Source organism: Halopseudomonas pertucinogena (genome assembly GCF_014646575.1).
GTDB lineage: Bacteria > Pseudomonadota > Gammaproteobacteria > Pseudomonadales > Pseudomonadaceae > Halopseudomonas > Halopseudomonas pertucinogena.
Genome location: NZ_BMNN01000002.1, coordinates 425,619 through 538,703 on the forward strand (window position 1 = coordinate 425,619; position 113,085 = coordinate 538,703).

The window sequence follows — 113,085 nt, forward strand, 5'->3', positions numbered from 1 at the left end:
CTTGATCACCGGCTCGTCAGCGACCATGCCGTTGCCCTGGTCGAAGCTGACCGGGGCGAGGCGGGGGAATACGGTCTGGTCGTCGCCGAACACCAGCAGGTGACCGTCCTGGCTGTGACGGAAGTGGTAGTGGATGCCTTCTTCCTCGCACAGGCGCTGGATGAAGTGCAGGTCGCTTTCGTCGTACTGGGTGCAGTAGTCCCGTTCGGGATACTCGCTGCCCAGCTGGAACTGGAAGGCGTCGCTCTGGATGCCGTGGTCGTTGAGCACGCGGGCAATGATCTGCGGTACCGACAGGTGCTGGAAGATGCGCTGGTTGGCCGCATGCTGCAGGTAGGCCAGCCTGGGGATCAGCGTGATGCGATAACGGGTCAGGCGCTTGCCGGCTTCACCCTGGGCGACACCATGGATCAGCCCGTGCACGCCTTTGCCTGGGCCAGCGAAACCGAGAAAAGCGGGTTGGTGCAGCCACCCCTCGATATCCAGGTCCGGGTGCTCACTGACCAGCTCCACGTGAAAACAATAGGGTCGACTGATGGCTTCAGTACCCTGAAAGCTCAGCACCTGAAAGTCGTGCTCTAGGTGAGGCATGGCGAAAGTGAAGTGCGCGGTATTGGCCGGGGCGAACATCCTGTGTTCCGTGTCTGCCGAACAAAGTCGCCGTTATATCAGACCTGCGCTGACAGGGCCGCCGTTGGGAAACAGCGTTGTGAGTCAGTTGGCAAAATGTCAGCAGCGAGGGGTTTTCAGATACGGAGGCGTTTCGCTGCCGCAAGAAACCGGCGCCGGCCTGCCAGGCCGTTCATGTTTCTCCTGGGTATTTGAGCAGACATGAAAAAAGGCAGGTACGTCTCCGTACCTGCCTTTTCATTTCTTGTTCTTTTGACCGAGCGGCCAGTGCCACCCCCTTGAACCCATCCCGGGTTGTTCAAAGCAAGCGGATTGCTTTGGATGCGCAGGAAGAAGCTTCCCTTACTCCAAAAAAATCAGTTTGCTGCACTCGCACGTTTTGTTCTTGTTATGTGTGGAGCCGAATCTTGTTCTTGTTATGAGTTTTACGTCTGTTTTTATTCTTGTTGTGCTTATAACAATGCAGACGGCGTGCCACTTATTGAAACACTATTTAAATCAACAAGTTACGAAAAAAGCTGGGATAAGCCGTTCGGCCTAGTCCGCATAAGTGTTACCTTCCGACCCGCCAGGTGTTACCGCTCCCACAACCTGGGGCCGCCGTTTGGTAACAGGCGCTCACCATTTACCAGGCGTGTTTCTCCCCGTTCCATTTGAAGAACTCCCCGGTATCCGCAATGGTCATCCCTTCCACCACGGCCGCGATGCCGGCGGCGCTTTCCTGCGGGGTGATTTCGGCGTTGGGGCCGCCCATGTCGGTCTGCACATATCCCGGATGGATCACGGCGACGGTCACGCCCTTGTCCTTCAGGTCCATGGCCAGGCTGCGCATCAGTCGGTTGATGCCGGCCTTGGTCGCGCCATACACATAGAGCCCGCCGTGGGGCCAGGTGGATGCGCCGATCTGGCTGCTGAGGGTCATCACCTTGCCACCGGCCTCGGTAAGGTTGGGCAGCAGCGCCTGGGTCAGGCGGAACGGGCCAATGGTCATCACCTCGAAGGCCTGGCGCCAGTGGGTGAAGTCCTCTTCGGTGAAGGGGGCGTTGAGCAGGCTGTCGCTTCTGCCACCAATCACACCCGCCACGTTGAGCAGCACATCGACCGGCTTGCCGCCGACCACCTCGGCCGCGCCGTCAATGGAGGCGCCATCGGTCATGTCGAGGGGATGCAGGGTGAGCTGGTTGTCGGCGTTGGCGGCCAGCTGGTTCAGCTCCTCCGCCTCTTGCGGGTTACGACAGAGTGCGAAGACGCGGTTGCCTCCGACCAGATACGCCTTGACCAAGGCCAGGCCGATGCCCCGATTGGCACCGGCAATCACGATATTTGCCATCTTTTCTCCTGGGATTCCTATTGATTGTTCTGGCTATCCGGCCCGTAGTCTTCTTCCATCAGCGCGTCGCGACGGTCCGGGTCGGCCGTGGCCGGCGCGCCGGTGGCGCCCGCGGCACGCTTGTCGCGCAATTTGCCGAGCTGGGAGCCGAGGGCGCTGTGGATCTTGTCCAGCGCGCCTTCCACCGCCAGGCGGATCGAGTCGGCCTTGTGGGTGACGGAAATCGGTTGCAGCCCCTTGGGGCGGGCTTCAATCTGGCAGCGCTTGTCCTGGGCGCCGGCCTTTTCGCCGTTCTCGTCGTTGATGTGTACGGCCACGCGGGTCAGTTGTTCATCGAAGCGCTGCAGCTTGTCGGCCACGGCTCCGTTTGCCCATTCAACCAGTCTGGAACTGTTCTCTATGCGATTATCGGCGTAGACCTGTATCTGCATGACATCTTCCTCATCGTTGTGGACTCCTCTTCAGCCTACGTCATTCGCGGGAGATTTGCCGCCTCCCGGTGGTCCTATTGTTTTCAGCAGATGTACCGGCTGGCTTTCCGCTGAACGGTTGGCTGCTGACACCTGTCTGTCATCTCACTGGCCTTTAATGCGGGCCAGTGACGTTCCACTGTTCGAGGAGTGCGGCATGTATTCGGAGAAGGCAGTAGTACGGGTGCACAACGACCTGAAGGTGCAGACCCGTTTCTACCCCCACCCCACCAGCAACAACACTATCATCCTGGTGAACGGCTCGCTGTCCACCTGCGCGGCCTTCAGCCAGACCCTGCGCTTTCTCAATGCGACGCGCAATGTGATGCTGTTCGACCAGCCCTATTCCGGCGCATCACGCGTGCACAACCGCTCGCTGCCGATGCTGGACATGGAGGATGAGGCGCTGATCCTGCTGGAGCTGATCGAGTACTTCCAGGCGGATGAGGTGATGTCCTTCTCCTGGGGCGGCGTGTCCACGCTGCTGGCGCTGGCCCAGCGGCCCGAACGTATCCAGCGGGCGGTGATCAGCTCCTTTTCGCCGGTGCTGAACCGGCCGATGCTGGATTACCTGCAGCGCGCCCAGGACTACATGGCTGCCTGCGACCGGCACCGGATCGCCACGCTGGTCAACGGAACGCTTGGCAGACATCTGCCGCCGTCGCTCAAGCGCAGCAACTTCCGTCACGTTTCCACTCTGGATGTGCACGAGTATGCACAGATGCTGCAGCACATCCGTCAGATTCTGGGACTGGGCAGCGAGCGCTACATGCGCTGCGTGGGGAATATTGAAGTGCCTCTGCTGTTTCTCAATGGCGAACGAGACGAGTACACCACCGCGCAGGATGCACTGTACTTTGCAGACCTGGCGCGCCGCTCGGAATATGTGTGCATTCGCGGCGCCGGTCATTATCTGGAGCTTGAGCATCCCCAGGCCCGGGACGCTGTGCACCAGGTTGTGGAGCGCTTCCTGCTCGCCGGGGAGGATGCTCCCCGGCTACGCAGGGCCAGCTGAAAGCGTTACTGGGTCGTGCCGGTACCGCTGCCCGTGGCGGGATCGGTGACGTCGCCTGTGGCGCCGCCACTTTCGGTGCCCCGTCCGGTAGCGCCGTCTGTTCGCGGTGTCGCGTCGGTGTTGGGCGCAGGAGGCATGTTGCGTGGCTCGTCCGGGGTCTCGTACTCCTGCCCCGCTGCGGGCACAGGCTCGTTGTGGACGTTGCTCGCGGTATCATCTTCGTTACCGCAGCCAGCCAGCATCAGGACGGCAAAGGGTACAGCAAGGTAGGTCAGTCGCATGGGTATTCTCCGGTTGAGGGACGTCGTGGGTTTTGACCTGTGGTTTTTCATCAAGTGCGGATTAATTTGCGGCGCAGCATCAGCCAGACCACGGCGAGCACCAGAACGAAGCCGGCCGCTAGACCCAGCCGCGTCAGCCGCAGCAGGTTCGGTTGGCCCTGCGCCTGGGCCGTGCCTCCGCGCAGCGCCGCGACCTGTTCTATGGTTACGCGGGCGTCGGGATTGCCGTACATCTCCAGCACATGATTGCTCAGGGTGGCGATCTGCAGGTCGGTCAATTCATGGGCGAACCCGGGCATGTGCATGTCGTGCCCCTCCCCGACCCAGTGAATGCCGTTGAGAATCACCAGCGCCAGGTTGTTGGTGTATTCGCGGCCGGTGGCAGTATTGTTGAACAGCGCTGGCATTACCCCGTCTGCCGTGCCCTGACCGGATGCTCGATGACAGGCGGCGCAGTAGGCGTCGTAGAGTTGCGGGCCGGTCCAGTCCCGCGGATCGCCCGGGAGTCGCTCGCCGCGAATGGCCGCAAGATTATTGCCTGCTTCGCCCCATTCATGCACCGCGCGCTCGGGCTGCACGCCCGCCGATGCCGGCACCGTCTGCAGGTAAACCGCGATGGCTTCGAGATCTTCCTCGGTGGCATAGCGCAGGCTGTGGTCCACCACTTCGGCCATGGGGCCGGCCGCCTGGCTGCGCGGGGTGTTGCCGGTTTTCATGTATTCGACCAGCTCCTCGATGCTCCATTCGCCGATGCCGGTCCTGGGGTTCGACGTTATGTCCGGCGCCTCCCACGGCCCGACCGCACCGCCGGCGAGAAAGCGTGACTGCTGCTCGGCCATCAGCAGATTGCGCGGGGTGTGGCAGGTGCCGCAGTGGGCAAGGCCCTGGGTCAGATAGGCGCCCCGGTTCCACTGCTCGGTCTGCGAGGGGTCGGGGGTGAAGGGTTCATCGTCGAGGAACATGAAGTTCCACACTGCCAGCGACAGGCGGACGCTGAATGGAAAGGGCAGCTCGGTTGCCGGCGGCTGGTAATCGCTGGGCGGCACCTCGTTCATGAACCACTCGTACATCGCGGCGATATCTTCATCCGACACCTTGGCGTAGGCGGTATAGGGCATCGCCGGGTACAGCCGCTTGCCATCCGCCCGCACGCCCCGGCGCACCGCCGCATCGAACTGCTCCAGGGTGTAATTGCCGATGCCCGCCTCGGACGGGGTGATATTGGTCGCGACGATATCCCCCAGCGGGGTGGCCAGTTTCAGGCCGCCGGCGAAGGGCTCGCCCCCGGGCGCCGTATGGCAGGCAACGCAGTCACCGAGAATGGCGGCATATTCCCCGGGGCCGGGGCGCTCGTCGTCCTGCTTCTGCCCCTGGGCCGCTGCCACGGTTCCGAGCAGCAGGAAGGCACCGCTCAGCGTGACGAACACCCGCCGCACGGATCGGGCGCTCATGACTTGCCCTGCTCTGCCGCCCAGCCCCGCTCGGCGGGCAGCATGGCGTCCACCGAGCGCAACGCTACAGCGACTGCGGTCAGGGTGGAGTTGGCGGTCCCCGCGGTGGGCAATACACCGGTGCCTACCAGGAACAGATTCTCGTGGTCATGGGTGCGACCCCAACCATCACAGACGGATATGTTCGGGTCTTCGCCCATGCTGGTGGTGCCGCAGATGTGCTGATTGTTGGCGAAGGCATTCTCGTCGCTGAAGCGCAGGTTGCTGCCGCCCATCAGCTCGGCGATGCGGCGGAAATGCCACAGCGCGCTCTCGGCACCGCGCCGGGTGTAGGTATCGATATCGTAATGGGCCTGCGGTCTCGGCAGGCCGAGGGCATCCTTGCGGCTGCTGAGGGCAATGCGATTTTCCGGGCGGGGCAGAACTTCCAGTACGGTCTTGACGCTCATTTCCCGGGCGGCGCTGTGGCGCAGCCGGCGCTCGAACTCGGGGCCGTATACGCCCTCCAGCAGCAGACGCTGGGTGGTGCTGTCCACCCGGCTGATATTGGTGAAGTCGAGCCGGTAGCCGGAATAGTCCTCGCGAAAAGGTCCGTCCCGCAGGGCACTTATGGAACTGGGACTCTGCGGGCCACGGCCCAGCCAGAGATCCTCGTCGGCGTCGAAGGTCAGCGAGGTACTGGGATGGTCCATGAGATGGCGGCCGACCATGTCGGTGCGATTGGCAATGCCGTTGGGAAAGCGGTCGCTGGTGGACATCAGCAGCAGTCGCGGGGTCTCGATGCCATTGGCGGCGACAACGAAGGTGCCGCCGGTGACCCGGTAGCTGTTGCGCTCGGGGTCGTAGTAGTGGGCGGCGACAATACGATCCTGCGAATCATGCTCCAGCTTGTATACCACCGCGCTGGAAATCAGCCGGACCCCGGCCGCTTCCGCTGCCGCCGCCGCAATGCCACCGTGGTACTGCGCGTCCACCGGGCAGATCGGCTGGCAGTTGTTGCTGCCGCAGCAGGCCGGGCGCCGGTCGAAGGTACGGCTGTTGCGCGCCACCGGGTTGTTGGCAACCCGATAGGTGCCTGCCAGCCGCTCGCGGATACGGCGCATGGCCCAGGGCTCGGCCACTGGCTCCATGGGGTAAGGCTGGCTGCGCGGCGAGTCGGGATGCTCGTCGCCATCTCCGGCGACGCCCATCAGTTCTTCGGCCCATTGGTAGTAGGGGTCCAGCTCGTCGTAGTCAAACGGCCAGTCCACGCCCACGCCGTACAGGCTGTGCATGCGCATGTCGTTGGGCACGTTGCGCCAGGCCAGCGCCGCCCAGTGCCAGGTGCTGCCGCCGACCATGCGGATATACTCCGCCGGATAGGGATAGGGACCGGCCTGAACCAGATGCTCGTTGTCCTCGGGGCGGTAGACCGGGTGCGGTGCCCAGGGCGAGAAGGGATAGGGGGACATCCAGTCGCTGCGCCGGGGCGAGTTGCGGAAGTTCGCCACCAGCTGGGCCCGTTCGACCCTCGGTCCGGCTTCCAGCATGATCACCGAGGCGCCACGCTGGGCCAGCACCATAGCCACCAGTGCCCCGCAGATGCCCGAGCCTACCACCACGAAATCCGCCGACAGCTCCTCAGCCATCGACCGACCCCTTGCCCGGCTCCTGAGCCCAACTGCCGTAACCGCCGTAGCAGTAGCTGGGCGGCATCAGCACATCACTCACCAGCTGGGCGTTGAGCGCTTCTTCATAGGCCAGCACCCGGGCGCCATTGGCGGTCTCCACCACGCCGAGAAACCAGGCGGTGGCGATGCGCCGGGGCACGGCGGCCAGCTCCGGCCGGCTTTCGTCAAGAAACGCCTGCAGCTTCAGCGGATCGATGCGGTGCTGGTTGACCAGGGTGAGGATAGCCGACACCGCAGCGGGAAAGCCCTCGTCGTTTTCCAGCAGCGCATCGTAGTAACGGATGGCCAATTCATTGTCCAGCCCTTCGCGGCCGGCGATCAGTGCGGACAGAATGAGAAAGTTGCCCCGGTCGACATCCGGTGCGGACTCGGCCAGGGCCCAGGGAATGAGGGAGGCGGTGTAGGCGGTGACCAGTCCGGCCAGCACTACCCGCCTGGAAAGGCCTGCGGTGGTGGAAGGTCCCGCCGCAGCCTTATCCGGGGACAGGCGCATGTTTCAACCTCGCTGAAGGACGATGCTCTCAGCGTAGTAGAGAAGCGCGGCTGTGCCAGAGTTCCTCAGGGGTTCATCGAATCGAACACATCCTGCTCGCGGTCGGCGGCCTCGGCGCGCAGCTTGATCAGCTGCTTGATCTTGCGGTGGGGGAACACATAGAACTGGTTGGCCTCGACCGCCCGCAGGGTCATCTCGGCGATGTCGCTGGCGGGGATGCGGCCATGCTCCACGGCATACTTGAGCGCCTCGGCCCGCTTGAGCGCGATTTCACTCTTCTCCACTGTCTGGGCCTTGTCCGCCGGGCGGTTGCGGTCGGACTGGTGAATGCCGGTGGGGAAGAACGCCGGGCACAGCACGGTCACGCCTACATTCGCCCCGGCGTCACGCAGGTCCAGCGCCAGGGTCTCGGAGATGGCCACCACGGAGGTTTTGCTGACGTTGTAGATGCCGCTGCTCGGGCCATTCAGCCAACCGGCGGCGGAGGCGGTGTTGATGATGTGGCCTTCGTTCTGCTCGATCAGCATCGGCGTGAATGCCTTGATGCCCCACACCACGCCGTACAGGTTGACGCCCAGCACCCAGTCCCAGTCGTCCACGGTGTTCTGCCAGATGGGGCCGTTGACGCTGACGCCGGCGTTATTGAACACCAGGTGTGCACCGCCGAAGCGGCTGCGGCACAGCTCGGCCAGGGCCTCGACCTGCTCCAGCTTCGATACGTCCAGGCGCATGGTAGCCGACTCGGTGCCGGGGTGGGCTTCTTCCACAAGACGCAGGGTCTCCTGCATGCCGGCTTCGTCAACATCACCCAGCACCAGTTTCATGCCGCGGGCGGCGCAGCTCAGCGCCAGTTCACGACCCAGCCCGCTGCCGCCGCCGGTAATCACAGCCACCTTGTTGTCAAATTCCTGCATGCCTGCATTCTCCTGTGCCGCGCTGAGGTTCCAGCGCCTGGTTATATGGGTCCGGCAGGGAGGATGCCGCGACAGCGGATGCTGCGCCAGCGCTATGTATGCGGTTGATCGGCCTGCAACAATCAGGCTTATGTTATCGGCGCTCCTGCACCAGTACCCAGGGCCGGATGACCACGGCCCAGAGGGTTTCCGGGTTGCGCTCGTGCCAGTCAGCGGCCTGCTGGTCGCTGGCGCTGCTCAGCTGGTTGTTCTGCATCCAGTCTTTTACCCGGGTGCTGTCATCTTCGATCAGGGCCTGGGCCACCTCGACCAGATCCAGAGCGCTGTCGACCACCAGCAGTTCGCCCCGGGCAAAGTGCGGTTCGAGATCCTTCCATTCGATCTGGGCAGTGGCGCCGACAATGGCGGCGTAGGTTTCGCTGGGTTCGGTCATGGTGCTTCTCCTGGGGCAAAGGCGAGCATGGTAACCGGCACTGGTGCGGGTGCAAGCTTTCCTTCATCCGGGCTTTGCCCCAGGGACTGGCCCTCCGCCACTGGCTCCGCTACAGTGCTGATACAACTCCAATAACATCACAGGCAAACGGTATGAAAAAGACACATCGGAAGGTCCTTTCCCAGCTCCTCGCGATTACCACCCTTGCCGGGGTCAGCAGCCTCACGATGGCCGCTGACAACATCAGGATAGCGCTCGCCGGGCCGGTCACGGGCCCCGTCGCGCAGTACGGCGACATGCAGTTCACCGGCGCCAACATGGCCATCGAGATGATCAACCGTGCCGGCGGCGTCGACGGTCGTCAGCTCGAGGGCGTGGTCTTCGATGATGCCTGTGATCCGAAACAGGCGGTGGCGGTGGCCAACCGCATCGTCAACGATGGCATCAGGTTCGTGGTCGGCCACCTGTGCTCCAGCTCGACCCAGCCTGCTACCGACATTTACGAGGACGAAGGCATCCTCATGGTCACCCCGGCGGCCACCAGCCCGGACATCACTGCCCGCGGCTATGAACTGGTGTTCCGCACCATCGGCCTGGACAGCCTGCAGGGGCCGACCGCCGGCAAGTACATCGTCGAGCAGGTCAAGCCGAGCAAGGTCGCGGTCATTCATGACAAGCAGCAGTATGGCGAGGGCATTGCCACTGCGGTGCGTGATGTACTGGTCGAGGCCGGCATCGAGGTACCGATCTTCGATGGCATCACCGCCGGCGACAAGAACTTCTCCTCACTGATCGCCCGCCTGCGCCAGTCCGGCGTGGATTTCGCCTATTTCGGCGGCTATCACCCGGAGCTGGGGCTGATCCTGCGCCAGGCGCGGGAACAGGGGCTGGACATCCCCTTCATGGGCCCGGAAGGCGTGGGTAACAGCGACATCAGTGCCATCGCCGGTGAAGCCGCCGAGGGCATGCTGGTGACCCTGCCGAAGGCCTTCGACGAAGACCCGGCCAACGCCCCTCTGGTGGAGGCATTCAAAGAGCGCAAGCAGGACCCGCGCGGGCCTTTCGTGTTCCCCTCCTATGCAGCGGTCCAGGTGATTGCCGACGGCATCCGCATCGCCGGCAGCGATGACCCGACCAAGGTCGCCGAGGCCCTGCGCAGCAATACCTTCGATACACCCACCGGCCAGCTGGCCTTCGATGAAAAGGGCGACCTGAAGGACTTCAACTTCGTCGTCTACGAGTGGCATGCCGACGGCAGCAAGACAGCCCTGACCCAGTAAAACACGTCCTTGGCCCGGCACGACTGTGCCGGGCCAGCTGTCAAGGATGCTGCAATGCCTGACTCCTTCTATTACCTGTTGCAACAACTGCTCAACGGTCTGACCGTGGGCAGCACCTATGCCCTGATCGCCATCGGCTACACCATGGTCTACGGCATCATCGGCATGATCAACTTCGCCCATGGCGAGGTGTACATGATCGGCAGCTACATTGCCTTCATCGTGCTGGCGGCACTGGCGCTGCTGGGCATCGAGTCCCTGCCGCTGCTGATCATCGGCGCGCTGATCTGCAGCATGATCGTCACCAGCGCCTACGGTTACAGCATCGAGCGGGTGGCCTACCGGCCGCTGCGCGGCGGCAACCGGCTGATTCCGCTGATCTCGGCGATCGGCATGTCGATCTTTTTGCAGAACCTGGTGCGCATCGCCCAGGGCTCGCGGGACATCGCCATGCCCAACCTGGTGCGCGGCGGCATCGATATCGGGCCCTCTACCGGCTTTCACGCGACCCTGTCGTGGATGCAGATCATCATCTTCGTGGTGACGCTGATCAGCATGGTGTTGCTCACCCTGTTCATTACCCGCTCGCGCATGGGCCGCGCCTGCCGCGCCTGTGCCGAAGACCTGAAGATGACCAACCTGCTGGGCATCAACACCAACGCCATTATCGCCATCACCTTCATCATCGGCGCGGCGCTGGCCGCGGTGGCCGGGGTGCTTCTGGGCATGTATTACGGGGTCATCAACCCCTATATCGGCTTCATGGCCGGGCTCAAGGCCTTCACCGCCGCGGTGCTCGGCGGCATTGGCAGCATACCCGGCGCGGTGCTCGGCGGGCTGCTGCTGGGGGTTGCCGAAGCGCTGACTGCAGGTTATTTCAGCGCCGAATACAAGGACGTGGTCGCCTTCAGCGTGCTGATCCTTGTGCTGCTGTTTCGCCCCAGCGGCATCCTCGGGCGGCCTGAAGTGGAGAAGGTCTGATGCTGCGCAATCTGAAACCTGCCTTCATTTCTGCGGTGGTAGTGGTGATCCTCAGCGGCCTGCTGATGGGCGTGCGCCTCAGTCAGCAGGGCACATCGCTGGTGCTGGTCGGTGCCGGCACCGATGTGGCGGTCAAGATCGCCGGCGCCGCGCTGTTCATCTTCCTGTTCAACCTGTTCCGCGATCAGCTGACCGCGCTCTGGTATCGGGTACCTGCCCTGCCCCGCACGCCGGCCGCCTTCAGCGTGCTGGCGGCCCGCCCGGCGGCCCATCGGCTGCTGTGGTGCTTTCTGATCGCTGCCGCGCTGATCTGGCCGTTCTTCACCAACCGCAGCAATATCGACCTGGCCACCCTGGTGCTGATCTACGTGATGCTGGGCCTGGGGCTGAACATCGTGGTCGGGCTGGCCGGACTGCTTGATCTGGGCTACGTCGGCTTCTATGCGGTGGGGGCTTATACCTACGCCCTGCTGGCGATGTATTTCGGCATCGGCTTCTGGACCGGGCTGGCCGCCGCCGGGGCCATGGCGGCGCTGTTCGGCTTTCTGCTGGGCTTTCCGGTACTGCGCCTGCGCGGGGACTATCTGGCAATCGTGACCCTTGGCTTCGGCGAGATCATCCGCATCCTGCTGAACAACTTCACCAGCCTGACCAACGGGCCGAACGGCATCGGCAACATCCCCAAGCCGGACCTGTTTGGCCTGGAGTTCAGCCGCCGGGCCAGTGAAGGGGCGCAGACGTTCCACGAGTTTTTCGGGATCGACTTCAACTCGGTGCACCGGGTGATGTTCCTGTATTTTCTCGCCCTGGTGCTGGTACTGTTCACCCTGTTCGTCATCAACCGACTGCTGCGCATGCCGGTGGGCCGGGCCTGGGAGGCGCTGCGCGAGGACGAGGTGGCCTGCCGCTCGCTGGGTATCAACCCCACCGCGGTCAAGCTCAATGCCTTTACCATAGGCGCGACCTTCGCCGGGTTCGCCGGCTGCTTCTTTGCCGCGCGCCAGGGTTTCATCAGCCCGGAGTCCTTCACCTTCATCGAGTCGGCAATCATCCTCGCCATCGTCGTGCTGGGCGGCATGGGCTCGCAGCTGGGGGTGATTCTCGCGGCCATCATCATGACCCTGTTGCCCGAGGTGGCGCGCCAGTTCGATGAATACCGCATGCTGCTGTTCGGTCTGCTGATGGTGCTGATGATGATCTGGCGGCCCCAGGGTCTGCTGCCGATGAAACGCCCGCATCTGGAGCTGAAGACATGAGCGCGCCGCTTCTCGATGTATCCGGGCTGTGCATGCGGTTCGGCGGACTGCTGGCGGTCAACGAAGTCGCCCTGCGGGTCGAAAAAGGTCAGATTGTCTCGCTGATCGGCCCCAACGGCGCCGGTAAGACAACGGTGTTCAACTGCTTGACAGGGTTCTACAAGCCCAGCGCCGGCAGCATCCGCTTCCGGGGCGAGGAAGTCAGCGGCATGCCGGGCTTCAGGCTGGCCCGCAAGGGCATGGTGCGCACCTTCCAGCATGTGCGGCTGTTCAGGCAGATGAGCGTGGTGGAGAACCTGCTGGTCGCCCAGCACCATCACATGAATACCAGCATGCTGGCCGGGCTGTTCAAGACCCCGGGATTCCGGCGCAGCGAGAAGGAGGCGATGGAGCGCGCCGCCTGGTGGCTGGAGCGCATGGATCTGCTGGAGTTCGCCAACCGTACCGCCGGCACCCTGGCCTACGGTCAGCAGCGGCGGCTGGAAATCGCCCGCTGCATGGTCACCCGCCCCACCCTGCTGATGCTCGACGAGCCCGCCGCAGGCCTCAATCCGCGGGAGACCGCCGACCTGCAGGAGCTGATCGCCGAACTGCGCAGCGAGCATGGCATGAGCATTCTGCTCATCGAGCACGACATGAAGCTGGTGATGGGCATTTCCGATCAGGTGGTAGTGATCAACCAGGGCAGTCCGCTGGCCGATGGCACACCCGAGCAGGTGCGGCAGAATCCGGACGTGATCAAGGCCTATCTGGGGGAAACCTGATGCTGTCGTTCAACCAGGTCAACACCTTCTACGGCAAGATCCAGGCACTGCACGATGTGAACCTCGACGTGCAGAAAGGCGAGATCGTCACTCTGATCGGAGCCAACGGCGCGGGCAAGACTACCCTGCTGATGACGCTGTGTGGCGATCCGGCTCCGGCCAGCGGCAGCATCCGCTACCACGGCGAGGAACTCGCCGGGATGGATACCTGCGACATCATGCGCCGGGATGTGGCCATCGTGCCGGAGGGGCGGAGGGTATTCTCCCGGCTGACGGTTGAGGAGAATCTTGCCATGGGCGCGTTCTTCCTGCCCAGGGACGAGGTGGCCGCCCAGCTGCAGGCGACCCTGGAGTTGTTCCCGCGGTTGAAGGAGCGCTACCAGCAACGCGCCGGCACCATGTCCGGCGGTGAGCAGCAGATGCTTGCCATCGGCCGCGCCCTGATGAGCAAGCCGAAGCTGCTGTTGCTGGACGAACCCTCGCTGGGTCTGGCGCCGATCATCATCCAGCAGATATTCGAGATCATCGAAGAGCTGCGCCGCCAGGGGGTGACCATCTTTCTGGTCGAGCAGAATGCCAACCAGGCGCTGAAGCTGGCGGATCGAGGGTATGTGATGGAGCATGGGCACATTCTGATGCAGGGCAGCGGGGAGGAGTTGCTGGCAGATCCGCAGGTGCGCCGGGCTTATCTGGGGGCGTAGGGTTGTGGGGCTGCCCGGGCCTGGGGGCGGGCGTGCTTTGCACGCCAATCGCGCCGAGGTCGGCGCTCCCACAGAAACCGTGGTGAACGCGGCGGGGGCGGTGCTCCGACGAAAACCGTGGTGATTGCGGCGGGGGCGATTCCCGCCCGGTAGATACGCCACCTGGATACACCACCTATCCGTAGGAGCCGCGACCCCGCGGCGATGGCCGCCGCCAGGCGGCCCTGCGGCTGGCTGTCGTTATGTGGCTTGCCTGACCCCATCGCGCCGAGGTCGGCGCTCCCACAAAACCGTGATGATTGGGGGGCGGGGCGCCTGGTTCGGCTCAGGGGCCTGGGCTGGCGGCGCCTTTGTAGCCGCAGCCGTTGAGTCGCTGTCCGTCTCGGACCAGCACGGCGGTCAGGTGGTAGTAGTCCCCGGTGCTGCGCTCCAGACAGCCGGTGGGGTAGAGCCAGAGTTCCAGTCCCTGATCATGCACGCCGCGAAAGCCCATCGCACCGTCGGGCATCTGCTCCTGGATCACTGCCAGCTGGCGGCCGTCCTCGCCGTCGTCAGTGCTCAGTTGCATTCCCCTGGCGGTGACGTCCACCCGCCAGTTATCCGCCAGGCTGAAGCCGACCCACTGGCTGCCGGCGCCACTGACGTCCATGCAGCCACGCCCGGTGGACTGCACGCGATGGGTCTTGCGTACCAGCCAGCGTCCGTCCTTCTCCACCACATCGAGATCCGCGAAGATCGACAGCTGCCCGGGCTGCCCTACATCGTCAAACAGGCGCTTCAGCTCGGCGGTCGGTTGCAGCAGGCGGTCATGCTCCTGGCCGCAGGCGCGCATGGTCCAGTCAGGATCACCCCGGTCAATCAGCCCGGCCACCCGCTGTGAGGCCCCGCTTTCACCGCCGGGCCAGAGGGACCAGGAGGCACAGCCGGACAGTCCGAGCAGCACGCTCAGCAGAAAAAACAGTGAAAAATGCCCTTTTGGCATCCCCATGATGTGAACCTCTTTGAAGAATCGACTATAAACCGATGAATTGCTTGCGATGATGATCACATTTGCAGGCGTCAGATGATAATCTGCAACGCGGATTATCCAATGGTTCACTTTTCTGTCTGGATGGAACAATGAATACCATAAAAAGCTTGACGCTGGCTTCGCTTGTTTTTCTTGCGGCCTGCTCCTCCAAGGAAGAAGTCGTTCAGACTGCCCCACTCGCCCCGTCCTGGGCCGAGTCCCGTATTGAAAACCTGACCACGCTCGCCACCCAGCAGGGTTATCAGGTCGAGCGCGAGGGTGAGCAGATCCGTCTGCTGATTCCCGTTGACGGCAACTTCCATCCCAAGCGCACCCTGCTGCTGCCCTCGGGCCTGGTGCCCCTGAGCAAGGTAGCACAGGCACTGAAATCCGACAGTGAAAGCCGCGTCTCGGTGGTAGGTCACAGTGACAGTGATGGCAGCGATGAGCTGAACCAGAAGCTGAGCATGGAACGCGCCCAGGCGGTGGCCAGCGTGCTGCGTCTGGGCGGCATCGAGCGCCATCGCATGCATCTGCAGGCCATGTCCGATCTGCAGCCGCGCGCTGACAACAGCAGCTATACCGGTCGCAAGCTGAACCGTCGGGTAGAGATCATTCTCACCCCCTATCAGCCGACCAGCGTCGCACTGGCTGACTGATACGAAGGGCGCCGGTCTCGCCGACGCCCTTCACCCTCCTATTCGCCCCAGATGAACGGGGCTGGCATTACTTGCTGACCCGGGACACCCCATTGACTGTCAGGATGCGCACCCGCTCGCCCGGTGCAAAGGACACGTTCTTGTCCACTTCCTGAACGTAGGCACGGGTCTGGCCGCTGTCTTCACGGACGGTGATCTCGATCCCCTGGTTGCGGGTCAGGCCTTCTTCGGCCGCCGCCCCGGCCATGCCGCCTGCCACCGCGCCCAGCACGCCGGTGACAATGCTGCCACGGCCGCCGCCGACCGAGCTGCCGGCCACCCCGCCGACCACCGCACCGGCACCTGTGCCGATATTGGTGCGGGTACCTTCGATCTGCACCAGTCGCACGGATTCGACCGTGCCCATGCGCACTGTCTGCGGAGCGCGGGCCTCGGAACGGCTGTAGGTGTCACCCGTCAGGTTCGATGCACAGCCACCGACCGCCAGGGTCAGGCCCAGCAGGCAGCTTGTGAGAATACGTTTGTTCATGGTTCACCATCCTGTCTGTTCTGATTCGCTCTGCGTTCCTGTTGGACTGCCCGGGCGAATGAATGTTGCGCGGCAGGTATTTCATCGGATTTCAGCGCCGGTCGGTCGAGCCTGGCATCCGTTTGCTTTAGACTGCCCCGGCCTGGCGGCACCGCCGCCGATCAATTTCCGTTCCCATTGTACCCGCCAGAATAACTATAAGCCGCAGGTAGCTACCGACCATCGGAGGTAATCGTATGCCTTTTTTTCAGGCTGCGTGGGTTATGTACATGAATAACAGTGCGCTGGTGCTCAACAGTCTGGCGCTGTTCTACGCGCTGTGCGGCGGCTGGCTGATCATTGCCACTCAGCTGCGTACCGCACGCGCGGTACGTCTGCTCAGCAGCCCGTCCGGCGTGATGGAAGAAGCCGCCTCAGCGCAGCGCGGCAACCGGTTGTTCATGCGGGTCGGTGGTCTATGCCTGGGGCTCGCCCTGCTGCTGAGCATTGCGTCCGCGCTGGTCTGACACTTTCTGGCGGCTGATGACCGGGTTGGCGTACTGACGCAGCCACCACAGCCGCTGCTCCTGCGGGCAGGCAGCCAGGCGCTGGTCGAAGCGCTGCTGTTCTTCGGCCAGCATCGCCGGTTCGAACTGCTCGCGCCAGCCGCTGATGTCCACTTCCGCCGGTACGTCGGGCAGCTTCTCCACCGCCAGGTAGTTGCTTGGGTAGAGCCGATAGAGGCCGAGTATCTGCCGGTCGGTCTCGCTGGCCACCGCCCGGGCGTCCGCGTAGTCATCGGTCAGCGGCGTGCCGAAGGCGATGTGTACCCGCCCCTTGTAGCCGGTCAGGCCCTTGGCGATGGAGCTGTCATCCTCGCCGGGCTGCTTGCTGTAGCTGCCGGTACGCTCGCGCTGCTCCAGTTCCCGGGCCTTCATCTGGTCGCAGGGGTCCCATTCGTAGGCAATGGATACCGGCACGATATTCAGCGAACGCACCACCTCGGTGAAGCTCTCGTTCTTGCGGCTCATGCACAGCATCTTGATGATCGCGGTGTCGGTCCGGTCGCAACCGTCCTTGGCGCGGCCTTCGGCCTGGGCAATCCACACCGAATGCCCCTCGGCAATCGAGTGATGGATATAGGCGGACAGGGTCTGGTACACCGCCAGCTTCTCCCTGCGCCCCGCCACCGACCGGTGCACGATGAAGCATTTGTTCAGGCGCATCAGATCACCCACGAAGGAACGCTGCAGCAGGTTGTCTCCGATGGCGATGCGCGGCGTCGGGTGGCCGCCGTGATACAGCGCGTAGTTGACGAAGGCCGGGTCCATGGCGATGTCGCGGTGATTGGCAAGAAACAGATGCGGACGGGTCTTGCTCAGGTTCTCCAGGCCACTGTAGGTGACCTGCAGCGCGCTGCGTTCGATGACCTTGTCCAGCCAGGGCTCCAGCCGGCGCTGCAGGGCATCCACGGTTGCAACGCCCTGCAGCTCGCGCCGCACCCCGCCGGCCACCAGCCGTGCGGCGAGGCCGGGCAGCCAGCGGTTCAGGCGCGGGAACCGATATCTGGCGAGGGTCTGGAGCAGGTCCCGGTCCTGTTGCAGGCGCAGCAGAACGCCAGGCACCTCATCGTCCTGATATGGCCGGATACCATCAAACTCGCCCATGAATCCCTCTTTTGCATATTCTCGATGCGCGCATTATGCGGTGGGATGGTTGGAGTCTCAATTCCCATTGTGGTTTCGTTACATTTGCCCGCCGGCTGGCCCCGGCGCGGCGCAATGCATACACTAGCCGCCATTCACCCACCCTGTAGAAAGGAAAGCCCATGCCGGCAGGTGCTGTGCCATACGATCTGTCGACCCTGCCTGGCGGAGAGGCGCTGGCATGAGCGGTCGACTCGCCCAGTTCAGGGCTCCACTGGCCGATGTGCCCGAGGGCTGGCAGCCGGCCTGGAATCTGTCGCCGGGCCAGCGCCTGCTGATCCTGCGCAAGGTGGATGACCGCCTGGAGTGTGCCCAGGTGCTGTGGAATCTGACCCCGGGCTGGCTGACCGATCTCAGCCGTGCCCCCTTCAGCGCCAGGGCCGAGTTGCTGCATGACAAGGCGATGTTCCGCGAGCCGCTGGTGCAGCGCCGCTGCCTCATCCCGGTGGAAGGCTATTACCTCTGGCACCAGCAGGGCCGACGCAAGCAACCCTGGTATCTGCGCCGGGAGCAGGACAGCCTGGCGCTGGCCGGGATATGGGAACGATACACCCTTGACGACGGCACCTGCTGGGACAGCTGTGCGCTGATCACCGCACCGGCCGTCGGGCTGCCGGCCAGACTGTCGGACCGCATGCCGGTGGCGCTCAATCAGGCGGAGCAGGCAATCTGGCTGGCCAGCGCGACGGCACCCCGGGCGCTGCAACCGCTGCTGCTGAATGCGCAGTCGCAGGTGCAGCTGATGTACCCGGTCAGCCCGGCGGTAAGCAACCCGGCCACCCGCGGGCCGCATTGCTGCAGCCCCTCCGGCCACCCGATCAGACCTGGAACTGATTGATCAGGCGGCGCTGATGCTCGGCCAGTCGGGTCAGCCCGGCGCTGGCCTGGGATGACTCCGCCGCCCCGCCGGCCACCTCGTTGGCCACCTCGCCGATATTGGCGACGTTGCGGTTGACGTCCTCCGCTACCGCACTCTGCTGCTCCGCGGCGCTGGCAATCTGGATGTTCATGTCGTTGATCACCGACACCGCCTGGGTGATCGACATCAGCGCGGCGTCCGCTTCCTCCGCCTGCAGCACACTCTCGCCGGTGCGCTGGCGGCTCTGCTCCATGACCTCGACCGTCTGCCGCGTGCCGCTCTGCAGCTGCTCGATCATCTGCTGGATCTCCTCGGTGGAGGTCTGGGTTTTCAGTGCCAGGTTGCGCACCTCATCGGCCACCACGGCAAACCCCCTGCCATGCTCGCCGGCACGGGCCGCCTCGATCGCTGCGTTCAGCGCCAGCAGGTTGGTCTGTTCGGCAATGCCGCGGATGACGTCCAGGATAGAGGTGATGTTGTCGCTGTCACGCGCCAGGCTCTCGACGGTCTGCACTGCGCGCTCGATATCCACCGAGAGCTCCTGGATCGTCCGTGCGGTGAGCTGCACTACCTCGCGCCCATGGCTGGCGGAGCCATTGGCGTTGCCGGCGGCCTCGGCGGCCAGCCCGGCGTTGCGGGCCACGTCCTGGGCGGTGGCGGTCATTTCGGTGACCGCGGTGGCGACCATCTCGATCTCGCCCAGCTGCTTCTGCACGCCATCGTTGGTGCGCATGGCGATGTCGGCGGTATTTTCCGCCGCATCGGTGACCTGCTGCACCGAGTTCACCACCTCGCGGATCATGTGCTGCAGCTTGTCGAGAAAGGTGTTGAAACCCCTGGCGATATCGCCGAACTCGTCGGCACGGTCGACCTCCAGACGGCGGGTCAGATCGCCATCGCCTTCCGCGGCCTCCCGGAGCATGTCCACCAGCCGGCGTGCGGGGCGTGCCAGGCTGTAGCCGACCAGCCACATGACCACCAGGCCGACCACGGCAATCAGCACTCCGATGCCGGCCAGGGTTGCCGTGGCGGCGGATTGCTGCTGGCGCAGCTCGGCATCCATCGCGTGCAGTTCGGCCATGACCGCATCCAGCGGCAGGCGGATGAGCAGCGTCCAGCTGGTGCCGGTGTTACCCAGCGGGATCGGCATCCACAGCTCGATTTCATTCGCCGCCCGGTTCACCGAGTAGATCGGCTCGTCAGCGACCTTCGCCAGGCTCGCCAGGTCGTCGTCATCAAGAATCTGCGCAGCGGGGCCACCCGGCTGGCCACCCTCCCCCGTCCAGGCCACCAGCCGGCCCTGCCCGGTGATCAGCGCCTGTTCGCCCTTGCCGTCATAAAGACCCGCGGAACTCTCCTCCAGCATCGACTGCAGGAAGGCCATCGACAGGTCCGAACCGACAATGCCGAGGAATCTGCCGTCGAGCAGAATGGGGGCGGTGAAGGACGAAAGCATCACCGGGGTGCCGCCCAGATCGTCCAGTGCCGGATCGGCCACGCAGGGGCGCAGGTTATCCCGCACGCAGAAGTAGTACTCGCCGACCCTCACCCCTGTCTCGTCGAGGCTCTCGTCATGCATGTCGTCAAGCAGGTCCAGTTGCAGTGTGCCGTCGGCCGCGCGGAACCAGAACGGCATGAACTGCCCAGCCTCGTTGTGCCCCGGCAGGCCGGTCCCCTCGTAGAAGGTATCCAGATCGTCGAACGCGCCCGGCTCCCATGCGACATAGGCGGACAGCAGCTCCGGCTGGTCCTCCAGTACCTGCCTTACGTAACGGAGCATTTCCTCGCGGCTGATCATCACCTGGGGCAATCCGTCGCGCACATCGGCGATCTGACGATTCAGCAGCGCCAGCTGTTCGTTCACCGCGAACGGCCGCTCCAGCTGCTGGCGGATGTGAAAGGCTTCGGCGCTGGCGGTCGCCAGCAACTGCTCACGAACCAGCTCCTCGATGATCTGCTCGCTGCGTTCGGCGACCGTCTCCTGGTTGCGTTCGAAGGCCAGCATGGCGTAGAACGCCATCGCGGCCACGGCGACGAACAGACAGGCGCCGGCCAGCACGGCAATGGATAACTGTATTGATCTGAATTTCATGGGGGGAGCTCGTTCTAACCGTCTGGATCAACTTTATCGGCGGGGATGGTCAAATCTTCAGCCATGTTCTGCTATTGTTCACTCCAACCATTACCCATTGATTACGGAAGGAAATCCGTCATGCGCATCCGCCGTCTGTTGTGCTGCCTGCCCCTGCTGTTGCTGGCCAGTTGCGAGAGTGTTCAGACCACGCAAGGTGGAGCTGTCGGGGTGAACCGCAGCCAGTACATGTTCAGCGGCCTTTCCAGTGCCGAGGTCGACCAGATGGCGGCCGAGTCCTACCAGCAGATGCTTGATGAAGCCCGCAGCGAAAACCTGCTGAACACCGACACCGCCATGCTGCGGCGACTGCGCAGGATTGCCGACGAGCTGGTGAAGGAAGTCGACCACTTCCGTCCGGACGCGTCGCAGTGGGACTGGGAAGTCAACCTGATCAAGAGCGATGCGCTCAACGCCAGCTGCATGCCCGGCGGCAAGATCCTGTTCTTCACCGGCATCGTCGACAAGCTGAAACTGACCGATGACGAAATCGCCCAGATCATGGGCCACGAGATAGCCCATGCCCTGCGCGAACATGGCCGCGAGGCGATTTCCCGGGCCTACACCACCCAGATGGGCACCCAGGTGGTCGGCGCCCTGCTCGGCCTGGGCGACGGCGCGCGCCAGGCGGCCGACATGGCCGTTCAGTATGGCCTGACCCTGCCCAACAGCCGCTCCAATGAGACCGAGGCCGACCTCATCGGCCTGGAGCTGGCGGCCCGCGCGGGTTACAACCCGGAGGCGGCGGTCACGCTGTGGCAGAAGATGGCATCCGCTTCCCAGGGCGAGCCGCCGGCGTTTCTCAGCACCCACCCCACTTCCAGTGGCCGGATCGACAACCTGCGGGCCAATATTCCCAAGGTGCGCCCCCTCTATGAAGCGGCGCGCTAGGCATAGCCGCTGCCATACGACCAATTAACAATTGATTTATCAAACGTTTCAACTATGTTACAGCGGCCGGAGCAAACCGGCCGCCCCTGGGCAATAACGAATAACACCCCTGAGGAGTAGCATGATGAAGAAATCCCTGATTGCCGCCGGCGTAGCTGCTGGCCTGCTGGCCCTTCCCGGCCTGTCCGTCGCCCAGAGCGGCGGTTTCGTGGAGGACGCCAAGGCAAACCTGAGCCTGCGCAACCTGTATTTCGATGGCGATTACAAGAACGAAACCAACGCCCCCAGTGATCGCGAGTGGGGTCAGGGCTTCATGCTCAAGTTCAATTCCGGCTATACCCAGGGACCGATCGGTTTCGGCCTGGATGTGTTCGCCCGCTCGGGTATCCGCCTGGATTCCGGCGGCACCAACCCGGCGGAGCCCGGTGACAGCCGCCGCCCCGGCACCATGTTCCCACTCAAGAATGACGGCAGTGCCGTCAACAACTTCAGTCGCATCGACTTCGCTGCCAAGGCCAAGGTCTCCGAAACAGTCCTGAAGGCGGGCCGCGGACTGGAGCCGAACCTGCCGGTCGTGGTTCGCAACGACGGGCGCCTGTTACCGCAGACCTACAGCGGTGCGATGCTGACCTCCAGGGAGATCAGTAACCTGACCCTGCATGCCGGTCACTTCGATGAGTCCAACGGTCGCAACTCCACCAACTACGAAGGCCTGCGCATCGGCGGCAGCTCTGCCGATGCCGACGTGAACCGCTTCCAGTACGTGGGTGGTGATGCCCAGCTTGGTGATAACCTGGTCGCGCAGTATTACTTTGCCCAGCTGAAGGATTACTACAACCAGCACTTCGTCGGTGCCGTCCACACCATGGACCTGGGTGCCGGTCAGCTGGTGACCGACCTGCGCTACTTCGACAGTGACTCCCATGGCGCCAACAGCAGTGCCAGCGGTCGCGCCGATGGCTATGTTGCCCGTGGCGTGGATAACGGCGGTGAAGTCGACAACCGTGCAATGAGCGCGATGTTCACCTACAAGCTGAGCAACCACGCGGCAGGTATCGGTTATCAGAAGATGAGTGGCGACAGCGACTTCGTCTATCTGAACAACGGCGGCGGTTCCACTGCCTACCTGATCACCGACTCGCAGATCAACAAGTTCGAGCGTGCCGGCGAGAAGACCTGGGTAGGCCAGTACAGCTACAACTTCGCTGACTATGTGCCGGGGCTTAGCTTCACCGCCAAGTATCTGCGCGGGTCCGATGTTGACGCCGAGCCTGGCAACGGCGACTCCGAGTGGGAGCGCAACCTGCGCCTCGACTATGTCGTGCAGAAGGGCATGTTCAAGGATCTGGGGGTATCGGTGCGCCATGCCAGCCTCCGTTCCGATGTTGCCGGGGAGCGGGATCAGGATCAGCTGCGTGTCTACCTGACCTACAACTTCGCTCTGCTCTGAGCAATATGAACCCCGGCCCGGCGCCGGGGTTCTGCTATCTGCACGGCACCTTTTTCGGGTATATCATGGTCAGCATACAGAGCCAGCAAACCGGAGAAAGCCATGAACAACCGCCTGCATGGTTACGCCACTGCCTACAGCGAGAGCAGCTTCCACCGGAAACTTGCCCGCTACGCCCGCGTTGCCGGGAGAGAGGTGGTGGAGAAGGCACTCTGGCTGTTTTTCGCCGCCCAGAGTCCGGAGACTCCGCGCTGGGCCAGGACGGCCATCTATGGCGCGCTGGGCTATTTCATCTTCCCGCTGGATGCCATTCCCGACTTTGCCCCCCTGGTCGGTTACACCGACGATCTGGGCGTGCTGGCGGCCGCTCTGGCCACGGTAGCGATGTATGTCACCGATGACATCAAGCAACGCAGCCGCGACCAGGCGGACAAATGGTTCGGCCCCGCTGCCGAAGGTCTGAAGAAAGAATAGGCAACCTCATTCCTGTCCCGACCCGAGAGGGTCGAACCCTACCGGGAGTGTCGAGTTCCATCTCGACACAGACTCGCCCTCCGCTGCCTGATTCTGCCGCCCCGGAATCAGAACCGGAACACCGCAGCGGCTCCGCTGCTACCCGGCACCAGCCCCTGGGGCAGCATCACCACCTCAGCCCCGTTCTGCACCGCCCGGGGAATCAGCTGATCCAGCACGTCGGCGCCGGTCGCCATCTCCCCGTCAGGCTCGCCATCAAGCTGAACGGCCCCGCTCTGCATATCGACGGTACCGGGTATATCGCGGCCGGACTCCACCAGCAGCAACGACACCCTGCCGGCAAACACCGCCTCGCCGATTTCACCGATGTCATTGGAGGCAAGCTTCTGACCCTGCGCTACACCATAACGCTCCAGTGCGCTGTCCAGCGAGGCATTGTGACGCCGGGTGATGATAGTGGCGGCCTCCTCCCGCAGCCCGGCGGCATCCATCAGCCCCGGATCCTGGGCGATGCCTTCGTCGAGCAGAGTCGGGTGATGGCTGACGGCGCGGTAGGCGGCCTGGTTACGGGGCAACGCAGCAAGAATGAGCGGCAGCCCGGAACGGGCGTGATGCTCGACGATGGCCTTGTCGATGGCGCGGAAATAGCGTTCCCGGTCGATATCGATCTCATCCTGCTTGCCACCACCGCCTGCCTCGTGGCGCGCCGAGCCGCTGGTCCTGTCGGCGGCGCGACTGAAGCCGTGGGGGTTGCCTGACTGGTCCTTGGCAGTGAGCTCCTCACCCAGGGCCTGTTCGAGGTTGCGCGGCACGTCCGGATGCAGCTCTACTTCCTCCAGCACATTCTGGTCCCCCTGGAACAGCCGCACCGCGTCACGCGTCACGCACAATACCTGATAGGCGCCGCCGGACTGGCTGATACGCATCAGCGGTTTGAGACAGGGCTGCTGGTCGACACGCACCAGCTCATCCACCGGCTGGTGCAGTGAAAACACCTTGAACACATCGCTGCCGCCGATGACTGCAAGACCATCCCGGGGGCTGCGCCACAGCTCATCCTCATGCAGCAGCGCATCGAAGGGTTCAAGCAGAGCGGGGTCGGCATTGGCGCTGCCGTTCTCCACCTGATCCCGCAGCTTGCGCAGCAGGTTGCGATAGCGCACCGGATTCTGTTCCTGATCGGGGAAGGATCTGGCCATCGGCATATACAGTGACAGATAGGGCTGGCCCTGCAGTTTCAGCAGTTCCGACAGGTCCGATTGAGTGATGTGCTCGTACATGCATACCTCCGGTGGTAGTGAAACGGGCTGACTGGCTTTCTGCATCATTCGACGAACGCCCGCAGGGGGGAGTTCATTCAAATGGACAGGCGCCCCTCTCCGGGCGGGTGGGCTTTGCGACCTGCGCCGGGAGTGACTACCATGGGCGGTTTCCGTGATCAGAATGCATGAGCCATGACCTACGACCACAACTGGCAACTAGACAGCATCGTTGAGCAACTGCGCGATGCGCGCTCCGAATGGCGCAGCGCCCAGGGGCGTACCCACGAGCCCGGCGACCGGGAGCTGCCCTCCCGGACCGTGATGAAGACCATAATCGAAGCGCTGGCCGGGGCGCTGTTCCCCATGCGCCTCGGTCCGCCGGATCTGCGCAAGGCGAACGAGGACTTCTACGTCGGACATACCCTCGACTCCTGCCTCAACGCCCTGCTGCAGCAGGCCGTGCTGGAGCTGCGGCACACCCACCGCAAGCAGCCGCTTGAGTGTGCCGAGCTGCGCCAGCGTGCGGAGGATATCGTGCGCCGTTTCGCCGCCGAACTGCCCCGGCTGCGGCGGGTGCTGGATACCGATGTGATGGCCGCCTATCACGGTGATCCGGCTGCGAAATCGGTGGATGAGGTGCTGCTGTGCTATCCCGGGGTCATGGCGATCATCCACCACCGCATCGCCCACCTGCTGTATCGGGACGGCCTGACCCTGCTGGCGCGCATCATCAGCGAGCTGGCGCATTCGGATACCGGCATCGACATCCACCCCGGCGCGCAGATCGGCGAGAGCTTCTTCATCGACCATGGCACCGGCGTGGTGATCGGTGAGACCGCCATCATCGGTGAGCGGGTGCGGATCTATCAGGCGGTGACCCTGGGTGCCAAACGCTTCGAATCCGATGATCAGGGCAAGCTGATGAAGGGCCAGCCGCGTCACCCGATCGTCGAGGACGACGTGGTGATCTACGCCGGTGCGACCATTCTCGGGCGCATCACCATCGGCGCCGGGTCGACCATTGGCGGCAACGTGTGGGTCACCCGCAGCCTGCCGCCGGGCAGCAACGTGTCCCAGGCGAGCCTGAGGAATCAGTCCAGGGTATGAAGTCGGGGCGGGGGCGTGCTGCGCACGCCATCGCCGCGAGGTCGCGGCTCCTGCCCGTCCTGGCCTGGGTCCGTGACACCTTCGGTCTCGGATTGATGGCCGTTCATTCCGGTAGGAGCCGCGACCTCGCGGCGATAGAGATGTTTCCCTGGCGCAATGTCTCTCCGCCCTGCCACAGACGCCACTCCCCCGGCTGATAACTGTGCCACTGCTCATTGCTCGTCAGCGGCTCGGTGGCTATCACCGTCACCACGTCATCAGGTGTGGTGTGCTCCTGAAAGTCCACTACCATCTCCATGTCCCGCAACTGCGCCGGGCCGAAGGGCGCGCGGCGGGTGATCCAGGCCAGCTTCGTGGTGCATAGCGTAAAGAGCCACTGGCCATTGCTCAGCAGCAGGTTGCATACGCCCCGGGCGGCGTAGTCAGCGCAGGCGGCGGTAAGACAATCGAGGATCTCATCCCGATCCGGCTGCCGGGCAAAGCGTGCCCGCAGACGGTTGAGCAGGTCGCAGAAGATGGCCTCGCTGTCGGTATTGCCCACCGGCTGGAACGGGCCCTCCCCGGCCACGAAGTCGCTGATCTGGCCGTTGTGCGCGAAGGTCCAGTACTGCCCCCACAGCTCGCGTGTGAACGGATGGGTGTTGGCCAGACTGACCCGGCCCACGTTGGCCTGGCGGATATGGCAGATCACGTTCTCCGACTTGATCGGGTAGCTCTCGATCAGCTGGGCGATGGCCGAACTGTGACAGGGCGCCGGATCATGGAAGCAGCGCACCCCGCGCCCCTCGTAGAAGGCCACACCCCAGCCATCACAATGCGGACCGGTGCGCCCGCCACGCTGCATCAGCCCGGAAAAGCTGAAACAGATATCCGTGGGTACGTTGGCGCTCATGCCCATCAACTCACACATTCTGTTACTCCCCCGACATATCTGTCGCACGCCTGGCCATTAGAATTGTCCCAATCCAAGGGAATGGTACGACATAAGGGAACCGCTGATACCGGTACGCGTCATCGTGGCAGCCTCATTGTCCATCAGCGACCGGCGGTCTGTTCACTATCTCAAGGTAATCCTATGAAATTCATACGCAAACCTCTTCAGGCAGCATTGTTGGCCACGCTGGTAGCCAGCGCCAGTGCAGGCGCGCAAACCGCACCGAACCCTCTGGAGCAACAGATCCGCGAAGGCGCATCCGCTATCGAGGACCGGCTGATCGAATGGCGTCGGGATATTCACCAGCATCCCGAACTGGGTGAGCAGGAGACCCGTACCGCGGCCCTGGTCGCCGAGCATCTGGAAAAGCTCGGGCTCGAGGTGCAGACCGAAGTGGGCCGTACCGGCGTGGTCGGCATTCTCAAGGGTGGCAAACCCGGTCGTACCGTAGCCCTGCGCGCGGACATGGACGCGCTGCCGGTCAAGGAGCCGGCCGGGCTGCCCTTTGCCTCCACGGCCAAGGGCATTTACCACGGCGTCGAGGTGGACGTGATGCATGCCTGTGGCCACGACGCCCATACCGCCATGCTGATGGCCACCGCCGAGGTGCTGGCCGATATGCGTGACGAGATCGAGGGCACGGTGATGTTCATCTTCCAGCCGGCCGAGGAAGGCTCCAGCCTGGTGCAACCCGGCCCGGATGCCAGCTGGGGCGCAAAGAAGATGCTCGAGGATGGCCTGTTCGACGACATCAAGCCCGACGCCATCTTTGCCCTGCACGTGATGCCCGGACCGTCCGGCCAGCTGAGCTGGCGTACCGGCGCGACCACCGCCGCCAGTGACATGCTCAACATCAGCGTCACCGGCAGCCAGGGCCACGGCGGCATGCCCTGGAACACGGTCGACCCCATCGTCACGTCCGCCCAGGTGATCAACGGAGTGCAGACCGTGGTCAGCCGCAAGGCCAACCTGACCCGCTCGCCGGCGGTGATCACCATCGGCACCATCAATGGCGGCACCGGCCCCAATATCGTCCCCGAGACCGTCGAGATGAGCGGCACCATCCGCACCTACGACGAGGACGTTCGCCAGAAGGTACGCGAGGACCTGAAGCTCAGCGCGGAAAAGATCGCCGAAAGCGCGGGGGCGAGCGCCGAGGTGTCCATCGAGCCGATGTACAGCACCACCATCAACGACGCCGAGCTGGCCGAGCGCATGGCGCCGGTGCTGGAGCGAGCCGCTGATGGCAAGGTCGCCACCGCCGAGCTGCCCGGTGCGGCGGAGGACTTCTCCTTCTTCGCCCAGCAGGCCCCGGGGCTTTATGTATTTCTCGGCATCACCCCCGATGGCCAGGCCCCGGCCAAGGCAGCGCCGAACCACAACCCCGAGTTTTTCGTGGATGAAAGCGCGCTGGTCGTCGGCACCCGGGCGCTGGCGATGCTGACCGTCAACTTCCTCGGCGAAGAGGACTGAAGGGACGCCGCTCGACTTTCTCCTGTGATACCATCCGCGGCGCGGGCCCGGCCCGGGCCCGGTAGCGCACTTGCATGGGGTGCAAGGGGTCGAGCGGCAGCCATTGGCATTCCCGGCCGATCTGGGCGAGCATAACCGCCCATGACTTCTTCTATTGACCTTCGTACCCCCCTTCAGGCTCTGCAGCAAGCACTCGAACGTGGTTTCGTGCCCGATCCGGCCCAGCAGCGCGCCGCTCTTGCCCTGGATGACCTGCACCGACAATTGCACAGCGACGCCGGATACCCGCCACGCGGCGTCTATCTCTGGGGCCCGGTCGGCCGCGGCAAGACCTGGCTGATGGACGTCTTCCATCGCAGCCTGCAGGTGCCGAGCCGCCGCCAGCACTTCCATCACTTCATGCAGTGGGTGCACCGCCGGCTGTTCGCGCTGACCGGCACGGCCAACCCGTTGCAGACCATCGCCCGCGAACTGGCCGCCGAGGTACGGGTGCTGTGTTTTGACGAGCTGTTCATCAATGACATCGGCGATGCCAGTATTCTCGGCACGCTCTTCATCACCCTGTTCGACGAGGGTCTGGTGCTGGTAGCCACCTCCAACCAGCCGCCGGACCAGTTGTACGAGCACGGTCACAACCGCGAACGGCTGTTGCCGGCGCTGGCCGCCATTGCAGCGAACATGCAGGTGCTGAACGTGGACGGCGGGCAGGATCACCGGCTGCATCCGGCGGATGTCGTGCAGCGGTACTGGGTGGCTGATGACCAGGCGCTGGGCGCAGTGTTCCGGCAACTGTGCGGGAATCTGGACAACTGCACAGCGCCGATCGAAGTGAACCATCAGCAACTGCAGCCAAAACGCCACTGCACCGCGGCGGCCTGGTTCGACTTCGCTGATTTGTGTGAACGGCCACTGGGAGCGCTGGATTTCATCGCCCTGTGTGACCGGTATCCAGCGATACTGCTGGGCCGCGTACCGCGCCTGGGCGGAGCGGCCAGGGAGATGCGCATCGCCCGGGGAACCGAGGATGCCGCCGAGCAGGTCAGAGCCGGCGACCGCGTGCTGCCGGCGCTGTCGCGCCAGGATGACAGCGTGCGCCGGCTGATAGCCCTGGTGGATGAATGCTACGACCGTGGCGTACCGCTGTATATCGAAGCGCAGGTGCCGCTGGATGAGCTGTACACCGAAGGGGCCCTGACCTTCCCCTTCCAGCGCACCCTGAGCCGGCTGCGGGAGATGCAATCGGTGCGCTTTCAACCACGCTGAGGGCCGGCCGCCCCCGGAGCGTCGAGCCACCCGGGAACGTCGAGTTCCACCTCGACGAGCGTGCTGCGCTGCTACCCTCCTGGTTCGAGATGGAACTCGAACCTCCCGGCCCGAGACGCAGCCCGCGCACGGTCCCCAGGGACTGACTCGGGGCTACCCCCCGGGAACGTCGAGTTCCATCTCGACGAGCGTGCTGCGCTGCCACCCTCCTTGTTCGAGATGGAACTCGAACCTCCCGGCCCGAGACGCAGCCCGCGAACGTTCCCGAGGGACTGACCCAGGACCACCACCCGGGAACGTCGAGTTCCATCTCGACGAGCGTGCTGCGCTGCCACCCTCCTTGTTCGAGATGGAACTCGAACCTCCCGGCCCGAGACGCGGCCCGCGCACGTTCCCGAAGGGCTGAACCGGGCCCAACCACCCGGGAACGTCGAGTTCCATCTCGACGGGTCTGGGCTCCGGCGTCAGTCGAAATCCTCGGCCGAGTGCCGCTCGGGTACCTGTTCGTCCAGTTCACCCCAGGTGCGGTTGACCTTGCGGCCGCGCTGCACTGCAGGGCGTTTGCCGATTTCTTCGGCCCAGCGCAGTACATGGGTGTAGCTGTGGGCTTCGAGGAACTCTGCCGCTTCGTATACCTGGTTGGTGGCGACGCCGCCGTACCAGGGCCAGATGGCCATGTCGGCGATGCTGTACTGCTCGCCGGCAACGTAGGGCCTCTCTGCCAGTTGGCGGTCGAGCACGTCCAACTGACGCTTCACCTCCATGGTGTAGCGGTTGATCGGGTATTCGAACTTCTCGGGAGCATAGGCATAGAAGTGACCGAAGCCACCTCCCAGCAGCGGCGCGCTGCCCATCTGCCAGAACAGCCAGTTCAGACATTCGGTGCGGCCTGCCAGATCCTGCGGCAGGAAGTGGCCATATTTCTCCGCCAGGTACACCAGAATGGAGCCGGACTCGAACACCCGCAGCGGTGGGTTGACGCTGGTATCCAGCAGCGCCGGAATCTTGGAGTTGGGGTTGATCTCGACGAAGCCGCTGGCGAACTGGTCGCCCTCCTGGATGCGGATCAACCAGGCATCGTACTCGGCCTCGGCGATGCCCAGCTCCAGCAGCTCCTCAAGCATGATGGTGACCTTGACACCATTGGGCGTGGCCAGCGAATACAGCTGCAGCGGATGCTTGCCCCGGGGCAGTTCCCGCTCGTGGGTGGGGCCGGCGATCGGCCGGTTGATGTTGGCGAACTTGCCGCCGTTATCCTTATCCCAGGTCCAGACCCTTGGTGGCACATAGGCTGAATTGCTCATCTGATCCTCCCAGTATTCGTCCGGTCGGGTGTCGACCGACAACATGCTGGGGACCATGGTACCCCCTGGCCGGTCACCCGGGCCACCGACCAGGGCGCAATCAACCCGCCTGCAATTCACTGTCATCACGAAACACGCGACTGTGCATCGGACGTATCCAGGCGTCGCCACCCTGCTGCAACTCCAGCCAGGAGTATCACCCCACCGCAACCATCTGCGTCCAGGCCAGCCAGGCGGCGTACAGGCCCAGCCCGAGGAACAGCAGCGCGGTAATTACCCGGATCAGTGCGAGAGGCAGTCTGGCCGCCGCCAGGTTGCCGAGGAACACCACGGGCACGTTGGCCAGCATCATGCCCAGTGTGGTGCCGAGCACGACCCAGAGGTAGGCATCGAACTGCGCCGCCAGCACCACGGTGGCGATCTGCGTCTTGTCGCCCATTTCAGCAATGAAGAAAGCCACCAGGGCGGCCATGAAGGCGCCATAACGACTGATTGGAGGGGTATTGTCATCATCGAGCTTGTCGGGCACCAGGGTCCAGGCTGCCACCGCGAGGAAGCTTGCCGCTACCAGACCGTACAGCCAGGTGTCACTGAGGATCTCGCTGATCAGTTGCCCCACAGCGCCGGCCAGAGCATGGTTGACGATGGTGGCGACCAGAATGCCCCAGATGATCGGCCAGGGCCGACGGAAACGTGCAGCCAGCAGCAGCGCCAGCAACTGGGTCTTGTCGCCGATCTCTGCCAGCGTGACCACCCCGGTTGAAACGAGAAAAGCTTCCACGGATTTTCCACAACGAGGACGGGTCAGACTTTTCCAATGACACGAATACACCCCCGCCTCGGCTGGTGTTCCGTGTCAAAGGTCTCGTCAGACCCCAGCCACCCGGAGGTGACGGCGGGTCGCAAACGCCATGGCCTGCGGGCCAAGTATGTTGACGTTTGCCTTGGAAGGCGGGCTTCCGGAGAGACTACTCCCCTAAGACGCCGGCAACTCTAACAAGGGCCGACCGGCAAATCAACCGGGCGCTACCGCAGAGTACACCTTGAACCGGCTGTTCTCGCGCAGGACGCGGCAGGCGCCGATATGGCTTTCAATCAGCGGCGGATACCTGAGAAAACCATTGGCGACGATGCGCAGTTCGCCCCCGGGCAGCAGGTTGCGGGTAACCCCGTTGAAGAAGCGCTCGGCGATGCTGGTATCGTGGCGCACGCCAGTGTGGAACGGTGGATTGCTGACCACAGCTGCATAACGGCCGTGAACATCGCTGAGCCCGCTGGTGGGATAGACCTGAGCCTCGATGCCATTGCGCTGCAGGGTCTGTCGGGCACAGTGCAGTGCCAGGGCGTCGATATCCACCAGTTCAAAGCGGCAATCGGGATTGCGCCGCGCCAGCACCACGCTGAGCACACCTGCCCCGCAGCCGAAGTCCAGCACCTTGCCTGCGGGCAGCGGGGCGTTCTCTTCCAGCAGCAGGGCACTGCCCTCATCCAGCCGGCCATGGCTGAAGACACCGGGCAGGCTCAGCAGCCGCACCTGCTGGTCGGGAAAGTCCAGCTCGACCTCCTGCTGCCAGCCAGCCAGATCGAAGGGCGGCGCATCGCCGGAAACGCGGGTGCGCCACAGCTGGCAATGCCGGGCCGAGTCGAGCTTCTCCGCTCCGTCACCCAGGTCGACAAGCAGCTTTTCCGCCCGGGTGATACCGCCCTTCTTCTCGCCCACCAGATACAGCGGGCAGCCCGCTGCCAGCTGCGGCGCCATCTGCGCCAGCGCGTATTCGGCCCGCTCGATGGCCTTGGGCATCACCAGGATCGCACCTTCAAGATCCTCCACCGCCGGGCAGATGTGGGAGAAGCTCAGCTGGTGTTCCGGCAACTTGCCGCGCAGGGAGAGAAAGACCGCGTAGTCCCAGGTCCAGACATGCCAGTCCGCCGGCAGCTCACGGGTCAGCTCGTCCGCTGGGGGGTTGACCAGCAACAGGCGCTGCCCGGCGAACAGCTCGGTGCTGCGTTGAAGAATCTGACTGGTATTGTCCATCGACCACTCCGGCAAAAAGCGAGGGGGCATTGTACGCGGGGGCGGCCTGCGCTTAAAGGCGCCGCAGCTGTTCAGCCCTTCCGCGGCTTGGCCCGTGTGGTCGGTTCGGCCTGCAGGGGGTCGTCCGGCCAGTAGTGCTTCGGATAACGCCCCTTCATGTCCTTCTTCACCTCGTCGTAACTACCACTCCAGAAGCCTCCCAGGTCCTGGGTCACCTGCACCGGCCGGCGTGCCGGGGACAGCAGGTGCAGCTTGAGCGCAACTCGGCCCTGGGCGATACGCGGCGTGGTGCGGCTGCCGAACAGTTCCTGCAGCCGCACGGCGAGCACCGGCGGGGTTTCGCTGTAATCGATGCGAATACGCGAGCCGGTGGGCACTTGCCAGTGGGTGGGTGCCTGCTCGTCGAGCTCCCGCGGCAGGGGCCAGGGCAGGAGGCTGGCAAGGATCGCCGGCAGGTCCAGGTTGCCGAAGTGGGCCAGACGGTTGACCTTGTCCAGCCAGGGGGCGAGCCAGTCTTCCAGGGTATCGAGAAGCCGCTGGTCGGAGAGGTCCGGCCAGACGGACTCGCTGCCCTGCTGAAGGTCGAGCTCGCGCAGCAGCTGAATGCGTGCCTGCCACTGGCGCAGCTCCGGTGTCCATGGCAGCAGTTGGATGCCCTGCTTGCGCACCACGGCGCAGAGTGCGCGGTTGCGCTGCTCTGGCTCGATGGCCTTGAGCGGCTCACGGCTCAATATCAGTGCGCCGACGCGCCGTTGCTGCTCGGCCACCAGGGTCTCGCTGCGCGGGTCCCATTCCAGGGTCTGCTCCGTGCGCACCAGCGCCGGCAGATACGCGCCAATCCATTGGGGATCCAGCGCGGCAGCGAGAAAGATGCGCGCATTGCGCTGGCTGGCGTGACCACCGAGACTGGCAATGGCCAGCCACTCGCGCTGCTGCAGGCTGTCGACCTGGGCGAAGGCCGCGGAGCGGCCGTTGGCCAGACGGTAGTCGCTGCCCTGTTCGCCGCGGCGGCGGGCAATCCGGTCGGGATAGGCCAGCGCCAGCAGCAACCCGGCCCAGTGTTCGCTGTCCGGCTGGTCGAGTTGTTGCTCCACGGCGACCTGGCTGATCAGCCGTTGCCACTGCTCGGCCAGCTTGCGCGCCCGCTGCAGCGCGCCACGGTCCAATGCCGGCTCGTTGCGCGGCGCGTCGAAGGCCGCCAGCCGGCGGCCGATATCGGCGTCGTCCACGCCCCGCAGCAGATCCCTTTCGCCGAGGATCGCCGCCAGCCTGCAGGCCAGTCTGCCCAGCCCCAGGAACTGCCCACGCAGCAGCATGTGTGCCAGCCGCGGGTGCATCGGCAGGCCACATAACGCGGCACCATGGGCGGTCAGCTTCCAGCCGCCCTCGGTGCGCTCAAGGGCATTGAGCTGCACCAGCAGATCACGGCCCTGCTGCAATGCTGCGCCCGGCGGCACGTCCAGCCAGGCCAGCTCGGTGGGATCGTCAATGCCCCATTGGGCCAGCTGCAGCGCCAGCGGCGCCAGGTCGGCCTGGAGGATTTCCGCAGGCGTCTGCGCCGCCAGCTGTGCGTGCTGGTCGGCTGACCACAGGCGATAGCAGGTGCCGGGCTCGGTTCGCCCTGCCCGGCCGGCGCGCTGCTCTGCAGCGGCCCGGGAGATGCGGCGGGTGTGCAGCCGGGTCATGCCGGATACCGGATCGAACGCGGGTTGACGGCACAATCCCGAGTCGATAACCACCCTTACCCCCTCGATGGTCAGGCTGGTTTCGGCAATCGGCGTGGCCAGCACAATCTTGCGGCGTCCGGGCGCCGCCGGACTGATGGCCTGACGCTGGGCGGCGAAGTCCAGGTCGCCATACAGCGGGGCGATATCGATATGCGGCTGGCCAGCCAGCGCGTCCTCCAGCCGGGACTGCAGCCGGCGTATTTCTGCGGCGCCGGGGAGAAACACCAGCAGGCTGCCGCTGTCACTGGCCAGTGCCTGCAGGATCGTCTGCTCCAGCAGCGGCTCGATGGACTGGCCGGGGGAGATGGCGGCACCATGCTGGATGGTTACCGGATACTGGCGTCCCTCGCTGACCACCAGTGGTGCGTTGTCCAGCAGCTTGCTCACCGCTGCGGCGTCCAGGGTAGCGGACATCACCAGCAGCCTGAGCGGATTGCCCTCGTCACGCAGGTATTGCTGGGTCTGCAGGCACAGCGCCAGACCCAGGTCCGCATCCAGGCTGCGTTCATGGAATTCGTCGAAGATCACCAGCCCCACGCCGGGCAGCTCGGGATCGGCCTGCAGCAGCCGCTGCAGGATGCCCTCGGTCACCACTTCGATGCGGGTGGCGGCGCTGACCCGGCTTTCCAGACGGATGCGGTAGCCCACGGTCTGCCCCACCGGCTCGCCCAGCAGTTGCGCAAGCCGTTCGGCCGCAGCCCGGGCGGCCAGCCGACGCGGTTCGAGCAGGATGATCTTCTGACCGGCGAGCCAGTGGGCGTCGAGCAGGGCCAGCGGCACCAGGGTCGTCTTGCCGGCGCCGGGTGGCGCCTGCAGCACCACGCTGGGGTGGCTGGCCAGCTGCTGGTGGAGTTCGCCGAGCACGGCCTGTACGGGGAGCTGGTTCATCAATGGGCACGTCTTGTGAAAGGGCGCATTATAACCCTGCTGTCTTCAAGCCATCACCGCCGAAGCGTATAGTGTCGGCTGGATAGGTTATCTGTCACCACGAGGATCATCATGCGTCTGAAGGCTCTGGCCAGCATTGTGCTGAGCACCACTCTGATTACTCAACTGTCGGCCTGCGGTACGGTGTTCTATCCCGAGCGCCGCGGCCAGATCAGCGGCGAGATCGACCCGGGCGTGGCGATTCTCAACGGCATCGGCCTGCTGTTCTATGTCATTCCGGGGCTGATCGCCTTCGCCGTGGACTTCACCACAGGGGCGATCTACTTTCCGGACGACCGCTACACCCTGGCGCCGGAGCGCCTGGGTGAGGCCGTTGGCGCCGACGGCGAGGTGGATCCCCTGCTGCTCAAGGCCATTCTCCAGCAGGACCTGGGTATCGACCTGCCGATGGAGCAGGCGCTGCACGTCAACCAGCCCCAGGCCCGCCAGCTGGCCATGCTCGGCGTGCCGGCCCGCGGCTGATGAACCCGCCCCGGCAACCGACCCAGGTGCAGAATGATCGGCTGTTGAAACTGGCGACCTACGCCTCGGTGCTGGTTGCCCTGCTGCTGATCGCACTCAAGGCGCTGGTCTGGTACATGTCCGGCTCGGTGAGTCTGCTAGCTTCACTGATCGACTCGCTGATGGACGCCGGAGCATCGCTCATCAACCTGATCGCGGTTGCCTATGCGCTGACCCCGCCGGACAAGGGACACCGCTACGGCCACGGCAAGGCAGAAGCGCTGGCCGGGCTGGCGCAATCGGTGTTCATTGCCGGTTCCGCGCTGCTGGTGCTCTATCAGGGCATCGACCGGCTGCGCAATCCGCAGCCGCTGGACGCGGCCTGGTACGGCGTGGCGGTGATGCTGCTGTCGATCATCGCTACCCTGTTGCTGTTGCGCTTCCAGGCCAGAGTGATACGGCGCACCGGCTCGACCGCGATCCGCGCCGATGCGCTGCATTACCGCTCCGACCTCCTGATGAACGGCAGCATCATCGTCGCCCTGCTGCTGGCGCACTACGGCATACCCGGCGCCGATGCCCTGTTCGGTATCGCCATCGCGCTGGTCATCGGCTTCAGTGCCGTGCGGATCGGCCAGGACGCGGTGCAGATCCTTATGGATCATGAGCTGCCCGACGAGGTGCGCAAGGAGGCTCTGGCCCTGGCCCGGGCGGTGCCCGGGGTGATCGACGTGCATGACCTGCGCACCCGCCAGTCGGGACAGCAGTGGTTCATGCAGCTGCACCTGGAGCTGCCCGGCGACCTGCCCCTGAGTGAGGCGCACGCGCTTGGGGAGCAGGTACGTCTGGCGATACAGAAGCGATATTCCCGGGCGGAAGTCCTGGTGCACAAGGACCCGGTCTGAGATACCGGGCGCCAGAAACGCCAACGGCCGACATGGTCGGCCGCTGCGTCTGTCCTGCTCCGCATCCTCGTGGGATGGTGCCTGTCCCTCTGCCTTGTGGGCTGGGGTGGCCGGGTGATGGGTCAGTTCCGGTGGAAACTGCCATCCCTGCATCGCTCTTCTGGAGCGACCGGTTGGACTCGCCGGCCAGGGCTTGAAAACTTGCTGATATAATAACGAGCGCCCGGCGCCATTTCTTGCCTTTTATTGCAGAACCTCGCCACCATCGAGCAATAATTCACCAACATCCGCAGCGTGCACGCAATTCAATGAGGTGACCTGATGAATCCCCCCGATCTCGATCGTTATGACCTGAAGATACTGGCTGCGCTGCAGGAGGATGCCAGCATCAGCAATCAGGAGCTGGCCGACCGTATCGGTCTCTCGCCATCGCCCTGCTCGCGGCGGGTCAGGCAACTGGAAGAAGCTGGCTATATCACCCGTCATGTCGCGCTGCTGGATCAGCAGAAGCTGGGCCTGACGCTGACGGCCTTTGTCATGATCGGCATGGATCGCCACACGCCGGACCGCTTCGCCAACTTCGAATCGGCAATCCGCAAGTGTCCGGAGGTGCAGAGCTGCGCCCTGGTGACCGGTATGGATGCCGATTATCAGCTGCGGGTGGTGGTCCAGGATATGGATCATTACCAGCAGTTCCTGCTGGGCACCCTGACCCGGATCGAGGGGGTGTCCAGCGTCCGTTCGAGCTTCGTGCTCAATCAGGTAGTTTCGAGTACGGAATTGCCTCTGGGGCATCTGGTCAGATAGTTAACCCTTTTCCGAATGGAGTCTTACGTGTCCTACGAAGAATTTGAAGCTCTCGCCCTGCCCATTTCCATTTTCGCCCTGGTGGCGTTCATGGGATTCATCGTCTGGGATCTGGCGAAAAAATCCAAGGCGGGCCGCTGGGGTACCGCCGTCCTGTTCTTTGCCCTGGGCCTGGGCGTGCTGGGGTTCGTGATCAAGGCGGTGATTCTTGGTAGTGTTGAGGGTTGACGGCCCACAACAATAATTTCCGGAGGGCAGCCATGAGCCTGCACCAGTACGCGGAAACCCATGAAGTCACCAATCAGGTCCCTCCGCTGGATGGCCTGAACCTCTACCACTGCGATCTGCCGCTCCAGCAATGGGTGCATCGCTATCGCGGCGACTGGGCCAGCGAGCAGCTGGGTGCCTATGGCCAGCTGGCCGGCGGCGAGCTGATGCAGGCAGGCTTTCTGGCCAACCGTTACCCGCCGGAGTTTCACAGTCACGACCGTTACGGGCACCGGCTGGATACGGTGGAATTTCACCCGGCTTACCACCAGTTGATGAGCGCCGGAATTGCCCACGGCATCACCAGTGCGCCCTGGACCGCTCCCGGCCCCGGCGCACACGTGGCGCGCGCTGCGACCATGTACCTGCACAACCAGGCCGAGGCCGGGACCAGCTGCCCGATGACCATGACCTTTGCCTGCGTGCCGGCGCTGCGCCTGCAGCCGGACATTGCCGGGAAGTGGCTGCCGAAGATCCTGTCCCGGGAATACGACCCGCGCAATCTGCCGATGGAACAGAAGCGCGGCCTGACCATCGGTATGGCGATGACCGAGAAACAGGGCGGCACGGATGTGCGCGCCAATACCACTCGCGCTGTGCCGGTGGGCAACGCCGGCCCCGGCCAGGCCTATGAGCTGGTCGGCCACAAGTGGTTCTGCTCGGCGCCGATGTGCGATGCGTTTCTGACCCTGGCACAGACGGACCGTGGCCTGAACTGTTTTCTGCTGCCCCGTCACCGTCCGGACGGTACTCGCAACCAGTTCTATATCCAGCGGCTGAAGGACAAGCTGGGCAATCAGGCCAACGCGTCCAGTGAAGTGGAATTTCGAGGCGCGCTGGCGTGGATGATCGGTGAGGAAGGGCGCGGCGTACCGACCATCATCGAGATGGTGGCCATGACCCGCTTCGATTGCATGATCGGCTCCAGCTCGCTGATGCGTCAGGCGCTGACCCAGGCGCTGCACCATTGCGCCCATCGGCTGGTCAGCGGTCGGGTATTGGTGGAGCAGCCGCTGATGCAGAACGTGCTGGCCGATCTGGCGCTGGAAAGCGAGGCGGCGCTGGCGCTGACGATGCGCATGGCATCGGCGCTGGATAATACCGCTGATGCCCATGAGGCGCGTTTTATCCGGCTGGTTACGGCCATCGGCAAGTACTGGATCTGCAAGCGGGCGCCGGCGATGATCAACGAGGCCCAGGAGTGTCTGGGCGGTGCGGGCTATGTGGAGGACAGCATTCTGCCACGTTTGTATCGGGAGGCGCCGGTCAACTCTATCTGGGAGGGCTCGGGCAATGTGCAGTGCCTGGATGTGCTCAGGGCGTTGTCCAGGGAGCCGGGGCTGGACGAGATGCTGTTTACCGAGTTGCAGGATGGCGCTGGGGATGACCGTCTGAAGCGGCATGTCGAGCTGCTGAAGGAGCATTTTGCCGACAAGGCGGATATTCAGTACCGGGCGCGGCAGCTGACCGAGGATATCGCGGTGGCGTTGCAGGCGCGGCTGCTGCTGGATGCGGGTAACACCGCGGTGTCGGATGCTTTCATGGCCAGTCGGCTGGCCGGGTGCGGGCGGGCGTTTGGTACCTTGCCCGGTGGTCTGGATGTGCGGGGGTTGATCGAGCGCAGTATGCCGGTGGGGGCCTGGTAGGTTTTTGGTCTTTGGTGCTGGGCTGGGTGCTGGGCTGGGCTGAGCGCTGGGCTGGGCGCTGGGCTGGGCGCTGCTGCGGGATAGGGGGTGGGCAGGGATGGGTCTGGCCCATTGCCGAACTCGCACCCCGCCATCCATGGCGCTCGTCTACGGCCGTCCCTGGCCGCAGACGGTTCGGCAATGGGCCATACCCACCCCTGCCTATTAACTTTTTTACTGCGGATGGATCCATTTCTGCTCGCCTGTGAGCGCGGCAGGCTGATAACTCGTCAAACTCCTCGTGGTTGTTACGAGCGTTGGGCATCCATCCGCAACGTGGCGATCCATGGCCACAAATAGCTACGCTCCATCCGCTCGCTTATAATCCGCATCCATGAAACAGCCTCCCCGCAAGCCCCGCCCGCCGTCTCGTATCGGCAAACCCCGGCGCCAGCCCGCACCGCCCCCGGCGCAGCCTCGGCTGATCGCGCTGAACAAGCCGTTCGATGTGCTGACCCAGTTCACCGATGATCTGGGCCGGGCGACGTTGAAGGACTTCGTGGACATACCGGGGGTGTACCCGGCTGGGCGACTGGATCGGGACAGTGAAGGGTTGTTGCTGCTGACCAATGACGGGCGTCTGCAGGCACGCATCACCGACCCGAAGCACAAGCTGAGCAAGACTTACTGGGTGCAAGTGGATGGCGAGCCGACCAGAGAGCAGTTGGATCAGCTGCGTGCCGGCCCGCTGCTCAATGACGGGCCAACCCGTCCGGCGCAGGTGGAGCATATTGCCGAGCCGCAGCTCTGGCCGCGCATTCCTCCGGTGCGCTTTCGCAGGAACATTCCCACCAGCTGGCTGGCCATTACCATCAGTGAAGGCCGCAACCGTCAGGTAAGGCGGATGACGGCCGCGGTGGGCCTGCCGACCCTGAGACTGGTCCGGGTGCGGATCGGTGATTGGGAGTTGGGAGATCTGCAGCCGGGCCAGTGGCGGGAGCTGAGCATCACCCGGTAACAGAGCACCGCGCCGTGCCCCGGCCCCGAGACTGGACCTGGACCTAGACCTGGGAACGTCGAGTTCCATCTCGACGCAGCGGACTCGCCAGCAACCCAACGGCCGAGATGGAACTCGGCCCTCCTTCCAAAAACACCCTGGACCTGCGCGGGTCCGGGAACACTCAAGGGCTCGGTTGTGGTTACTCGCGCTGCCGTCTGCGACGCGACAGCACCCAGACGAAGAACACCGGTACGAACAGCACGCCCAGCAGGGTGGCGCTGAGCATGCCGCCGATGACGCCGGTGCCGATGGCCCGCTGACTCGCGGCCCCTGCACCACTGGCAATGGCCAGGGGCAGCACCCCGAGCATGAACGCCAGCGAGGTCATGATGATGGGACGGAAGCGCAGGCGGGCTGCTTCCACTGCCGCATCACGCAGGCTGCGCCCTTCGGCGTGCAGGTCCTTGGCGAACTCGACGATGAGGATGGCGTTCTTCGCTGCCAGGCCGATGATGGTAATCAGTCCGACCTTGAAGTACACGTCGTTGGGCATGCCCAGCAGGGTAACGGCCAGTACAGCCCCCAGCGCGCCGATGGGCACGATGAGGATCACCGACAGCGGAATTGCCCAGCTTTCATACAGGGCCACCAGCAGCAGGAATACCACGATCAGGGCCAGTGCCAGCAGCATGGGTGCCTGGGAGCCGGCGACCTTTTCCTGGTAGGACAGGCCGGTCCACTCGTAACCCACGCCCCGAGGCAATTCGCTGACGATCCGTTCGATCTCTTCCATGGCGGCGCCGCTGCTGTAGCCCGGTGCGGAATCGCCGGAGATCTTGAACGCGGGATATCCGTTGTACCGCACGAACTGCACCGGCCCGTGCTCCCATTCGGTCTCGACAAAGGCGGACAGCGGCACCTGTTCACCCTGGCGGTTGGGCACATACAGCTTGCCGACATCCTCCGGGGTCATGCGCTGCTCGGCATCGCCCTGCACTATCACCTTCTGCATGCGGCCGAAGTTGGTGAACTCGTTGATGAATGCCGAGCCGAAGGCGCTGGACAGGGTGGCACTGATGGCTTCGAAGCCGACACCCAGCGCCTGGGCCTTGTCCCGATCCACATGCAGTCGCAGCTGGGGTGCGTCTTCGAGACCTTCCATCATGGCGTAGGCAATCACCGGCGAGCTGTTGGCCTTCTGCAACAGCTCATCGCGCGCGGCGATCATCGCCTCGCGACCCAGGCCGCCCCGGTCCTGCAGGCGCAGGGCGAAGCCACCCGAGGTACCCAGTCCTTCGATGGATGGCGGCTGCACGGCGAAAATGGTGCCGTCAGCCACCGAGGCCAGACTCTGGTTGGCTCGCTGGCTTTCCGCGGCGACCGATTCTTCGGCGTCGCGCTCGGACCAGTCCTTGAAGGTCGGGAAGGCCAGCGCCGCATTCTGTCCCATGCCGGAAAAGCTGAAGCCCATGATCGAGACGATGCCTGCGACGCTCGGCCGGGACAGGAAGTGCTCTTCCATTGCCTCCACGGTCTTTTCTGCCCGGGGGATGGTGGCGCCGGGCGGCAGTTGCACGTCAACGATCAGGTAGCCCTGATCCTCGGCGGGCAGGAAGGCTTCCGGCAGACGGAGGAAGGTGAAGGCCAGTGCGGCGACAATCACCAGATACACCAGCATGAACCGGCCGGAGCGGCTCACCAGCCCGCCGGTGGTGCGCTTGTAGCCGCCGGTGAGTCCGGCGAAGCGACGGTTGAACCAGCCGAAGAAGCCGCGCTTCTCGTCCTTGTGCCCCTTGGGCACCGGCTTGAGCAATGTGACGCACAGCGCCGGGGTCATGCTCAGGGCGAGGAACCCGGAGAACAGGATGGAAACCGCCAGCGACAGGGAGAACTGTTCATAGATCACGCCCACCGAGCCGCCCATGAACGCGAGCGGGAAGAACACCGCCGACAGTACCAGGGTAATGCCGACAATGGCCCCGGTGATCTGCTTCATCGCCTTGCGGGTCGCTTCCAGCGGCGACAGCCCTTCCTCGGCCATGATCCGCTCGACGTTTTCCACCACCACGATGGCGTCGTCCACCAGAATCCCGATCGCCAGTACCATGCCGAACATGGTCATCATGTTTATCGAGAAACCCAGCACCGACATCACCGCAAAGGTACCGAGCAGGCACACCGGCACCACCAGCGTCGGGATCAGGGTGTAACGCAGATTCTGCAGGAACAGGAACATGACCAGGAAAACCAGCACGATGGCTTCGACCAGGGTCATGACCACCTTCTGGATGGCGGCGTCAACGAAGATGGAGGTGTCGTAGGGGATGCTGACTTCCATGTCCGGCGGAAACAGCTGCGACAGCTCATCCAGCCGCTGCTTGACGGCCTCGGCGGTGGCGATGGCGTTGGCATCGGAAGTCAGCTGCACCGCTGCGGCGGCAGCCGGGCGGCCGTTGAGCCGGGAGCTGAAACGGTATTCCTCGCGCCCCATTTCCACCCGGGCGACATCGCCCAGACGCACGGTGGAGCCGTCGGGATTGGCGCGCAGTACGATGTTCTCGAATTCTTCGACCGTTTCCAGCGTGCCCTGCACGATCAGCGTGGCAGTCAACTCCTGCTCGCTGGTGCTCGGCTGCTCGCCGAAGCTGCCCGCCGGGACCTGGACGTTCTGCGCGGCGATGGCACGGTTCACGTCCTCGATCGACAGACCGTAGCCCACCAGTTGCGAGGGATCGACCCAGACCCGCATGGCCCGTTCCGAGGAGAACATCTGCACCCGGCCGACCCCGGGAATGCGGCGGATCTCGTTGTTGATGTTACGCGCGGCGTAATCGGCCAGCCCGACCGGGTCTTTGTCGCCCTCCTTGTAACTGAGGGCGTAGATCAGCAGGAAGTTGGTGCTGGCCTGCTCCACCTGCAGGCCCTGCGCCAGCACCGCCTGGGGCAGACGCGCCTCGGCCCGCTTCAGGCGGTTCTGGACGTCCACCTGAGCCAGGTCCGGATCGGTTCCCGGCTCGAAGGTGACGCTGATCTCGGCCATGCCGTTGGAGCTGCTGGTGGACTCGTAGTAGAGCAGCCCCTTGGCCCCGTTGAGTTCTTCCTCGATGAGGCTGGTGACATTCTCGTTGAGAATGGTCGCCGAGGCACCGGGATAGGTGGCGTAGATCATGATCTGCGGCGGTGCGACGTTGGGGTACTGGGCTACGGGCAGGTTCGGCAGCGCCAGCAGACCGGCCAGGCAGATGAAGATCGCCACCACGAAGGCAAAGTTGGGGCGATTGATGAAGAACTGTGGCATGTTGGTCCCTTGGTACGATTCAGTGGGCGTCAGTTGGCAGTGACCGGCTCGACCTGGTCACCGGGCTGGAACTTGTGCACCGCATCCACGATCACCTGCTCGCCCTGCTCCAGCCCGGCAGTCACCTGCCAGTCCCGCCCGCGCATGGCACCCAGCTCTACCTCACGCTGTTGCACCCTGTTCTCCCGGTCCACCACCAGGACCCGGGCAATGCTGTCGGTTCCACGCACTATCGCGCGCTGGGGTACGAAGATGGCCGATGCTTCCATTCCCACTTCGGTCTGCACCCGCACGTACATGCCCGGCAACAACACGGCATCCGGGTTCGGCAGCTCGGCGCGCAACACCACCTGGCCGGTACTCGGGTCGACGGAAACATCCGAGAACAGCAGGCGCCCCTCCTGCGAATAGCCCTGCTTGCCCAGGGTGATACGCACCTTCGCCGCGCCGTCATCGTCCTGCCTGATCCGGCCTTCGGCGACAGCAGCACGCAACCGCAGCAACTCGTCCACCGACTGGGTGAAGTCGGCATATATGGGGTCGAGCTGCTGAATGCGGGCCATCGGCGTAGCCTCCCCCTGACCGACAAGGGCACCCTCGGTCACCAGCGCCCGGCCGATGCGCCCGTCGATCGGCGCGGTTACCGTGGCGCAGCCCAGGTTCAGTTCGGCCGTCTTCAGCGCTGCCTCGGCGCTGAGCTTTTCTGCTTCGGCGCTCTTCCGGGCGGCGATTGCGTTGTCATACTGCTGTTGGCTGATCGCACGGCTCTCCACCAGCCCCTCGTAACGCCGCGCCACGCTGGATGCCTGGAACAGGTTGGCTTCCGCCTGGGCCAGCGCACCGCGGGCCTCGGCCACAGCTGCCTCCAGCGGCTGCGGATCGATGCGGAACAGCACATCACCGGCCTTGACATCGGCGCCCTCGGTAAACAGCCGCTCCAGCACGATGCCGGGCACCCGTGCGCGGACTTCCGCTGTACGCGCCGGCTCGATCCGGCCGGGCAACTCGGTGGTGAGCATATGGTCTGACGGTTCGATTACCTGCACCTGAGCCTTCGGCACCGCCTGGGCAGGTTGATCGGCCGTTTCCCCTTGGCAGCCGGCTAACAAAAAGGCGGCAAGAACGCTGAGAAGGGCGTTACTGGAACGACAGAATGCCAACATGGGTATGTCCTTGGATGAATACAGGAAAACAGGCACAAAATGAGGGCCGCCATGCTACTGACATCGTCCATATGAATCAATATTGATTCATATGAGACCATTTAACATCTGGGGTACACTCAACCGCAATCTCAAAGACCACAGGAGCGGAACAGCATTCCCATGACCCGCCAAGCGACCCTCAGCAGAACCGAAAAAGCGCTCGTCCGCTCTCTGGCCCTGACCCTGTCGGAAAATCCGGGCGCCACCCTGCAGGAAATGGCCAGCGCGGCTGGCGTCAGTCGCGCCACCCTGTATCGTTTCGCTGCCACCCGGGAGCAGGTCGTGGAGATCACCCGCAGTCATGCGATTCACGTGATCGCCGAGATTCAGCGGGATGCCTCGCTGGAGGCCCGACCGCCACTGGAGGCATTGCGTCTGCTGATCAGCAGACATATCGAGGAGCGGGAGTTCTGTGTGTTCCTGATTTCGCAGATCGGGCCCTACATCGACAGTCGAGACGTACCGGCAGAATGCGTGACGCTCGAGCAGCGCATGGATGCGTTCTTTGCCCGCGGGCAGAAGGAGGGCGTACTGCGCGGAGATGTGCCGGACCGATGGCTGACGGACCTGTTCTTCGGCGTGCTGTTTTCGTTATGCGAGTCGGAATACCGCGGACGCATCGCCCGTTGCGAGATGCAGCGGTTGTTCGAGGAAGCCTTTCTGAACGGTGCACTGGCTGCCGCGCCGGGCGCCAGCGCACCTGCCGGTCAGTAGCGCCAGCCCAGCCGGCGAAAGACAAAGCCCATCAGCCAGGCGGGGCCGATCAGCAGAAATTGCAGGTCTTTGAAAAAGGACGGCTTCTTGCCTTCCACCTGGTGGCCGATGAACTGCCCGATCCAGGCCAGTACGAAGATGGCGACACTCGGCCAGAACACCCATGGCATCAAGCTCAACACCCACAGCATGAGCAGACTCTGCAATGCCATGACCAGCGCCAGCTGCCATGACAGCAGGACATAGAACGCCAGCGCCAGACCGACCACCGTGGCGGCCACCACAGGATGCAGCGCCCAGAGGATGCCCAGCACACTGAAGGTGATCAGCGGCACACAGATCCAGTGCACCAGCTTGTTTATCGGATTGCGATGGCTTTCGCCATACTCGTCGAACCATTGGTCTACGCTTTTCATCAGCAGCTTCCCTCGCCGGTTGTTGTTATAGTGTCCGGTTTCCGATAACGGCACTCCTGTGCGGGCTCTGTGTCCTGCGCCCAGGCTGCTGCCATACCGATACCCGACCTCTGATGGTAAGCTTATCCCATGATTACGCCTACTCCTTTTCGCCCCGTTGTTCTCTGTCTTTCCGGCCATGACCCCAGCGGCGGAGCCGGCCTGCAGGCGGATATCGAGGCCCTGATTGCCCAGGGCTGCCATGCCGCTCCGACGGTCACCGCACTGACCGTGCAGAACACCGTGGACGTGAGCGATTTCCGGGTGCTGGATCGCGAATGGGTGCTGGCTCAGGCCAATGCCGTGCTCAATGACATGCCTGTATCTGCGGTGAAGCTGGGCATGCTCGGCAGCCTGGAGATGGTCGATACCGTGGTCGAGATCATGCAGGCTCACCCTGACCTGCCACTGGTCTGCGACCCGGTGCTGCGCGCCGGCGGCGGTGGCTCACTGGGCAAGGACGAGGTCGGCTACGCCATGCGCGAAAAGATCATGCCGCTGGCGCGCATCGCCACCCCGAACCTGCCTGAAGCACGCATCCTTGCCGAACTGCCCGAGGGCACGGCCGACGAATGCGCAGCGAAACTGCTGCCGCGCTGCCAGAACCTGCTGATTACCGGCGGCCACGGCACCGAGCAGGAAGTGCATAACCGCCTGTACTGCCAGGACGGCAGCCAGCACACCTTTACCTGCGCCCGGCTGCCCGGCGAGTACCACGGCTCCGGCTGCACCCTGGCCAGCACCCTCGCCGGCCGGCTGGCGCTGGGCGAGGAGCTGGTCAGCGCGGTGGAAACGGCGCTGGATTACACCTGGCGCACCCTGCGCGACGCGGACCATCCCGGCAAGGGACAATATATTCCCCGCCGCCTGCCGCTGGATTTCTGCCAATGACCCTGCGCGGGCTCTACGCCATTACCGACAGCGCCCTGCTCGCTGACGGCAGATTGGTGCCTTATGTCGAGGCTGCCCTCACCGGTGGCGCACGTCTGCTGCAATACCGGGACAAGAGTGGCGATGCCGGGCGGCGGCTGGAGGAAGCCGCCCAGCTCAAGGAGCTGTGCCAGCGCCATGGCGCGCAGCTGCTGATCAATGATGATCTGGCGCTGGCCAGCGAACTGCAGGTCGGTGTACACCTGGGCCGTGACGACGGCTCTCTGCGCGAGGCCCGCGAGCAGCTGGGCCCCCAGGCTATCATCGGCGCAACCTGTCAGGCCGATCTGGACTATGCCGCCGAGGCTATCGAGGCCGGGGCAAGCTATATCGCCTTCGGCCGTTTCTTCCAGTCGGAAACCAAGCCCGGCGCACCGGCTGCCACCTCCGAGTTGCTGACCCGGGCGCGCCAGCGCTTCAGCCTGCCCATCGTGGCCATCGGTGGTATTACCGTGGACCGCGCACCCCCGCTGCTGAAAGCAGGCGCCGATCTGCTGGCCGTGGTCCACGGTCTGTTCGGCGCCGAATCCGCTGCAGAGGTGCAACGCCGCGCCCGGGCCTTCCACACCTTATTCATGAATTGAGAGATAACCATGTCCCGCTCCGAAGATCTTTTTGCCAGTGCCCAGAAACACATCCCCGGTGGCGTCAACTCTCCGGTACGCGCCTTCCGCAGCGTCGGCGGCAGTCCGCTGTTCATCAAGCATGCCGAAGGCGCCTACATCATCGATGAGGACGACAGGCGCTATGTGGACTACGTCGGTTCCTGGGGCCCGATGATTCTCGGTCATGGGCACCCGGAGGTACTGGACTCGGTCCGTCGCCAGCTGGAGCACGGCCTGTCCTATGGTGCACCCACCGCCATGGAAACCGAAATGGCCGAGCTGGTGTGCTCGCTGGTGCCCTCCATGGACATGGTGCGCATGGTCAGCTCCGGTACCGAGGCAACCATGAGCGCCATCCGTCTGGCCCGCGGCTATACCGGCCGTGACACCATCATCAAGTTCGAAGGCTGTTACCACGGTCATTCCGACAGCCTGCTGGTCAAGGCCGGCTCCGGCGCACTGACCTTCGGTGTACCCAGCTCCCCGGGCGTGCCGGCGGCCTTTGCCCAGCACACCCTGACCCTGCCCTACAACGACATCGCTGCGGTACGTGAAACCCTGAGCACGGTGGGCAAGGATGTCGCCTGCATCATCGTCGAGCCGGTGGCCGGCAACATGAACTGTGTTCCGCCGGTGCCGGGGTTCCTCGAAGGTCTGCGCGAGGTCTGCGACGAGTATGGCGTGGTGCTGATCTTCGATGAGGTGATGACCGGCTTTCGCGTCGCCCTGGGCGGTGCCCAGGCGCATTTCGGTGTCACCCCTGACCTGTCCACCTTCGGCAAGATCGTCGGCGGCGGCATGCCGGTGGGTGCCTTCGGTGGCAAGCGCGAGATCATGGAACAGATTTCTCCGCTGGGCCCGGTCTACCAGGCCGGCACCCTGTCCGGTAATCCGCTGGCGATGGCCGCCGGCCTGACCACGCTCAGGCTGATCAGCCGCCCCGGATTCCACGATGAGCTGAGCGAATACACCAGCCGTCTGCTGCAAGGCCTGCAGGACCGCGCCGATGCGGCCAGCGTGCCCTTCGTCACCACTCAGGTCGGTGCCATGTTCGGCCTTTACTTCAGCGGTGCCGACGCCATCCAGACCTTCGAGGATGTCATGGCCAGTGATGCGGAGCGCTTCAGCCGTTTCTTCCATCTGATGCTGGAGCAGGGGGTCTATTTCGCACCCAGCGCCTATGAGGCCGGCTTCACCTCGATCGCCCATGGCGAAGCCGAGCTGCAGCTGACCCTGGATGCCGCCGAGCGCGCCTTCGCCGCGCTCTGAGGCGAGCCACCGATGCCAGCCGCCCCGCATTGGCGGGCGGTTGGCGCCAGCGACAATCCGGCGCACAATGAACATCTGCCACCAGCCCATGGAATCGCCATGCACAGCCCTGTCCGACCACTTGCCCTGCTCTGTGCCCTGACCCTCGCAGTGGCCAGTTCAAGTGCCCTGGCCCAGAGCCAGGAGCCGCTGCTGATCAGCACCGAGGAGCGCTGCGCGTTCAATCGCGTCGATGATGAAAGCCTGCCGCTGGCGCTGGAGAACTGCCTGGAAATGGCCGAAGCCGAGGACATGCAGGCCCAGTTCGAGATGGGTGAGCTCTACTATCATGGCGAGCGCACCGAACGGGACCTGCCCCTGGCAATGAAGTGGTACGAACGCGCGTCCATCCAGGGGCACCCGGACGCGCAATACCGGCTGGGGCTGATGCATGCCACCGGCGAAGGCGTGGAGCGCAACCTGCCCCAGGCCTACATCATGCTGAAGATGGCCGCCGTGAACGGGCAGGACGCCGCCATGGACGCCAGCGACCGCCTGACCGAAGAAATGAGCGAAGAGGAAATCGCTGCGGCCACCCAGGTGCTCGGCACCCTGTTCCGCAACTACCTGCGACACATCCGCGAGGAGCAGTTGCGTCGCCTGTCGCCGGAAGGCGATAACGGCATCTCCCGTCCCTGATCCGCCAGTCCGGGAACCCGGCCCGGACATCGCGTTCCCCTCACTGACGCCACGGCAGCCAGGCCCACCTGCGGCAAATCGACCCATTTAATTGACACTGTCAACCTCACCACTTAAGGTTGTCATCGTCAACTATCTGTTAACGCAACAACCTTCCCCGGCCTATTCGCCCTCGCCAACTGACAAGCAGGAGCGACGGGCCCTACTTTCTCTGTCCACGCTCACGCACCAGGGACGTCCACGCCGGGTTGGCTCATCAAACTGAGTAAAAGTGAATGCCGATACATGAATCCAATTTCTTTGGGCTCCTGTTCAGCCCCCTGTTCCTGATGGTGGTTATCGCTCTGGCCATCACCAGTTTTGCTGTACGCATCATCGACCGGGTCATCCCCTATTCCATGCAGCATAACGAGAGTCTCATGAGCATGCTGATGTTCATGGGGATTCTGGCTTCCCTGGTAAGTATCAGCTTTTGAGAGATATCAATGAAAAGAACGGCTAATGCTGCCCTGACACTGGTCCTGCTATGCGGGATCGTCCTCGTCGCCATCTACATATGGGACCGCTACATGTACACACCCTGGACCCGGGATGGCCGGGTGCGAGCCGAGGTCGTCAATATCGCACCGGACGTGTCCGGCTGGATCAAGGAGATGAACGCACATAACGCCCAGCAGGTGAAAGCGGGCGACGTTCTCTTCACCGTGGATGACGCTCGATACCAGGTGGCACTGGAGCTTGCCGAGGCGCAGATGAACAGCGCGAAGATTGCCTGGCAGCGCAGCTCCAACGTGTACGAGCGCCGCAAGCGTCTCAGAAAGGGCGCGGTCAGTCGCGAGGAAATCGATACTGCGCGCCTGGACATGCTCGAAAGCGAGGCGGCCTATATCCAGGCCAAGGCCGCCTGGGACAATGCCAGGCTGGACCTTGAGCGCACCGTATACCGGGCGCCTGTCAGCGGCAAGATCACCAACCTGGAACTCGAGCCCGGCGACTATGTTACTCGGGGCTCCAGTCAGCTGGCTCTGGTGCGCGATTCCAGTTACTACGTCACCGGGTATTTCGAGGAGACCAAGATTCCTTCCATTCGCCCGGGTGACAAGGTGGATATCTGGCTGATGGCGGGCAAGATGAAGCTCGAAGGCGAGGTCGAGTCGATAGACAGCGGTATTTCCAACACCAACACCACGCCCGGCAATCAGCAGCTCCCTTCCGTGGAGGCGACCTTTGCCTGGGTGCGGCTGGCGCAACGCATCCCGGTCAATATCCGGATCACCCATATTCCGGATGACCTGTCGCTGAGCGTCGGCATGTCCGCCACGCTGAAGGTGCACAGCGCGCCGGACCGGCAGAGTGAGCAGCGGTCGGTGATGCATGCGCTGCGCGAGAACCTGCAGACGCTGTTTTGACCATCATGAAAGCAGAGGTTAGCCGATGACGACCCGGGTGCTGGATTCCTATCTGTTCGGCAACAAGTTGGCGGTGAAGACAGCCATCAAGCTCAGTGTCTCCGTATGGGGTGCGTTTCTCATTGCCGTGCTGCTGCAGATGGAGCGCCCGGTCTGGGCGATGATCACCGGGATGATCTCGTTCTTCTCGCCGGCCCACGCGCAGATCCTGAAGAAGTGTATCTACCAGTGTCTGAGTACCCTGCTCGCGGGAGTACTGGGCGTCATTCTGATGGCCTTTTTCGCCCAGAGCCCACTCCTGGCCGGACTCGGCGCAAGCGTGCTGGTATTCGCCGGTGCGGCCGCAGCATTCAATACCCGGGATTCGAACTTCACCTTCTGCTGCACCATCTTCGCGGTCACTGTCTGCCTGATGGTGGTGGTACCTGCCAACTTCGGCCCGACCAGCAACTTCATCATCAGCACCTTCATCGACCGTGTCGGCACCATCCTCTGCGGCGTGATCTGGGCAGCGTTCGTCAGCGCAAGCCTGTGGCCGGTATTCGATACCGACCAGCTCCGGCGCTCGGCGGGGAGACTGTTCGGCTCGGTGCTGTCACTGCCACAGAACTTCAAGTTGCCGGCGAAACAGAGAAAGCAGGACTTTGCCGCGGTCTACGCGGGCATCATCGAATATTCCGACCTGGCCGACCATTGTGATTTCGAGGGAATGTGGGGCCGCCGGGGGGCCCGCGTAGCGCGGAAGATGAACCTGCTGGCGATCAGGGTCTGCACCCATGTGTACATCCTGCTCCGAACCACCTCCACCCGTTCGCTGCGGATGATCGCCCTGCTCCGTGAGCTCGAAGGCGTGGCGAAGACATTACAGGCCAAGGGCGAGCGGCTTGATTCGGCGGATCTGGAGCCGCTGGACCGCTTCATCGAGACCCGGTGCAGCTCAGACGGCGGGGCGGACCAGTCGGCGGAGGAGCAGCTGGGTAAGGGACGAATCTCGCTGCTCGCCCGGGATCTGCGCGAGTTCGTGCATATGTACATCAGTCTGCTGCGCTCGGAAAAGGTCGACGTCAAAGGCGTGCGGGTGAGGCGCTACCCGCAGATCAAGAACAGCATCCGCACCGGCCTTCGCGCCATGACACTGTTTCTCATCACCTATACGCTGTGGTACGCGATGGGCTGGAACAATGGTTTTCTCATGGCGATCGTTCCTGTCGTATACAGCGTGGCGCTGTGCAAGGCGCCCCACCCCGCCGCCATTACCCGGCAGATAATCATCGGGACGCTCATTGCCGTGCCGGTCGGACTGGTCGCGACCAGCATCCTGGGCGAGGCCTCCAGCGCGCTGGAACTGCTGGTGGTAGTGGCGGGCATCCCTCTGTTCTTCGGTTTCATGGGCATGTCCAGCATGCACACTTTCGCCTACAGCATCGGCTTCAACGTATCCTTCCTGGTATTTCTGCTGCCGCAGAACATAGTCATGGTGGACATGGGATTTGCCATAGAACGCTGCCTCTCACTTGCCATAGGTGCGGCGATACTAGCTCTGCTGTTCACCCTGATACCCAAACGGCCCGCGCTGAAGGATCCGGACAATCCCGACCGACTGTTCGACAGCGACCTTGAGCGATATCTGCTGAAAAACCGCCATGATCGTGCTTCCCCGGTCCAGCTTGCCCGAAGCATCGGCCTGGTGATTGACAAGATGGTGCACGTGGCCATGCTCGAGGCTCCTGAGAAGAAGGAGGAGCTGCTGGAGCATGCCGGAACGGCAATCTTCCTGATGAGCCAGTCCCAGCAGGTGTCCCTGTACATGCGCAACCTGGGTCTGGGGGCCGCAGGCCGTGAAGTACTGGATAGGTGGCGTGCAGAGATCTACCAGAACTACGCTTCCAGAGAGAACAGGTGGGACATCAGACTGGCGGACACACTGCAGCCCCTTCTTGAGCAGGCGGATGATCGAGCATCCGCTTCCCTGGACCAGCAATACGGCTGGCTGGACAGCCTGGATCAAACCACACGCAGCGTGTTCCGAAGCGCTGCCTGATTACTGTCGGGAACGGGAAAAGTCCGCCATCGGGCTTCTGCTCGCCACGCGTCCGGCCTACAATCGGTTGCTACCATCAAGTATAAAAGGGCAATCTCCATGAATCCCCGCCTTCTGGCTGATCCTTTGCACCAACTGGCTCATGCCTATCAGTCACATATGCGTCGAGCGCTGCGGGCAGCGGGAGTCGAATTACCCCCCACCCACGTGCGGGCCCTGAAGGGGATCGCGCTCACACCGCAGTGCACTGCGCAATCACTGACTGTTTATATGCGCAGCGACAAGGCGCAGATCACCCGGGTGCTCAACGACCTGCTCGCCGCGGCACTGATAGTGAAACATGACAATCCGGATGATGGTCGCAGCCGGCTGCTGGAGCTCAGCAGCAGCGGTCAGGCCGTGCTGAAGCACGCCCAGGCGCTCGAATCGGCGGTGGGCAGGCAGATGACCGAGGGGCTGAGCAGCGATGAAGTGGATGTCTTCCTGCGTACTGCCCAGCGGATTACCGACAATCTGAACGGCGCGCAGCACGCCGTCTAGCCCTTCAGTTCTGCCCTGGCCCCGGCGGCATCGGAAACGACATGACGTTGCTGCCCGCCTTGGCTTCACTGATGCGTGCCTGGCCGACCCGCTCCACCTCATCGATACGCACCACCGAGTGCATCGGAATGAAGCTGCGGCTGACACCCTCGAACTGATTCTTCAGCTTCTCTTCGCTGGGATCGACCAGCATCTGGGATCGCTCACCGAACACCAGCTCCTCGATCTCCAGAAACCCCCACAGTTCGCTCTGGAAGATCTGCCGGGCGTAGATCTCGAAAACCTGGCCCTGATTGAGAAAAATCACCCGAAAAATCGGCTGCTGCCTGTCTTTGCTCATGGATCTCACACGCTGCACAACATGACTTGGGGACGCAGGCAGCTGTAGTGCCCGGTCGAAGGTCGCGGATCATAGCATATCCCCTTTCCGGGCCGACAACCGCCATCACACTGGTCCTGCCAAGCGTGTATAATCGCCGTTTTTTCCAGGAGTCAGTCCGGCGAATCCATGGCCAAGAAACTTTACATCCAGACCCACGGCTGCCAGATGAACGAGTACGACAGCTCGCGCATGGCGGACCTTCTCGGCGAACACCAGGCAATGGAGCTGACCGACAGTCCCGATGAGGCGGACGTCATCCTGCTCAATACCTGCTCGATCCGCGAGAAGGCGCAGGAGAAGGTGTTCTCCGAGCTGGGGCGCTGGCGGCCGCTGAAGGAGAAGAACCCCGAGCTGATCATCGGCGTCGGCGGCTGCGTGGCCAGCCAGGAAGGCACCGCCATCCGCGACCGCGCCTCCTATGTGGATGTGGTGTTCGGCCCGCAGACCCTGCACCGCCTGCCGGAGATGATCAACGCCGCGCGCACCACCGGCACCGCCCAGGTCGACGTGTCCTTCCCGGAGATCGAGAAGTTCGACCGCCTGCCCGAGCCGCAGGTGGATGGCCCGACTGCCTATGTATCGGTGATGGAAGGCTGCAGCAAATACTGCAGCTTCTGTGTGGTGCCCTATACCCGGGGTGAGGAAGTCAGCCGCCCCTTCGATGACGTGCTGGCCGAATGCGTGCACCTGGCCGAGAACGGTGTGCGCGAGATCACCCTGCTGGGGCAGAACGTCAACGGTTATCGCGGCGACACCCATGACGGCGGCATTGCCGACCTGGCGGACCTGATCCGTGTCATCGCCGAAATCGACGGTATCGATCGCATCCGCTATACCACCTCGCATCCGCTGGAGTTCTCCGACAGCCTGATCCGCGCCCACGCCGAGGTGCCCAAGCTGGTCAAGTATCTGCACCTGCCGGTGCAGTCCGGGTCCGACCGGGTACTGGCCGGCATGAAGCGCAACCACACGGTGCTGGAATACAAGTCGCGCATCCGCAAGCTCAAGGCAGCGGTGCCGGACATCATCCTCAGCTCCGATTTCATCGTCGGCTTCCCCGGCGAGACCGACCGTGACTTCGAACAGACCATGAAGCTGGTCGAGGAAGTCGGCTTCGACTTCTCCTACTCCTTCATCTACAGCGCGCGCCCCGGCACGCCCGCCGCCGAGCTGGCCGACGACACACCCAGCGAGGTCAAGAAGCAACGTCTGCAGATCCTGCAGGCGCGCCTCAACCAGCAGGGATTCGAGAACAGCCGCCGCATGGTCGGCAGCACCCAGCGCATCCTGGTCACCGACTATTCCAAGAAGGACCCGGGCATGCTGCAGGGTCGCACCGAGCACAATCGGGTGGTCAACTTCCGCTGCGACAATCCCGGCCTGATCGGTCAGTTTGTCGATGTGCATATCGACGAAGCCCTGCCCCACTCCCTGCGCGGCACCCTGGTGAGCGAAACCGGGTACTGACAGAAGCTTTTCGTGTCCGACCGGGTGCCTGCACCCGGCTTTGCACGGGAAGCTTTGCGCGCTATGCTGTGATTCTTCCAATTGCCATATGGCCACCTACAGATCACCTTGAACGTTCCCTTGACTATCCATCGTTTCAGTATCGAGCCCGTGGACTCCCGGCGCTTTGCCAGTCTGTGCGGCCAGTTTGATGAAAACCTGCGCCTGATCGAACAGCGCCTCGGTATCGAGGTACGCAATCGGGGCAACCATTTCGAGCTCATAGGCGACCCGGCGATCACCCGCTCGGCTGAAGCCGTGCTGCGCCAGCTCTACCGGGAAACCCGCGACAACCGGGACCTGGCGCCGGAAACCGTGCATCTCTACCTGCAGGAATCGGGGCTGGAGAATCTCAGCGAAGCCCTGCAGCAGAGCGGCGGCCAGCAGCCGGTGGTACTGCGGACCAAGCGCATGACCATCCAGCCTCGGGGGCCGAACCAGCAGAACTATGTGCGCTCGATCCAGGAACATGACATCAACTTCGGCATCGGCCCGGCGGGCACCGGCAAGACCTACCTTGCGGTGGCCTGCGCGGTGGACGCCCTGGAGCGCGAACAGATCCGCCGCATTCTGCTGGTGCGCCCGGCGGTGGAAGCCGGAGAAAAGCTCGGCTTCCTGCCCGGCGACCTGTCACAGAAGATCGATCCCTACCTGCGGCCGCTGTATGACGCGCTGTACGAGATGCTCGGCTTCGAGCAGGTGGCCAAGCTGATCGAACGCCAGGTCATCGAGGTTGCTCCACTGGCCTACATGCGCGGACGCACGCTCAACAACAGCTTCATCATCCTCGACGAGAGCCAGAACACCACCCTGGAACAGATGAAGATGTTCCTGACCCGGATCGGCTTCGGCTCCACTGCGGTGATCACCGGTGACATCACCCAGGTCGACCTGCCCCGGGGCACCCGCTCGGGCCTGACCCATGTGATGGACGTGCTCAAGGACGTGAAAGGCATCGGCTTCACCCACTTCAAATCCAAGGACGTGGTGCGCCACCCCCTGGTCCAGCGCATCGTGGAAGCCTACGACCGCTTCGACCAGCGTCAGGAGCAGGAGCGCCAGGAGCGCCGCAATGACAGTTGAGGTAGACATACAGAGGGCAACGGACGCCCCAGACCAGCCTGACGACGACAGTTTAATACGCTGGGCCGCCCTGGCCCTGCGTGACGATCCCGGCAAGGAACTGACCATACGCCTGGTCGATGCCGAAGAAAGCCGGACCCTGAACCGTGAGTACCGGAACAGGGACTACCCGACCAACGTCCTGTCCTTTCCTGCCGATCTGCCTCCCGAACTGAATATTCCGCTGCTCGGCGACCTGGTCATCTGCGTGCCGGTGGTCAACCGTGAGGCAAGTGAACAGCGCAAGAGCCCTGACGCCCACTGGGCTCATATGGTCATCCACGGCTGCCTGCACCTGCTCGGACATGACCACATCGATGATGACGAAGCCGAAGTGATGGAACAACTGGAACGCCAGCTGCTGGCAGAGCTGGGCATAGCCGACCCCTACCTTGAATCCGATGAGTAAGAGAGAACCATGAGCGAAGAACGACCAACCGGTGGACCCAGGTCCTGGCTGGAGAAACTGGTTCAGCCCTTTGCCCAGGAACCGCGCAACCGTCAGGAGCTGCTTGAAGTCCTGCGTGAGGCCCAGAGCAACGAGGTGCTCGACCTCGAGGCGCTGAGCATCATCGAGGGTGCCCTGCAGGTGGCCGACATGCAGGTGCGGGATATCATGATTCCCCGCTCGCAGATGAACACCATCAAGGCCAGTCAGACGCCCAGGGAGTTCCTGCCGGAGATCATCGAGGCGGCGCACTCGCGCTTTCCGGTAGTGGGTGAAAGCATCGACGACGTGCTCGGCATCCTGCTGGCCAAGGACCTGCTGCCGTTACTGCTCGAGGGCAATACCGACCGCTTCAATATCAAGGATGTGCTGCGCCCGGCTACCTGCGTGCCCGAGTCCAAGCGCCTGAACGTGCTGCTCAAGGAATTTCGCGCCACCCACAACCACATGGCTATCGTCATTGACGAATACGGCGGTGTATCGGGGCTGGTGACCATCGAAGACGTGCTGGAACAGATCGTCGGGGATATCGAGGACGAACACGATTTCGACGACGAGGAATACATCAAGGCACTGCCTTCCGGTGATTATCTGGTCAAGGGCCTCACGCCGATCGAGGAGTTCAACGAGGAGTTCGATACCGGCTTTTCTGACGAGGAGTTCGACACCGTCGGCGGCTTGGTGATGAACGCTTTCGGTCATCTGCCCAAGCGCAACGAGATCGTTGAGCTGGAAGGCTTCCGGGTACGCATTCTGAATGCCGACAGTCGCCGCATACACCTGCTGCGGGTCAGCCTGATCCAGAGCTGAACGGCCCCCGTCCCAACGATTGACGCCCGAGTGGCCGGGATGGAACCCGGCACAGGAATCAGAGGAACCCATGCCACTGCTGCATACACTGCTCGAATGGCTGCGCGGCCCCGGCTGGCGCGGCCACCTGCTGGCCCTGGCCGCCGGCGCCCTCACCACCCTGTCCTTCACCCCCTTCGACATCTGGCCACTGGGGCTGGTGTCGATCGCGCTGCTGTACCAGGGCCTGGCATGCCTGGGTGGCCGTCAGGCCATGTACCGGGGCTGGTTCTGGGGTCTCGGCCTGTTTCTCAGCGGGGTGTCGTGGATCTATATCAGCATCCACGTCCACGGCTATGCCTCTCCTCCCCTCGCCGGCCTGCTCACCGGCGGGCTGGTCGCCGGGCTGGCGCTGATTCCGGCACTGACTGCCTGGATCTGGGTGCGCTGGCTGCGCCCCGACGGGTCGCCGTTGCTGGGCAGCCTCGGCTTCGCTGCGCTCTGGGTTGGCCAGGAGTTCTTCCGCAGCTGGTTTCTTACCGGCTTTCCCTGGCTGTACCAGGGCTATGCCCACACCGACACCTGGCTGGCCGGCTGGGCTCCGCTGGGCGGCGTCTGGCTGCTGAGCTTCATCTGCGTGTTGAGCGGCTGCCTGCTGAGCGAATGGTCGCTGTGGCGTCGCCCCAGACCCGCCATGGCCGCCGGCGGCCTGCTGCTGGGGTGGTGGATCGGCGGCGCACTGCTCACCCAGGTGGAATGGACCCGCCCTGCCGGCGAGCCGCTGTCCGTCGCGCTGATCCAGGCTGACATCGAGCAGTCACGCAAATGGGATCCGGCGCATATCGACTACACCCTCGCCACCTACCGCGACATGACGTATGCCCAGCGTCCGGATACCGATATCATCGTCTGGCCGGAAACGGCAGTACCCGTGCTCAGCAGCGGTGCCATGCCCTTCGTTCAGGGGGTCGCTGCCAACCTGGCGCAGCAGGGCACGACCCTGATCACCGGCATTCCGATCGACCAAACGGACGCAGAAGGCCAGATGCGCATCTACAACGGCATCATGGTCGCCGGGGAGCAGCCGCATCACTACCTCAAGCACAAGCTGGTGCCCTTCGGTGAATATGTGCCGCTGGAAGGGTTGTTACGGGGAATGATCGCCTTCTTCGACCTGCCGATGTCGAGCTTCTCCCGCGGCCCGGTGGAACAGGCTCCGCTGGAAGCCAGCGACTACCGACTCGCGCCTTTCATCTGCTACGAAACCGTTTATCCCGATTTCGCTGCGCGCCTGGCTGCACGCAGCGAGCTGCTGATCACCATCAGCAACGACAGCTGGTTCGGCGAGTCCATCGGCCCGCTGCAGCACCTGCAGATGGCACGCATGCGAGCGCTGGAATCGGGCCGCTGGATGATTCGGGGAACGAACAATGGGGTGACCGCCCTGATCGATCATCAGGGCCGGATTACCGCTCGGATTCCGCAGTTCCAGCAACTGGCGCTGCACGGGGAAGTTCAGCCCCGATCGGGGCTTACGCCATGGTTGCGCTGGGGCAACTGGCCACTGGTTACGCTAATGCTGCTGAGTCTGTTGGCGTGTGCCGGCAAGCGACGAAATAGCCGCCGGTGAAGCGCTCGGGTCGAGATTCATGCTGCGCATAATCTGATCCAGCAGTTGCAGGTCCGCATTGCTCAGTCCTTCGATTTCAAGCTCGCCCGGCAGCGCGGTCTGCCCGGTGAGCCATTGGCGGGTGCAGGCCATGTCCATGGCCTGATCCAGTCGGCGCAACAGTCGTCCATAGGAGGAATCGCGACTGCTGCGCAGGGTGGTCGAATCCAGTGATTTCATACCGATCTCCCTGAATTTATTGTCATGTCCAGCTCGGCGGGACCTCTCGGAAGCGCCTGCGCAGAGGGTCTGTCTGCCGTCCTGCGGCTTCCTTGCCCTCAGCATAGACGCCGCTGCCAGGTTCTCCCGCCAGCCGCGACGAATGGCATACGACTACCTGAGCAGAGCGCTGTGGTGTATGCTGCCCCATCACTTTTTATCTGACATACGAGTCGACAGACAGCCCACCCATGCAAGAACAGTATTCACCCCGCGATATCGAAACCGCCGCCCAGCAGGAATGGGAACAGTCCGACGCCTTCCGGGTTGAAGAAACCCCGAACCGCGACACCTATTACTGCCTGTCCATGTTCCCCTACCCCAGCGGCAAGCTGCACATGGGGCATGTGCGCAACTACACCATCGGCGATGTGATTGCCCGCTACCAGCGCATGCAGGGCCGGAACGTGTTGCAGCCCATGGGGTGGGATGCCTTCGGCATGCCGGCGGAGAACGCGGCGATGAACAACCAGGTTGCCCCCGCCGCCTGGACCTACGCGAACATCGACTACATGCGCAACCAGCTCAAGAGCCTCGGGCTGGCCATCGACTGGTCACGGGAGTTCGCCACCTGCAGCCCGGAATATTATCGCTGGGAACAGTGGCTGTTCACCCGCCTGTATCGCAAGGGTGTGATCTACCGCAAGAACGGCACCGTGAACTGGGACCCGGTCGATCAGACCGTGCTGGCCAACGAGCAGGTAATTGACGGCCGCGGCTGGCGCAGCGGCGCGCTGATCGAGAAGCGCGAGATTCCGATGTACTACTTCCGCATCACCGACTACGCGGAAGAACTGCTCAGTTCGCTGGACGACCTCACCGGTTGGCCGGAGCAGGTCAAGACCATGCAGCGCAACTGGATCGGCAAATCCGTAGGGATGGAAGTCCACTTCCCCTATGACCAGTCCTCCATCGGCCATGCCGGCAGACTCAAGGTCTTCACTACCCGACCTGACACCCTGATGGGCGCCACCTATGTTGCCGTGGCCGCCGAGCACCCGCTGGCCACCCAGGCCGCTGCTGACGATCCGGTGCTGCAGGCCTTCATCGACGAGTGCAAGCGCGGCGGCGTCTCCGAAGCGGATCTGGCCACTCAGGAGAAGAAGGGCCGCGCCACCCGACTGTTCGTCGAGCATCCTCTGACCGGCGAGAAACTGCCGGTATGGGTCGCCAACTACGTACTGATGGGCTACGGCGAAGGCGCGGTGATGGCGGTTCCAGCCCACGACGAGCGCGACTTCGAATTCGCCACCCGCTACCACCTGCCGATCAAGCCGGTGATCCGCACCTCCGCCGGCGACAGCACCCCTGCTCCCTGGCAGGATGCCTATGCCGAAAAGGGTGAGCTGATCAACTCCGACGAATTCGACGGGCTGGATTTCGACAGTGCCTTCACCGCCATTGGCGAAGTGCTCAAGCAGAAGGAGCTGGGCGCACCGCGCACCCAGTACCGCCTGCGTGACTGGGGCATCAGCCGTCAGCGCTACTGGGGCTGTCCGATTCCGATTATCCACTGCCCGCAGTGTGGGGACGTACCCGTTCCGGATGACCAGCTGCCGGTGGTACTGCCCGAAGATGTGGTGCCGGACGGCGCCGGCAGCCCGCTGGCGAAGATGCCCGAGTTCTACGAATGCAGCTGTCCGCAATGCGGCCAGCCGGCGCGGCGCGAGACCGACACCATGGACACCTTCGTCGAGAGCTCCTGGTATTTTGCCCGCTACGCCAGTCCGCACTATGACAAGGGCATGGTCGACCCGGCGGCGGCCAACCACTGGCTGCCAGTGGACCAGTACATCGGTGGCATCGAGCATGCCATTCTGCACCTGCTGTACGCGCGCTTCTTCCACAAGCTGATGCGCGACGAAGGTCTGGTCGATTCCGACGAGCCGTTCAGAAACCTGCTGACCCAGGGCATGGTACTGGCCGATACCTACTATCGGGTCGACGACAAGGGCGCGCGCACCTGGTACAACCCGGCGGACGTGGACGTGGAAACGGACGCCAAGGGCAAGGTGCTCAGCGCCCGCCTGCGCAGCGACGGCCAGCCGGTGGAAGTGGGCGGCACCGAGAAGATGTCCAAGTCGAAGAACAACGGCGTCGACCCGCAGGAAATGATCGACCAGTACGGCGCCGACACCTGCCGCCTGTTCATGATGTTCGCCTCGCCGCCGGACATGAGTCTGGAATGGTCTGATGCCGGCGTCGAGGGCGCCCAGCGCTTCCTGCGCCGGGTCTGGCGCCTGGCCCAGCAGCATGTAGGTAGCGGCCTGCCGGGCGCGCTGGACACCGGTGCATTGAACGAAGGACAGAAGAGCGTACGCCGCGCCATTCATGTGGCGATCCGCCAGGCTAGCTTGGATATCGGTCAGCATCACAAGTTCAACACGGCGATTGCTGCGGTGATGACGCTGATGAACGTGCTGGAAAAGGCGCCGCGCGACAGCGAGCAGGATCGCGCCGTTCTGCAGGAAGGGCTGGAAACTGTCACCCTGTTGCTGGCTCCGATCACCCCGCACATCGCTCACGCGCTGTGGCAGGCGCTGGGTCACCGGTCGCCGGTGATCGATGCCGGCTGGCCGCAGCTGGACGAGAGCGCACTGGTGCAGGACAGCCTGCAACTGGTCATTCAGGTCAACGGCAAGCTGCGCGGCCATATCGACGTTGCCGCCGATGCCAGCCGCGAAGCGGTGGAAGCTGCCGCCCGCAGTAACGAGAACGTCCTGCGCTTTACCGAGGGGCTGACCATCCGCAAGGTCATCGTGGTACCGGGCAAGCTCGTCAATATTGTTGCCAACTGATAACAACGGAGAATAGGCATGCGCCTGCAACAATCCCGTCACTTCCTCGGCTGCGCCCTTATCGGTGCCAGCCTCCTGCTCAGCGCCTGCGGCTTTCAGCTGCGTGGCACCGGGGGCGCCAGCATCGGGCTGGACGCGCTGCATGTCAGCGCCCAGGACAGTCACAGCCCGACCCGGCAGCAGCTGGTGGAAACGCTGCGATCCAGCGGCGTGGCGGTGAATGACTCGGCCCGCTACCAGCTTCAGCTGCTGGCCGAACCGGTGCAGCGTCGTGCAGTCAGTTATGCCCGCCGCTCGACGCCGGCCGAATACGAGCTGACCCGCTCCCTGGTATTCCAGATCGCCGACCGCGACGGCCGGCCGCTGATCGGACCGGAAACCCTGACCGTCCGCCGCGCCTACGCGGCAGACCGGGACAACCTGGTCGCCAGCGGGGAAGAGGAGGCGCTGCTGCAACGGGAAATGGGCGAGGACCTGGTACGCCAGCTGATGTTCCGGTTGTCGGGCATCTCCAGCAGTGACCTGGCCAACCGCGAACAGGCCATCGAGCGCCCGGCCGACTGAGCGGCATGAAGCTCAACACCACACAACTGCAGCGCCAGCTCGCCGAGGGCCTGGCGCCTGTCTATGTGGTCAGCGGTGACGAACCGCTGCTGTGTGACGAGAGCGCAGACCTGATCCGCCGCGCCTGCCGCGAGGCCGGCAGCGAGGAACGATTGGTCTTTCATGTGGACCGCAGCTTCGACTGGAGCCAGGTACGCGAGGCCGGCAGCAGCCTGTCGCTGTTTGCCCAGAAACGGCTGATCGAGCTGCGCATACCCGGTGGCAAGCCCGGCGATGACGGCACCCGCGCCCTGCTCGCCTGGCTGGACGACCCGCCCCCGGATACCACCCTGCTGATCAGTCTCCCCCGGCTCGATGCCAGCACCCAGCGCACCAAGTGGGCCAAGACCCTGATCGAGCACCAGCACAGCCGCTTCCTGCAGATCTGGCCGGTGGAAGCCCATCAGCTTCCCGCCTGGATGCGTGACCGGCTCGCCGCGGCCGGACTGCATGCCACTCCGGATGCGCTGGCGCTGCTCAGCGCCCGGGTCGAGGGCAACCTGCTGGCAGCCGTCCAGGAAATAGAGAAGCTGAAGCTGTTCTGCGACGGCGGCCAGGTGGATGTGGAAACCATCCAGCAGGCGGTGGCCGACAGCGCCCGCTTCGATGTCTTCAAGCTCAGTGACGCCCTGCTGCAGGGCAACGCCCCCCATGCCCTGCGGATACTCCACGGACTGCGCGGCGAAGGTGTCGAGGCGCTGATGGTGCTGTGGGCGCTGACCCGCGAGCTGCGCAGCCTGCACAACATGGCCCATGAGCTGGCCCGGGGCATACCCCTCGATCGTATTCTGGCCAGCCAGCGGCCGCCTATCTGGGAAAAGCGCCGACCGCTCTTCGCCCGCGCAGTTCAGCGCCACCCGGCAGCCAGCTGGGCTCGGCTGCTGCGCCTGGCCCAGCTGGCCGACGAACAGATCAAGGGCCAGGCCGCGGGCTCGGTCTGGGACAGCCTGGCGCTGATCCTGATCCAGGCCTGCGGCACCCGCATGAGCCTGGACTGACCCAGCACTGTCGCAGCTTTCTCCTGCCGCCCGGGAACCTGTGCCCACCGGCGCTCTCCAACAGCAATAGCCGCCCCGGCGGTGCGTTTCCGATAACGCGCATGCTACAGTGGGCACGAACCTGAAATGCCGGAAGCCGATACATGTCCAGATTGCCTCTTCGCTCTGCAGCCCTGTTCCGAACGCTCGTCGCCGTGGGTACCGGTCTGTTGGTTCTTACCGCCTGCGCCGAGAACCGTCTGGAAGCGTCGGTGCAACCCGGAACGGACACACCCGCGGCAACCGAGACCACCCAGAGCTTCAGCCAGTGGCGCAACACCTTCCGCCAGCAGGCGCTCGCCCACGGTATTGATGCCAGGCTGTTCGATGCCACCTTTCAGGGCCTGGAGCCTGACCCGGCCGTGCTCAACGCCGATCAGAGCCAACCCGAATTCACCCGTCCGGTATGGGCCTATCTCGAAGGTGCCCTGTCTACCCAGCGCCAGGCTACCGGCCGGGTGATGCTCAACCGCCATGCTGCGACCCTGCAGCAGATTGAGGCGCGCTACGGCGTGGACAGGCATATCCTGGTCGCCATCTGGGGGCTGGAAAGCAATTTCGGCAGCAATATGGGCGACCGCTCGGTGATCCGCTCGCTGGCCACCCTCGCCCATCAGGGGCGCCGCTCCGGTTTTGCCCAGACCCAGCTGCTGGCGGCGCTGGAGATCCTCCAGCGTGGTGATGTGTCGGCCGCTAACATGACCGGCTCCTGGGCAGGCGCCATGGGCCAGACCCAGTTCATCCCCACCACCTATAATGACTACGCCGTGGACTTTGACGGTAACGGCAAGCGCGATATCTGGCACACCGAGGCGGATGCCCTGGCCTCGGCGGCCAATTATCTGAACGCTTCCAACTGGCAGCGTGGCGCACCCTGGGGCATGGAGGTACGGATGCCGGAGGGATTCGACTACGCAGCGGCAGACATGTCCATCCGCAAGACGCTTGAGGAGTGGGCGCAGCTCGGCGTGACCGATGCCCGGGGGCGAGCCCTGACCAGCCATCTGCACGAGCCGGCTACCCTCATCCTGCCCGCCGGCTATCGTGGGCCCGCCTTTCTGATCATGAACAACTTCCGCAGCATCCTGCGCTATAACAACTCCACCAGCTATGCACTGGCAATCAGCCTGCTGGCGGAGCGTCTGCAGGGCGGCGGGCAGATCGTTGCCAGCTGGCCGACCGATGACGAGCCGCTGTCACGCAGCGAGCGGGTCGAGCTGCAGGAACAGCTGGAAGCCCAGGGCTACGAGCCCGGTGCCGTGGACGGCATCATCGGCGCCAATACCCGGCAGGCCATCCGGCGCCTGCAGATGGCCCTTGGCTGGCCGGCGGACGGTTACCCGGACCGGCAACTGCTCAAGGCCCTGCGTCAGACCTCTCGGTAACCGATAGCAAATCTCCAATTGTCGGCAGCCGCAAGAAAGCGTATAAGGTCTTTTCCAATGGCAACCGGTTTACCGTTTTGAACTCTGTCCCTCCCCGAACATATGCGATGACAGACCGTCTTCGCACTCTCTCCCTACAATTCGATTCATCAGTGGCTGCATACGCCGTACCCGTGGAGGCAATCCGTGTTTGAGTGGATAGCCGATCCCACCGTATGGGCGGGCCTGTTTGCGCTGATCGCCCTGGAAATTGTCCTGGGCATCGACAACCTGGTGTTCATCGCCGTTCTGGCAGAAAAGCTGCCACCCAACCAGCGGGACAAGGCCCGGGTCATCGGCCTGTCACTGGCACTGGTCATGCGATTGATACTGCTGATGAGCATCGCCTGGCTGGTCACGCTGACCAACCCGCTGTTCCACATCGGCGATCACCCGGTGTCCGGACGTGACATCATCATGCTGGCCGGTGGTCTGTTCCTGCTGTTCAAGGCCACCATGGAGTTGCACGAGCGGCTTGAAGGGCGCCAGCATGTGAGCGGTGCCCGCATCGCCTATTCCAGCTTCGGCGTAGTGGTTACCCAGATCGTCATTCTCGATGCGGTGTTCTCCATCGACTCCGTGATCACCGCCATCGGCATGGCCGACGAACTCGCCGTGATGGCGATCGCGATGATCGTGGCCATGGCCATCATGCTGCTGGCCAGCAAGCGGCTGACGCGCTTCGTCAACGCCCACCCGACACTGATCATCCTGTGTCTGGGCTTCCTGCTGATGATCGGCTTCAGCCTGATCGCCGAGGGCGTTGGCCTGCACATTCCCAAGGGTTATCTGTACGCAGCGATCGGCTTTTCGATCATGGTCGAGTTCTTCAACCAGCTGGCACGTCACAACAAGCAGAAGTGGCTGAACACCGGGGGCAACCTGCGCGAGCGCACCGCCAACAACATTCTGCGCCTGCTGGGCAAGGCCGACGAGGCCGAGCAGCTTGATGCCGACAGCTCGGCCAGCGAGGATGACCCCGCGCCGGTCTTCCACGAGAACGAGCGTGACATGATCCGCGGCGTGCTGAGCCTGGCCGACACCAATATCAAGGCGCTGATGACCCCGCGCCGGGAAGTGCATGCACTGGACCTGAGCACCAGCCTGGAAGAACAGCGCCAGCAGCTGCTGGACTCGCCCTACTCGCGCCTGGCGGTGATCCGCGATGGCAAGCAGGACGAGCCGCTGGGCATCGTGCAGAAGAAGACCCTGCTGGCGGCCATCCTGCGCGGCGGCGAGCTCGATCTGGAGCAGTACATCGAGCAGCCGGTGGTGCTGTTCGAGACCCAGAGCGCGATCAAGGCGCTGGAAGCCTTCCGCCATGAGGGCAAGCAGATGGCTTTCGTGGTCGACGAGTTCGGCACCCTGGAGGGTATTGTCAGCCTGACCGACATCATGGAAGCCATCGCCGGGGACCTGCCGGAGATCGAACAGGGCATGGGGATGACGCCCAGCGTCGTGGAACTGGAGCCCGGACGCTACGATGTGGATGCCGGCGAGAATCTGGAGGACATCAACCGCCAGCTTCCCGTGCCGCTGCCACGCAACCCGCTCTATACCACCCTCGCCGGCCTGATCCTGAACCACCTGGAGCACATGCCCGAGAAGGACGAGATCCTGTCGGTGGACGAGTGGCAGATCCGCATTCTGGAAATCGAGCATATGCGCATCGCCCGGGTGGAGCTGACCCGCCTCGAGAACGGCAGTTCGCAGCACGGGGAGTAACCCCGTGCTGCGGCACCAACCGGGACCCGCTGTGGTAAACTGAGCGCCGGCCACAAGCCGATGTTCGTGTCACTCTACCCCAGTGAATGCATGCCAGGAGCCCTGAACCGATGTCTGACAACCCGCCCCCCCATGTTGCCAGTGGTGAGAAGTTCCGCACCGCCCAGGGCATAACCGCCATCAAGGACGGCCAGAAGAAACGCCGTACCCCTGCCGAACAAGCCACGGTCTTCGAGCCCAAGCCCAGGTGGCTGCGGGTCAAGGCGCCGGGAGGCGATCGCTTCGAGGCGGTCAAGCGCAACGTCAGCGAGCATCGTCTGAGCACTGTATGCCAGGAGTCCCACTGCCCGAACATGGGCGAGTGCTGGTCCAATGGTACCGCCACCATCATGCTGATGGGGTCGGTATGCACCCGTGCCTGCCGCTTCTGCGCCGTGGACACCGGCAATCCCAACGGCTGGCTGGATCACGAGGAGCCGGAGAACACCGCTCGCTCGGTGGAGCTGATGGCGCTGCGCTACATCGTGCTGACCTCGGTAGACCGTGACGACCTGCCCGACGGTGGCGCCGCCCACTATGCCGCCTGCGTCCGGGCGATCAAGCAGCGGACGCCGCAGGTGGTGGTCGAGGCGCTTACCCCCGATTTCGATGCCGACCTGTCGGCTGTGGAGCTGGTGGTGGATTCGGGCCTGGAGGTCTTTGCCCAGAATGTCGAGACGGTAGAACGGCTGACGCACGAGGTACGCGACCCGCGTGCCGGCTACGCCAAGACGCTGAAGGTGCTGGAACATGCCAAGCGCCACCGGCCGCAGGTGCTGACCAAGACCAGTCTGATGGTCGGCCTGGGTGAGACCGACGAGGAGATCATGCAGACCTTCCGCGAACTGCGGGAGATCAACGTGGATATCGTGACCCTCGGCCAGTACCTGCAACCCACGCGCAATCACCTGCCGGTCAAGCGCTGGGTCAGCCCTGAGGAGTTCAACCGGTTCCGTGATCTGGGCCTGGAGATGGGCTTCATGGAGGTGGCAGCGGGGCCGCTGGTCCGCTCCAGCTACCGTGCCGACCGGGTATTCGAGAAGAACAATCTGGGTCTGGCAGCACCGGGGGCCGTCCCCGGGCAGACCGTCGATGCCAACCTGATCCCGGCGCTCAATATCAAGTAACCGGTCACCCCATGGAGGGCGGGCGCCAGCCCGCCCGCTCAGGCGTTGCCTGCCACCCCGCCATAACCCAGTCGCCTGCGCAGGACCTTCTCCAGCCGCCGGGCCACTTCACCGATATCAACCGGCGCGGAGACCTGTTCGCCCAGCTGGGTCATCCGCAGACCGCTGTAGCCGCACGGATTGATGCGACTGAAGGGTTGCATATCCATGTCCACGTTCAGCGCCAGGCCATGGAATGAACAGCCCCGGCGTACCCGCAACCCGAGCGAGGCGATCTTCGCGCCGTCCACATATACGCCCGGGGCGTCCGGCTTCGGTGCAGCTTCCACGCCGTAGCCGGCCAGCAGTTCGACCAGACTCTCCTCCATGGCGGTCACCAGTTCGCGTACGCCCAGACCGCGCCGGCGCAGGTCGAGCATCAGATAGCCCACCAGCTGACCCGGCCCGTGATAGGTGACCTGGCCGCCACGCTCGACCTGGATCACAGGGATGTCGCCGGCCGCCAGCACATGCTCGGCCTTGCCTGCCTGCCCCTGGGTGAATACCGGGGGATGCTGCAGCAGCCAGATTTCGTCCGGCGTGGCGGCATCACGCTCGGCGGTCAGCCTGCGCATGGCGTCGAGAGTGGGCTGGTAATCCACCAGCCCGAGGTGGCGAACGATCAGCTCCGCCATCACAGTACCATGTGCACCTGGCCGGTCGCCTTGAGGTCAGCATGCAATTGCTGCAGCTGCTCTTCACTGGTGGCGGTGATGACCAGTCGCAGGGACTGGAAACGGCCGTTCTTGCTGTCCTGCACCTGCAGCCGGCTGGCGTCGAGCGCAGGGTCATGTCTGCGTACCACCTCCAGCACCTGCTCGGTGACCACCAGGCCCGCATTGCAGATCACCTTGATCGGATAGTCGCAGGGGAACTCGATCTTCGGCGCATCGGGGGTCTTGTCACTCATGGCTGCGCTCCGCTCAGTTGAACAGGCCGTAGAAGAACAGCCGGATGCTGTCCCACAGACGACCGAACAAGCCGGCCTCCTCGACATCAGCCAATGCCACCAGCTCGCCGGTGTGAACCACCTCCTCGCCCATCTTCACCTCCACCTGGCCCAGTACGTCGCCGGCGGCGATCGGCGCCTTGATGGTCGAGTCCAGGGTGACGGTGGCTTCCAGTTTCTCGGCCTGACCCTTGGGCAGGGTCAGCACCAGCCCGTCGGCGAGCCCTGCATCAACCTGAGCGTCCTTGCCAGCCCATACCCGGGCGGTGGAGATCACTTCGCCCGGCTGGTAGAAGTGGCGGGTCTCGAAGAAGCGGAAGCCCCAGGTGAGCAGCTTCTGCGTTTCGGCGGCCCGGGCCTGCTCGCTGACGGTGCCCATAACAACCGAGATCAGCCGCATGCCGTCGCGCTTGGCCGAGGCCACAAGGCAGTAACCGGCTTCATCGGTATGGCCGGTCTTGAGCCCGTCGACAGTGCTGTCGCGCCAGAGCATCAGGTTGCGGTTGGGTTGGCGGATGTCGTTCCAGACGTATTCCTTTTCCTTGTAGAGCTGATAGTGCTCGGGATCATCCTCGATGATCGCCTTGGCCAGGATCGCCATGTCGCGGGCACTGGAAACGTGATTCTCGCCCGGCAGGCCGGTGGAGTTCTCGAAGTGGGTATTAGTCATGCCCAGTCGGCGGGCATGGCTGTTCATCAGATCGGCGAAGGCCTCTTCGCTGCCGGCGATATGCTCTGCCACCGCCACACTGGCATCGTTACCGGACTGGATGATGATCCCGCGCAGCAGGTCGATCAGCGGCACCCGATTGCCCACTTCGATGAACATCTTCGAGCCGCCCATGCGCCAGGCCTTCTCGCTGACCAGAACCTCGTCCTCCTCCTTCAGCTGACCACGCAGGATTTCCATGCTGGCGATGTAGCTGGTCATCATCTTGGTCAGGCTGGCCGGCGGCAGCGGCGTGTCGGCATTGTGCTCGGTCAGCACCTTGCCGCTGTCGGCATCGATCAGCAGATAACTGGTCGCCGCGACAGTGGGCGCCGGCGGCATCAGCGGCGCCGCGGCCTGGGGCTGCGGCTGTGGCTGCGGCGTTTGCGCCGCGACCATCGGGACCAGCAGCACGGCAGTGGAAACCAACAGGGAATGGATAATCTTCTTGAACATGGTGCTCACTGTCTTGGATGTGTATGTTGAACGCAAGGTCGCATGCCCGTCAGTTGGTACTGACCAGCGTCGGGCTGCCCAGATTTGCCAGGCGCAATCTTTCCATCAGCTGCTGCGCTTCATCATGGCTGTCGACCGGCCCCAGACGGACGCGGTGCAATGTGCGCGCGTCGACCTCGACCGGACTGACGAATACCGGTGCCTGGACCAGTCCCTGTATTTCACGCCGCAACTGCTCTGCGGCCTGGTCCGAAGCGAAGGCGCCCACCTGCAGATACAGGCCGCCCTCCAATGCCGCCGTCTGCGCGGCCCGGCTCGCCGACCGGGGCTGAGCCGCGGCCACCGAGGCGGCACCACCGTTCTGCTGCTGCCAGACGACCGGGTCGATCCCTTCCACCCGGACGCGGGCAGTACCGCGCTCGGCAAAGCCGAGCTTGACCGCCCCTGCATAGGACAGGTCGATGATGCGGTCGGAATGGAACGGACCGCGGTCATTGACCCGCACGATTATACTGCGTTGGTTGTCCAGATTGGTCACCCGGACGTAGGTCGGCAGCGGCAGCGTCTTGTGCGCCGCCGTCATCCCGTACAGGTCGTAGTTTTCGCCATTGGCGGTCAGCTGGCCGTGAAACTTGGTGCCGTACCAGGAGGCCAGGCCGGTCTCCCGATAGTTGCGGCCATCCTGCATGGGCGTGTAGCTGCGGCCGAGCACGCTGTAGGGTGAGGCCTTGTAGGGGCCGTAATGCGGCGTCGGTACGGCATCGGGAATCTGCGATACGTCCCGGAAATAGCTCGGCGCGCCGTCCTGCGCCGGGCGGGTCGCGGCCACTCCGCCGCTGTCACTGCGCTTGCCGGGCGAGGATGAACAGGCTGCCAGCAGCGCCATCAGCAGGCAGACGGCAACGGCACGGTGGCGGCCGCGCAACGGCTTGATCATTGGTCCCTCGCTTCCCTTATCAGGTCGGCCAACTGATGCACGACCATAGCGTACATCACGCTTCTGTTGTACCTGGTTATAACATGCAGGTTGTTCAGACCCAGCCAGTATTCCTTATGTTCCCCGGCGTCGAACTCGAAGGCCATCACCTGCAGATCATCGTCCAGTTCCTGCTGCGGTTTCCAGCCAAGCGCCTTCAGCTCGCCCACGCTGATCTTGGCCTCCAGCCCGCGATCCAGGGTGAACCCTTCGGCGTATCTGTCGCCGCTCACACTGGCCTGGACCGCAACGGTCTCGCCATGGCGCCAATTATGCTCGGCAAAATAATTGGCGGCGCTGCCGATGGCATCGGCGGGGTTATCCCAGATATCGCGCAGACCGTCGCCATCGAAGTCCACAGCATAAGCCTGGTAGCTGCTGGGGATGAACTGGGGGTAGCCCATGGCACCGGCGTAGGAGCCGGTCAGCTTCAGCGGGTCCACCTGCTGCTCTCGGGTCAGCACCAGAAACGACTTGAGCTGGCGGCGGAAGAAGTCGGCCCGTGGCGCGTAGTCGAAGCCGAGGGTGGTCAGCGCGTCGATTACCCGCCAGCTGCCCTTGTTGGCGCCATAGGCGGTCTCCACGCCGATGATCGCCAGAATCACCTCCGGCTCGACGCCGTAGACCTCCTCGGCCCTGTCAAGAATATCCGCATGCCGGTTCCAGAAGGTCACACCGTCGGCGATGCGCTTGTCGGTGATGAAGATCTTGCGGTACTCGTGCCAGGGTCTTACGCGCTCAGCCGGCCGGGAAATGGCCTGGATGATGGCGTCCTTGTGCTCGGCCTCGGCCAGCAGGTTGCGAACGTGCTGGGGGTCGAAGCCGTATTCCAGCCGCATCTCCTCGACGAAGGGTTCCACCGCCGGATGATCCGCAGTGTAGTTGCCGGTCGCCAGCACTGCGGAGCTGGCCATAAACGCCCCCGCAGCCAGGGCCCGGGCGAGCAAGCGAGTCGAAAACCGATGAATCATGTGCATTCCTGACCTTCCATTAATCCGATCTCATCCCTGGCTCATCCATTTGCGGTGCGTATGGACAGACATCAGGATGCCGAAACCCGCCAGCAGCGTGATCAGCGAGGTGCCGCCGTAGCTGATCAGTGGCAAGGGTACGCCGACCACGGGCAGCAGACCACTGACCATGCCGATATTAACGAATACGTAGACGAAAAAGGTCAGCGTGACGCTGCCGGCGAGCAGTTTACTGAATGCGTCCTGGGCATGGTGGGTGATGAACAACCCACGGGCGATCACCAGCAGATATACCAGCATCAGCAGGGAAACGCCTACCAGGCCGAACTCCTCGGCCAGGACCGCGATGATGAAGTCGGTATGTCCCTCCGGCAGGAAATCCAGGTGTGACTGGGTACCCTGCAGCCAACCCTTGCCGAAGACGCCGCCCGAGCCGATGGCCGCCTTGGACTGGATGATGTTCCAGCCGGCGCCCAGGGGGTCGCTCTCCGGGTTGAGCAGCGTCAGTACCCTCTGCTTCTGGTAGGCATGCATGACGAAGAACCACATCGCCACTGCGCCCGGCACCAGCAGCACCAGTGCGCCAAGGATATAACGCCAGCGCAGGCCGGCCAGCAGCAGGCCGAAGAAGCCGGAGGCGGCGATCAACAGGGTGGTCCCCAGGTCAGGCTGCTTGAGGATCAGCACCACCGGGACGAAGATGATCAGCAGGCATATGCAGACATGCCTGAAGCGCGGAGGCATCTCCCGGCGGCCCAGGTACCAGGCGACACTCATGGGCATGACCAGCTTCATGATCTCCGAGGGCTGAAAGGTGATGACACCGGGGATACGCAGCCAGCGCTGAGCCCCCTTGGCCTCGGTCCCTACCACCAGCACCGCCATCAGCAGCAGTACCGAGAGGATGTAGGCTGGCGGCAGCCAGCGCTCCATGAGACGGGGCTGCAGCTGGGCAATGAACAGCATCACCGCCAGGCCGATCGCGTAGTGGGCCCCCTGCCGGTAGACCATGCCCATGTTCTTGCTGCTGGCCGAATACAGGACAAAGCCGGCGACGGTGGCGAGCACCAGGATCAGCAACAGCAACCAGGGATCGACATGCAGCCGCATCCACAGGGGGTCACGCCGCAACCCACGGGGGTTGGGGGGTGATATACCGGACAACGGTTTCATGGTGCGGCATCCTCCTCGGCTGGGGCATCCTCTTCCGGCTCCGGATCGGGCTCGGGCAACAGCCAGGCGTCAAAGAGCGTGCGGGCCACCGGTGCGGCCACCCGACCTCCGGATTCGCCATTCTCCACCATCACTGCCACGGCAATCTTCGGGTCATCCGCCGGCGCAAAGCCGACGTACAGCGCATGGTCACGGTGCCGCTCCTGCAGGGCAGCGGAGTCGTAACGGGCTCCCTGGGCGATGGCCACCACCTGCGCGGTCCCGGTCTTGCCTGCTATGCGATAGGGTGCGCCGAGCGCTGCCGCCCTGGATGTGCCGCGCTCACCATGCATCACTTCCTCCATGGTATCGATGATGAAATCCCAGTCGTCGGGGTTCTTCAGCTTCACGTCCGGCGGCGTGTCGGTCTCCTGCGGTGCTACACCGTCTGCATGGGCCAGCAGGCGCGGCCGCTTCCAGACGCCCCTGTTCGCTATCAGCGCGGTGGAGTGGGCCAGTTGCAGCGGGGTGGCCAGCATGTAGCCCTGACCGATGCCGGTGATCAGCGTTTCGCCGGGGTACCAGGGCTGGCGGCGTGAGGCCCGCTTCCATTCACGGGACGGCATCAGTCCGGCAGACTCCTCGAACATGTCCAGCGAGACCCGGCTGCCGAGGCCGAACTGGCTCATGAACTCGTGCATGCGGTCGATGCCCAGTTTATGCGCGAGGTCGTAGAAGTAGGTGTCATTGGAACGGGCCATGGCCAGCTTCATGTCCACCCAGCCATCGCCGTAGCGGTTCCAGTTGCGGTACTTGTGGCTGTTGTTCGGCAGCTGATAGAAGCCGGGGTCATATACCCGCGCCGTGCGGGTGGTGACGCCATACTCCAGCCCGGCCAGCGCGACGATCTGCTTGATGGTCGAACCGGGCGGATAGAGCCCGCGCAGCACACGGTTGAACAGCGGCTGGTCGATCGAATCCCGCAACGCGCCGTAATCCTTGTGGCTGATGCCGGTGACGAAGAGGTTGGGGTCGAATGAAGGCTGGCTGACATAGGCCAGCACACCACCGGTCTGGGGCTCGATGGCCACTATCGCACCGCGTCTGGCACCCAGCGCTTCCTCGGCGACCGCCTGCAGGCGACTGTCCAGGTGCAGGGTCAGATCCTTGCCCGACTCCGGCTCGGTTCGCTTGAGCACCCGCAGCACGCGGCCGCGGGCATTGGTCTCGACCTCCTCATAGCCGACCTTGCCATGCAGCAGATCTTCATAGAAGCGCTCGACCCCGGTCTTGCCGATATAGTGCGTACCGGCATAGGCGACCCGGTCGATGCGCTCCATCTCCCGCTCGTTGATCCGCCCGACATAGCCGACGGCATGGGCAAAGTGCTCGGCCTGGGGATAATGACGGACGAAGCTGGCCTGCACCTCGATGCCCGGCAGGCGGAACTGGTTGACGGCGATACGCGCGATCTGATCTTCGGTCAGGTTGAACATCACCGGCACCGCCTCGAAGGGTCGGCGACGCTGATCCAGGCGGCGTTTCAGCTGCTCGATATCCTCGTCGCCGAGCTCCAGCAGCTCCTTTACCAGTGCTACCGTGGCGTCGAGGTCCGGTACCCGTTCACGGGTGATGTTCAGACTGAAACTGGGGCGGTTTTCCGCCAGCACCACACCATTGCGGTCATAGATGCGCCCGCGCGATGGCGGTATCGGCTGCACGTGGACCCGGTTGTTTTCCGACAGCGTGGAATGATGCTCGTACTGCACGACCTGCAGCCAGAACATGCGGGCCAGCAGACCACCGCTGAGCAGCAGGATGAAGAGGACCGCGAGAATGATCCGGCGCTGGACGATGCCGGCCTCATTCAGATGGTCCTTGATGCGGATCGGCTTGGCCATGGATCACTTGTGGTAGGGGTGGCGGGTCAGAATGGTCCAGGCGCGGTAGAGCTGTTCGGCCAGCAGGATGCGTACCAGAGGATGGGGCAGTGTCAAGGGTGACAGTGACCAGCGCTGATCACTGCGCGCCATGACCTCGGCGGGCAGTCCCTCAGGGCCGCCCACCATCAGGTTGACCGTACGGGCCTCCAGACGCCAGTTCTCCAGCTGCTCGGCCAGGGCTTCTGTCGACCAGGGCCTGCCCTCCACTTCCAGCGTCACAATGCGGTCGCCCGGCTGGGTGGCCGCGAGCATCTGCTCGCCCTCGCGGCGCATCAACCTGGCGACGTCGGCATTCTTGCCGCGGGTGGCCAGCGGAATTTCCACCAGCTCCACCGGCAGATCGGCGGGCATGCGCTTGGCATACTCGGCGTAGCCCTGCTCAACCCAGCGCGGCATGCGGGATGCCACGCTGATCAGGCGAATGCGCAAAGCGGGTTACTCCGCAGTCGGCTGCTGCTCGCGGCGGGATTCGGCGCTCTGCCAGAGCTTCTCCAGATCGTAGAACTGGCGGGTCGCCGGCTGCATGATATGCACGACGATATCACCGAGGTCCACCAGCACCCACTCGCCGGATTCCTTGCCTTCGATACCCAGAGGCCGCAGACCGGCCTCCTTGACCTTCTCGATCACGTTGTCGGCCAGCGCCCCAACCTGACGGTTGGAGCCACCACTGGCAATGATCATGTAATCGGTCACGCCGGTCAGCTCGCGCACATCGATACGTACCACGTCCTTGGCCTTGAGCTCGGCCAGCGCGTCTTCCACGGTCTTGATCAGATCATCAATCTGCATAAGGCATTCATTTCCTCAGGTCAGGGGCCGGTACAGCCCCTGTGTTTCAATATAGCCAAGCACCGAATCGGGGAGCAGAAAGCGCGGCGAGCGCCCCTCCCCGATCAGCGAACGAATATGGGTGGCCGAGATGGCCAGCGGCGTCTGTGCCAGGCACAGGATCTCGCCATGGGTGGCATTCATTGCCGACGCATCGCCAACACTGCGCGCCGCCAGCAGGTCCTTCAGTACTTCCGGCAACTCCTGGTCATGCTCGGGGCGTTGCAGCACCACCAGGCTGGCCAGTTCCAGCAGGGAGGTCCAGCGATACCAGCCCGGCAGGCCACAGAAGGCATCCCAGCCGACGATCAGAAACAGGCTGGCTTCACAGCCCAGCTCGGCGCGCAGCGCTTCCAGCGTCTCCACCGTGTAGGATGGCCGCTCGCGCTTCAGCTCGCAGTCATCTACCAGCAACTGGTCGTCGAACTCGGTAGCCAGACAGACCATCTCCAGGCGCTGCTGGGCAGTCGCGCCGGGGCGGTCCCGGTGTGGCGGTGTGGCGTTGGGCACCAGCCGCAGCTCGTCGAGTTTCAGATATTCGCGTACCTCGACGGCACTGCGCAGGTGTCCGAAGTGAATCGGGTCAAACGTACCGCCCAGGATACCGACGCGCAGGGTCACTTGCGGATGTGCCCATCGCCGTAGACAACGTATTTCTCACTGGTCAGCCCTTCCAGGCCAACCGGTCCGCGGGCATGCAGCTTGTCGGTCGAGATGCCGATCTCGGCGCCCAGACCGTATTCGAAACCGTCGGCAAAACGGGTGGAGGCGTTGACCATCACCGAGCTGGAGTCCACCTCGGCAAGGAAGCGCCGGGCCCGGGTGAAGTCTTCGGTCACTATGGACTCGGTATGCTGCGAGCTGTAGCGGTTGATGTGCTCCATCGCCGCGTCCATGTCCGCGACCACGCGGATCGACAGGATCGGCGCGAGGTATTCGGTACCCCAGTCCTCTTCAGTAGCGGCAACGGCCTGCGGCAGGATCGCACGGGTCTGTTCACAACCGCGCAGCTCGACCCCCTTGTCCGCATACAGCGCCGCGATCCGCGGCAGGAAGACCGATGCCACGCCCTGATGCACGAGCAGGGTTTCCATCGCATTGCACACACCGTAGCGGTGGGTCTTGGCGTTCAGGGTGATCGCCTCGGCCTTGTCCAGATCGGCGCGATCGTCCACGTAGACGTGGCAGATCCCGTCCAGATGCTTGATCACCGGCACCCGCGCGTCACGGCTGATGCGCTCGATCAACCCCTTGCCGCCGCGGGGTACGATCACGTCGACATACTCAGGCATGCTGATCAGCGCACCCACGGCGGCACGGTCGGTGGTTTCAACCACCTGCACAACCTGCTGCGGCAGACCCGCAGCCTCCAGCCCCTGACGGATGCAGTCGGCAATCGCCCGGTTGGAGTGGATCGATTCGGAACCACCACGCAGAATGCAGGCATTGCCTGACTTCAGGCACAGGCTGGCAGCTTCTACCGTCACGTTCGGGCGCGATTCGTAGATGATGCCGATGACCCCCAGCGGCACCCGCATGCGGCCGACCTGAATGCCGGACGGCAGATACTTCATGTCCCGGATGGCACCGATCGGGTCTGGCAGCGCCGCGACCTGCCGCAGCCCCTCGACCATGGCCTGCAGACCGGCCGGCGTGATCGCCAGACGGTCGATCATCGCCTCGTCCAGGCCATTGTCCCGACCGGCCTGAAGGTCCAGCGCGTTAGCGGCAATCAGGCTGTCCGCTGCCGCCTCGATGGCATCGGCGGTGGCCAGCAGTGCCCTGTTCTTGACCGCCGTGGTCGCCCGGGCGATGACCCGCGATGCCGCACGGGCCTCGCGACCCAGCCCGGCCATGTAATCCAGTACCTGATCAGCACTCATGAGATTCACCAATCTGCTGCGACAACAAAGCACGCATTATACCGGCACCTCCAGAGGCTGGACAGGGCGAACCTGCTATCATCGCTCATATGTCTGCTACCAATCCTTTCAACCGTGAACCCAACCCGCTGCCGAGTGCGTTTTTCCAGCGCGACAGCCGGGAGCTGGCGACCTGCCTGCTCGGCAAGGTCATCCGTCATTTTCATCAGGGCCTGTGGCTGTCGGCCCGCATCATCGAAACCGAGGCCTACCGGCGGGATGAGAAGGGCAGCCACGCCTCGCTGGGGTTGACCCATTCGCGGCGCGCGCTGTTCATGGAAGCCGGCACCCTGTACATGTACTACGCCCGCGGTGGCGATTCGCTGAATATCAGTGCCGCCGGCGAAGGGGACGGTGTGCTCATCAAGTCCGGCTACCCGGTGGTCGACGAGATCAGCGGTCCCGAGAGCCTGGAGCTGATGCGCCGGCTCAACCCCGCCGCCAGTGGCGAGCTGCGAGAGACCCGGCGCCTGTGCAACGGTCAGACGCTGCTCTGCCGTTCGCTGCACCTCAAGGTGCCCGAGTGGAACGCCCAGCAGCTCGACCCGGCACGCCTGATCATCGATGATGACGGCTATCGCCCCGAACAGATCATCCAGACCACCCGCCTGGGCATCCCGCTGGGGCGGGACGAACACCTGCCCTACCGCTTCGTCGACCAGGCCTATGCACCCTTCTGCACGCGCAACCCGCTGGGCCGCACCCGCCGGGAGGGGCATGATTACCATCTGTTCCATGCAGTACCGGACGCATGGAAGACCTGCTGACCGGCGAGCTGCTCGGCTGGCTGGGTAGCCACACGCGCTGGCTGGGGCTGGCGATATTCCTGATTGCCCTGGTGGAATCGCTGGCCATCGCCGGCCTGCTGGTGCCCGGCGTAGTGCTGCTGTTCGCCGCGTCGGCGCTTGCCGGCGGCGGCAACCTCGGCCTGATGGCAGCGCTGACCTGGGCCTTCGCCGGCGCGGTGTGTGGCGACCTCATCAGCTTTGCCATGGGCCGCTGGTTCCATCAGGACATCCGACGCCTGCGGCTGTTCGCACGCCATCCCCAGTGGCTGGACAGGGGCGAAAGCTTCTTTCGACAGTACGGCACCTACAGCATCGTGCTGGGCCGCTTCATCGGCCCCATCCGACCGATCATCCCGATGGTGGCCGGCATGTTCGACATGCCCTTCTGGCGCTTCCTGCTGGTCAACATACTATCCGCCCTGGCCTGGGCGCCCCTGTACGTGCTGCCCGGATATGTTGCAGGCAACGCGACACGCTGGCCCGTGCCCGAGTCGTTCTGGAGTGAGGCGCTGGTGCTGCTCGGCGGTCTCGCCGGCTTCGCCTTTGCGCTGCTGCTGATACTGCGCGCGCAGAAGCGCTGGAGCAGTCTGGGTGCCGGTGCGCTGTGCCTCGCCGCCCTGCTCGGGCTGACACTTGCCCATCCCTGGCTGGATGTGGTCTACCCCACGCTGGATGGCTGGCTGGCAACCGCAGACCTGTCCCCACTGCCACCCCTTGGCCCGCTTGCCGGAGAGGCCTTTCTGCTGTTGAGCTATGTCCCGATCCTGGCGGCGCTCGCACTGCTGCGCCGGGGCTGGGCACTGCTGCTCCTGCTCTCCAACAGCCTGCTGTGTCTGGCCATCGGGATGATGCCCGGTGCCGGCTCGACCCACCTGGCCCTGGTGCTCTGCCTGCTGATGGGCATCGTCATGCTGAGCAACCGCCAGCAATCGTTCTGGCTGCGCATGAGCTGGGGACTGTACGCCACCCCACTCTGCGCTCTGCCCGTCATCACCTGGTTGACGCTGCCGCTGTCACTGCCGGTGGTCCTGGCAAGCATCCTCCAGGCCGCCGGCGCCACACTGCTGGCATGCTGGCTGATCGAGCGGGCGGTACCGCTGCCGCCCCTGCCCCGCCCCTGGTCTCTGCTGCTGCCCGGCTGGCCGGTGATCGTCGGCGCACTGCTGCTCGCCGGCCTGTGATCGGGCCGTAACACCCGTAGACATGACCCACTCAGGTGATGGGTAAGCTGTTCTGCCTGTGCTTAACTCGGCAGACACCCGTTACTTCTCCGAACGAGTGGGGCTGCCATGTCATTACAAGAACAAACACTGGCCCTGCAGGAGCAGTCGATTCACGTAATCGACTGCCGCTGGCTGCTGGCGCTCTATGCGGTCATTCCGCTGTCGTTGCTGCTGGTGATCGCTGATGCCTGGTTGTTCGAGGGGCGCGCCGTCTACCAGCACATCCCGACCCAACCGGAGCACTGGCCGTTCTGGACCGTGATCTTCGGTCTGCCTCACATCATCGCCAGCCTGATCACCATGGCCGACCGCGAATATCTGACCCATTACCGGCGCACGCTGCTGTGGCCACTGCTGGTATTCGCCGGCATCGCCACGGCCGGACATATCGGCCCGCAGCCGCTGAGCTACAGCCTGCTGTTCCTGTTTCTGGCGTTCTATACCATCTATCACGTGCTGGCCCAGCAGCTGGGCCTGACGCTGATGATGATGGCGACACCGCCAACCCGGACCTACCGACTCTGGAAGTGGCTGCTGATCATCGCCGGCTTCGCGATCTACATGAACGTATATGGCGAACGTTACCTGGGAAACATCTGGCTCGGTAATGTCAGTCTGTATGACGCCCTCACCTACACTGCCGCCCTGCTGTCCGCCGCACTGATCGTGCTCGCCATCCGCCTGACGCCGACGTCCCGGCACCGTATCGGCGTCTGGTACCTGTGGGGGAATGTCGCGCTGATCCTGTCGACGCTGCTGATCCAGGAGATCGGGTATTCATTGTTCGTGATTCTGATTCCCCGTGTCATTCATGACCTCACCGCCTACACCGTCTACATCACCCACGACCGCAACCGCAACAAGCACGAACCGGTCAACAGCGTCTATCGGTTGACCAGCTTCACGCGCCTGTCACCGGTCATTCTGCTGCCTCTGCTATCGATCGGCATCGCCTTCGTGCTGACGTCGCACAGCCGGTACGCGGTGGTCAGCATCCTGGTGCTCACGGTGAGCTTTCTGCATTACTACTTCGAGGGATTTATCTGGCGCGGCGCCAATCCACATCGGCGATATGTGGATTTCAGGCGTTGAATGACCCCACGCCGCGGTTGCGCCATTCAGCAAACCAATGAAGCGGCCGATCCATTGACCCGTCACAATCCTGTTGCAACCATGGCGACGACTTTCCCCTCGCGGGCCAACAACAAGATCACCATGGAGAGCGCCATGACCACTGTTACCGTTTCCGACCTGCCTTCCTTCATCGGCAAGGACCTGGGCCATTCCGATTGGCTGTTGATCGATCAGGAGCGGGTCAACCAGTTCGCCGAATGCACAGGCGATCACCAGTTCATTCACATCGATGAAGAAAAGGCGAAGCAGACGCCCTTCGGCGGCACCATCGCCCACGGATTCCTGTCGCTGTCGTTGATTCCGGCGCTGTCCGCCGGGCTGGCGATCCGTCCCGAAGGTCTGAAGATGGCGGTCAACTACGGTCTGGACAGCGTGCGTTTCATCCAGCCTGTGCGTGTCGGCTCGCGGGTACGCATGCAGCTGACCGTGGTGGATGTAACGGAGAAGAACCCGGGGCAGTGGCTGGTGAAATCCCGTGCCACGCTGGAAATCGAAGGTGTGGAGAAGCCGGCTTACATCGCCGAGACGCTGGCGCTGTACTTCGTCTGACGCCTTGCAGGCGCTGCGGCCCGGGCCGCAGCGCCGTTTCAGGTCAACCCGACCGTGACTCACTCGCCCCAGCGTTTGAGCAGATCCTGTTCGATCCCCAGCTGATTGAGTATCCGCGCAACCACAAAATCGACCAGATCGTCGACGGATTCCGGGCGATGGTAGAAACCGGGGCTGGCCGGCAGGATAACGGCGCCCATCCGGCTCAGGCTGAGCATGTTCTCGAGGTGGATGGTGGAGTACGGACTTTCCCGCGGCACCAGAATCAGCTTGCGCCGCTCCTTGAGAGTGACATCGGCCGCCCGTTCGATGAGGTTGTTGCTGGCGCCGGTGGCAATCGCCGACAGCGTACCGGTACTGCACGGGCAGACCACCATCGCCGAGGGCGCACCCGAGCCGGAGGCCACCGGGCTCATCCAGTCCTGTTTGCCGAATACGCGGATCTGCCCTGCCCTGGCCTGGTAGTGCTCGGTGAGAACAGCCTCCATGGCCTGGGGTTTGGGAGGCAGCTGCAGATCGGTCTCGGTGGCCATCACCAGCTGCGCGGCCTGGGAGATGAGGAAGAACACTTCGACGTCGGCTCGCACCAGGCATTCCAGCAGACGCAGTGCATACTGCGAGCCGGAGGCACCGGTGACCGCCAGGGTGACCCGACGCTCAACCATGTCTTGCCTCCAGCGCCTGTTTCAGCTTCTGATGGATGCCACCGAAGCCGCCATTGCTCATGATCACAATGCGGGTACCTGGCTCGGCGGCGCCGGCCACCTGCTCGACGATACCGTCGATGTCCGTGGCCACCCGCGCCGGTACCGGGCTGTCGGCGATGACGGTATCCAGTGACCAGTCCAGCCCCGGCGGCTGATACCAGATCACCTCGCTGGCCTTGGCAACACTCGGCGCGAGCGCCGCCATGTGGCTGCCAAGACGCATGGTGTTGGAGCGCGGTTCGATGATGGCTATCAGACGCTTGTCGCCGATGCTGGCCCGCAGCCCGGCGAGAGTGGTGGCGATGGCGGTGGGGTGGTGGGCGAAATCGTCATAGAGAGCGATGTCGTTGATATCCATGAGCTTTTCCATTCGCCGCTTGGGACTGGCAAAGCCAGCCAGAGCAGCGATACCCTGCTGCGGCGTGACACCGACATGGCGCGCAGCAGCCAGTGCCGTCAGCGCGTTGGACACGCTGTGTGCGCCGGTCTGGCTCCATTGCGCCACCCCCTGCAGCTGGCCGTCGAGCCAGACCTCGAAGCGCGAACCGTCCTCCGCCAGCAGGCGAGCCTGCCAGTTGCCGCCCTCACCAGTGGTCTGACAGGGAGTCCAGCAGCCCATATCGATGACCCGTTGCAGCGCCTGCTCCTGCTGCGGATAGATGATCAGCCCACTGCTCGGTACGGTGCGCACCAGATGGTGAAACTGGCGTTCGATGGCGGCCAGATCCGGAAAAATATCCGCGTGATCAAATTCGAGATTATTGAGGATGGCCGTACGCGGACGGTAATGGACGAATTTGGAGCGTTTGTCGAAGAAGGCACTGTCGTACTCATCTGCCTCCACAACGAAGAACGGCGTGTCGCCCAGCCGAGCGGAAATGCCGAAGTTCTGCGGCACGCCGCCGATGAGAAAGCCCGGCGCCATACCGGCGTCTTCGAGAATCCAGGCCAGCAGACTGGAGGTAGTGGTCTTGCCGTGGGTACCGGCTACCGCCATGACCCAGCGATCCTGCAGAACATGCTCAGCCAGCCACTGCGGGCCGGAAGTATAGGGGATGCCCTTGTCGAGCACATATTCCACCGCCGGGTTACCCCGGGACATGGCGTTGCCGATGATCACCAGATCCGGTGCCGGGTCCATATGGGCCGGGTCATAACCTTCCAGCAACTGGATGCCCTGGGCTTCGAGCTGGGTACTCATCGGCGGATAGACGTTGGCGTCCGACCCGCTGACCCGGTGCCCCAGGTCCCGCGCCAGCAATGCCAGCGAGCCCATGAAGGTACCGCAGATCCCGAGAATGTGGAGGTGCATCGGCAAATCCTGTCGTCAGTGCGTAATGGGGCGGATTCTATCATGTCCGGGCCGGGGCGCCCCTCTCCCCCGGCCCGGCAACCACCCGGCACCCGATCATGCAAAACACGGCACATTCAGCTATCATGCGCGCCATTCTTCGCCCCATTACTGTTATTGCCGTGGATGCAACCGTTCCGCTGTGGCGGTTGTCCTATCTGGCATCAGCACACACACCATGGAGTCAGCATGACCGTCAAGAATGCCTTTTATGCCCAGTCGGGCGGGGTAACCGCAGTGATCAACGCCTCCGCCGCTGGCGTCATCGAGACTGCCCGTCAGCATCCGGACAGAATTGGCAAGGTTTACGCTGGCCGTAACGGCATCATCGGTGCACTGACCGAAGACCTTATCGATACCAGCCGGGAATCAGCGGAGAACATTGCCGCACTGCGTCATACCCCCTCCGGCGCCTTTGGCAGCTGCCGCTACAAGCTGAAGAGCCTGGAAGCCAACCGTACCCAGTACGAGCGGCTGATCGAAGTGTTCAAGGCCCACAACATCGGTTACTTCTTCTATAACGGCGGTGGCGACTCCGCTGACACCTGCCTGAAGGTCTCCCAGCTGGCTGAAACCATGGGCTATCCGATCCAGGCCATCCATGTGCCGAAGACCGTGGACAACGACCTGCCGATCACCGACTGCTGCCCGGGCTTCGGCTCGGTCGCCAAGTATGTGGCCACCTCCATCCGCGAGGCTGGTTATGACGTCGCCTCCATGTGCGCGACCTCCACCAAGGTCTTCATTCTGGAAGTCATGGGCCGCCACGCCGGCTGGATCACCGCCGCCTGCGGCCTGGCCAGCGAAGCCGAGGGCGAAGCGCCGCACATCCTGCTATTCCCCGAGATCGAGTTTGATGAAGAGGCCTTCCTCGCCCGCGTCGATGAGTGCGTGAAGACCCACGGCTTCTGCGTCATCGGCGTCTCCGAAGGTATCCGGAACAAGGAAGGCAAGTTCCTTTCCGAGTCCGGCCTGACCGACGCCTTCGGACATGCACAATTGGGTGGCGTGGCGCCGACCATCGCCAACCTGATCCGCGACAGGCTCGGCCACAAGTACCACTGGGCCGTGGCTGACTATCTGCAGCGCGCTGCGCGCCACATCGCCTCTGCAGTGGATGTGGAACAGGCCTACGAGCTGGGCAAGGCGGCCGTCGAGATCGCCCTGCAGGGCAAGAATGCGATCATGCCGGCCATCCGCCGGCTGGAAAGCCAGCCCTACCGCTGGGACATCATCGAGGCGCCCCTGAGCGAGGTGGCCAACGTCGAGAAATTCATGCCCCGCGAATTCATCAGCGAAGATGGCTTCCATATCACCGACGCCTGCCGCGAGTATCTCTCGCCGCTGATCCAGGGTGAGGACATCCCGCCCTTCAGCAACGGCCTGCCGGCCTACGTGCGGCTGGACAATCACCCGGTCGAGCGCAAGCTGCCGCCCTTCGAGGTGTGAGATCTGCCGGTCTGCCTTCCCTCCCCGCCCCGGGCAGGGAAGGCAGACCGGCATCATGGACGAAGGTTTGACTTGGTAAACCGGGCCCAAGCACCTATAATCTCCGCCCATATTTTTCCTGACGTCCAGCGAGCGACGTTGCCCCAATCACAATGCCCCGCATCAGGTAACCCATGAGCTACGACCAGATTCCAGCAGGCAAGGACATCCCCAACGATATCTACGTTGCGATCGAGATTCCCGCCAACCACGCCCCGATCAAATACGAGATCGACAAGGATTCCAGCACCCTGTTCGTCGACCGTTTCATGGCCACGCCGATGTTCTACCCGGCCAACTACGGTTTCATTCCGAACACCCTGGCCGATGACGGCGACCCGCTGGACGTGCTGGTTGTCACTCCGCACCCGGTTGCCCCCGGCGCAGTGATCCGCTGCCGCCCGGTCGGCGTGCTGCACATGACCGACGATGGCGGTGGTGATGCCAAGCTGATTGCCGTCCCCCATGACAAGCTGAGCGTGCTGTACAAGGACGTGAAGGAATACACCGACCTGCCCGAGCTGCTGATCCAGCAGATCCAGCACTTCTTCGAGAACTACAAGGATCTGGAAGCCGGCAAGTGGGTCAAGATCGACCGCTGGGGCAACGCTGACGAAGCCCGCGCGGAAATTGTAAAGGCAGTAGACGCTTACCAAAAATAAGCTTCTTGCCGAATGAAAGCCCGGCCACAAGCCGGGCTTTTTAATGCACGCGATTCAGTGGCGGCGGCCGGCTCAGCAGTCGATGGTATCGGTCTCTTTCATTTCCCGGTAGCGCTGCTCCAGTTCGTGACGGATCTGCCTGCGCTGCTGCGCCTGGCAGAAGCGGCGTTTCTGGTCAGAGGTCTGCGGCTCCAGCGGCGGCACCGGCGTGGGTCGGCCGGTGTCATCCACCGCCACCATGGTGAAGAAGCAGCTGTTGGTATGGCGCACGGTCTTGGCGCGGATATCCTCGGTGATTACCTTGATGCCGATCTCCATGGAGCTGGTGCCGGTGTAGTTGACCGAAGCGAGAAAGGTCACCAGCTCGCCCACCTGGATCGGCTGGCGGAAGTTGACCTGATCCACCGACATGGTCACCACGTAATGCCCGGCATAACGGCTGGCGCAGGCATAGGCCACCTCGTCCAGGTACTTGAGCAGCGCGCCGCCATGCACGTTGCCGGAGAAGTTCGCCTTGTCCGGAGTCATCAGGACGGTCATGGTCAGTTCTGTGCTGTGCGCCAGCATGGGTCTCGCTCCGCTGTTGAAAGCCGGCCACTCTAATGTTTTCCTTCCCGTTGCGCTACAGACCGGGCGGCAAGCAGCCGGGCATTGCCCCGGAAAAAGTCGAAGAGCTACCACTGGTGCGGCAGATCGGCGAAGATAGCGCTCCATTCTGCTCCCACCGAGGCATCGCACCCGCCGGGGCAGCCCATAACGATGAACGACAGTCCGCCGCCATGTCCGAAAATACCGCTTACGCCCCCGCCGCCCCGGCCAACTCCCGATCACGGGTGATGTTTGCAAGCCTGGTAGGTACCACTATCGAGTTCTACGATTTCTACGTCTATGCTACCGCCGCGGTACTGGTATTTCCGCACCTGTTCTTCCCGCCGGGGAACGAGACCACTGCACTGCTCGCCTCCTTCGCCATCTTTGGCGCAGCGATGGTCGCGCGGCCACTGGGCGCGGTGTTCTTCGGCCACCTCGGTGACAAGATCGGGCGCAAGAACACACTGATCTACGCCCTGCTGACCATGGGCATCGCAACCTTCCTGATCGGAGTGCTGCCCACCTATCATGCCATCGGCTGGTGGGCGCCCCTGCTGCTGGTGATCATGCGTCTGGCTCAGGGGTTTGCCATCGGCGGCGAGTGGTCCGGCGCTGCGCTGGTCGCCACCGAGAACGCGCCGCCGGGCAAGCGGGCGCTGTTCGGGACATTCCCCCAGCTCGGCGCACCGCTGGGTTTCATCATTGCCAACGGCCTGTTCCTGATCGTGGCAGCCGCGCTGCCCTCGGATAACCCCTCGCGGCCGTCCGAAGCCTTCCTCGACTGGGGCTGGCGGATACCCTTCCTGTTTTCCGCCGTCATGGTCGTCATCGGCCTGTGGATCCGGCTGAATCTGGTGGAAAGCACACCTTTCACCAAGGCGATCAACACCGGCAAGGTGGTAAAACTGCCGCTGGGCGCGGTGGTGCGCAACAACTGGCGCGAACTGATCCTCGGCACCTTCTACATGCTCGCCACCTATGTGCTGTTCTACCTGATGACCACCTTCTCCCTGAGTTATGGCCGCGCCCCGGTTGAGCCCGGCGCCGGCCAGCTGTCCGGGTTGGGTTACAGCTACAATGACTTCGTGCTGATGCTGATTTTCGGCGTGGTGTTCTTCGGTATTTTCACTCTGGTATCCGGCCCGCTGGCCGACCGCTGGGGGCGGCGCAGGACACTGATCCTGGTGACCCTGGGCATCATCGCATTCAGCTTGCTGTGGGTGCCGCTGCTGTCGATGGGCTTTGTTGGCGTGATGCTGTGGCTGGTGCTGGGTTTCAGCCTGATGGGCATGACCTTCGGGCCCATGGGGGCACTGCTGCCGGAGCTGTTCCCCACCAACGTGCGCTACACCGGCTCGGGTATCTCCTATAACGTCTCGTCCATTCTCGGCGCCGCCGTTGCTCCTTTTGTTGCGGTGTGGCTATGGGGTATCGGTAGCGGCAGTCCGTTTCTGGTGGGTGTGTACCTCGCGGCCATGGGTACCCTCACGCTACTGGCGCTCATCATCGGCAAGGAAACCGCCCACGTCGATATGAACAACTGATAGCGGGATCGGATCGCGGCTCGCAGGGTCACATGGTTATGCCCCGAGCCGCCAGCCGAGACCGAAACCATGTACCCTGCCATACCCGTTACTCCCGGACTTCCTGAAGCAGTCGAGCCCTTCGAGATCGAGATCCCGCCGGCGCCCTGGCGATTGCACGGTACCGCCTGCATTTCGCTGTGGCGTCTGCCCGTGCATCTGCTGCCCGAGGCCGCTCCCGGCATACGCTATGTCACCCTCGCCGGCCAGGCCCTGGTGGCTACCGTCTGGGTCAATTACCAACCGGGCGGCACCCTGACGTACGACGAACTGGCTGTAGCCACTGTGGTACGCGGCGCCGGGCGCTACAACCCGGCCTGCACCGTCACCCATATCTGGGTCGACAATCCGGTGTCCGCCGAAGGTGGCCGCCGGCTCTGGGGAATACCCAAGCAGCTGGCCGAGTTCGACGGCCAGATAGCCGATTCCGCCAATACGCTGCACGCCACATCCGAAGGTGGCCGTCTGGCCAGCCTCAGCGTGACCGAGCGCATGAGGCTGCCGGGCAGTCCGCCGCTGCGCGGCTTCGTCATCCAGCGGCGGGAAAATGGCCTGGCAGTGACGCGCTGCAGGGCAAGTGGAAGCGTACGGCTGGCCAGGGCCAGCTGGCACTTCCCAACGTCAGGCCCGCTCGCCTTTCTGGCAGGACGCAGACCGCTGAGCAGCGTGCTGGTTACCGGCTTCAGGGCCGCCTTCGGGCTGTAGCTCCAGGCCACCGCGGCGAGCCGTGGCTGGTTATTGCCCGGGCTGACGCCTCTCGACGCCCAGCTCGCCGAGTGTTCTGGCCATGTCCTCGGCTGAAGTAGCCGGCCTGACGTCGGTATCTATCGCCAGCACCCGGCCATCCTTGCCGATATAGAAAGTGTGCCGCCGTGCAAAACCGAGCGGATGCAACACGCCATAGGCACGGGCCACGTCCTTCTCCTCGTCGCTCAGCAGCGGGAAGTCAGCACCGGTTTCGGCAGCAAAACCCTTGTTCTTGCTCAGCGGGTCGACGCTGGCCATGAAGTAGGTGACGTCAAACTCGCGGATCAGATGGCCATTCTCCGCCAGCGACTTGCATTCTATGGTGCAGCCGGAGGTGTAGGCTCTGGGGAACCAGGCCAGTACCACCGCCTGCTTGCCACGGTAGTCCGCCAGCCGATGGATCTCGCCATCCGAGCCCGGCAGCTCGAAATCCGGCGCCGGATCGCCCACTTCCAGAGCCTGGGCGGAAGCGGCTAGCAGCGCCAGTCCCATGCCGGGCAGCCATCGTTTGAAATAATTGAACACGGAATTTGCTCCTGATCGGCAACGAAGGGGTATAGGCTTTGAATCGGGCCGGGAACCCGGCACGCCGACACGCATCAACATTAGCTGCACGTTGCGGGAAATACCACAGCGGTACCCGCTTGTCCTGATCACCACCGAGGTCAACATGAATACACGCAGTCTTCTCGACCAACTGCTCAGCGCCGGAAAGGATCTGCTGCAGAACCAGCAGGGTAACAGCCAGCCCCGCCAACCCGCCGCGCCCGGGAATAATTCCCCATTGGGCGGCATGCTCGGCAGCATCGGCGGTGGCGCCCTCGGGGGTGGTGCGGTGAGCCTGCTGCTGGGCAGCAAGAAAGCCCGCAAGATGGGCGGCAAGGTCATCACCTACGGCGGGCTGGCAGCGCTGGGCGTGGTCGCCTACAGGGCCTACAGCAACTGGCAGCAGAAGCAGAACCAGCCGGGCGCTCCGGCTATCGAGGCACCGCTGCGCACGGTCGACCGGGTGCCCGCCGCCGAGGTGGAGCAGCACAGTCAGGCCATCCTGCGCGCTGTGATCGGCGCAGCCAAGGCCGACGGCCATATTGACGATCGCGAGCGGGAACTGATCGATGGCGAAATTGCCAAGCTGACCACCGATGCGCAGCTGACCCAGTGGTTCGATCAGGAGCTGCGCAAGCCGTTGGACCCGGCCGATATCGCCCGCTCCGCCAGCACCCCGGAGATTGCCGCCGAGATGTATCTGGCGAGCATCATCATGGTCGATGAGGAAAATTACATGGAGCGCGCCTATCTTGACGAACTGGCCCGTCAGCTGAAGCTGGAATCGGGGTTGAAGGCCGAACTGGAGAAACAGGCGGCGGTTGCGCAGTAGACTCACGTCCGCCTCCAGGTCCGCGCCCGGCTGGCAGGCGGGACTACTCGCCGCGCCTGCCGATGCTGCTGAAATCCGGGCTGCGCTTTTCCGCAAAGGCTCTGAATGCTTCCTTCGCCTCTTCACTGCGCAACTGCGCGGAGAAGATGGCGCTTTCGCGTTCCATCCGGCCGAGGATGGTTTCCGTATCCCGCAACAGACCCTTGGCCAGCGCCAACGCGCCTGCCGGCTTCTGTGCCAGCAGGCCGGCGATACGCCGGGTTTCCGCACGCAACTGGTCGCGTGCCACCACCTTGTTTGCCAGTCCCCAGGCATGGGCATCCCGTGCGGCGACCGGCTCACCCAGGGCAAACATTTCGAAGGCGCGCACATGGCCAATACGCAGCGGCATAAGCAGGCTGGAGCCGGCCTCGGGCACCAGTGCCAGATTGATGAAGGGGGCGATCAGCTCGGCATCCTCTGACAGCAGCACATAGTCGCAGTGCAGCAGCATGGTGGTGCCGACGCCTACAGCCTTGCCCTGGACAGCCGCCACCAGCGGCTTGCCCGCCCGTGCCAGCGTCCGCAGGAACCGCTCGACATGGCGTATTGCCGGCCCGTTGCCGGTTGACTGCTGGGCAAACTCCCCCAGATCATTCCCGGCAGAAAAGATCTCGCCGTCGGCCTGCAGCACCACTACCCGGACCTCCGCATCAGCCTCAGCCCTCTGCAGCCCGTCAGCCAACGCTGCGTACATCTCATTGGTCAGGGCGTTTTTTCTGTCAGGCCGGGAAATGGTAAGGCTGAGCACGCCGTCAATCAGGTCGCTGGTTACTTCACTCATCGGACGCTCCTGGAAGGACTTGATCGGCCTTCGAGGGTAAGCGGCCTCGCTCCCCGGGGTCCAGCTGCATCAGTTGCCCTGTAGGTGCGCCATCGGGGCGGTGAATGGATCAGCGCCGGGCGAGCCACCATTCCTGCGCCAGCTGACCGATCCGCTCAACCGGCAGCGTGGCGTCGACCCTCAGTACACAGGGTTCGTCCACCGGACTCTCGAGGGTAGCGAACTGGCTGTCGATCAGTTTGCTGGACATGAAATGCCCCCTGCGCCGGGCCGCCCTGCGCCGCACCTCGGCTTCATCGATCTCCAGAAATACAAAGCCCAGCGCGGGTACCGCCGCGCGCAGGTGATCGCGATAGCTGCGTCTGAGCGCCGAGCAACTCAATACGGGTTTCTCGTTTTTCGTCACTGCATCGGCGAGCAACTCGCCCAGCAGATGCAACCAGAGGGTGCGATCGGCGTCCGTCAACGCAATACCCTCGCGCATCTTCCTGATGTTCTCTGCGCTGTGAAACAGATCCCCCTCGATATGCCGTCCCCCTATCCGCCGGGCGATGGCTTGCGCCACTGTGCTCTTGCCACACGCAGTCACTCCCATCACTACCAATGCAGAGATACCCGCCACCTTATCGCCTCCGCTCGACCTCCCCCCAGTCTAGCCAAAACGGCACATGACCAATCATTCTCGACATGAATTATCGGTCACAAAGCGACCCCCTGGAAGCGGCGGACGATGATCCATTCTGCGCAGACCGAGAGCTCGTTACCCGCTCTGGCCCGGCAGAACACTTCGCGAAATTGGCTCACACGCATTCGCCCGGGCCACGCCGGCCCGACAACGGACAGCGACCCGCTACGCCGTCAGAGCCCGCGCGGTTACTCAGTCAATCCTATACTTCCATGCGGGCCCGGTCGTATCCGGCGCCCTCTGCACCCCCAGGAACGGTGAGCCATAGCGGCAAACCGATCGCATTCACCAGGGATGCGTCGCAGAGTCCCACAACAACAAGAACAGGAGTACTTCATGCAGGGCTTCCCATCACCATGCCGTCATCCGGTGTTGCTTACTGCCGTCATTACCGCGCTCGCGCTGGGCACAAGTGGGTGTTTTGACGGTTCGTCATCCTCTTCCAGCTCCAGGTCCAACAGCGGTATCTTCATCGACAGCGCTGTAGCCGGCCTCGACTACCACGGGGAACGGACTGATCCGGCACTGACCGACGCTGAGGGCCGGTTCAGTTATCGGCGCGATGAAACGCTGCACTTCTCGATCGGTGAGCTGGACCTGGGCTCCGCTGTCGGGGCCGAGGTGCTGACACCGCTCAGCATTACCGAAGGCGCCACCGCGGCAGACGACCCGCGGGTCATCAACAGATTGGTGCTGCTGCAGACACTGGATGCCGACGGCGACCTGAACAACGGCATCCAGCTTACCGAGGCCATCCGCGAGGAAGTATCGCGCCACGCAGCCGACATCGACTTTGACCAGCCCAGCGCCGATTTCAACGCCAGCCTCACGCCCCTGCTGGCGACACTGGAAAGCGCCGGCGCCTTCACCGACACCGACCCCAGGGCGCGGCGGGTAACCCAGGCCGAGGACGCACTGGAACACTTCCTTCGTTCCACCGGTGAACGCGTCGTGGTCGAGACCACCCACGGCGAGCTGCGCGGTTTCGCCGCTGACGCCAACACCTGGCAATTCCTGGGTATCCCCTACGCGAAACCGCCGATCGGCGAGCTGCGCTGGCGCGCCCCCGAGGCGCTGGAACCCTGGGAGGGCACCCGCGAGGCCATCGCCTGGAGTGATCAGGCCGCGCAGAATTCCGCCCTGGAGCGCTTTGGCGAGGGCGGCATGAGCGAAGACTCCCTGTACCTCAACGTGACGGCACCCAGGAACGCCGACAAGCTGCCGGTGATGGTCTGGTTCCACGGGGGTGGCTTCACCTCCCTGACCAGCAACACCCGGCCGTTCAACAACCCTGAGGCACTGGCCAGCAAGGGCGTGGTACAGGTTTCAGTGAACCATCGTCTCGGGCCGTTCGGTTATATCGCGCACCCCGATCTGAGTGCCGAGAGCGGTTACAACGGCTCCGGCAACTATGGCCAGATGGATCTGATTGCGGCTCTGGAGTGGGTGCAGGACAACATCGCCGCCTTTGGCGGGGATCCGGACAATGTCACCATCTTCGGAGAATCCGGCGGCGGTCGGAAGGTGCTGTCGCTGATGGCCTCCCCCCGTGCTGCCGGCCTGTTCCACCGGGCCATCAGCCAGAGCGGCACCCTGCATCCGGACACCCGCACCCTGGCCAGTGCCGAAGCCATAGGGGTACGCCTGCAGGAAAACCTCAATGCGGCCTCGCTTGCCGAAATGCGCGAACGCACCTGGATGGAAGTGGTGGCCGCCGCGGCGACCCTGGTGCCCTATACCAACATCGACAACCACTACCTGCCCTATGCCGAACGGGAGGCCTTCGAAAGCGCGTCACAGAACGATGTGCCCTTCATGTTCCTGATCAACACCAATGACACCGAGGAGCCGATTGCCACAGTACTCAACGTGTTCCCCTGGATGGCGGACCACAGCACCTCGCCCCATTACGCCATGCACTTCAGCAAGCAACCTGCCGGCTGGCGGGAGATGGGCGTGACCGCTTACCACGCTGCGGAACTGGCCTACCTGTTCAACATGCCGGAAAGCGTCATAACCCACTACCAGCTGGGCCTGGTGCTGGATCCGGCCACCGGTCGCTCGGTACAGATCGGTGATCTGAACGGCAACGGCATCACCGGTTCCCAGGGTGATACCGATGACATCTTCACCTCCGCCGGCTTCGACGAAACCGACGACCTGGTCATCGAGCGCATGATGACCATGTGGACCAACTTCGCCAAGACCGGTGACCCGAGCATTCCCGGGGAACTGGAATTCCCGCTGTACGACGCCCAGGCCCAGCGCTATGTCGAGATGGACACTGAAGCCAGCGTCCAGACCGATATTTCCAGCGTGTTCGCAGACTGACTGTCGCCCCCAGTACGGCAACAGATTCAGCCATGGAGTAACTTCCACACGGCCGCACACTCCGTCAGGGGGTGTGCAGCCCTTCCCGCCCACTCCCTCCCATTGCCGACGCAAAGTAATTGACCTGGATCATGGCTGCAGCCCCGCTCCAGGCGTCTAATGGGCTTATACCCTCTCCGCGGAGCAAGTAATGCGTCGTATCACCTGGGTGTTCTGGCTCATCCTGGCCGTACTGACCGTGCTGTGGTTGCTGGCTGAGCCAGGGGCGTTCGGTACTCACGGGATTTTCCCCGTACGCACCCTGCTGGTCCAGCTGACCGGCATCCTGGCCATCGGCTGCATGAGTCTGGCCATGCTGCTGGCCCTGCGACCGCGCTGGCTGGAAGGCTGGCTGGGCGGGCTGGACAAGATGTACCGGCTGCACAAGTGGCTGGGCATCGGCGCGCTGGTGCTGTCCGTCCTGCACTGGCTGGTGACCAAGGGGCCGAAGTGGGCGGTAGGCTGGGGCTGGATCACCCGCCCGGCCAAGGACGGCGGCGCCAACCTCTCGACACTGGAAGCCTTTTTGCGCGGCCAGCGCGGGCTGGCCGAAAGCATCGGCGAATGGGCTTTCTATGCCGCCGTACTGCTGATCGCCCTGGCACTGATCAAGCGCTTCCCCTACCGGCTGTTCTACCAGAGCCACCGGCTGCTGGCGCTGGTCTACCTGGCACTGGTGGTGCACAGCCTGGTACTGCTCACATTCAGCTACTGGACCACACCGGTCGGCTGGGTCACCGCCGCGTTGCTGGCCGTCGGCAGCTGGGGCGCGCTGCAGTCATTGCTGAGACGGATCGGCACCGGACGGCGGGTGTCCGGCCGCATTACCGGACTGCATTACTTCCCCGGCGTCCGTTCCCTGCAGGTGGACGCGCGGGTGCCGGGCTGGCCGGGACACCAACCCGGTCAGTTTGCCTTCGCAACCTCGGACCGCAGCGAGGGCTTTCACCCCTACACCATCGCCTCCTGCTGGCAGCCGCAGAACCCGCAGATCACCTTCATAGTCAAGGAGTTGGGAGATCATACCCGCGCCCTGCACGAGCGGCTGCGCGTGGGCGCAGAGGTCACCGTGGAAGGGCCATACGGCTGCTTCACCTTCGATGACGATCGCCGTCGGCAGATCTGGATCGGCGGCGGCATCGGCGTCACGCCCTTCATCGCCCGTCTCCGGCATCTGGCCAGCCACCCGCAGGACAACCGGCCGGTGGACTTCTTCCACAGTACCGCCGAGGTCGACGAGGAGGCCCTGGCGAGACTGGCAGAGGATGCCAGTCACACGCAGGTTCAGATGCATCTGCTGATCAGCAGCCGCGACGGCTACCTGACCGGCGAACGCATACGCGCCGCCGTACCCGACTGGCAGGAGGCAAGCATCTGGTTCTGCGGCCCGGCGGGATTCGCTCAGGCCCTGCGCGAGGATTTCGCCCGGCACGGCTTTGACGTGCACCGGCACTTCCATCAGGAGATGTTCGACATGCGCTGAGCCAGGGAACCGGAAACGACAAAGGGCAGCCCGAGGGCTGCCCTTTGTCTGGTACGGAATCGATCAGGACTTCTTGTAGTTGTCCAGATCGATGCCCGAACGGCCCGGGGCGAGAATGTTGTTCGGGTCCACAGCGCGCTTGATGGCGTGCTCCAGATCCCGTTTCACTTCCCCGTAGCTCTGTGCCACCCGCTCCTGGAACCGGGTGTTTACACGGTACACCGCATAGCCTTCCTTCTCGAACTCGTCCAGCAGTTCGTTGAAGCAGGCGTCGGCGCGCTGGGTTTCTTCCTCGTTGGTGCGGTCGTACAGCACGTCGATGACGTGGTGCATGTCACGCGGGGCAACGATGAACTCCGCAACATAGTCCAGGCCATGCTTGTGCAGAATGCGCTTGGCCAGTGCCGCCTGCTTGCGGCACTCGCTTCCGCGTGCCTCGCTCACCGGCGCGAACCACATGGAGCCACCGCCCCCACGCCAGTTGTACAGACCGAATTCCTGCAGGTTGGGCACACCGGACATCAGCTCGGCGCGGTATTTGAACGGCTGGGTATCGCCGGCGTCTTCCTGGGTGACGATACGGCCCTTGCCGAGCTTCTTGAAGGTGTCGGTGACGATCTTCCAGTTCACGTCGACCTGCTCCTGGGTACCGTACAGCGCTGCGTACAGGTTCCAGGCGCCCATGCCGGTGTCTTCCTGCATCTTCTTCAGGATTTCGTCCGGAGTGTGGCCGGGCTCGGAGGTGTACTGGGCCCGGGTCAGGTGGGCACTGCCCGCTTCCCACAGCACGTTGGCAATCACCACCGAGTTGGGAATGGTGTTGTTCATGCGCAGCGGACGCAGGGCATCGACAATCTCGATGATATCTTCTTCATTTTCGAAGATTACTTCGAAGGGCTTGAACACCGGCGGCTTGGGCATCAGCCAGAAGCCCATCTTGGTGCAGATACCGTAGTTGGCCTGGGTGAACATGCCGTCCAGGGTCGGACCGTAGCCCCACTTGAAGATCTGCCAGGTGTTGCTGCCCTTCACACCGCCCATGCCGGTGCGGTAGACATCACCATTGGCCAGTACCACTTCCATGCCGCACTGCATCATGAAATGTTCGCCGTAGGGGGTGTAACCCACACCACGGTCCATGGTGTTACCCACCGGGCCGGCAATGGCCGACGGAGCGGAGAACGACAGCATGACCGGCAGGTTGTTTTCCTGAATGTAGTTGTACAGCTGGCCGTAGGTGACGCCCGGCTCGACCAGCGCGTAGCACATTTCGGGATCGATCTTGATGATCTTGTTCATCTTCTTCAGATCCAGAATCACCTGGCCACGCTGTCCGGGAGCAGCCGAGCCGTAGCCGAAGTTGCGGCCGGTGGAGATGGTCCAGATCGGGATGCGGTGCTCGTTACAGATCTTGACCACACCCTGCACCTGTTCGACCGTGGTGGCAGTCAGCGCGGCGGAGGGGGCATGGGCGGCGTTTTCCACCGACATCATGATCTTGTTGTAGGGCACCAGCTGCTGCTGTTCCAGCAGCACGTTCTCGTCACCCAGCAGGGCGCGGAACTTGTTTACCGCCTGGTTGAAGTTTTCCTGCGTGACACCTTTGGGCAGCAGGGAAGCATTTTGTTCAGACATGGATCAGACTCCTTCAGGTCTCGATCGAAAAGGAAACGAAGCTGCCGTTCAGTGGCATGCGGTTGGCGGTGACCAGCGGAGCCATGGCCGGACGGCGTACGCCCAGCGAGCCAAGCAGGTAACCCAGGCTCGCAGCCCACTGCTCGGAGTGCGCCATGGTGCGTGCGGGACCGGCCAGCTGACGGGCCGGTGCGGTACTGCCCGAGCGCTCTTCGTTTAGGCTGAAACCTGCACCGCAGGCATGCAGCTGGCGGCTCATCTGCCGCGAGCAGCCTTCGGCGAGGGAGGTATTGAGCAGATGATGGCGGCTCTGCCCCGCGCTGGCCATGTGCTGGCCGACCCAGTTCACCCGGGCTCCGGCACTGCGCGCCTGGTCAATCACCAACGCAGCGGTGGCATCATCCAGCAGGCCGATGATGTGCATCGGCTTGCCGCTGCGCAATTGCATGTCCAGCTGCTGCATGACGCTCAGACTGGAATCCATCTTCTGCAGCTGCATGGGGTTGCCACTCGCCCGGACACCCTCGACAAAGGCCGAGTCCGCGGTTTCCCGGCCAACCAGCGCCACCACCGGTCGGCTGCCGGCGCCCGCGCCGGGTGCACCGGAGACACCCGCCAGTGAAGGCAATGAGGCCCCCATGGTCAGCCCAGCGAGACTGCCCCAGGCCATACCCTTGAGTACAAAACGACGATCCACACTCATGATGGCCTCCTCAGGGTTGCTCTACCAGCGGCAGGGTTGCGATGTACTCGGTCACCTTGGTGATGGATTCATCATCGACGTAGGAATCGGGAAAGGCCGGCATGGCGTTGAAGCCGTTGCGCACGATGGCCTTGACATAGGCCTCCGGCAGGCCACGTCCGCCCAGCGACGGGCCGACGTTGACTTCGGGGGCGTGGCAGTGACCGCATACGTTGTCGTACAGGTGCTTGCCACTGTCCCACTGAGGTTGCTCTTCTGCCTGAGCGGCCGCCGACAGCAGTACCAGTGGCAGGCCTGCCAGCAGGACACGCTTGGCAGTCGCACTGCCTGGAAGTGACTTCATCTGGAGACTCCTTTTCTGTATTTCTCTTTATATCGAGCCGCATGACTCGCTCGATGGACTAAACGACTCAGAACGGATAACCGCGCGGGGTGTGCTGCACAGTGATCCAGTGATCGGTGGTGAACTCTTCGATCGCCCAATCGCCGTTGAAGCGCCCCAGACCCGAGTTCTTCTCACCACCGAAGGGCGCGTTGGGCTCGTCATTCACCGGCATGTCGTTGACGTGGGTCATGCCGGCACGGATGCCCTGGGCAAACGCCACACCCTTGGCGATATCCCGGGTGAACACCGCGCTGGACAGGCCATACTCTGTGCTGTTGGCCAGTTCCAGCGCGTGATCCGCGTCGCGCGCCGTCTGGATACCGACCAGCGGTCCGAAGATTTCCTCGCGGGCGATTTCCATGTCCGGGGTGACGTTGCCGAACACATGGGGAGGCATGACGTTGCCCTGGGGCTCGCTGCCCACCAGCAGGGTCGCGCCCTCTTCCTGTGCCAGGCGGACCTTCTCCTTGAGACCGTCCAGCTGCTTGGCGTTGATTACGGGGCCGACCACGGTTTCCGGTTTGCTCGGGTCGCCATAGGGCAACGCCTTGACCCGCTCGACGAAGCGGTTGGTGAATTCTTCCACCAGCGGCTGCTCGACGATGATGCGGTTGACTGCCATGCAGATCTGGCCCTGATGCAGGAAGGAACCCACCACCGCAGCATTGACTGCCGCTTCCACGTCAGCATCTGCCAGCACCACGAACGGGCTGTTGCCACCCAGCTCCAGCGCCACATGCTTGAGATGCTCACCGCCGGCGGCAATCCGACCGATGTTGCGGCCGACAGGGGTGGAGCCGGTGAAGGAAATGAACGCCGGTACCGGATGCTCAACGAACGCGTCGCCGATTTCGGAACCGGGCCCCACCACTACGCTGAGCACGCCCGCCGGCAGACCGGCCTCTTCGAAGATGCGCGCCAGCAGCAGGCCACCGGTCACCGGGGTATCACTGGCGGGCTTGATGACGACCGCGTTACCCAGCGCCAGCGCCGGTGAAACCGAACGGGCGCTGAGGTGCAGCGGGAAGTTCCATGGGCTGATCACACCGATGACCCCCAGCGGCGCGCGATACACGCGGCTTTCCTTGCCCGGCACGTCGGAAGGCAGGATACGACCGTGGACCCGGCCAGGCAGGCTCGCGGACTCCAGAGTGATGGCACGGGCGGCGCCCCATTCGATCTGCGCCTTGATCCGGCTGCTGCCAGCTTCCCGGATCAACCAGTTGACGATCTCGTCCTTGCGCTCGTCGAAGATTTCCACTGCCCGGCGCATGACGCTGCCACGCTCGGTGGGTCCCATGGCCGCCCATTCGCGCTGGGCCTCGGCCGCCTTGCGATAGGCTTCGTCCAGGTCCTCGCGGGTGGCCATTGGCACACTCAGCAATTGTTCACCGGTGAAGGGATCTGTCACGTCCAGGGTGCGGGTGCCGCTCCCGGCACGCCACTGGCCGGCAATCGGCTGAAGTTCCAGATTCTGAAAGACAGGCTTGCTAGTCATCTGATTTCTCTCTCATATGTTCGACTCCCAACGCCCCGGCGGCAGGCCGGCAGGCCCCGCAACGCACAGGAAGGGATTCCTGGTGTGTTACAAGTTCTGTGCCAGCTTCAGCTTAGGCGACGAAACGCCGCACAGCCATTCCCCGCGACCCAACGGTCAGAAGCCGGCCGGTGAATGTGTCTAAATTTCAACACGCGCGTATAATTGAGCGCGCAAATTTCACCACATACAGGCACTGAATGGCGGACATACCTGCATATACAGATAAGCTGCTCGAACGACTGATGGCCAATCGCAAGAGCCTTTTCGTCGATCCATCCGACCAGCTGAGCAGCGGTTACCCCAGCCCTGCACAACTGGCCGAGGCGATTGCCTTCGCTCCGGCCCAGGGCAATATCTGGATGTTCGGGCGGCGTTACCTGCTCATGCAGGGCGCCACCTTCGGTGAGATCCGCCGCGAACTGATCAACGAGCTGGGCCTGGAAAAGGCCCGCGGCATCTATACCAGCACCGGTTGGCACGCCGGGGCGCGCCTGGCACGCCAGGTCGCCCAGCAGTGGCCAGAGGGGGACCACGGCAGCCTGTACAGTGCCGGACCACGTCTGCACATGCTCGAAGGAATGGTCAATGTCGAAACCATTCACTTCGAGATAAACAGCGAGGCCGGCAGCTTCTACACCGACCTGTACTGGCACAACTCCCTGGAAGCCCAGGCCCATCTGGCCCATCACGGCACCGCCGGCGAGTGCGTGTGCTGGATGCAGACCGGCTTCGCCAGTGGCTACGCTTCCGCCCTGCTCGGCCGGATGGTGGTGTTCCGCGAGACCGAATGCCGCGCCACCGGTCATGCTGCCTGTCGCATCATCGGCAAGACCGCCGAGCAATGGGCCGACCTGGAGGGCGACCAGTCAGACCCGGAAGACGACAGCTTCTTCAGCCACGTCTTTCATGGCATGTCCGAGCCAGAGCACAGTTCACAGGAAGATCTCGAGGACCCGGACATGCTCGGCAACTCCCCTGCCTTCCTGCGTGCCCAGCGCATGCTGCAGCGGGTAGCTCCAACCCAGGCCACGGTATTGCTGACCGGTGAATCCGGGGTGGGCAAGGAGCTCTTTGCCCAGTACCTGCACCGCCACAGCCCGCGCAGCCATAGCCCGCTGGTCAGCCTCAACTGCGCCTCACTGCCGGAGAACCTGGTCGAGGCCGAACTCTTCGGCGTCGAAAAAGGCGCCTACACCGGCGCCGACCGCAGCCGCCCGGGGCGCTTCGAGCGGGCCGATGGTGGCACCCTGTTCCTCGATGAGATCGCCTCCCTCAGTCTTGACGCCCAGGGCAAGATTCTCCGGGCCCTGCAGGAAGGCGAGATCGAGCGGGTCGGCGGCGACAAACCCATCCGCGTTGATGTGCGGCTGGTCGCTGCCGCCAACGTACAGCTGCGCGACGAGGTCCAGGCCGGGCGTTTTCGTCAGGACCTGTTCTACCGGCTCAATGTCTACCCCATCCAGATTCCGAGCCTGCGCGAACGCAGGGAAGACATCCCGCTGCTGATGAATCACTTCCTGCAGCGTTACTGCCAGCTGCACCAGCGCGAGATCAGCGGCTTCACCGCCCGCCTGATCAACACGCTGCTCACCCACGACTTCCCGGGTAACATCCGCGAACTGCAGAACCTCATCGAGCGCGGCGTCATCAGCTGCGATGAAGGCCAGGCCATGGACCTGCAGCACATCATGCTCAACGGCGAGCAGTTCGATGACGAAGCGCCCTTCGGCCTGACCGCCGAGGGCAAGCTGGATATCGCCGCTGCGAATATCCCCAACCCGGCGCCGGTGGCCAGTTCCGCCGCCCCACTTCATCCCGCCATTGCCCGCCTGGCCGCTTTTCTCAACGGCACCGACGAACGTCTGCAAACGTCGGTGAACGAGGTGGAGGAGCTGTTGATCGATCATGCGCTCAAGCGCACCAACGGCAATGTCACTGCCGCGGCGCATCTGATCGGGTTGAGTCGTGCGCAGATCAATTATCGGTTGAAGGGGAAGTAGCTGACGGGGGGCCGTCTCCCCTCTCTCCCGCCCCCCCTCCCGCGAAGGGAGAGGGGAGGCAGGCCCGGACAGGCCGCAGCACGCAGCCGATCAGGCCAGCCTGAGGATGGGCTTGACGGTGGTGCCGTTGGCGGAATCCTCAAAGGCCTGGTTGATGTCTTCGAAGTCATAGAATTTGACCAGCCTGTCGAAGGGAAACTTGCCGGCCTTGTGGAATTCCACCAGCTTGGGAATGAACACGCGGGGTACCGAGTCACCCTCGATGACGCCGATCATGCCCTTGCCCTCGGCCATCAGGTCGTTGTGTACATCGATGTTCATTTCGGGGGTCACACCCACGATGGCCACCTTGCCGAGGGGACGCAGCGCATGCAGGGACTGGCGCACGACCGGCGGCACACCGGTGGACTCCACGGCGTAATGGGTACCGCCGCCGGAGGCTTCCCTGATCTCCTTGACCACATCCACGTTCTTGCCGTTGAACGCATGGGTTGCGCCCAGCTCCAGCGCCAGCTCCAGACGGTTATCATGCACATCCACCGCGAAGATCTGCTGACAGCCGGCAATCTTCGCCGCCATGATCGCGCTCAGGCCCACCGCACCACAGCCGTATACCGCGATGGACGTGCCGAACGCCGGTCTGATGCTGTTCAGCACGGTGCCGGCACCGGTCTGGATGCCGCAACCCAGCGGTCCGAGCAGCGCCAGATCCACATCCTTGTCGACCTTCACCACGTTGCGCTCATGGGCAACGATGTGGGTACCGAAGGACGATTGACCAAAGAAGGTGTGCAGGTCGGTGTCGCCCTGATGCAGACGGCAGGTATGGTCATCCATGCGGCCGCCGAAGTTCAGTTCGTTGAACGCCGAACATACGGTCGGGTGGCCGGTCAGGCAGTTTTCACACTGGCCACAGTGGGCGAAGGACATCACCACGTGGTCGCCCGGCTGCAGGCTGGTCACGTTTTCACCCACCTTCTCCACCACACCGGCGCCTTCATGACCGAGCACGATCGGATAAGGCGACACGCCCAGATCGCGGCCCACCGCATCGGTGTGACAGACACCGGTAGCAACGATCTTGACCAGCACCTCGTTGGCCTTCGGGCCGGAGAGGGTCACCTCTTCGATGGAAAAGGCTTCGCCCTGGGCGCGTGTTACAGCTGCTTGAATCTTCATATTCGGACTCCGTTGTGTGTTCAACAGTGGAACCTGTTCGGGTAAGGGCATCCGAACAAGCAAGAATCGAACCAGTGCTTCGGTTGAGACAGCTTCAGCCGCTCACGGCTGACACCGGGCTGCAGGAGGCTCCCTGCTCAAAGCATGGCACAGGGATCATGACTCTTCGAACCAGCCGTCCGCCGATCGACTGACCGGGTGTGGGCTCAGACCTTGCCCAGGCTGTGGCCGATGGCCCGCTCGATCTCCTGCTTGCAGGCCAGCAGCGCTGAGCAGACCTTCTCGACCTCTTTCTCCAGCCTGGCGGTGGGCGCCACCACACTGAGGGAATACAGCCCCAGATAGGTGTCGAGCGCCACCGAGCATGAGCCGACGCCATCGAGCGCTTCCCCCATTTCGGTGCTGACCTTGCTCTGGCGCGACTGCTGCAGATCAGCCAGCAGCCCTGCCAGATCCAGGGTGCGCTCGGTCGGCGCAGGCAGCGGGTCCGGCAGCAGTTCACGTACCGAGCTGTCGGGCATTTCCGCCAGCAGTATCTTGCCGCCTGCCGCCGCGTGGGCCGGTGCGGTGATGCCGATGGGAAAGACCACCCGCAACTCCCGCTCGGCGACGATACGGTCGATGACATAGACCTGTTCATCGACCAGCGCCGACAGGCACACCGATTCCCGCAGGTCGGTGGAGAGCTCCTGCAGATAGGGCCGGGTCAGCGAGATGATGTCGGTCTGCGACTGGTTGATCAGTTGCCCGAGTGCCGGCCCCAGGCGCACGCCGCCGCCGGGCCCCACATGCTCGACCAGCCGCTCCTCGAACAGCGCATTGATGATGCGCTGCACAGTGGAGCGCGGCAGGCCCACCTCCTGGGCGATGGCTGCAAGGCTCAGCCCCTGTGGGTTCCTGCCCAGGGCGCGCAATATCTGCCCGGCCCTGGCGATGACCTGAATCCCCGTGGGCTTCCCCTGTTCCGCATCGTGCTCTTGACTCATTCGCTTCTCCGTGACCGGTTGCCATCGCCCGGGTTGACCGTTTTATACAGCCCCTCCGATATACCCGATGACAACCCTCTTGACCATGTTTCCCCGCCTGCTTATCAACTCACCTGCAAAAACATCTTACACAAAAACCCGCATACAGGTACACTGTACCGCTTTATGATACACAGCTTCCTGAAAACCAATGGAGAAAGATGCCGGTGAACTATTCCACACCCTTGCGCCTTGCGATGGCCCTGCCGCTGACAGCGGCGTTGCTGGCAGGTTGCGGCCAGACAGAACAACCGCAGCAGTCCGAGCGCATCCCGGAAGTCGGGGTATACACCGTCAAGGCCCAACCACTGACGCTGACCACCGACCTGCCGGGGCGTACCAGCGCCTATCGGGTAGCGGAGGTCCGTCCCCAGGTCACGGGGATTCTGCAGGAGCGCCTGTTCACTGAAGGGAGTGAGGTCGAGAAGGGGCAGCAGCTCTATCAGATTGACCCGCGGACCTACGAAGCCCAGCTGGCCCAGGCCGAAGCGAACCTGAAGACCGCCGAGAACCTGGCCCGCCGGTACAAGCGTCTGCTCAGCACCAACGCGGTCAGTCAGCAGCAGTACGACGATGCGATGGCCGCCTGGGCACAGGCCAGAAGTGCCGTACAGGTGGCACGCATTGATGTGCAGTACACGAAGGTACTTTCACCGATTTCCGGCCAGGTTGGCCGCTCCGCCGTTACCGAAGGCGCGCTGGTCACCAACGGCCAGCCGCAGGAACTGGCGACCGTGACCCAGCTGGACCCCATCTATGTAGACGTGAACCAGCCGATCACCAAGATGCTCGGCCTGCGCCGGGCGCTGGATTCCGGTCGCTTGCAGAGCAGCGGCGATGATCAGGCCCGGGTGACCCTGAAACTGGAGGACGGCAGCGCCTACCCCCTGCCCGGCGTGCTGAAGTTCTCCGAGGTCACCGTCGACCCGAGCACCGGCGCGGTGACCCTGCGCGCGGAATTCCCCAACCCGGACCGCACCCTGCTGCCCGGCATGTTTGTTCGTGCCCAGCTGCAGGAAGGCATCCGGGAAGACGCCATACTGGTGCCCCAGCAGGCCGTGTTCAGAGACAGCCGCGGCGTGGCCAACATCTGGGTGGTCGGCGAGGACGGCATTGCCCGCCAGCGCGAGGTGGAAACCCTGCGCACGGTCGGCAACAGCTGGCTGGTCGGCGACGGCGTGGAGGATGGCGAGCAGGTAGTCACCGAAGGTCTGCACATGCTGCGCAACGGCATGGAAGTCGCCACCGCCCCTGCCAGCAACCTGAATCTGGTGACCGAATTCGGCCAGCCGCTGGCCAGCACCGCCCGGGAGTAATCAATGCCACACTATTTCATAGACAGGCCCATCTTCGCCTGGGTACTGGCGATCGTGGTCATGCTGGCCGGCGCGCTGTCGCTGTTCAAGCTGCCGATCAGCCAGTATCCGAATATTGCCGCTCCGGCCATCGCCATCAGCGTGGTCTATCCCGGTGCCTCGGCGGAAACCGTGCAGGACACGGTGGTTCAGGTCATCGAGCAGCAGCTCAGCGGTCTGGACGGCTTCCGCTACATGTCCTCCAGCAGCAACTCCGACGGCAGCGCCCAGATCATCGTGACCTTCGAGCAGGGTACCGACTCGGATATTGCCCAGGTGCAGGTGCAGAACAAGCTGCAGCTGGCCACGCCGAAGCTGCCCGAAGAGGTACAGCGCCAGGGCATCCGGGTGGTCAAGTATCAGGTCAACTTCATGCAGATCATCGGCCTGATCGACGAGAGCGGCCGCATGGATGACTTCGACCTCGGCAACTATATCGCCTCCCACCTGCAGGACCCCATTTCCCGCATCGATGGGGTGGGCGACTTCTTCCTGCTCGGTTCGCAGAACGCCATGCGCATCTGGCTCGACCCGGCCAAGCTCAACAGTTATCAACTGACACCGGGCGATGTGGCCGACGCCATCCGCGAGCAGAACGTGCAGGTATCCTCCGGCCAGCTGGGCGGCCTGCCCGCCCACAGCGGCAACCAGCTCAACGCGACCGTGATCGGCAGTACCCGCCTGACCTCCGCGGACGAGTTCCGCGAGATCCTGGTCAAGGTCAACGAGGACGGTTCACAGGTACGTGTCAAGGATGTGGCCGAAGTCGGTCTGGGCGCGGACAACTACTCCATCTCCGGCAACTTCAACGGCACGCCGTCGGCGGGTATCGCCCTGCGCCTTGCGCCCGGTGGCAACCTGCTGGAAACCGTCGACAACGTCCGCGCGGTCCTGGATGCCCAGGAACCCTTCCTGCCGGATGGGGTGAAGATCATCTATCCCTATGACACCACCCCGGTGGTGGAAGCCTCCATCAGCTCGGTGGTAATGACCATCCTGGAAGCCATCCTGCTGGTGTTCCTGGTCATGTACCTGTTCCTGCAGAGTTTCCGTGCCACGTTGATTCCGACGCTGGCTGTGCCGGTGGTGCTGCTCGGCGCGTTTGCCCTGCTGCCGCTGTTCGGCCTGAATATCAACGTGCTGACCATGTACGCCATGGTGCTGGCGATCGGGCTGCTGGTGGATGATGCCATCGTGGTGGTGGAGAACGTCGAGCGGCTGATGCACGAGGAAGGGCTTTCGCCACTGGAGGCGACCCGCAAGTCGATGCACCAGATCAAGGGTGCGCTGGTGGGTATCGGTATGGTGCTGTCCGCCGTGTTCGTTCCCATGGCGTTCTTCGGCGGCTCGGCGGGCATCATCTACCGCCAGTTCGCCATCACCATCGTGATCTGCATGACCCTGTCGGTGCTGGTGGCGCTGATCTTCACCCCTGCGTTGTGCGCCACTTTCCTGAAGGCCCCCAGGCCTGGCCAGTCGCTCAACGAGAAAAAGGGGTTCTTCGGCTGGTTCAACCGCACCTTCGACCGCGGCACCCAGCGCTTCGAGCGCGGCGTCGGCGGCATGCTGGCGCGCCGTGACCGCTATCTCGTGGTGTTCCTGCTGATCGTGGTCGGCACCGGGTACCTGTTCACCCAGATTCCGGCGGCCTTCCTGCCTGATGAAGACCAGAGCCTCCTTATGGTGGAAGTGCGCATGCCGGCCAACGCCAGCGCCGAGCGCACCGAAGCGGTATTGACCGAGATCCGCGAGTACCTGCTGGAAGAGGAAGCCGACATCATTGCTTCGGTCCAGACCGTCTCCGGCTTCAACTTTGCCGGACGCGGCCAGAACTCCGGCGCGGCCTTCGTGCAGCTGAAGGACTGGGCGCTGCGCAGCAACGATGGGCAGGATGTATTCAGCCTGACCGCCCGGGCCCAGGAGCGTTTCAACCAGATCAAGGATGGGCAGATCATGGTATTCCCGCCCCCGGCGATCCTGGAAATGGGTAACGCCATGGGCTTCAACTTCTATCTGCAGGATAACGTCGGCCTCGGCCATCAATCACTCATGGCCGCCCGGGATCAGTTCCTGCAACTGGCCAACGAGCATCCGCTGCTGACGGCAGTGCGCCCCAACGGCAAGGATGACGAGCCGCAATTCAAGGTCAATATCGACCGGGAGAAAGCCCGCGCCCATTCGTTGAGCATTGCCGCGATCAACGAGACCATGTCCGCCGCCTGGGGCTCGATGTATGTGAACGACTTCATCGATCAGGGCCGGGTCAAGCGGGTCTACCTGCAGGGGAACATGGATTCGCGCCTGGCACCCGAGGACTTCGAGAAATGGTACGTACGCAACAGGCACGGTGAGATGATCCCCTTCTCATCCTTCGCCACCGGTGAATGGACCTGGGGTTCACCCAAGCTGGAGCGCTACAACGGTATCTCCTCGGTGGAAATCCTCGGCCAGCCGGCACCAGGCTACAGCACCGGTGATGCCATGGTGGCAATCGACGAGATCATGCAGCAGCTGCCGCCGGGCATCGGCCTGGCCTATACCGGCCTGTCCTACGAGGAGATCCAGACCGGCGACCAGGCGCCGCTGCTGTACGCCCTGACGGTGCTGATCGTGTTCCTCTGTCTGGCTGCGCTCTACGAGAGCTGGTCGGTTCCGGCAGCGGTGATCATGGTGGTGCCGCTGGGTGTGATCGGGGCGGTATCCGCCACCCTGCTGCGCGGCCTGACCGCGGATGTGTACTTCCAGATCGGCCTGATGACCACGGTGGGGCTGACGGCGAAGAACGCCATCCTGATCGTCGAGTTCGCCAAGGACCTGTACGAAAACCAGGGCCGCAGCCTGGTGCAGGCTGCCATCGAAGCGTCCCGCCTGCGCCTGCGTCCGATCCTGATGACCTCGCTGGCCTTCACCTTCGGCGTGCTGCCGATGGCACTGGCCAGCGGCGCCGGTCAGGGCAGTCAGCACTCCATCGCCACCGGTGTGGTTGGCGGCATGATCACGGCAACCGTGCTGGTGGTGTTCTTTGTGCCGCTGTTCTACGTACTGGTGGTCGGCCTGTTCAAACGCAAGCCGAAAGAGGCCCCTGAAGAGACGCAAGCCGCAGGAGAAAGCGTATGAAAATGAGATATGTGAGCCTGGCCGTTGCGCTGGCCCTCTCCGGCTGCAGCCTGGTGCCGGAATATGAGCAGCCCGCGTCCCCGGTGGCCGACAGCTGGCCACAGGGGGTTGCCTACCAGGCCACCGAAGCCAGTGAGGCCGGCCTCCGGCCGCCGGCCTGGGAGGAGTTCTTCCAGTCCCCCGAGCTGCGGCAGCTGATACAGCTGGCACTGGAAAACAACCGTGACCTGCGCCAGGCGGTCCTGAATGTGGATGCCTACCGCGCACTGCACCGGATCCAGCGCTCGGAGTTGCTGCCCAGCGTCGGCGTGGATGGCAGCGGCAACCGCCAACGCGTCCCCGATGACCTTTCGCCCACCGGCGAGTCGGGCATCAACAGCCAGTACAGTCTCACCCTGGGCACCAGCTGGGAGCTCGACCTGTTCGGTCGCGTCCGCAGCCTCGAAGGCGCTGCGCTGGAGCGTTACCTGGCCACCGAGCAGGCACAGTATGCGGTGCAGCTCGCGCTGGTCAGTGATGTGGCCAGTGCCTGGCTGACCTGGAATGCGGACCATGCCCTGCTGGAACTGACCCGGGCCACCCTCGAGAGTTATCAGGAAAGCCTGGAAATGATCGAAGCCAGCCATGAAGGCGGGATCGCGTCGGCCCTGGATGTGCGCCAGGCTCGCAGCCTGGTCGAGCAGGCCAGGGTGCAGCTGGAGCTTTATACCAGACAGGTGGCACAGGACCGCAACGCACTCGGCCTGCTGGTGGGCGCCGCCATTCCGCAGGACTTGCTGCGCAGCAGTGAACTGGACAGCAGCCTGCTGGCCACCCTGCCCTCGGGCCTGCCGGCGGACGTGTTGCAGCATCGCCCGGATATCCGCGCCGCCGAACACCGGCTGCGGGCTGCCAATGCGGACATCGGCGCGGCCCGTGCGGCATTCTTTCCGAACATCCGGCTGACGGCCGGCGCCGGTACCGCCAGTGCCGACCTCGACGGGCTGTTCGATGGCGGCTCCGGCACCTGGAGTTTCATCCCGCAGATCAACCTGCCGATCTTCACCGCCGGGCGCCTCAAGGCCAACCTGGAATACAGCGAGATCCAGCGTGACATCAACGTCGCCGCCTATGAGAAGAGCATCCAGAACGCCTTCCGCGAGGTGGCCGACGGCCTGGCGGCACAGGGCACCTACTCCGCCCAGGTACAGGCGCAGAACGATCTGGTAACCGCCACCCGGGAATATTACGAACTGGCCCAGCAGCGTTATGACGAAGGGGTGGACAACTACCTGATCGTTCTCGATGCCCGGCGCGAACTCTTCGCCGCGCGTCAGGCGCTGCTCAGTTACCAATTGCAACAGCTGACAAGCGAAGTGGCCCTGTATCGGGCGCTGGGCGGCGGCTGGCAAGCCAACGCCCCGACACCGCAAACAACCAACAAGGAGACCTGATGAACAAGCACCTTGAACTGGCCGCCATGGCCCTGGCGGCACTGGCGAGCACTGCCCTGGCAGTGGCTCCGGTACACGCGCAAGACAGCGACAATCACGTTTCTGCCGGCGTCGGCGTTACCGGCCAGGGCGAGATGACCTGGCGGGCCAGCCTGGCCCATGACTGGGACAGGAGCTGGTGGCAGAGCGAGCGCGGCTACCTCACCGGTTACTGGGACACCGCCTACACGTACTGGGAGGGCAGCGACGCCTCGGGCGCGCACTCCCTGTCCTTCAGCCCGGTACTGGTGTATCAGTTCAACGGCGACCGTGTACGTCCTTTTGTCGAGTTCGGGATCGGTGTCTCGCTGTTCTCCTCAACCGACGTGGGCGAGCGTGACATGGGCTCGGCCTTCCATTTCGAGGATCGGCTGGGGGCTGGTGTGGTACTGCCCAGCGGCAGTCGCCTGGGCGTGCGTGCCATGCATTATTCCAACGCCGGCATCAAGAACCCGAACGACGGTATCGAAAGCTACGCCCTGTTTTACAGCCGCCCATTGTAGGCCCGTTATCTATCGATCATATCGATAGCTCGCATGCAAAATATGCGCTTTCATGATCGATACAGCTGTCCGATAATGGCGTCAGCACATCAACTTCAACTCGAGCAGCCCGGTACGCCGGGCTCACATAGAGACAAGGGCATACATGAACAGAACATATCATCTGGCTATTCTGGTCGGCAGCAACCGCCGCGAGTCCATCAACCGTCAGCTGAGCGAGGCCATGGCCCGCCTGTTACCGGCCAATATCAAGGTCAGCTATCCGCAGATCGACGACCTGCCGCTGTATAACCTCGACCTGGAAGGCGAGCGCCCAGCCAGCGTTAACCGCTTCACCGATGAGATTCGTGCTGCCGACGGCGTACTCATCGTCACCCCCGAGCACAACCGCTCCCTGCCGGCGGTACTGAAAAACGCCATCGACTGGGGCTCCAAACCGATGGGCAGCAACGTCTGGTTCGACAAGCCCGTCGCCCTCACCGGCACCTCGCCGGGTGCTATCGGAACCGCGCTGGTGCAGCAACACCTGCGCCAGATCATGGGCATCCTCGGCTCGGTGGTGCTGGGCGGCGAAGCCTACGTGCAATTTCACCCCGAGTTGATTGATGCAAACGGGGATATCGGCCCGCAGAGCCGGGATTTTCTCCAGGGCTACCTGAACCGCTTCGTCACCCTGATAGAAAAGCTCGCCCCCCAATAACCCCAAAGCTATGCCGAACTCCCGGGGCGCGCTCCGGGAGGGGCGAGTTCCACCTCGCCCACTTGTGTCTGCCGCAACCACGCTGCGTCGAGGAGGACCTCGACACTCCAAACGGTCAGCTCCCCGCGTTCACGGTCAGCTCCCCGCGTTCAATTGATCGGTGCGCGCGGCCATGATGAAGTCATTGCGGTGCAGCCCTTTGATCTTGTGCGTCCACCAGCGCACCGTGACCTTGCCGTATTCCAGTAGAATCGCCGGATGGTGGCCTTGTTCTTCCGCGAGCTGTCCTACCTGATTGGTAAAGGCCAGCGCAGCGGCAAAGTCCGCAAATGTGAATGCCCGGCGCAGCTGCGGTACACCCTCCTCTTCCACCTGTTCCCAATCCGGGATCTGCTGTCGCAGCTCCTGCGCCTGCTGCTCTGTCACCTTCGGCGCATCCGCCCGGCAGGCTTCGCACTGTTGTTCGCTGAGTTGACTCATGGACGCTCTCCGTTGATTGATCCAAGCTGATACAGAGTAGACCAACCCCGTATGGAACATTTCCCTGGGCTACTGCGTTAGACAAGCAAGGGATAACCAGAGAGAGCACATGCAGACTGACGGACAGCTGATTCGCCGAGCCCAGGCGGGAGACAGCCAGGCGTTCGGCGCTTTGGTGCAGCAGCATCAAGGGCGGGTGTACTCCTTTACCCGGCGCCTGTGCAGCAACCCTGACCATGCACTGGATATTACTCAGGACACCTTTATCAAGGCCTGGCAAGCGCTCCCTGACTGGCGTCCCGAAGCGCGATTCGAAACCTGGTTGCTGCGCATTGCCCGCAACACGGCCATCGATGGTCTGCGCCGCGGCCGACATGAGCCCGAACCCCTGCCGGACGATGCTGTACTGGTCGATCACGGGCCGTCACCGTTGCGCCAGCTGGAAAGCAGCCGCCGCATCGCCCAGCTGGAAACATTGCTGGCTCAGCTGCCATTGGCCCAGCGCGAGGTCATCTTGCTGCGCGAGCTGGAAGGCCTTTCCTATCAGGAGCTGGCTGCGGCACTGGACATCAGCGAAGGCACGGTCAAGTCACGCCTGGCCCGCGCCCGCAGCGCACTGCTCGAAGCACGCCACAACACCACAGGAGCATCAGATGAATGAACATCCGGACATCAGCCAGCTGTCCGCCCATCTCGATGGCGAGCTGGACAGCACAGAAACAGCCCGGGTCAGCGGCCATTTACTCAGCTGTCCTGCCTGCCAGCAGCAGTACCGGGGCCTGCGCGACCTGAGCAGCGATATGAACCAGTTGCCCATGCTCACGCCCGAGCTGGATATCACGGCGCTGCTCGGACAGCTCCCGCAGCGCCAGCATCCGGTGCCTGCACAAAGCCACTGGCGTCGGGCGCTACCCGGCGCGGCAGCCGCGGCATCACTGGTGCTGGGCCTGTTAATCGGTGCGGGATTGGATGCACCCGCCCCCACCACCCATGAA

Annotated in this window: 108 protein-coding genes and 1 riboswitch (1 of these 109 cut by a window edge); of the genes, 60 read left to right on the forward strand and 48 right to left on the reverse strand. The window is 63.6% G+C overall.

Going from position 1 to position 113,085, the window contains the following annotated elements; genetic code table 11:
• The 3 genes from tssI to IEW63_RS07160 form a co-directional block, all read right to left on the reverse strand.
• Positions 1-630: type VI secretion system tip protein TssI/VgrG (tssI, locus tag IEW63_RS07150; protein WP_188635913.1), on the reverse strand; the 630-nt coding region annotated here is incomplete at its 3' end.
• 625 nt (positions 631-1,255) lie between these two features.
• Entirely contained in the window at positions 1,256-1,960 is a 705-nt protein-coding gene (locus IEW63_RS07155) for an SDR family oxidoreductase (RefSeq protein WP_188635914.1), read from the reverse strand.
• 17 nt (positions 1,961-1,977) lie between these two features.
• Positions 1,978-2,391: an HPF/RaiA family ribosome-associated protein gene (locus tag IEW63_RS07160; protein WP_188635915.1), complete on the reverse strand. Its 414-nt coding sequence runs from the start codon at positions 2,389-2,391 to the stop codon at positions 1,978-1,980.
• A gap of 196 nt (positions 2,392-2,587) precedes the next feature.
• Here IEW63_RS07160 and IEW63_RS07165 point away from each other — a divergent pair, with 196 nt between their 5' ends.
• Positions 2,588-3,445, forward strand: a complete 858-nt coding sequence (locus tag IEW63_RS07165) for an alpha/beta fold hydrolase (RefSeq protein ID WP_188635916.1) — start codon at positions 2,588-2,590, stop codon at positions 3,443-3,445.
• Positions 3,446-3,450: 5 nt separating this feature from the next.
• Here IEW63_RS07165 and IEW63_RS07170 read toward each other — a convergent pair whose 3' ends face one another.
• The 6 genes from IEW63_RS07170 to IEW63_RS07195 all read right to left on the reverse strand — a co-directional run bounded on the left by IEW63_RS07170 (position 3,451) and on the right by IEW63_RS07195 (position 8,687).
• Positions 3,451-3,726 (reverse strand): hypothetical protein, encoded by a 276-nt coding sequence (locus tag IEW63_RS07170; RefSeq protein ID WP_188635917.1) that lies wholly within the window; start codon positions 3,724-3,726, stop codon positions 3,451-3,453.
• A 50-nt stretch (positions 3,727-3,776) separates the two neighbouring features.
• Positions 3,777-5,177 carry a cytochrome c gene (locus IEW63_RS07175; protein ID WP_188635918.1) on the reverse strand — a complete coding sequence of 467 codons (1,401 nt, stop codon included), beginning with the start codon at positions 5,175-5,177 and terminating at the stop codon, positions 3,777-3,779.
• Positions 5,174-6,805, reverse strand: a complete 1,632-nt coding sequence (locus IEW63_RS07180) for a GMC family oxidoreductase (protein ID WP_188635919.1) — start codon at positions 6,803-6,805, stop codon at positions 5,174-5,176. Before IEW63_RS07180 ends, IEW63_RS07175 begins: the two co-directional genes overlap by 4 nt.
• The gene (locus IEW63_RS07185) at positions 6,798-7,340 is read right to left on the reverse strand and encodes a sugar dehydrogenase complex small subunit (RefSeq protein ID WP_188635920.1); all 543 of its coding nucleotides are present in this window, start codon (positions 7,338-7,340) and stop codon (positions 6,798-6,800) included. Before IEW63_RS07185 ends, IEW63_RS07180 begins: the two co-directional genes overlap by 8 nt.
• Before the next feature lie 65 nt (positions 7,341-7,405).
• A complete protein-coding gene (locus tag IEW63_RS07190) occupies positions 7,406-8,254 on the reverse strand; it encodes an SDR family NAD(P)-dependent oxidoreductase (protein ID WP_188635921.1) in 849 nt (282 codons plus the stop codon).
• A gap of 133 nt (positions 8,255-8,387) precedes the next feature.
• On the reverse strand, positions 8,388-8,687 hold the full coding sequence (locus IEW63_RS07195; protein ID WP_188635922.1) for a DUF2288 domain-containing protein: 300 nt from the start codon (positions 8,685-8,687) through the stop codon (positions 8,388-8,390).
• A gap of 152 nt (positions 8,688-8,839) precedes the next feature.
• On the opposite strand from IEW63_RS07195, the gene IEW63_RS07200 reads away from it, so the two are divergent.
• The 5 genes from IEW63_RS07200 to IEW63_RS07220 are packed head-to-tail and all read left to right on the forward strand — an operon-like array spanning position 8,840 to position 13,669.
• Complete coding sequence (locus IEW63_RS07200; protein ID WP_188635923.1) at positions 8,840-9,967, forward strand: branched-chain amino acid ABC transporter substrate-binding protein; 1,128 nt, start codon at positions 8,840-8,842, stop codon at positions 9,965-9,967.
• 54 nt (positions 9,968-10,021) lie between these two features.
• A complete protein-coding gene (livH, locus tag IEW63_RS07205; protein WP_188635924.1) occupies positions 10,022-10,948 on the forward strand; it encodes a high-affinity branched-chain amino acid ABC transporter permease LivH in 927 nt (308 codons plus the stop codon).
• Positions 10,948-12,204 (forward strand): high-affinity branched-chain amino acid ABC transporter permease LivM, encoded by a 1,257-nt coding sequence (locus IEW63_RS07210; RefSeq protein WP_188635925.1) that lies wholly within the window; start codon positions 10,948-10,950, stop codon positions 12,202-12,204. Before livH ends, IEW63_RS07210 begins: the two co-directional genes overlap by 1 nt.
• Complete coding sequence (gene livG, locus IEW63_RS07215) at positions 12,201-12,968, forward strand: high-affinity branched-chain amino acid ABC transporter ATP-binding protein LivG (RefSeq protein ID WP_188635926.1); 768 nt, start codon at positions 12,201-12,203, stop codon at positions 12,966-12,968. Before IEW63_RS07210 ends, livG begins: the two co-directional genes overlap by 4 nt.
• Positions 12,968-13,669, forward strand: a complete 702-nt coding sequence (locus IEW63_RS07220; protein WP_188635927.1) for an ABC transporter ATP-binding protein — start codon at positions 12,968-12,970, stop codon at positions 13,667-13,669. The genes livG and IEW63_RS07220 overlap by 1 nt, the downstream gene beginning before the upstream one ends.
• 325 nt (positions 13,670-13,994) lie before the next feature.
• Here IEW63_RS07220 and IEW63_RS07225 read toward each other — a convergent pair whose 3' ends face one another.
• Positions 13,995-14,657, reverse strand: coding sequence for a hypothetical protein (locus IEW63_RS07225; protein ID WP_188635928.1), 663 nt, complete (start codon positions 14,655-14,657; stop codon positions 13,995-13,997).
• Positions 14,658-14,788: 131 nt separating this feature from the next.
• On the opposite strand from IEW63_RS07225, the gene IEW63_RS07230 reads away from it, so the two are divergent.
• Positions 14,789-15,337 (forward strand): OmpA family protein, encoded by a 549-nt coding sequence (locus tag IEW63_RS07230; RefSeq protein ID WP_188635929.1) that lies wholly within the window; start codon positions 14,789-14,791, stop codon positions 15,335-15,337.
• Positions 15,338-15,404: 67 nt separating this feature from the next.
• On the opposite strand, the gene IEW63_RS07235 is transcribed toward IEW63_RS07230, so the two are convergent.
• Positions 15,405-15,866, reverse strand: coding sequence for an outer membrane lipoprotein (locus IEW63_RS07235; RefSeq protein WP_188635930.1), 462 nt, complete (start codon positions 15,864-15,866; stop codon positions 15,405-15,407).
• Positions 15,867-16,135: 269 nt separating this feature from the next.
• Here IEW63_RS07235 and IEW63_RS07240 point away from each other — a divergent pair, with 269 nt between their 5' ends.
• Entirely contained in the window at positions 16,136-16,372 is a 237-nt protein-coding gene (locus IEW63_RS07240; protein WP_229710375.1) for a hypothetical protein, read from the forward strand.
• Here IEW63_RS07240 and IEW63_RS07245 read toward each other — a convergent pair.
• Positions 16,322-17,512, reverse strand: coding sequence for a 1-acyl-sn-glycerol-3-phosphate acyltransferase (locus IEW63_RS07245; protein ID WP_188635932.1), 1,191 nt, complete (start codon positions 17,510-17,512; stop codon positions 16,322-16,324). The two genes, IEW63_RS07240 and IEW63_RS07245, sit on opposite strands and share 51 nt — an antisense overlap.
• Before the next feature lie 220 nt (positions 17,513-17,732).
• Here IEW63_RS07245 and IEW63_RS07250 point away from each other — a divergent pair, with 220 nt between their 5' ends.
• Positions 17,733-18,389: an SOS response-associated peptidase gene (locus tag IEW63_RS07250; RefSeq protein WP_188635933.1), complete on the forward strand. Its 657-nt coding sequence runs from the start codon at positions 17,733-17,735 to the stop codon at positions 18,387-18,389.
• Here the strand turns inward: IEW63_RS07250 and IEW63_RS07255 are convergent.
• Positions 18,370-20,502 carry a methyl-accepting chemotaxis protein gene (locus IEW63_RS07255; protein ID WP_188635934.1) on the reverse strand — a complete coding sequence of 711 codons (2,133 nt, stop codon included), beginning with the start codon at positions 20,500-20,502 and terminating at the stop codon, positions 18,370-18,372. The two genes, IEW63_RS07250 and IEW63_RS07255, sit on opposite strands and share 20 nt — an antisense overlap.
• Positions 20,503-20,622: 120 nt before the next feature.
• Here IEW63_RS07255 and IEW63_RS07260 point away from each other — a divergent pair, with 120 nt between their 5' ends.
• From IEW63_RS07260 to IEW63_RS07270, 3 genes are all read left to right on the forward strand, one after another.
• On the forward strand, positions 20,623-21,432 hold the full coding sequence (locus IEW63_RS07260) for a M48 family metallopeptidase (RefSeq protein ID WP_188635935.1): 810 nt from the start codon (positions 20,623-20,625) through the stop codon (positions 21,430-21,432).
• A gap of 121 nt (positions 21,433-21,553) precedes the next feature.
• A complete protein-coding gene (locus tag IEW63_RS07265; RefSeq protein WP_308423600.1) occupies positions 21,554-22,882 on the forward strand; it encodes an OprD family porin in 1,329 nt (442 codons plus the stop codon).
• Between the two features lie 102 nt (positions 22,883-22,984).
• A complete protein-coding gene (locus tag IEW63_RS07270) occupies positions 22,985-23,356 on the forward strand; it encodes a YkvA family protein (protein ID WP_188635936.1) in 372 nt (123 codons plus the stop codon).
• Between the two features lie 107 nt (positions 23,357-23,463).
• On the opposite strand, the gene IEW63_RS07275 is transcribed toward IEW63_RS07270, so the two are convergent.
• A complete protein-coding gene (locus IEW63_RS07275; protein WP_188635937.1) occupies positions 23,464-24,636 on the reverse strand; it encodes a baeRF3 domain-containing protein in 1,173 nt (390 codons plus the stop codon).
• Between the two features lie 174 nt (positions 24,637-24,810).
• Here IEW63_RS07275 and epsC point away from each other — a divergent pair, with 174 nt between their 5' ends.
• Positions 24,811-25,725 (forward strand): serine O-acetyltransferase EpsC, encoded by a 915-nt coding sequence (gene epsC, locus IEW63_RS07280; protein ID WP_188635938.1) that lies wholly within the window; start codon positions 24,811-24,813, stop codon positions 25,723-25,725.
• Positions 25,726-25,828: 103 nt separating this feature from the next.
• Here epsC and IEW63_RS07285 read toward each other — a convergent pair whose 3' ends face one another.
• Positions 25,829-26,635 carry a class II glutamine amidotransferase gene (locus tag IEW63_RS07285; RefSeq protein ID WP_188635939.1) on the reverse strand — a complete coding sequence of 269 codons (807 nt, stop codon included), beginning with the start codon at positions 26,633-26,635 and terminating at the stop codon, positions 25,829-25,831.
• 165 nt (positions 26,636-26,800) lie between these two features.
• On the opposite strand from IEW63_RS07285, the gene IEW63_RS07290 reads away from it, so the two are divergent.
• Positions 26,801-28,132, forward strand: coding sequence for an amidohydrolase (locus IEW63_RS07290; protein WP_188635940.1), 1,332 nt, complete (start codon positions 26,801-26,803; stop codon positions 28,130-28,132).
• A 141-nt stretch (positions 28,133-28,273) separates the two neighbouring features.
• Positions 28,274-29,395, forward strand: a complete 1,122-nt coding sequence (gene zapE / locus IEW63_RS07295) for a cell division protein ZapE (protein ID WP_188635941.1) — start codon at positions 28,274-28,276, stop codon at positions 29,393-29,395.
• A 464-nt stretch (positions 29,396-29,859) separates the two neighbouring features.
• Here the strand turns inward: zapE and yghU are convergent, their stop codons facing one another.
• The 4 genes from yghU to hrpB all read right to left on the reverse strand — a co-directional run bounded on the left by yghU (position 29,860) and on the right by hrpB (position 35,349).
• Entirely contained in the window at positions 29,860-30,699 is an 840-nt protein-coding gene (yghU, locus tag IEW63_RS07300; protein WP_188636076.1) for a glutathione-dependent disulfide-bond oxidoreductase, read from the reverse strand.
• 196 nt (positions 30,700-30,895) lie between these two features.
• On the reverse strand, positions 30,896-31,480 hold the full coding sequence (locus IEW63_RS07305; protein WP_188635942.1) for a TMEM165/GDT1 family protein: 585 nt from the start codon (positions 31,478-31,480) through the stop codon (positions 30,896-30,898).
• Positions 31,481-31,506: 26 nt separating this feature from the next.
• Positions 31,507-31,688: riboswitch (yybP-ykoY riboswitch) on the reverse strand.
• 26 nt (positions 31,689-31,714) lie between these two features.
• Complete coding sequence (locus IEW63_RS07310) at positions 31,715-32,734, reverse strand: methyltransferase (protein ID WP_188635943.1); 1,020 nt, start codon at positions 32,732-32,734, stop codon at positions 31,715-31,717.
• Between the two features lie 71 nt (positions 32,735-32,805).
• Positions 32,806-35,349 (reverse strand): ATP-dependent helicase HrpB, encoded by a 2,544-nt coding sequence (gene hrpB / locus IEW63_RS07315; protein WP_188635944.1) that lies wholly within the window; start codon positions 35,347-35,349, stop codon positions 32,806-32,808.
• A 111-nt stretch (positions 35,350-35,460) separates the two neighbouring features.
• Here hrpB and IEW63_RS07320 point away from each other — a divergent pair, with 111 nt between their 5' ends.
• The 6 genes from IEW63_RS07320 (at position 35,461) to IEW63_RS07345 (ending at position 40,472) form a co-directional block, all read left to right on the forward strand.
• Positions 35,461-35,871, forward strand: a complete 411-nt coding sequence (locus IEW63_RS07320; protein WP_188635945.1) for a polyribonucleotide nucleotidyltransferase — start codon at positions 35,461-35,463, stop codon at positions 35,869-35,871.
• Positions 35,871-36,755 carry a cation diffusion facilitator family transporter gene (locus IEW63_RS07325; RefSeq protein ID WP_188635946.1) on the forward strand — a complete coding sequence of 295 codons (885 nt, stop codon included), beginning with the start codon at positions 35,871-35,873 and terminating at the stop codon, positions 36,753-36,755. The genes IEW63_RS07320 and IEW63_RS07325 overlap by 1 nt, the downstream gene beginning before the upstream one ends.
• Before the next feature lie 321 nt (positions 36,756-37,076).
• Positions 37,077-37,562 (forward strand): Lrp/AsnC family transcriptional regulator, encoded by a 486-nt coding sequence (locus IEW63_RS07330; RefSeq protein WP_188635947.1) that lies wholly within the window; start codon positions 37,077-37,079, stop codon positions 37,560-37,562.
• A gap of 27 nt (positions 37,563-37,589) precedes the next feature.
• Positions 37,590-37,790: a DUF2788 domain-containing protein gene (locus IEW63_RS07335; protein ID WP_229710377.1), complete on the forward strand. Its 201-nt coding sequence runs from the start codon at positions 37,590-37,592 to the stop codon at positions 37,788-37,790.
• A 32-nt stretch (positions 37,791-37,822) separates the two neighbouring features.
• Positions 37,823-39,475 (forward strand): acyl-CoA dehydrogenase family protein, encoded by a 1,653-nt coding sequence (locus IEW63_RS07340; protein WP_188635949.1) that lies wholly within the window; start codon positions 37,823-37,825, stop codon positions 39,473-39,475.
• A 373-nt stretch (positions 39,476-39,848) separates the two neighbouring features.
• Complete coding sequence (locus IEW63_RS07345) at positions 39,849-40,472, forward strand: pseudouridine synthase (protein ID WP_188635950.1); 624 nt, start codon at positions 39,849-39,851, stop codon at positions 40,470-40,472.
• Positions 40,473-40,653: 181 nt separating this feature from the next.
• Here the strand turns inward: IEW63_RS07345 and IEW63_RS07350 are convergent, their stop codons facing one another.
• Both IEW63_RS07350 and IEW63_RS07355 read right to left on the reverse strand, forming a co-directional pair.
• Entirely contained in the window at positions 40,654-43,752 is a 3,099-nt protein-coding gene (locus IEW63_RS07350; protein ID WP_188635951.1) for a multidrug efflux RND transporter permease subunit, read from the reverse strand.
• Positions 43,753-43,781: 29 nt separating this feature from the next.
• Entirely contained in the window at positions 43,782-44,915 is a 1,134-nt protein-coding gene (locus tag IEW63_RS07355) for an efflux RND transporter periplasmic adaptor subunit (RefSeq protein ID WP_188635952.1), read from the reverse strand.
• A gap of 162 nt (positions 44,916-45,077) precedes the next feature.
• Between IEW63_RS07355 and IEW63_RS07360 the strand changes: the two genes are divergently transcribed.
• Entirely contained in the window at positions 45,078-45,671 is a 594-nt protein-coding gene (locus IEW63_RS07360; protein WP_188635953.1) for a TetR/AcrR family transcriptional regulator, read from the forward strand.
• Here IEW63_RS07360 and IEW63_RS07365 read toward each other — a convergent pair.
• Positions 45,665-46,087: an Mpo1 family 2-hydroxy fatty acid dioxygenase gene (locus tag IEW63_RS07365; RefSeq protein ID WP_188635954.1), complete on the reverse strand. Its 423-nt coding sequence runs from the start codon at positions 46,085-46,087 to the stop codon at positions 45,665-45,667. The genes IEW63_RS07360 and IEW63_RS07365 overlap by 7 nt on opposite strands.
• 129 nt (positions 46,088-46,216) lie before the next feature.
• Here IEW63_RS07365 and IEW63_RS07370 point away from each other — a divergent pair, with 129 nt between their 5' ends.
• The 8 genes from IEW63_RS07370 to IEW63_RS07405 all read left to right on the forward strand — a co-directional run bounded on the left by IEW63_RS07370 (position 46,217) and on the right by IEW63_RS07405 (position 53,598).
• Positions 46,217-47,017: a hydroxymethylpyrimidine/phosphomethylpyrimidine kinase gene (locus tag IEW63_RS07370; protein WP_188635955.1), complete on the forward strand. Its 801-nt coding sequence runs from the start codon at positions 46,217-46,219 to the stop codon at positions 47,015-47,017.
• On the forward strand, positions 47,014-47,640 hold the full coding sequence (gene thiE / locus IEW63_RS07375; protein ID WP_188635956.1) for a thiamine phosphate synthase: 627 nt from the start codon (positions 47,014-47,016) through the stop codon (positions 47,638-47,640). The genes IEW63_RS07370 and thiE overlap by 4 nt, the downstream gene beginning before the upstream one ends.
• Before the next feature lie 9 nt (positions 47,641-47,649).
• On the forward strand, positions 47,650-48,930 hold the full coding sequence (gene hemL / locus IEW63_RS07380; protein WP_188635957.1) for a glutamate-1-semialdehyde 2,1-aminomutase: 1,281 nt from the start codon (positions 47,650-47,652) through the stop codon (positions 48,928-48,930).
• A gap of 99 nt (positions 48,931-49,029) precedes the next feature.
• Positions 49,030-49,608, forward strand: a complete 579-nt coding sequence (locus IEW63_RS07385) for a tetratricopeptide repeat protein (protein WP_188635958.1) — start codon at positions 49,030-49,032, stop codon at positions 49,606-49,608.
• A 275-nt stretch (positions 49,609-49,883) separates the two neighbouring features.
• On the forward strand, positions 49,884-50,084 hold the full coding sequence (locus IEW63_RS07390; protein ID WP_188635959.1) for a hypothetical protein: 201 nt from the start codon (positions 49,884-49,886) through the stop codon (positions 50,082-50,084).
• A gap of 9 nt (positions 50,085-50,093) precedes the next feature.
• Positions 50,094-51,017 (forward strand): efflux RND transporter periplasmic adaptor subunit, encoded by a 924-nt coding sequence (locus IEW63_RS07395; protein ID WP_229710380.1) that lies wholly within the window; start codon positions 50,094-50,096, stop codon positions 51,015-51,017.
• A 25-nt stretch (positions 51,018-51,042) separates the two neighbouring features.
• Positions 51,043-53,058 carry an FUSC family protein gene (locus tag IEW63_RS07400; protein WP_188635960.1) on the forward strand — a complete coding sequence of 672 codons (2,016 nt, stop codon included), beginning with the start codon at positions 51,043-51,045 and terminating at the stop codon, positions 53,056-53,058.
• Between the two features lie 159 nt (positions 53,059-53,217).
• Positions 53,218-53,598, forward strand: coding sequence for a MarR family winged helix-turn-helix transcriptional regulator (locus tag IEW63_RS07405; RefSeq protein WP_229710395.1), 381 nt, complete (start codon positions 53,218-53,220; stop codon positions 53,596-53,598).
• Between the two features lie 4 nt (positions 53,599-53,602).
• Here the strand turns inward: IEW63_RS07405 and IEW63_RS07410 are convergent, their stop codons facing one another.
• Positions 53,603-53,938, reverse strand: a complete 336-nt coding sequence (locus tag IEW63_RS07410; RefSeq protein WP_188635962.1) for a DUF1820 family protein — start codon at positions 53,936-53,938, stop codon at positions 53,603-53,605.
• A 168-nt stretch (positions 53,939-54,106) separates the two neighbouring features.
• Between IEW63_RS07410 and miaB the strand changes: the two genes are divergently transcribed.
• From miaB to lnt, 5 genes are all read left to right on the forward strand, one after another.
• On the forward strand, positions 54,107-55,447 hold the full coding sequence (miaB, locus tag IEW63_RS07415) for a tRNA (N6-isopentenyl adenosine(37)-C2)-methylthiotransferase MiaB (RefSeq protein WP_188635963.1): 1,341 nt from the start codon (positions 54,107-54,109) through the stop codon (positions 55,445-55,447).
• A 108-nt stretch (positions 55,448-55,555) separates the two neighbouring features.
• A complete protein-coding gene (locus tag IEW63_RS07420; protein ID WP_188635964.1) occupies positions 55,556-56,569 on the forward strand; it encodes a PhoH family protein in 1,014 nt (337 codons plus the stop codon).
• Positions 56,559-57,017: an rRNA maturation RNase YbeY gene (gene ybeY, locus IEW63_RS07425; protein WP_188635965.1), complete on the forward strand. Its 459-nt coding sequence runs from the start codon at positions 56,559-56,561 to the stop codon at positions 57,015-57,017. Before IEW63_RS07420 ends, ybeY begins: the two co-directional genes overlap by 11 nt.
• Before the next feature lie 9 nt (positions 57,018-57,026).
• Positions 57,027-57,866 carry a CorC family transporter gene (locus tag IEW63_RS07430; protein ID WP_188635966.1) on the forward strand — a complete coding sequence of 280 codons (840 nt, stop codon included), beginning with the start codon at positions 57,027-57,029 and terminating at the stop codon, positions 57,864-57,866.
• Between the two features lie 70 nt (positions 57,867-57,936).
• Complete coding sequence (lnt, locus tag IEW63_RS07435; protein ID WP_188635967.1) at positions 57,937-59,475, forward strand: apolipoprotein N-acyltransferase; 1,539 nt, start codon at positions 57,937-57,939, stop codon at positions 59,473-59,475.
• On the opposite strand, the gene IEW63_RS07440 is transcribed toward lnt, so the two are convergent.
• On the reverse strand, positions 59,419-59,694 hold the full coding sequence (locus tag IEW63_RS07440) for a hypothetical protein (protein WP_188635968.1): 276 nt from the start codon (positions 59,692-59,694) through the stop codon (positions 59,419-59,421). The two genes, lnt and IEW63_RS07440, sit on opposite strands and share 57 nt — an antisense overlap.
• Before the next feature lie 230 nt (positions 59,695-59,924).
• Between IEW63_RS07440 and leuS the strand changes: the two genes are divergently transcribed.
• From leuS to lipA, 6 genes are all read left to right on the forward strand, one after another.
• Positions 59,925-62,531, forward strand: coding sequence for a leucine--tRNA ligase (gene leuS / locus IEW63_RS07445; RefSeq protein WP_188635969.1), 2,607 nt, complete (start codon positions 59,925-59,927; stop codon positions 62,529-62,531).
• Between the two features lie 18 nt (positions 62,532-62,549).
• Positions 62,550-63,095, forward strand: coding sequence for an LPS-assembly lipoprotein LptE (locus IEW63_RS07450; RefSeq protein WP_188635970.1), 546 nt, complete (start codon positions 62,550-62,552; stop codon positions 63,093-63,095).
• Between the two features lie 5 nt (positions 63,096-63,100).
• Positions 63,101-64,132, forward strand: a complete 1,032-nt coding sequence (gene holA, locus IEW63_RS07455) for a DNA polymerase III subunit delta (RefSeq protein ID WP_188635971.1) — start codon at positions 63,101-63,103, stop codon at positions 64,130-64,132.
• A gap of 143 nt (positions 64,133-64,275) precedes the next feature.
• Positions 64,276-65,556, forward strand: coding sequence for a lytic murein transglycosylase (locus IEW63_RS07460; RefSeq protein WP_188635972.1), 1,281 nt, complete (start codon positions 64,276-64,278; stop codon positions 65,554-65,556).
• A gap of 186 nt (positions 65,557-65,742) precedes the next feature.
• Complete coding sequence (locus IEW63_RS07465; protein ID WP_188635973.1) at positions 65,743-67,320, forward strand: TerC family protein; 1,578 nt, start codon at positions 65,743-65,745, stop codon at positions 67,318-67,320.
• Between the two features lie 110 nt (positions 67,321-67,430).
• A complete protein-coding gene (gene lipA / locus IEW63_RS07470; RefSeq protein WP_188635974.1) occupies positions 67,431-68,486 on the forward strand; it encodes a lipoyl synthase in 1,056 nt (351 codons plus the stop codon).
• Positions 68,487-68,524: 38 nt separating this feature from the next.
• Here the strand turns inward: lipA and lipB are convergent, their stop codons facing one another.
• From lipB to IEW63_RS07525, 11 genes are all read right to left on the reverse strand, one after another.
• A complete protein-coding gene (gene lipB, locus IEW63_RS07475) occupies positions 68,525-69,163 on the reverse strand; it encodes a lipoyl(octanoyl) transferase LipB (protein WP_188635975.1) in 639 nt (212 codons plus the stop codon).
• Entirely contained in the window at positions 69,160-69,435 is a 276-nt protein-coding gene (locus IEW63_RS07480) for an HP0495 family protein (protein WP_188635976.1), read from the reverse strand. The genes lipB and IEW63_RS07480 overlap by 4 nt, the downstream gene beginning before the upstream one ends.
• Positions 69,436-69,448: 13 nt before the next feature.
• Positions 69,449-70,582, reverse strand: coding sequence for a D-alanyl-D-alanine carboxypeptidase family protein (locus IEW63_RS07485; protein WP_188636078.1), 1,134 nt, complete (start codon positions 70,580-70,582; stop codon positions 69,449-69,451).
• A gap of 106 nt (positions 70,583-70,688) precedes the next feature.
• A complete protein-coding gene (locus tag IEW63_RS07490) occupies positions 70,689-71,576 on the reverse strand; it encodes a septal ring lytic transglycosylase RlpA family protein (protein ID WP_188635977.1) in 888 nt (295 codons plus the stop codon).
• Positions 71,573-72,592, reverse strand: a complete 1,020-nt coding sequence (gene mltB, locus IEW63_RS07495) for a lytic murein transglycosylase B (RefSeq protein WP_188635978.1) — start codon at positions 72,590-72,592, stop codon at positions 71,573-71,575. The genes IEW63_RS07490 and mltB overlap by 4 nt, the downstream gene beginning before the upstream one ends.
• Positions 72,593-72,616: 24 nt before the next feature.
• Entirely contained in the window at positions 72,617-73,759 is a 1,143-nt protein-coding gene (gene rodA, locus IEW63_RS07500) for a rod shape-determining protein RodA (RefSeq protein ID WP_188635979.1), read from the reverse strand.
• Positions 73,756-75,639, reverse strand: coding sequence for a penicillin-binding protein 2 (mrdA, locus tag IEW63_RS07505; RefSeq protein WP_188635980.1), 1,884 nt, complete (start codon positions 75,637-75,639; stop codon positions 73,756-73,758). The genes rodA and mrdA overlap by 4 nt, the downstream gene beginning before the upstream one ends.
• Before the next feature lie 3 nt (positions 75,640-75,642).
• Positions 75,643-76,110 (reverse strand): 23S rRNA (pseudouridine(1915)-N(3))-methyltransferase RlmH, encoded by a 468-nt coding sequence (gene rlmH, locus IEW63_RS07510; RefSeq protein WP_188635981.1) that lies wholly within the window; start codon positions 76,108-76,110, stop codon positions 75,643-75,645.
• 6 nt (positions 76,111-76,116) lie between these two features.
• Positions 76,117-76,473: a ribosome silencing factor gene (rsfS, locus tag IEW63_RS07515; protein WP_188635982.1), complete on the reverse strand. Its 357-nt coding sequence runs from the start codon at positions 76,471-76,473 to the stop codon at positions 76,117-76,119.
• 15 nt (positions 76,474-76,488) lie between these two features.
• Positions 76,489-77,133 carry a nicotinate-nucleotide adenylyltransferase gene (gene nadD, locus IEW63_RS07520; protein ID WP_188635983.1) on the reverse strand — a complete coding sequence of 215 codons (645 nt, stop codon included), beginning with the start codon at positions 77,131-77,133 and terminating at the stop codon, positions 76,489-76,491.
• Complete coding sequence (locus IEW63_RS07525; protein ID WP_188635984.1) at positions 77,130-78,395, reverse strand: glutamate-5-semialdehyde dehydrogenase; 1,266 nt, start codon at positions 78,393-78,395, stop codon at positions 77,130-77,132. The genes nadD and IEW63_RS07525 overlap by 4 nt, the downstream gene beginning before the upstream one ends.
• 89 nt (positions 78,396-78,484) lie before the next feature.
• Between IEW63_RS07525 and IEW63_RS07530 the strand changes: the two genes are divergently transcribed.
• The 4 genes from IEW63_RS07530 (at position 78,485) to IEW63_RS07545 (ending at position 82,128) form a co-directional block, all read left to right on the forward strand.
• Complete coding sequence (locus tag IEW63_RS07530; protein ID WP_188635985.1) at positions 78,485-79,201, forward strand: DNA-3-methyladenine glycosylase; 717 nt, start codon at positions 78,485-78,487, stop codon at positions 79,199-79,201.
• Complete coding sequence (locus tag IEW63_RS07535) at positions 79,186-80,403, forward strand: DedA family protein (RefSeq protein ID WP_188635986.1); 1,218 nt, start codon at positions 79,186-79,188, stop codon at positions 80,401-80,403. The genes IEW63_RS07530 and IEW63_RS07535 overlap by 16 nt, the downstream gene beginning before the upstream one ends.
• A gap of 108 nt (positions 80,404-80,511) precedes the next feature.
• Positions 80,512-81,537: a hypothetical protein gene (locus IEW63_RS07540; protein WP_188635987.1), complete on the forward strand. Its 1,026-nt coding sequence runs from the start codon at positions 80,512-80,514 to the stop codon at positions 81,535-81,537.
• A 135-nt stretch (positions 81,538-81,672) separates the two neighbouring features.
• Positions 81,673-82,128, forward strand: a complete 456-nt coding sequence (locus IEW63_RS07545) for a MaoC family dehydratase (protein ID WP_188636079.1) — start codon at positions 81,673-81,675, stop codon at positions 82,126-82,128.
• A 59-nt stretch (positions 82,129-82,187) separates the two neighbouring features.
• Here IEW63_RS07545 and IEW63_RS07550 read toward each other — a convergent pair whose 3' ends face one another.
• Both IEW63_RS07550 and mpl read right to left on the reverse strand, forming a co-directional pair.
• Complete coding sequence (locus tag IEW63_RS07550) at positions 82,188-82,793, reverse strand: flavin prenyltransferase UbiX (protein ID WP_188635988.1); 606 nt, start codon at positions 82,791-82,793, stop codon at positions 82,188-82,190.
• Entirely contained in the window at positions 82,786-84,147 is a 1,362-nt protein-coding gene (gene mpl / locus IEW63_RS07555; protein ID WP_188635989.1) for a UDP-N-acetylmuramate:L-alanyl-gamma-D-glutamyl-meso-diaminopimelate ligase, read from the reverse strand. The genes IEW63_RS07550 and mpl overlap by 8 nt, the downstream gene beginning before the upstream one ends.
• A gap of 228 nt (positions 84,148-84,375) precedes the next feature.
• On the opposite strand from mpl, the gene IEW63_RS07560 reads away from it, so the two are divergent.
• Together IEW63_RS07560 and ppa are read left to right on the forward strand one after the other, a co-directional pair.
• On the forward strand, positions 84,376-85,635 hold the full coding sequence (locus IEW63_RS07560) for a 6-phosphofructokinase (protein ID WP_188635990.1): 1,260 nt from the start codon (positions 84,376-84,378) through the stop codon (positions 85,633-85,635).
• A gap of 173 nt (positions 85,636-85,808) precedes the next feature.
• A complete protein-coding gene (gene ppa, locus IEW63_RS07565; RefSeq protein WP_188635991.1) occupies positions 85,809-86,336 on the forward strand; it encodes an inorganic diphosphatase in 528 nt (175 codons plus the stop codon).
• Positions 86,337-86,408: 72 nt separating this feature from the next.
• Here ppa and IEW63_RS07570 read toward each other — a convergent pair whose 3' ends face one another.
• On the reverse strand, positions 86,409-86,903 hold the full coding sequence (locus IEW63_RS07570; RefSeq protein WP_188635992.1) for an acyl-CoA thioesterase: 495 nt from the start codon (positions 86,901-86,903) through the stop codon (positions 86,409-86,411).
• 212 nt (positions 86,904-87,115) lie between these two features.
• Here IEW63_RS07570 and IEW63_RS07575 point away from each other — a divergent pair, with 212 nt between their 5' ends.
• Both IEW63_RS07575 and IEW63_RS07580 read left to right on the forward strand, forming a co-directional pair.
• Positions 87,116-88,471, forward strand: coding sequence for an MFS transporter (locus IEW63_RS07575; RefSeq protein ID WP_188635993.1), 1,356 nt, complete (start codon positions 87,116-87,118; stop codon positions 88,469-88,471).
• A 69-nt stretch (positions 88,472-88,540) separates the two neighbouring features.
• The gene (locus IEW63_RS07580) at positions 88,541-89,215 is read left to right on the forward strand and encodes an acetoacetate decarboxylase family protein (protein ID WP_188635994.1); all 675 of its coding nucleotides are present in this window, start codon (positions 88,541-88,543) and stop codon (positions 89,213-89,215) included.
• Between the two features lie 30 nt (positions 89,216-89,245).
• On the opposite strand, the gene IEW63_RS07585 is transcribed toward IEW63_RS07580, so the two are convergent.
• The gene (locus IEW63_RS07585; protein WP_229710383.1) at positions 89,246-89,782 is read right to left on the reverse strand and encodes a peroxiredoxin; all 537 of its coding nucleotides are present in this window, start codon (positions 89,780-89,782) and stop codon (positions 89,246-89,248) included.
• A 145-nt stretch (positions 89,783-89,927) separates the two neighbouring features.
• Between IEW63_RS07585 and IEW63_RS07590 the strand changes: the two genes are divergently transcribed.
• Positions 89,928-90,635 carry a tellurite resistance TerB family protein gene (locus IEW63_RS07590; protein ID WP_188635995.1) on the forward strand — a complete coding sequence of 236 codons (708 nt, stop codon included), beginning with the start codon at positions 89,928-89,930 and terminating at the stop codon, positions 90,633-90,635.
• Positions 90,636-90,678: 43 nt separating this feature from the next.
• Here the strand turns inward: IEW63_RS07590 and IEW63_RS07595 are convergent, their stop codons facing one another.
• Positions 90,679-91,458 (reverse strand): enoyl-CoA hydratase, encoded by a 780-nt coding sequence (locus tag IEW63_RS07595; RefSeq protein ID WP_188635996.1) that lies wholly within the window; start codon positions 91,456-91,458, stop codon positions 90,679-90,681.
• A gap of 109 nt (positions 91,459-91,567) precedes the next feature.
• Complete coding sequence (locus IEW63_RS07600) at positions 91,568-92,053, reverse strand: gluconokinase (RefSeq protein WP_188636081.1); 486 nt, start codon at positions 92,051-92,053, stop codon at positions 91,568-91,570.
• A 426-nt stretch (positions 92,054-92,479) separates the two neighbouring features.
• Between IEW63_RS07600 and IEW63_RS07605 the strand changes: the two genes are divergently transcribed.
• Positions 92,480-94,474, forward strand: coding sequence for a carboxylesterase/lipase family protein (locus IEW63_RS07605; RefSeq protein WP_188635997.1), 1,995 nt, complete (start codon positions 92,480-92,482; stop codon positions 94,472-94,474).
• Between the two features lie 190 nt (positions 94,475-94,664).
• Positions 94,665-95,996 carry a ferredoxin reductase family protein gene (locus IEW63_RS07610; RefSeq protein WP_188635998.1) on the forward strand — a complete coding sequence of 444 codons (1,332 nt, stop codon included), beginning with the start codon at positions 94,665-94,667 and terminating at the stop codon, positions 95,994-95,996.
• Between the two features lie 63 nt (positions 95,997-96,059).
• Here the strand turns inward: IEW63_RS07610 and IEW63_RS07615 are convergent, their stop codons facing one another.
• The 4 genes from IEW63_RS07615 to IEW63_RS07630 all read right to left on the reverse strand — a co-directional run bounded on the left by IEW63_RS07615 (position 96,060) and on the right by IEW63_RS07630 (position 100,217).
• The gene (locus IEW63_RS07615) at positions 96,060-97,631 is read right to left on the reverse strand and encodes an FAD-binding oxidoreductase (protein WP_188635999.1); all 1,572 of its coding nucleotides are present in this window, start codon (positions 97,629-97,631) and stop codon (positions 96,060-96,062) included.
• Between the two features lie 13 nt (positions 97,632-97,644).
• The gene (locus tag IEW63_RS07620) at positions 97,645-98,334 is read right to left on the reverse strand and encodes a hypothetical protein (RefSeq protein ID WP_188636000.1); all 690 of its coding nucleotides are present in this window, start codon (positions 98,332-98,334) and stop codon (positions 97,645-97,647) included.
• A gap of 10 nt (positions 98,335-98,344) precedes the next feature.
• The gene (locus tag IEW63_RS07625) at positions 98,345-98,677 is read right to left on the reverse strand and encodes a c-type cytochrome (RefSeq protein WP_188636001.1); all 333 of its coding nucleotides are present in this window, start codon (positions 98,675-98,677) and stop codon (positions 98,345-98,347) included.
• Positions 98,678-98,744: 67 nt separating this feature from the next.
• The gene (locus tag IEW63_RS07630; protein ID WP_188636002.1) at positions 98,745-100,217 is read right to left on the reverse strand and encodes an aldehyde dehydrogenase family protein; all 1,473 of its coding nucleotides are present in this window, start codon (positions 100,215-100,217) and stop codon (positions 98,745-98,747) included.
• 284 nt (positions 100,218-100,501) lie between these two features.
• On the opposite strand from IEW63_RS07630, the gene IEW63_RS07635 reads away from it, so the two are divergent.
• Positions 100,502-102,259 (forward strand): sigma-54-dependent Fis family transcriptional regulator, encoded by a 1,758-nt coding sequence (locus IEW63_RS07635; RefSeq protein WP_229710385.1) that lies wholly within the window; start codon positions 100,502-100,504, stop codon positions 102,257-102,259.
• A 90-nt stretch (positions 102,260-102,349) separates the two neighbouring features.
• Here the strand turns inward: IEW63_RS07635 and IEW63_RS07640 are convergent, their stop codons facing one another.
• Both IEW63_RS07640 and IEW63_RS07645 read right to left on the reverse strand, forming a co-directional pair.
• Entirely contained in the window at positions 102,350-103,438 is a 1,089-nt protein-coding gene (locus IEW63_RS07640; protein ID WP_188636004.1) for an NAD(P)-dependent alcohol dehydrogenase, read from the reverse strand.
• Positions 103,439-103,644: 206 nt separating this feature from the next.
• Positions 103,645-104,424, reverse strand: coding sequence for an IclR family transcriptional regulator (locus IEW63_RS07645; protein ID WP_188636005.1), 780 nt, complete (start codon positions 104,422-104,424; stop codon positions 103,645-103,647).
• Between the two features lie 200 nt (positions 104,425-104,624).
• On the opposite strand from IEW63_RS07645, the gene IEW63_RS07650 reads away from it, so the two are divergent.
• The 5 genes from IEW63_RS07650 (at position 104,625) to IEW63_RS07670 (ending at position 111,610) form a co-directional block, all read left to right on the forward strand.
• The gene (locus IEW63_RS07650) at positions 104,625-105,779 is read left to right on the forward strand and encodes an efflux RND transporter periplasmic adaptor subunit (protein ID WP_188636006.1); all 1,155 of its coding nucleotides are present in this window, start codon (positions 104,625-104,627) and stop codon (positions 105,777-105,779) included.
• 3 nt (positions 105,780-105,782) lie between these two features.
• Positions 105,783-108,935 (forward strand): efflux RND transporter permease subunit, encoded by a 3,153-nt coding sequence (locus tag IEW63_RS07655; protein WP_188636007.1) that lies wholly within the window; start codon positions 105,783-105,785, stop codon positions 108,933-108,935.
• A complete protein-coding gene (locus IEW63_RS07660; RefSeq protein WP_188636008.1) occupies positions 108,932-110,368 on the forward strand; it encodes an efflux transporter outer membrane subunit in 1,437 nt (478 codons plus the stop codon). Before IEW63_RS07655 ends, IEW63_RS07660 begins: the two co-directional genes overlap by 4 nt.
• On the forward strand, positions 110,368-110,910 hold the full coding sequence (locus IEW63_RS07665) for an acyloxyacyl hydrolase (protein ID WP_188636009.1): 543 nt from the start codon (positions 110,368-110,370) through the stop codon (positions 110,908-110,910). Before IEW63_RS07660 ends, IEW63_RS07665 begins: the two co-directional genes overlap by 1 nt.
• A 145-nt stretch (positions 110,911-111,055) precedes the next feature.
• Positions 111,056-111,610 (forward strand): NADPH-dependent FMN reductase, encoded by a 555-nt coding sequence (locus tag IEW63_RS07670; RefSeq protein WP_188636010.1) that lies wholly within the window; start codon positions 111,056-111,058, stop codon positions 111,608-111,610.
• 135 nt (positions 111,611-111,745) lie between these two features.
• On the opposite strand, the gene IEW63_RS07675 is transcribed toward IEW63_RS07670, so the two are convergent.
• The gene (locus tag IEW63_RS07675) at positions 111,746-112,090 is read right to left on the reverse strand and encodes a 4a-hydroxytetrahydrobiopterin dehydratase (protein WP_188636011.1); all 345 of its coding nucleotides are present in this window, start codon (positions 112,088-112,090) and stop codon (positions 111,746-111,748) included.
• A 109-nt stretch (positions 112,091-112,199) separates the two neighbouring features.
• Between IEW63_RS07675 and IEW63_RS07680 the strand changes: the two genes are divergently transcribed.
• Both IEW63_RS07680 and IEW63_RS07685 read left to right on the forward strand, forming a co-directional pair.
• Entirely contained in the window at positions 112,200-112,751 is a 552-nt protein-coding gene (locus tag IEW63_RS07680) for an RNA polymerase sigma factor (RefSeq protein ID WP_188636012.1), read from the forward strand.
• A protein-coding gene (locus IEW63_RS07685; RefSeq protein WP_188636013.1) for a zf-HC2 domain-containing protein crosses the window boundary here: on the forward strand, positions 112,744-113,085 show its 5' portion. The gene runs 96 nt beyond the window's last position; only the first 342 of its 438 coding nucleotides appear in the window; the start codon lies at positions 112,744-112,746; its stop codon lies off the right edge, out of view. Before IEW63_RS07680 ends, IEW63_RS07685 begins: the two co-directional genes overlap by 8 nt.

Excerpts from the sequence above, each read along its gene's own strand:
- IEW63_RS07670 (WP_188636010.1), top strand. The coding sequence starts at position 111,056 with ATGAACAGAACATATCATCTGGCTATTCTGGTCGGCAGCAACCGCCGC.
- ppa (WP_188635991.1), top strand. The coding sequence starts at position 85,809 with ATGAGCTACGACCAGATTCCAGCAGGCAAGGACATCCCCAACGATATC.
- IEW63_RS07525 (WP_188635984.1), bottom strand. The coding sequence starts at position 78,395 with ATGAGTGCTGATCAGGTACTGGATTACATGGCCGGGCTGGGTCGCGAG.
- IEW63_RS07600 (WP_188636081.1), bottom strand. The coding sequence starts at position 92,053 with ATGGGAGTGACTGCGTGTGGCAAGAGCACAGTGGCGCAAGCCATCGCC.
- rsfS (WP_188635982.1), bottom strand. The coding sequence starts at position 76,473 with ATGCAGATTGATGATCTGATCAAGACCGTGGAAGACGCGCTGGCCGAG.
- IEW63_RS07325 (WP_188635946.1), top strand. The coding sequence starts at position 35,871 with ATGAACCCGCCCCGGCAACCGACCCAGGTGCAGAATGATCGGCTGTTG.
- hemL (WP_188635957.1), top strand. The coding sequence starts at position 47,650 with ATGTCCCGCTCCGAAGATCTTTTTGCCAGTGCCCAGAAACACATCCCC.
- IEW63_RS07370 (WP_188635955.1), top strand. The coding sequence starts at position 46,217 with ATGATTACGCCTACTCCTTTTCGCCCCGTTGTTCTCTGTCTTTCCGGC.
- IEW63_RS07590 (WP_188635995.1), top strand. The coding sequence starts at position 89,928 with ATGAATACACGCAGTCTTCTCGACCAACTGCTCAGCGCCGGAAAGGAT.
- livH (WP_188635924.1), top strand. The coding sequence starts at position 10,022 with ATGCCTGACTCCTTCTATTACCTGTTGCAACAACTGCTCAACGGTCTG.
- IEW63_RS07155 (WP_188635914.1), bottom strand. The coding sequence starts at position 1,960 with ATGGCAAATATCGTGATTGCCGGTGCCAATCGGGGCATCGGCCTGGCC.
- miaB (WP_188635963.1), top strand. The coding sequence starts at position 54,107 with ATGGCCAAGAAACTTTACATCCAGACCCACGGCTGCCAGATGAACGAG.
- IEW63_RS07390 (WP_188635959.1), top strand. The coding sequence starts at position 49,884 with ATGCCGATACATGAATCCAATTTCTTTGGGCTCCTGTTCAGCCCCCTG.
- zapE (WP_188635941.1), top strand. The coding sequence starts at position 28,274 with ATGACTTCTTCTATTGACCTTCGTACCCCCCTTCAGGCTCTGCAGCAA.
- IEW63_RS07550 (WP_188635988.1), bottom strand. The coding sequence starts at position 82,793 with ATGGTTGAGCGTCGGGTCACCCTGGCGGTCACCGGTGCCTCCGGCTCG.
- thiE (WP_188635956.1), top strand. The coding sequence starts at position 47,014 with ATGACCCTGCGCGGGCTCTACGCCATTACCGACAGCGCCCTGCTCGCT.
- IEW63_RS07610 (WP_188635998.1), top strand. The coding sequence starts at position 94,665 with ATGCGTCGTATCACCTGGGTGTTCTGGCTCATCCTGGCCGTACTGACC.
- IEW63_RS07360 (WP_188635953.1), top strand. The coding sequence starts at position 45,078 with ATGACCCGCCAAGCGACCCTCAGCAGAACCGAAAAAGCGCTCGTCCGC.
- mrdA (WP_188635980.1), bottom strand. The coding sequence starts at position 75,639 with ATGGCCAAGCCGATCCGCATCAAGGACCATCTGAATGAGGCCGGCATC.
- IEW63_RS07345 (WP_188635950.1), top strand. The coding sequence starts at position 39,849 with ATGAAACAGCCTCCCCGCAAGCCCCGCCCGCCGTCTCGTATCGGCAAA.
- IEW63_RS07235 (WP_188635930.1), bottom strand. The coding sequence starts at position 15,866 with ATGAACAAACGTATTCTCACAAGCTGCCTGCTGGGCCTGACCCTGGCG.
- IEW63_RS07570 (WP_188635992.1), bottom strand. The coding sequence starts at position 86,903 with ATGCTGGCGCACAGCACAGAACTGACCATGACCGTCCTGATGACTCCG.
- IEW63_RS07395 (WP_229710380.1), top strand. The coding sequence starts at position 50,094 with ATGAAAAGAACGGCTAATGCTGCCCTGACACTGGTCCTGCTATGCGGG.
- holA (WP_188635971.1), top strand. The coding sequence starts at position 63,101 with ATGAAGCTCAACACCACACAACTGCAGCGCCAGCTCGCCGAGGGCCTG.
- IEW63_RS07490 (WP_188635977.1), bottom strand. The coding sequence starts at position 71,576 with ATGATCAAGCCGTTGCGCGGCCGCCACCGTGCCGTTGCCGTCTGCCTG.
- IEW63_RS07645 (WP_188636005.1), bottom strand. The coding sequence starts at position 104,424 with ATGAGTCAAGAGCACGATGCGGAACAGGGGAAGCCCACGGGGATTCAG.
- IEW63_RS07190 (WP_188635921.1), bottom strand. The coding sequence starts at position 8,254 with ATGCAGGAATTTGACAACAAGGTGGCTGTGATTACCGGCGGCGGCAGC.
- IEW63_RS07355 (WP_188635952.1), bottom strand. The coding sequence starts at position 44,915 with ATGTTGGCATTCTGTCGTTCCAGTAACGCCCTTCTCAGCGTTCTTGCC.
- IEW63_RS07580 (WP_188635994.1), top strand. The coding sequence starts at position 88,541 with ATGTACCCTGCCATACCCGTTACTCCCGGACTTCCTGAAGCAGTCGAG.
- IEW63_RS07260 (WP_188635935.1), top strand. The coding sequence starts at position 20,623 with ATGCGCATCCGCCGTCTGTTGTGCTGCCTGCCCCTGCTGTTGCTGGCC.
- lipA (WP_188635974.1), top strand. The coding sequence starts at position 67,431 with ATGTCTGACAACCCGCCCCCCCATGTTGCCAGTGGTGAGAAGTTCCGC.
- IEW63_RS07275 (WP_188635937.1), bottom strand. The coding sequence starts at position 24,636 with ATGTACGAGCACATCACTCAATCGGACCTGTCGGAACTGCTGAAACTG.
- IEW63_RS07635 (WP_229710385.1), top strand. The coding sequence starts at position 100,502 with ATGGCCAATCGCAAGAGCCTTTTCGTCGATCCATCCGACCAGCTGAGC.
- IEW63_RS07290 (WP_188635940.1), top strand. The coding sequence starts at position 26,801 with ATGAAATTCATACGCAAACCTCTTCAGGCAGCATTGTTGGCCACGCTG.
- IEW63_RS07220 (WP_188635927.1), top strand. The coding sequence starts at position 12,968 with ATGCTGTCGTTCAACCAGGTCAACACCTTCTACGGCAAGATCCAGGCA.
- IEW63_RS07615 (WP_188635999.1), bottom strand. The coding sequence starts at position 97,631 with ATGTCTGAACAAAATGCTTCCCTGCTGCCCAAAGGTGTCACGCAGGAA.
- IEW63_RS07270 (WP_188635936.1), top strand. The coding sequence starts at position 22,985 with ATGAACAACCGCCTGCATGGTTACGCCACTGCCTACAGCGAGAGCAGC.
- IEW63_RS07440 (WP_188635968.1), bottom strand. The coding sequence starts at position 59,694 with ATGAAATCACTGGATTCGACCACCCTGCGCAGCAGTCGCGATTCCTCC.
- livG (WP_188635926.1), top strand. The coding sequence starts at position 12,201 with ATGAGCGCGCCGCTTCTCGATGTATCCGGGCTGTGCATGCGGTTCGGC.
- IEW63_RS07160 (WP_188635915.1), bottom strand. The coding sequence starts at position 2,391 with ATGCAGATACAGGTCTACGCCGATAATCGCATAGAGAACAGTTCCAGA.
- IEW63_RS07365 (WP_188635954.1), bottom strand. The coding sequence starts at position 46,087 with ATGAAAAGCGTAGACCAATGGTTCGACGAGTATGGCGAAAGCCATCGC.
- IEW63_RS07240 (WP_229710375.1), top strand. The coding sequence starts at position 16,136 with ATGAATAACAGTGCGCTGGTGCTCAACAGTCTGGCGCTGTTCTACGCG.
- IEW63_RS07385 (WP_188635958.1), top strand. The coding sequence starts at position 49,030 with ATGCACAGCCCTGTCCGACCACTTGCCCTGCTCTGTGCCCTGACCCTC.
- IEW63_RS07655 (WP_188636007.1), top strand. The coding sequence starts at position 105,783 with ATGCCACACTATTTCATAGACAGGCCCATCTTCGCCTGGGTACTGGCG.
- IEW63_RS07230 (WP_188635929.1), top strand. The coding sequence starts at position 14,789 with ATGAATACCATAAAAAGCTTGACGCTGGCTTCGCTTGTTTTTCTTGCG.
- hrpB (WP_188635944.1), bottom strand. The coding sequence starts at position 35,349 with ATGAACCAGCTCCCCGTACAGGCCGTGCTCGGCGAACTCCACCAGCAG.
- IEW63_RS07680 (WP_188636012.1), top strand. The coding sequence starts at position 112,200 with ATGCAGACTGACGGACAGCTGATTCGCCGAGCCCAGGCGGGAGACAGC.
- IEW63_RS07485 (WP_188636078.1), bottom strand. The coding sequence starts at position 70,582 with ATGGTCGCGGCGCAAACGCCGCAGCCACAGCCGCAGCCCCAGGCCGCG.
- ybeY (WP_188635965.1), top strand. The coding sequence starts at position 56,559 with ATGACAGTTGAGGTAGACATACAGAGGGCAACGGACGCCCCAGACCAG.
- yghU (WP_188636076.1), bottom strand. The coding sequence starts at position 30,699 with ATGAGCAATTCAGCCTATGTGCCACCAAGGGTCTGGACCTGGGATAAG.
- IEW63_RS07350 (WP_188635951.1), bottom strand. The coding sequence starts at position 43,752 with ATGCCACAGTTCTTCATCAATCGCCCCAACTTTGCCTTCGTGGTGGCG.
- IEW63_RS07575 (WP_188635993.1), top strand. The coding sequence starts at position 87,116 with ATGTCCGAAAATACCGCTTACGCCCCCGCCGCCCCGGCCAACTCCCGA.
- IEW63_RS07400 (WP_188635960.1), top strand. The coding sequence starts at position 51,043 with ATGACGACCCGGGTGCTGGATTCCTATCTGTTCGGCAACAAGTTGGCG.
- IEW63_RS07180 (WP_188635919.1), bottom strand. The coding sequence starts at position 6,805 with ATGGCTGAGGAGCTGTCGGCGGATTTCGTGGTGGTAGGCTCGGGCATC.
- IEW63_RS07625 (WP_188636001.1), bottom strand. The coding sequence starts at position 98,677 with ATGAAGTCACTTCCAGGCAGTGCGACTGCCAAGCGTGTCCTGCTGGCA.
- IEW63_RS07530 (WP_188635985.1), top strand. The coding sequence starts at position 78,485 with ATGTCTGCTACCAATCCTTTCAACCGTGAACCCAACCCGCTGCCGAGT.
- IEW63_RS07165 (WP_188635916.1), top strand. The coding sequence starts at position 2,588 with ATGTATTCGGAGAAGGCAGTAGTACGGGTGCACAACGACCTGAAGGTG.
- IEW63_RS07675 (WP_188636011.1), bottom strand. The coding sequence starts at position 112,090 with ATGAGTCAACTCAGCGAACAACAGTGCGAAGCCTGCCGGGCGGATGCG.
- epsC (WP_188635938.1), top strand. The coding sequence starts at position 24,811 with ATGACCTACGACCACAACTGGCAACTAGACAGCATCGTTGAGCAACTG.
- IEW63_RS07595 (WP_188635996.1), bottom strand. The coding sequence starts at position 91,458 with ATGAGTGAAGTAACCAGCGACCTGATTGACGGCGTGCTCAGCCTTACC.
- IEW63_RS07560 (WP_188635990.1), top strand. The coding sequence starts at position 84,376 with ATGACCGTCAAGAATGCCTTTTATGCCCAGTCGGGCGGGGTAACCGCA.
- IEW63_RS07310 (WP_188635943.1), bottom strand. The coding sequence starts at position 32,734 with ATGGACAATACCAGTCAGATTCTTCAACGCAGCACCGAGCTGTTCGCC.
- IEW63_RS07430 (WP_188635966.1), top strand. The coding sequence starts at position 57,027 with ATGAGCGAAGAACGACCAACCGGTGGACCCAGGTCCTGGCTGGAGAAA.
- IEW63_RS07245 (WP_188635932.1), bottom strand. The coding sequence starts at position 17,512 with ATGGGCGAGTTTGATGGTATCCGGCCATATCAGGACGATGAGGTGCCT.
- IEW63_RS07460 (WP_188635972.1), top strand. The coding sequence starts at position 64,276 with ATGTCCAGATTGCCTCTTCGCTCTGCAGCCCTGTTCCGAACGCTCGTC.
- IEW63_RS07450 (WP_188635970.1), top strand. The coding sequence starts at position 62,550 with ATGCGCCTGCAACAATCCCGTCACTTCCTCGGCTGCGCCCTTATCGGT.
- IEW63_RS07200 (WP_188635923.1), top strand. The coding sequence starts at position 8,840 with ATGAAAAAGACACATCGGAAGGTCCTTTCCCAGCTCCTCGCGATTACC.
- leuS (WP_188635969.1), top strand. The coding sequence starts at position 59,925 with ATGCAAGAACAGTATTCACCCCGCGATATCGAAACCGCCGCCCAGCAG.
- IEW63_RS07405 (WP_229710395.1), top strand. The coding sequence starts at position 53,218 with ATGCGTCGAGCGCTGCGGGCAGCGGGAGTCGAATTACCCCCCACCCAC.
- IEW63_RS07255 (WP_188635934.1), bottom strand. The coding sequence starts at position 20,502 with ATGAAATTCAGATCAATACAGTTATCCATTGCCGTGCTGGCCGGCGCC.
- IEW63_RS07545 (WP_188636079.1), top strand. The coding sequence starts at position 81,673 with ATGACCACTGTTACCGTTTCCGACCTGCCTTCCTTCATCGGCAAGGAC.
- IEW63_RS07660 (WP_188636008.1), top strand. The coding sequence starts at position 108,932 with ATGAAAATGAGATATGTGAGCCTGGCCGTTGCGCTGGCCCTCTCCGGC.
- lnt (WP_188635967.1), top strand. The coding sequence starts at position 57,937 with ATGCCACTGCTGCATACACTGCTCGAATGGCTGCGCGGCCCCGGCTGG.
- IEW63_RS07225 (WP_188635928.1), bottom strand. The coding sequence starts at position 14,657 with ATGGGGATGCCAAAAGGGCATTTTTCACTGTTTTTTCTGCTGAGCGTG.
- mltB (WP_188635978.1), bottom strand. The coding sequence starts at position 72,592 with ATGCACATGATTCATCGGTTTTCGACTCGCTTGCTCGCCCGGGCCCTG.
- IEW63_RS07265 (WP_308423600.1), top strand. The coding sequence starts at position 21,554 with ATGATGAAGAAATCCCTGATTGCCGCCGGCGTAGCTGCTGGCCTGCTG.
- IEW63_RS07330 (WP_188635947.1), top strand. The coding sequence starts at position 37,077 with ATGAATCCCCCCGATCTCGATCGTTATGACCTGAAGATACTGGCTGCG.
- IEW63_RS07535 (WP_188635986.1), top strand. The coding sequence starts at position 79,186 with ATGGAAGACCTGCTGACCGGCGAGCTGCTCGGCTGGCTGGGTAGCCAC.
- IEW63_RS07605 (WP_188635997.1), top strand. The coding sequence starts at position 92,480 with ATGCAGGGCTTCCCATCACCATGCCGTCATCCGGTGTTGCTTACTGCC.
- rodA (WP_188635979.1), bottom strand. The coding sequence starts at position 73,759 with ATGAAACCGTTGTCCGGTATATCACCCCCCAACCCCCGTGGGTTGCGG.
- IEW63_RS07320 (WP_188635945.1), top strand. The coding sequence starts at position 35,461 with ATGCGTCTGAAGGCTCTGGCCAGCATTGTGCTGAGCACCACTCTGATT.
- IEW63_RS07480 (WP_188635976.1), bottom strand. The coding sequence starts at position 69,435 with ATGAGTGACAAGACCCCCGATGCGCCGAAGATCGAGTTCCCCTGCGAC.
- IEW63_RS07650 (WP_188636006.1), top strand. The coding sequence starts at position 104,625 with ATGCCGGTGAACTATTCCACACCCTTGCGCCTTGCGATGGCCCTGCCG.
- IEW63_RS07175 (WP_188635918.1), bottom strand. The coding sequence starts at position 5,177 with ATGAGCGCCCGATCCGTGCGGCGGGTGTTCGTCACGCTGAGCGGTGCC.
- IEW63_RS07250 (WP_188635933.1), top strand. The coding sequence starts at position 17,733 with ATGAGCGGTCGACTCGCCCAGTTCAGGGCTCCACTGGCCGATGTGCCC.
- IEW63_RS07630 (WP_188636002.1), bottom strand. The coding sequence starts at position 100,217 with ATGACTAGCAAGCCTGTCTTTCAGAATCTGGAACTTCAGCCGATTGCC.
- IEW63_RS07620 (WP_188636000.1), bottom strand. The coding sequence starts at position 98,334 with ATGAGTGTGGATCGTCGTTTTGTACTCAAGGGTATGGCCTGGGGCAGT.
- IEW63_RS07640 (WP_188636004.1), bottom strand. The coding sequence starts at position 103,438 with ATGAAGATTCAAGCAGCTGTAACACGCGCCCAGGGCGAAGCCTTTTCC.
- IEW63_RS07170 (WP_188635917.1), bottom strand. The coding sequence starts at position 3,726 with ATGCGACTGACCTACCTTGCTGTACCCTTTGCCGTCCTGATGCTGGCT.
- IEW63_RS07340 (WP_188635949.1), top strand. The coding sequence starts at position 37,823 with ATGAGCCTGCACCAGTACGCGGAAACCCATGAAGTCACCAATCAGGTC.
- IEW63_RS07195 (WP_188635922.1), bottom strand. The coding sequence starts at position 8,687 with ATGACCGAACCCAGCGAAACCTACGCCGCCATTGTCGGCGCCACTGCC.
- IEW63_RS07185 (WP_188635920.1), bottom strand. The coding sequence starts at position 7,340 with ATGCGCCTGTCCCCGGATAAGGCTGCGGCGGGACCTTCCACCACCGCA.
- IEW63_RS07210 (WP_188635925.1), top strand. The coding sequence starts at position 10,948 with ATGCTGCGCAATCTGAAACCTGCCTTCATTTCTGCGGTGGTAGTGGTG.
- IEW63_RS07285 (WP_188635939.1), bottom strand. The coding sequence starts at position 26,635 with ATGTGTGAGTTGATGGGCATGAGCGCCAACGTACCCACGGATATCTGT.
- IEW63_RS07540 (WP_188635987.1), top strand. The coding sequence starts at position 80,512 with ATGTCATTACAAGAACAAACACTGGCCCTGCAGGAGCAGTCGATTCAC.
- mpl (WP_188635989.1), bottom strand. The coding sequence starts at position 84,147 with ATGCACCTCCACATTCTCGGGATCTGCGGTACCTTCATGGGCTCGCTG.
- IEW63_RS07665 (WP_188636009.1), top strand. The coding sequence starts at position 110,368 with ATGAACAAGCACCTTGAACTGGCCGCCATGGCCCTGGCGGCACTGGCG.
- IEW63_RS07410 (WP_188635962.1), bottom strand. The coding sequence starts at position 53,938 with ATGAGCAAAGACAGGCAGCAGCCGATTTTTCGGGTGATTTTTCTCAAT.